The organism is Halomonas faecis (genome assembly GCF_010993975.1).
In the GTDB taxonomy this organism is placed as follows: Bacteria; Pseudomonadota; Gammaproteobacteria; order Pseudomonadales; family Halomonadaceae; genus Halomonas; species Halomonas faecis.
Window position 1 is genome coordinate 1 of the sequence record NZ_JAACZO010000043.1, and the last position, 110,923, is coordinate 110,923.

Annotated in this window: 106 protein-coding genes, 1 other RNA gene and 1 pseudogene (1 of these 108 cut by a window edge); 66 read left to right on the forward strand and 42 right to left on the reverse strand. The window is 64.8% G+C overall.

The features are described from left to right. Positions 1–143: 143 nt before the first annotated feature. Positions 144–698 (reverse strand): D-glycero-beta-D-manno-heptose 1,7-bisphosphate 7-phosphatase, encoded by a 555-nt coding sequence (gene gmhB / locus GFD32_RS13225; RefSeq protein WP_163577084.1) that lies wholly within the window; start codon positions 696–698, stop codon positions 144–146. A gap of 157 nt (positions 699–855) precedes the next feature. Continuing rightward, positions 856–1,758, reverse strand: coding sequence for a LysR family transcriptional regulator (locus GFD32_RS13230; protein ID WP_163577085.1), 903 nt, complete (start codon positions 1,756–1,758; stop codon positions 856–858). A gap of 151 nt (positions 1,759–1,909) precedes the next feature. On the opposite strand from GFD32_RS13230, the gene GFD32_RS13235 reads away from it, so the two are divergent. Further along, entirely contained in the window at positions 1,910–2,920 is a 1,011-nt protein-coding gene (locus GFD32_RS13235) for a zinc-dependent alcohol dehydrogenase family protein (protein ID WP_163577086.1), read from the forward strand. A 102-nt stretch (positions 2,921–3,022) separates the two neighbouring features. Here GFD32_RS13235 and glyS read toward each other — a convergent pair whose 3' ends face one another. Both glyS and glyQ read right to left on the reverse strand, forming a co-directional pair. Beyond that, positions 3,023–5,089 (reverse strand): glycine--tRNA ligase subunit beta, encoded by a 2,067-nt coding sequence (glyS, locus tag GFD32_RS13240; RefSeq protein WP_163577087.1) that lies wholly within the window; start codon positions 5,087–5,089, stop codon positions 3,023–3,025. Positions 5,090–5,091: 2 nt separating this feature from the next. After that, entirely contained in the window at positions 5,092–6,084 is a 993-nt protein-coding gene (gene glyQ, locus GFD32_RS13245; protein WP_163577088.1) for a glycine--tRNA ligase subunit alpha, read from the reverse strand. Positions 6,085–6,183: 99 nt separating this feature from the next. On the opposite strand from glyQ, the gene rfaD reads away from it, so the two are divergent. Further along, positions 6,184–7,140, forward strand: coding sequence for an ADP-glyceromanno-heptose 6-epimerase (gene rfaD / locus GFD32_RS13250; protein WP_163577089.1), 957 nt, complete (start codon positions 6,184–6,186; stop codon positions 7,138–7,140). Then, positions 7,133–8,185, forward strand: coding sequence for a lipopolysaccharide heptosyltransferase II (gene waaF, locus GFD32_RS13255; protein WP_163577090.1), 1,053 nt, complete (start codon positions 7,133–7,135; stop codon positions 8,183–8,185). The genes rfaD and waaF overlap by 8 nt, the downstream gene beginning before the upstream one ends. A 6-nt stretch (positions 8,186–8,191) precedes the next feature. Here the strand turns inward: waaF and GFD32_RS13260 are convergent, their stop codons facing one another. Further along, a complete protein-coding gene (locus GFD32_RS13260) occupies positions 8,192–9,835 on the reverse strand; it encodes a sulfatase-like hydrolase/transferase (protein WP_240455655.1) in 1,644 nt (547 codons plus the stop codon). 101 nt (positions 9,836–9,936) lie between these two features. On the opposite strand from GFD32_RS13260, the gene GFD32_RS13265 reads away from it, so the two are divergent. From GFD32_RS13265 to GFD32_RS13280, 4 genes are all read left to right on the forward strand, one after another. Next, positions 9,937–10,716 (forward strand): glycosyltransferase family 2 protein, encoded by a 780-nt coding sequence (locus tag GFD32_RS13265; protein ID WP_163577091.1) that lies wholly within the window; start codon positions 9,937–9,939, stop codon positions 10,714–10,716. Further along, entirely contained in the window at positions 10,646–11,521 is an 876-nt protein-coding gene (locus GFD32_RS13270; RefSeq protein WP_163577092.1) for a glycosyltransferase, read from the forward strand. Before GFD32_RS13265 ends, GFD32_RS13270 begins: the two co-directional genes overlap by 71 nt. 194 nt (positions 11,522–11,715) lie before the next feature. Next, a complete protein-coding gene (locus tag GFD32_RS13275) occupies positions 11,716–12,543 on the forward strand; it encodes a hypothetical protein (RefSeq protein ID WP_163577093.1) in 828 nt (275 codons plus the stop codon). A gap of 140 nt (positions 12,544–12,683) precedes the next feature. Next, positions 12,684–13,673, forward strand: a complete 990-nt coding sequence (locus GFD32_RS13280) for a glycosyl transferase family 90 (protein ID WP_240455656.1) — start codon at positions 12,684–12,686, stop codon at positions 13,671–13,673. On the opposite strand, the gene GFD32_RS13285 is transcribed toward GFD32_RS13280, so the two are convergent. Next, complete coding sequence (locus GFD32_RS13285; protein ID WP_163577094.1) at positions 13,655–14,359, reverse strand: 3-deoxy-D-manno-octulosonic acid kinase; 705 nt, start codon at positions 14,357–14,359, stop codon at positions 13,655–13,657. The genes GFD32_RS13280 and GFD32_RS13285 overlap by 19 nt on opposite strands. Here GFD32_RS13285 and GFD32_RS13290 point away from each other — a divergent pair. Genes GFD32_RS13290 through waaA form a run of 3 tightly spaced genes read left to right on the forward strand, consistent with a single transcriptional unit; the run spans position 14,358 to position 18,164 of the window. After that, positions 14,358–15,446, forward strand: a complete 1,089-nt coding sequence (locus GFD32_RS13290) for a glycosyltransferase family 9 protein (RefSeq protein WP_163577095.1) — start codon at positions 14,358–14,360, stop codon at positions 15,444–15,446. The two genes, GFD32_RS13285 and GFD32_RS13290, sit on opposite strands and share 2 nt — an antisense overlap. After that, entirely contained in the window at positions 15,436–16,866 is a 1,431-nt protein-coding gene (gene hldE, locus GFD32_RS13295) for a bifunctional D-glycero-beta-D-manno-heptose-7-phosphate kinase/D-glycero-beta-D-manno-heptose 1-phosphate adenylyltransferase HldE (protein WP_163577096.1), read from the forward strand. The genes GFD32_RS13290 and hldE overlap by 11 nt, the downstream gene beginning before the upstream one ends. Continuing rightward, complete coding sequence (waaA, locus tag GFD32_RS13300; RefSeq protein WP_163577097.1) at positions 16,863–18,164, forward strand: lipid IV(A) 3-deoxy-D-manno-octulosonic acid transferase; 1,302 nt, start codon at positions 16,863–16,865, stop codon at positions 18,162–18,164. The genes hldE and waaA overlap by 4 nt, the downstream gene beginning before the upstream one ends. 12 nt (positions 18,165–18,176) lie before the next feature. On the opposite strand, the gene rpiA is transcribed toward waaA, so the two are convergent. After that, positions 18,177–18,851 (reverse strand): ribose-5-phosphate isomerase RpiA, encoded by a 675-nt coding sequence (rpiA, locus tag GFD32_RS13305; protein ID WP_163577098.1) that lies wholly within the window; start codon positions 18,849–18,851, stop codon positions 18,177–18,179. Between the two features lie 251 nt (positions 18,852–19,102). On the opposite strand from rpiA, the gene ilvA reads away from it, so the two are divergent. Then, positions 19,103–20,617 (forward strand): threonine ammonia-lyase, biosynthetic, encoded by a 1,515-nt coding sequence (ilvA, locus tag GFD32_RS13310; RefSeq protein WP_163577099.1) that lies wholly within the window; start codon positions 19,103–19,105, stop codon positions 20,615–20,617. 338 nt (positions 20,618–20,955) lie between these two features. Here ilvA and GFD32_RS13315 read toward each other — a convergent pair whose 3' ends face one another. The 3 genes from GFD32_RS13315 to GFD32_RS13325 all read right to left on the reverse strand — a co-directional run bounded on the left by GFD32_RS13315 (position 20,956) and on the right by GFD32_RS13325 (position 22,117). After that, a complete protein-coding gene (locus tag GFD32_RS13315) occupies positions 20,956–21,582 on the reverse strand; it encodes a 5-formyltetrahydrofolate cyclo-ligase (RefSeq protein ID WP_163577100.1) in 627 nt (208 codons plus the stop codon). Between the two features lie 8 nt (positions 21,583–21,590). Then, a non-coding RNA gene (gene ssrS / locus GFD32_RS13320) (6S RNA) lies at positions 21,591–21,775 on the reverse strand. A gap of 36 nt (positions 21,776–21,811) precedes the next feature. Then, positions 21,812–22,117 carry a cell division protein ZapA gene (locus tag GFD32_RS13325; protein WP_163577101.1) on the reverse strand — a complete coding sequence of 102 codons (306 nt, stop codon included), beginning with the start codon at positions 22,115–22,117 and terminating at the stop codon, positions 21,812–21,814. A gap of 177 nt (positions 22,118–22,294) precedes the next feature. Between GFD32_RS13325 and GFD32_RS13330 the strand changes: the two genes are divergently transcribed. The 4 genes from GFD32_RS13330 (at position 22,295) to GFD32_RS13345 (ending at position 26,866) form a co-directional block, all read left to right on the forward strand. After that, positions 22,295–22,873, forward strand: coding sequence for a UPF0149 family protein (locus GFD32_RS13330; protein ID WP_163577102.1), 579 nt, complete (start codon positions 22,295–22,297; stop codon positions 22,871–22,873). A 33-nt stretch (positions 22,874–22,906) separates the two neighbouring features. Further along, entirely contained in the window at positions 22,907–24,244 is a 1,338-nt protein-coding gene (gene pepP, locus GFD32_RS13335) for a Xaa-Pro aminopeptidase (RefSeq protein ID WP_163577103.1), read from the forward strand. 64 nt (positions 24,245–24,308) lie between these two features. Beyond that, on the forward strand, positions 24,309–25,520 hold the full coding sequence (gene ubiH, locus GFD32_RS13340) for a 2-octaprenyl-6-methoxyphenyl hydroxylase (RefSeq protein ID WP_163577104.1): 1,212 nt from the start codon (positions 24,309–24,311) through the stop codon (positions 25,518–25,520). A gap of 101 nt (positions 25,521–25,621) precedes the next feature. Beyond that, positions 25,622–26,866: a UbiH/UbiF/VisC/COQ6 family ubiquinone biosynthesis hydroxylase gene (locus GFD32_RS13345; protein WP_163577316.1), complete on the forward strand. Its 1,245-nt coding sequence runs from the start codon at positions 25,622–25,624 to the stop codon at positions 26,864–26,866. On the opposite strand, the gene GFD32_RS13350 is transcribed toward GFD32_RS13345, so the two are convergent. The 3 genes from GFD32_RS13350 to gpmI form a co-directional block, all read right to left on the reverse strand. Next, on the reverse strand, positions 26,863–28,185 hold the full coding sequence (locus GFD32_RS13350; RefSeq protein WP_163577105.1) for a S41 family peptidase: 1,323 nt from the start codon (positions 28,183–28,185) through the stop codon (positions 26,863–26,865). The two genes, GFD32_RS13345 and GFD32_RS13350, sit on opposite strands and share 4 nt — an antisense overlap. A gap of 74 nt (positions 28,186–28,259) precedes the next feature. Next, positions 28,260–29,399, reverse strand: a complete 1,140-nt coding sequence (locus tag GFD32_RS13355) for a murein hydrolase activator EnvC family protein (protein WP_163577106.1) — start codon at positions 29,397–29,399, stop codon at positions 28,260–28,262. 16 nt (positions 29,400–29,415) lie between these two features. Beyond that, positions 29,416–30,996, reverse strand: coding sequence for a 2,3-bisphosphoglycerate-independent phosphoglycerate mutase (gene gpmI / locus GFD32_RS13360; protein ID WP_163577107.1), 1,581 nt, complete (start codon positions 30,994–30,996; stop codon positions 29,416–29,418). Between the two features lie 203 nt (positions 30,997–31,199). On the opposite strand from gpmI, the gene GFD32_RS13365 reads away from it, so the two are divergent. The 8 genes from GFD32_RS13365 (at position 31,200) to ruvX (ending at position 36,696) form a co-directional block, all read left to right on the forward strand. Then, entirely contained in the window at positions 31,200–31,622 is a 423-nt protein-coding gene (locus GFD32_RS13365) for a rhodanese-like domain-containing protein (RefSeq protein WP_163577108.1), read from the forward strand. Between the two features lie 30 nt (positions 31,623–31,652). Further along, positions 31,653–32,180 (forward strand): protein-export chaperone SecB, encoded by a 528-nt coding sequence (secB, locus tag GFD32_RS13370; protein ID WP_163577109.1) that lies wholly within the window; start codon positions 31,653–31,655, stop codon positions 32,178–32,180. After that, positions 32,155–32,925: a 16S rRNA (uracil(1498)-N(3))-methyltransferase gene (locus GFD32_RS13375; protein ID WP_163577110.1), complete on the forward strand. Its 771-nt coding sequence runs from the start codon at positions 32,155–32,157 to the stop codon at positions 32,923–32,925. Before secB ends, GFD32_RS13375 begins: the two co-directional genes overlap by 26 nt. Before the next feature lie 39 nt (positions 32,926–32,964). Continuing rightward, positions 32,965–33,675, forward strand: coding sequence for a CvfB family protein (locus GFD32_RS13380; protein WP_163577111.1), 711 nt, complete (start codon positions 32,965–32,967; stop codon positions 33,673–33,675). Between the two features lie 115 nt (positions 33,676–33,790). Then, positions 33,791–34,762 carry a glutathione synthase gene (gene gshB, locus GFD32_RS13385; RefSeq protein ID WP_163577112.1) on the forward strand — a complete coding sequence of 324 codons (972 nt, stop codon included), beginning with the start codon at positions 33,791–33,793 and terminating at the stop codon, positions 34,760–34,762. 14 nt (positions 34,763–34,776) lie between these two features. Continuing rightward, entirely contained in the window at positions 34,777–35,676 is a 900-nt protein-coding gene (locus tag GFD32_RS13390) for an energy transducer TonB (protein WP_163577113.1), read from the forward strand. Between the two features lie 19 nt (positions 35,677–35,695). Next, positions 35,696–36,253, forward strand: a complete 558-nt coding sequence (locus tag GFD32_RS13395) for a YqgE/AlgH family protein (protein WP_163577114.1) — start codon at positions 35,696–35,698, stop codon at positions 36,251–36,253. Next, complete coding sequence (gene ruvX, locus GFD32_RS13400) at positions 36,253–36,696, forward strand: Holliday junction resolvase RuvX (RefSeq protein ID WP_163577115.1); 444 nt, start codon at positions 36,253–36,255, stop codon at positions 36,694–36,696. Before GFD32_RS13395 ends, ruvX begins: the two co-directional genes overlap by 1 nt. Before the next feature lie 22 nt (positions 36,697–36,718). On the opposite strand, the gene GFD32_RS13405 is transcribed toward ruvX, so the two are convergent. The 6 genes from GFD32_RS13405 to GFD32_RS13430 form a co-directional block, all read right to left on the reverse strand. After that, on the reverse strand, positions 36,719–37,939 hold the full coding sequence (locus GFD32_RS13405) for a Tm-1-like ATP-binding domain-containing protein (RefSeq protein WP_163577116.1): 1,221 nt from the start codon (positions 37,937–37,939) through the stop codon (positions 36,719–36,721). Positions 37,940–37,995: 56 nt separating this feature from the next. Beyond that, positions 37,996–38,436 (reverse strand): SRPBCC family protein, encoded by a 441-nt coding sequence (locus GFD32_RS13410; RefSeq protein WP_163577117.1) that lies wholly within the window; start codon positions 38,434–38,436, stop codon positions 37,996–37,998. A gap of 21 nt (positions 38,437–38,457) precedes the next feature. Next, positions 38,458–39,285, reverse strand: a complete 828-nt coding sequence (locus GFD32_RS13415) for a phosphoenolpyruvate hydrolase family protein (RefSeq protein WP_163577118.1) — start codon at positions 39,283–39,285, stop codon at positions 38,458–38,460. 13 nt (positions 39,286–39,298) lie between these two features. Further along, positions 39,299–40,288: a branched-chain amino acid ABC transporter permease gene (locus tag GFD32_RS13420; RefSeq protein WP_163577119.1), complete on the reverse strand. Its 990-nt coding sequence runs from the start codon at positions 40,286–40,288 to the stop codon at positions 39,299–39,301. A 2-nt stretch (positions 40,289–40,290) separates the two neighbouring features. Continuing rightward, on the reverse strand, positions 40,291–41,178 hold the full coding sequence (locus tag GFD32_RS13425; RefSeq protein ID WP_163577120.1) for a branched-chain amino acid ABC transporter permease: 888 nt from the start codon (positions 41,176–41,178) through the stop codon (positions 40,291–40,293). Between the two features lie 70 nt (positions 41,179–41,248). Then, positions 41,249–42,478, reverse strand: coding sequence for an ABC transporter substrate-binding protein (locus GFD32_RS13430; RefSeq protein WP_163577121.1), 1,230 nt, complete (start codon positions 42,476–42,478; stop codon positions 41,249–41,251). A gap of 110 nt (positions 42,479–42,588) precedes the next feature. On the opposite strand from GFD32_RS13430, the gene GFD32_RS13435 reads away from it, so the two are divergent. Next, positions 42,589–43,434, forward strand: a complete 846-nt coding sequence (locus GFD32_RS13435; protein WP_205599133.1) for a helix-turn-helix transcriptional regulator — start codon at positions 42,589–42,591, stop codon at positions 43,432–43,434. Positions 43,435–43,455: 21 nt separating this feature from the next. On the opposite strand, the gene GFD32_RS13440 is transcribed toward GFD32_RS13435, so the two are convergent. The 4 genes from GFD32_RS13440 to GFD32_RS13455 all read right to left on the reverse strand — a co-directional run bounded on the left by GFD32_RS13440 (position 43,456) and on the right by GFD32_RS13455 (position 47,069). Continuing rightward, positions 43,456–44,184, reverse strand: coding sequence for an ABC transporter ATP-binding protein (locus GFD32_RS13440; RefSeq protein WP_163577122.1), 729 nt, complete (start codon positions 44,182–44,184; stop codon positions 43,456–43,458). Then, positions 44,177–44,932, reverse strand: coding sequence for an ABC transporter ATP-binding protein (locus GFD32_RS13445; protein ID WP_163577123.1), 756 nt, complete (start codon positions 44,930–44,932; stop codon positions 44,177–44,179). The genes GFD32_RS13440 and GFD32_RS13445 overlap by 8 nt, the downstream gene beginning before the upstream one ends. Before the next feature lie 277 nt (positions 44,933–45,209). Continuing rightward, positions 45,210–45,857, reverse strand: coding sequence for a hypothetical protein (locus GFD32_RS13450; protein WP_163577124.1), 648 nt, complete (start codon positions 45,855–45,857; stop codon positions 45,210–45,212). 183 nt (positions 45,858–46,040) lie between these two features. After that, on the reverse strand, positions 46,041–47,069 hold the full coding sequence (locus GFD32_RS13455) for an aspartate carbamoyltransferase (protein ID WP_163577125.1): 1,029 nt from the start codon (positions 47,067–47,069) through the stop codon (positions 46,041–46,043). Positions 47,070–47,318: 249 nt separating this feature from the next. Between GFD32_RS13455 and GFD32_RS13460 the strand changes: the two genes are divergently transcribed. Continuing rightward, positions 47,319–47,789 carry a MarR family winged helix-turn-helix transcriptional regulator gene (locus GFD32_RS13460; RefSeq protein ID WP_163577126.1) on the forward strand — a complete coding sequence of 157 codons (471 nt, stop codon included), beginning with the start codon at positions 47,319–47,321 and terminating at the stop codon, positions 47,787–47,789. 2 nt (positions 47,790–47,791) lie between these two features. Here the strand turns inward: GFD32_RS13460 and GFD32_RS13465 are convergent, their stop codons facing one another. From GFD32_RS13465 to GFD32_RS13475, 3 genes are all read right to left on the reverse strand, one after another. Beyond that, positions 47,792–48,310: an Lcl C-terminal domain-containing protein gene (locus GFD32_RS13465; RefSeq protein ID WP_163577127.1), complete on the reverse strand. Its 519-nt coding sequence runs from the start codon at positions 48,308–48,310 to the stop codon at positions 47,792–47,794. Then, on the reverse strand, positions 48,307–49,152 hold the full coding sequence (locus GFD32_RS13470; protein ID WP_163577128.1) for an IclR family transcriptional regulator: 846 nt from the start codon (positions 49,150–49,152) through the stop codon (positions 48,307–48,309). Before GFD32_RS13470 ends, GFD32_RS13465 begins: the two co-directional genes overlap by 4 nt. Positions 49,153–49,250: 98 nt before the next feature. Further along, positions 49,251–50,042 (reverse strand): enoyl-CoA hydratase, encoded by a 792-nt coding sequence (locus GFD32_RS13475; RefSeq protein ID WP_163577129.1) that lies wholly within the window; start codon positions 50,040–50,042, stop codon positions 49,251–49,253. 105 nt (positions 50,043–50,147) lie between these two features. Between GFD32_RS13475 and GFD32_RS13480 the strand changes: the two genes are divergently transcribed. Next, positions 50,148–51,359, forward strand: a complete 1,212-nt coding sequence (locus GFD32_RS13480; protein WP_163577130.1) for an amino acid deaminase — start codon at positions 50,148–50,150, stop codon at positions 51,357–51,359. Positions 51,360–51,377: 18 nt separating this feature from the next. On the opposite strand, the gene serA is transcribed toward GFD32_RS13480, so the two are convergent. Beyond that, positions 51,378–52,628 (reverse strand): phosphoglycerate dehydrogenase, encoded by a 1,251-nt coding sequence (gene serA, locus GFD32_RS13485; protein WP_163577131.1) that lies wholly within the window; start codon positions 52,626–52,628, stop codon positions 51,378–51,380. Positions 52,629–52,859: 231 nt separating this feature from the next. On the opposite strand from serA, the gene GFD32_RS13490 reads away from it, so the two are divergent. Genes GFD32_RS13490 through djlA form a run of 4 tightly spaced genes read left to right on the forward strand, consistent with a single transcriptional unit; the run spans position 52,860 to position 56,744 of the window. Beyond that, positions 52,860–53,150, forward strand: coding sequence for an exodeoxyribonuclease VII small subunit (locus tag GFD32_RS13490; protein ID WP_163577132.1), 291 nt, complete (start codon positions 52,860–52,862; stop codon positions 53,148–53,150). Beyond that, the gene (locus GFD32_RS13495; RefSeq protein WP_163577133.1) at positions 53,134–54,024 is read left to right on the forward strand and encodes a farnesyl diphosphate synthase; all 891 of its coding nucleotides are present in this window, start codon (positions 53,134–53,136) and stop codon (positions 54,022–54,024) included. The genes GFD32_RS13490 and GFD32_RS13495 overlap by 17 nt, the downstream gene beginning before the upstream one ends. Positions 54,025–54,039: 15 nt before the next feature. Then, complete coding sequence (gene dxs, locus GFD32_RS13500; RefSeq protein ID WP_163577134.1) at positions 54,040–55,992, forward strand: 1-deoxy-D-xylulose-5-phosphate synthase; 1,953 nt, start codon at positions 54,040–54,042, stop codon at positions 55,990–55,992. Continuing rightward, entirely contained in the window at positions 55,986–56,744 is a 759-nt protein-coding gene (gene djlA, locus GFD32_RS13505; RefSeq protein ID WP_163577135.1) for a co-chaperone DjlA, read from the forward strand. Before dxs ends, djlA begins: the two co-directional genes overlap by 7 nt. A gap of 15 nt (positions 56,745–56,759) precedes the next feature. Here djlA and trhA read toward each other — a convergent pair whose 3' ends face one another. Beyond that, positions 56,760–57,431 (reverse strand): PAQR family membrane homeostasis protein TrhA, encoded by a 672-nt coding sequence (trhA, locus tag GFD32_RS13510; RefSeq protein ID WP_163577136.1) that lies wholly within the window; start codon positions 57,429–57,431, stop codon positions 56,760–56,762. Positions 57,432–57,530: 99 nt separating this feature from the next. Then, the gene (gene ribA, locus GFD32_RS13515; protein ID WP_163577137.1) at positions 57,531–58,166 is read right to left on the reverse strand and encodes a GTP cyclohydrolase II; all 636 of its coding nucleotides are present in this window, start codon (positions 58,164–58,166) and stop codon (positions 57,531–57,533) included. Between the two features lie 170 nt (positions 58,167–58,336). Between ribA and hemE the strand changes: the two genes are divergently transcribed. Together hemE and GFD32_RS13525 are read left to right on the forward strand one after the other, a co-directional pair. Then, entirely contained in the window at positions 58,337–59,419 is a 1,083-nt protein-coding gene (hemE, locus tag GFD32_RS13520) for a uroporphyrinogen decarboxylase (RefSeq protein ID WP_163577138.1), read from the forward strand. Continuing rightward, positions 59,406–59,792, forward strand: coding sequence for a VanZ family protein (locus tag GFD32_RS13525; protein WP_163577139.1), 387 nt, complete (start codon positions 59,406–59,408; stop codon positions 59,790–59,792). The genes hemE and GFD32_RS13525 overlap by 14 nt, the downstream gene beginning before the upstream one ends. 63 nt (positions 59,793–59,855) lie before the next feature. Here GFD32_RS13525 and GFD32_RS13530 read toward each other — a convergent pair whose 3' ends face one another. Beyond that, positions 59,856–60,398 carry a peptidylprolyl isomerase gene (locus tag GFD32_RS13530; protein WP_163577318.1) on the reverse strand — a complete coding sequence of 181 codons (543 nt, stop codon included), beginning with the start codon at positions 60,396–60,398 and terminating at the stop codon, positions 59,856–59,858. Between the two features lie 326 nt (positions 60,399–60,724). Here GFD32_RS13530 and GFD32_RS13535 point away from each other — a divergent pair. The 10 genes and pseudogenes from GFD32_RS13535 to GFD32_RS13580 all read left to right on the forward strand — a co-directional run bounded on the left by GFD32_RS13535 (position 60,725) and on the right by GFD32_RS13580 (position 70,630). Further along, positions 60,725–62,722 (forward strand): annotated as a pseudogene (locus GFD32_RS13535) (heme lyase CcmF/NrfE family subunit). Then, the gene (locus GFD32_RS13540) at positions 62,719–63,264 is read left to right on the forward strand and encodes a DsbE family thiol:disulfide interchange protein (protein WP_163577140.1); all 546 of its coding nucleotides are present in this window, start codon (positions 62,719–62,721) and stop codon (positions 63,262–63,264) included. The pseudogene GFD32_RS13535 and the gene GFD32_RS13540 overlap by 4 nt, the downstream one beginning before the upstream one ends. Further along, positions 63,261–63,764 (forward strand): cytochrome c-type biogenesis protein, encoded by a 504-nt coding sequence (locus GFD32_RS13545; protein WP_163577141.1) that lies wholly within the window; start codon positions 63,261–63,263, stop codon positions 63,762–63,764. Before GFD32_RS13540 ends, GFD32_RS13545 begins: the two co-directional genes overlap by 4 nt. Before the next feature lie 29 nt (positions 63,765–63,793). Beyond that, entirely contained in the window at positions 63,794–64,669 is an 876-nt protein-coding gene (ccmI, locus tag GFD32_RS13550; protein WP_163577142.1) for a c-type cytochrome biogenesis protein CcmI, read from the forward strand. Between the two features lie 29 nt (positions 64,670–64,698). Continuing rightward, complete coding sequence (locus GFD32_RS13555; protein ID WP_163577143.1) at positions 64,699–65,466, forward strand: Crp/Fnr family transcriptional regulator; 768 nt, start codon at positions 64,699–64,701, stop codon at positions 65,464–65,466. Positions 65,467–65,701: 235 nt separating this feature from the next. Then, complete coding sequence (locus GFD32_RS13560) at positions 65,702–67,312, forward strand: cytochrome D1 domain-containing protein (protein ID WP_163577144.1); 1,611 nt, start codon at positions 65,702–65,704, stop codon at positions 67,310–67,312. A 175-nt stretch (positions 67,313–67,487) separates the two neighbouring features. Then, positions 67,488–69,167 (forward strand): NapC/NirT family cytochrome c, encoded by a 1,680-nt coding sequence (locus GFD32_RS13565; RefSeq protein ID WP_240455657.1) that lies wholly within the window; start codon positions 67,488–67,490, stop codon positions 69,165–69,167. A 26-nt stretch (positions 69,168–69,193) separates the two neighbouring features. Then, the gene (locus GFD32_RS13570) at positions 69,194–69,538 is read left to right on the forward strand and encodes a cupredoxin domain-containing protein (protein ID WP_163577145.1); all 345 of its coding nucleotides are present in this window, start codon (positions 69,194–69,196) and stop codon (positions 69,536–69,538) included. A gap of 74 nt (positions 69,539–69,612) precedes the next feature. After that, the gene (locus GFD32_RS13575) at positions 69,613–70,161 is read left to right on the forward strand and encodes a hypothetical protein (protein WP_163577146.1); all 549 of its coding nucleotides are present in this window, start codon (positions 69,613–69,615) and stop codon (positions 70,159–70,161) included. Between the two features lie 100 nt (positions 70,162–70,261). Next, on the forward strand, positions 70,262–70,630 hold the full coding sequence (locus GFD32_RS13580; protein WP_163577147.1) for a copper-binding protein: 369 nt from the start codon (positions 70,262–70,264) through the stop codon (positions 70,628–70,630). 60 nt (positions 70,631–70,690) lie between these two features. On the opposite strand, the gene GFD32_RS13585 is transcribed toward GFD32_RS13580, so the two are convergent. Next, positions 70,691–71,662, reverse strand: a complete 972-nt coding sequence (locus GFD32_RS13585; protein WP_163577148.1) for a sigma-54 interaction domain-containing protein — start codon at positions 71,660–71,662, stop codon at positions 70,691–70,693. Beyond that, complete coding sequence (locus tag GFD32_RS13590) at positions 71,659–72,360, reverse strand: sulfite exporter TauE/SafE family protein (RefSeq protein ID WP_163577149.1); 702 nt, start codon at positions 72,358–72,360, stop codon at positions 71,659–71,661. The genes GFD32_RS13585 and GFD32_RS13590 overlap by 4 nt, the downstream gene beginning before the upstream one ends. Positions 72,361–72,842: 482 nt before the next feature. Here GFD32_RS13590 and GFD32_RS13595 point away from each other — a divergent pair, with 482 nt between their 5' ends. From GFD32_RS13595 to GFD32_RS13615, 5 genes are all read left to right on the forward strand, one after another. Next, entirely contained in the window at positions 72,843–74,810 is a 1,968-nt protein-coding gene (locus GFD32_RS13595) for a TonB-dependent copper receptor (protein WP_163577150.1), read from the forward strand. A gap of 469 nt (positions 74,811–75,279) precedes the next feature. Then, positions 75,280–77,424 (forward strand): transcriptional regulator NosR, encoded by a 2,145-nt coding sequence (gene nosR / locus GFD32_RS13600; RefSeq protein WP_240455658.1) that lies wholly within the window; start codon positions 75,280–75,282, stop codon positions 77,422–77,424. Between the two features lie 87 nt (positions 77,425–77,511). Further along, positions 77,512–79,437, forward strand: a complete 1,926-nt coding sequence (gene nosZ, locus GFD32_RS13605; protein ID WP_407081079.1) for a TAT-dependent nitrous-oxide reductase — start codon at positions 77,512–77,514, stop codon at positions 79,435–79,437. A 194-nt stretch (positions 79,438–79,631) separates the two neighbouring features. Continuing rightward, positions 79,632–80,159, forward strand: coding sequence for a nitrous oxide reductase accessory protein NosL (locus GFD32_RS13610; protein WP_163577152.1), 528 nt, complete (start codon positions 79,632–79,634; stop codon positions 80,157–80,159). A gap of 66 nt (positions 80,160–80,225) precedes the next feature. After that, on the forward strand, positions 80,226–81,002 hold the full coding sequence (locus GFD32_RS13615) for a ferredoxin--NADP reductase (protein WP_163577153.1): 777 nt from the start codon (positions 80,226–80,228) through the stop codon (positions 81,000–81,002). A gap of 6 nt (positions 81,003–81,008) precedes the next feature. Here GFD32_RS13615 and GFD32_RS13620 read toward each other — a convergent pair whose 3' ends face one another. From GFD32_RS13620 to GFD32_RS13630, 3 genes are all read right to left on the reverse strand, one after another. Next, positions 81,009–81,563 (reverse strand): hypothetical protein, encoded by a 555-nt coding sequence (locus GFD32_RS13620; RefSeq protein ID WP_163577154.1) that lies wholly within the window; start codon positions 81,561–81,563, stop codon positions 81,009–81,011. A 94-nt stretch (positions 81,564–81,657) separates the two neighbouring features. Then, complete coding sequence (locus tag GFD32_RS13625) at positions 81,658–82,026, reverse strand: c-type cytochrome (RefSeq protein WP_163577155.1); 369 nt, start codon at positions 82,024–82,026, stop codon at positions 81,658–81,660. An 89-nt stretch (positions 82,027–82,115) separates the two neighbouring features. Further along, positions 82,116–82,454, reverse strand: a complete 339-nt coding sequence (locus GFD32_RS13630) for a hypothetical protein (RefSeq protein WP_163577156.1) — start codon at positions 82,452–82,454, stop codon at positions 82,116–82,118. 296 nt (positions 82,455–82,750) lie between these two features. Between GFD32_RS13630 and nosR (GFD32_RS13635) the strand changes: the two genes are divergently transcribed. The 6 genes from nosR (GFD32_RS13635) to GFD32_RS13660 all read left to right on the forward strand — a co-directional run bounded on the left by nosR (GFD32_RS13635) (position 82,751) and on the right by GFD32_RS13660 (position 90,681). Next, entirely contained in the window at positions 82,751–84,892 is a 2,142-nt protein-coding gene (gene nosR, locus GFD32_RS13635; protein ID WP_163577157.1) for a transcriptional regulator NosR, read from the forward strand. Positions 84,893–85,015: 123 nt separating this feature from the next. Continuing rightward, a complete protein-coding gene (nosZ, locus tag GFD32_RS13640) occupies positions 85,016–86,941 on the forward strand; it encodes a TAT-dependent nitrous-oxide reductase (protein WP_163577158.1) in 1,926 nt (641 codons plus the stop codon). 56 nt (positions 86,942–86,997) lie between these two features. After that, positions 86,998–88,311, forward strand: a complete 1,314-nt coding sequence (locus GFD32_RS13645; protein WP_163577159.1) for a nitrous oxide reductase family maturation protein NosD — start codon at positions 86,998–87,000, stop codon at positions 88,309–88,311. Continuing rightward, entirely contained in the window at positions 88,308–89,291 is a 984-nt protein-coding gene (locus tag GFD32_RS13650) for an ABC transporter ATP-binding protein (RefSeq protein WP_163577160.1), read from the forward strand. Before GFD32_RS13645 ends, GFD32_RS13650 begins: the two co-directional genes overlap by 4 nt. Continuing rightward, positions 89,288–90,118, forward strand: coding sequence for an ABC transporter permease (locus tag GFD32_RS13655; protein WP_163577161.1), 831 nt, complete (start codon positions 89,288–89,290; stop codon positions 90,116–90,118). The genes GFD32_RS13650 and GFD32_RS13655 overlap by 4 nt, the downstream gene beginning before the upstream one ends. 5 nt (positions 90,119–90,123) lie before the next feature. Then, the gene (locus GFD32_RS13660; RefSeq protein WP_163577162.1) at positions 90,124–90,681 is read left to right on the forward strand and encodes a nitrous oxide reductase accessory protein NosL; all 558 of its coding nucleotides are present in this window, start codon (positions 90,124–90,126) and stop codon (positions 90,679–90,681) included. 118 nt (positions 90,682–90,799) lie between these two features. Here GFD32_RS13660 and GFD32_RS13665 read toward each other — a convergent pair whose 3' ends face one another. The 3 genes from GFD32_RS13665 to GFD32_RS13675 all read right to left on the reverse strand — a co-directional run bounded on the left by GFD32_RS13665 (position 90,800) and on the right by GFD32_RS13675 (position 92,127). Continuing rightward, positions 90,800–91,111: a c-type cytochrome gene (locus GFD32_RS13665; RefSeq protein ID WP_240455659.1), complete on the reverse strand. Its 312-nt coding sequence runs from the start codon at positions 91,109–91,111 to the stop codon at positions 90,800–90,802. 98 nt (positions 91,112–91,209) lie between these two features. Beyond that, positions 91,210–91,656 (reverse strand): Rrf2 family transcriptional regulator, encoded by a 447-nt coding sequence (locus tag GFD32_RS13670; RefSeq protein ID WP_163577164.1) that lies wholly within the window; start codon positions 91,654–91,656, stop codon positions 91,210–91,212. A 33-nt stretch (positions 91,657–91,689) separates the two neighbouring features. Next, positions 91,690–92,127: a DUF454 family protein gene (locus GFD32_RS13675; protein ID WP_163577165.1), complete on the reverse strand. Its 438-nt coding sequence runs from the start codon at positions 92,125–92,127 to the stop codon at positions 91,690–91,692. Between the two features lie 47 nt (positions 92,128–92,174). Here GFD32_RS13675 and GFD32_RS13680 point away from each other — a divergent pair, with 47 nt between their 5' ends. From GFD32_RS13680 to GFD32_RS13705, 6 genes are all read left to right on the forward strand, one after another. Next, positions 92,175–93,338 (forward strand): NnrS family protein, encoded by a 1,164-nt coding sequence (locus tag GFD32_RS13680; RefSeq protein WP_163577166.1) that lies wholly within the window; start codon positions 92,175–92,177, stop codon positions 93,336–93,338. 113 nt (positions 93,339–93,451) lie between these two features. Continuing rightward, positions 93,452–94,837 (forward strand): oxygen-independent coproporphyrinogen III oxidase, encoded by a 1,386-nt coding sequence (gene hemN, locus GFD32_RS13685; protein WP_163577167.1) that lies wholly within the window; start codon positions 93,452–93,454, stop codon positions 94,835–94,837. Positions 94,838–94,902: 65 nt separating this feature from the next. Next, entirely contained in the window at positions 94,903–96,429 is a 1,527-nt protein-coding gene (norR, locus tag GFD32_RS13690; protein ID WP_163577168.1) for a nitric oxide reductase transcriptional regulator NorR, read from the forward strand. A 318-nt stretch (positions 96,430–96,747) separates the two neighbouring features. Next, entirely contained in the window at positions 96,748–97,221 is a 474-nt protein-coding gene (ubiT, locus tag GFD32_RS13695) for a ubiquinone anaerobic biosynthesis accessory factor UbiT (RefSeq protein ID WP_163577169.1), read from the forward strand. A gap of 32 nt (positions 97,222–97,253) precedes the next feature. Beyond that, positions 97,254–99,365 (forward strand): adenosylcobalamin-dependent ribonucleoside-diphosphate reductase, encoded by a 2,112-nt coding sequence (locus tag GFD32_RS13700; RefSeq protein WP_163577170.1) that lies wholly within the window; start codon positions 97,254–97,256, stop codon positions 99,363–99,365. Between the two features lie 189 nt (positions 99,366–99,554). Further along, positions 99,555–100,325: a ribonucleoside-diphosphate reductase gene (locus GFD32_RS13705; RefSeq protein ID WP_163577171.1), complete on the forward strand. Its 771-nt coding sequence runs from the start codon at positions 99,555–99,557 to the stop codon at positions 100,323–100,325. Between the two features lie 283 nt (positions 100,326–100,608). On the opposite strand, the gene GFD32_RS13710 is transcribed toward GFD32_RS13705, so the two are convergent. Then, complete coding sequence (locus GFD32_RS13710) at positions 100,609–101,370, reverse strand: DeoR/GlpR family DNA-binding transcription regulator (protein WP_163577172.1); 762 nt, start codon at positions 101,368–101,370, stop codon at positions 100,609–100,611. Positions 101,371–101,624: 254 nt separating this feature from the next. On the opposite strand from GFD32_RS13710, the gene GFD32_RS13715 reads away from it, so the two are divergent. Genes GFD32_RS13715 through cdd form a run of 7 tightly spaced genes read left to right on the forward strand, consistent with a single transcriptional unit; the run spans position 101,625 to position 108,247 of the window. Then, positions 101,625–102,434, forward strand: coding sequence for an outer membrane protein OmpK (locus tag GFD32_RS13715; RefSeq protein ID WP_163577173.1), 810 nt, complete (start codon positions 101,625–101,627; stop codon positions 102,432–102,434). Between the two features lie 16 nt (positions 102,435–102,450). Next, a complete protein-coding gene (locus tag GFD32_RS13720) occupies positions 102,451–103,725 on the forward strand; it encodes a NupC/NupG family nucleoside CNT transporter (RefSeq protein WP_163577174.1) in 1,275 nt (424 codons plus the stop codon). 26 nt (positions 103,726–103,751) lie between these two features. Beyond that, positions 103,752–104,528: a deoxyribose-phosphate aldolase gene (gene deoC, locus GFD32_RS13725; protein WP_163577175.1), complete on the forward strand. Its 777-nt coding sequence runs from the start codon at positions 103,752–103,754 to the stop codon at positions 104,526–104,528. Continuing rightward, positions 104,528–105,868: a thymidine phosphorylase gene (deoA, locus tag GFD32_RS13730; RefSeq protein WP_163577176.1), complete on the forward strand. Its 1,341-nt coding sequence runs from the start codon at positions 104,528–104,530 to the stop codon at positions 105,866–105,868. Before deoC ends, deoA begins: the two co-directional genes overlap by 1 nt. After that, on the forward strand, positions 105,865–107,103 hold the full coding sequence (locus GFD32_RS13735) for a phosphopentomutase (protein WP_163577177.1): 1,239 nt from the start codon (positions 105,865–105,867) through the stop codon (positions 107,101–107,103). The genes deoA and GFD32_RS13735 overlap by 4 nt, the downstream gene beginning before the upstream one ends. Further along, positions 107,103–107,840 (forward strand): purine-nucleoside phosphorylase, encoded by a 738-nt coding sequence (gene deoD / locus GFD32_RS13740; protein WP_163577178.1) that lies wholly within the window; start codon positions 107,103–107,105, stop codon positions 107,838–107,840. Before GFD32_RS13735 ends, deoD begins: the two co-directional genes overlap by 1 nt. Continuing rightward, positions 107,837–108,247 (forward strand): cytidine deaminase, encoded by a 411-nt coding sequence (cdd, locus tag GFD32_RS13745; protein WP_163577179.1) that lies wholly within the window; start codon positions 107,837–107,839, stop codon positions 108,245–108,247. The genes deoD and cdd overlap by 4 nt, the downstream gene beginning before the upstream one ends. A gap of 87 nt (positions 108,248–108,334) precedes the next feature. On the opposite strand, the gene GFD32_RS13750 is transcribed toward cdd, so the two are convergent. The 3 genes from GFD32_RS13750 to GFD32_RS13760 form a co-directional block, all read right to left on the reverse strand. Beyond that, positions 108,335–108,928 (reverse strand): DUF6448 family protein, encoded by a 594-nt coding sequence (locus GFD32_RS13750; protein ID WP_163577180.1) that lies wholly within the window; start codon positions 108,926–108,928, stop codon positions 108,335–108,337. A 217-nt stretch (positions 108,929–109,145) separates the two neighbouring features. Then, complete coding sequence (locus tag GFD32_RS13755; RefSeq protein ID WP_163577181.1) at positions 109,146–110,282, reverse strand: helix-turn-helix domain-containing protein; 1,137 nt, start codon at positions 110,280–110,282, stop codon at positions 109,146–109,148. A gap of 30 nt (positions 110,283–110,312) precedes the next feature. Next, on the reverse strand, positions 110,313–110,923 hold the 3' portion of the coding sequence (locus GFD32_RS13760) for an anaerobic ribonucleoside-triphosphate reductase activating protein (RefSeq protein WP_163577182.1). The gene runs 133 nt beyond the window's last position; only the last 611 of its 744 coding nucleotides appear in the window; its start codon lies off the right edge, out of view; it ends in the stop codon at positions 110,313–110,315.

Genomic DNA, 110,923 nt, shown 5'->3' on the forward strand with positions numbered 1-110,923 from the left:
GATCGAGTACATCGAGATGGAGTACAACAGCTGCCGGCTCCACTCGACCCTGGGCTACCAGACGCCGAGGGAGATTGAACTGGCAGCTGCGGCTTGAAAATGTGTCCGCTCTGACTTGACCAGAACAGGCTTCGGGCTTCGGGCTAATGCGTCGTCACTAGCCAGTCGACGAACTCGTCCAGGTCGGCAAAGACTCTTGCCGTCTCCAGCCCCTTGCCCTTGGCTAGAGTCCGCGCCCCTTTTCCCGTGCGGACGAGCGCTGAATGGCAGCCCATGGCTTCGCCGGCTTGAACGTCGCGCAGGCTGTCGCCGACCATCCAGCTGCCTTTCAGGGTTTTCATGCCAAGTGCATCTCGAATCTGTTCGAGCAGCCCCGTTAGTGGCTTACGGCAACTGCAGCCGTCGTCGGGCCCATGCGGGCAAACGGCAATATGGGCGATTTCTCCTCCCGCCTCCCGAACCAGGGTATGAAGCCGGTGATGCATGGTTTCCAGCGTAGTCTCGTCGTAATAACCACGAGCGATACCCGACTGGTTCGTGGCGACGGCTACCGACCAGCCGGCCTGACTCAATCGCGCGATGGCTGCGATAGCGCTGGGATAGGGGATGAATTCATCGAGTGTCTTGATGTAGTCATCGGAATCCTGGTTGATAACCCCATCCCGGTCGAGGATCACCAGGCGGTCGGCACTTGGCATAGAGTAACAGTCTGTCGGTGTGGGCTTGTTGCTATCGTGGCATGTTTCACGTGAAACAGCATCCGAGATATTCGAATCTGTCTGGTCAGTGGCGCGCTCGCTCCAGCTTTGCGAAACGGAGATGTTTCACGTGGAACAGTTGCTGCCTGGCCTAGGCCTATGATAACGGCAGGCGTTCGACCAGAAAGTCGATAAAGGCCGAGACCTTGAGGGGCGTATGCTGGCGTGCGGGTATGACGGCATGGACGGCGATATTGGGCAATCTCCAGTCGCTCAGCACTTCATGCAAACGCCCGCTGGCCAGGGCTTCGCCAACGATTGACGCCGAGGTCTGGACCAGGCCTAGTCCCTGCTCGGCGGCTAGGGTCAGGGGTAGACCGTAATTGGACTTGAGCCGGCCCCGAACGGGAACGACATGGCGCTCGTCATCACGTTGCAATATCCATTGCGCCGGTCCCTGAAAACGCGTGAAGTGAAGGCAGTGATGATCGAGCAGGTCACGAGGATGGCGCGGCTCGCCATGGTGAGCCAGATAGTCAGGTGCCGCCACGATCAGGCGACGGTCTTTGGCGATGCGCCTGGCCACCAACCGGGAGTCGCCGAGCTGGCCGATACGGATGGCCAGATCGAAGCCTTCTCCGATGATATCGACGAAATGATCATCGAAGCAGGCATCGATGCTGACCGAGGGATGCAGGCGCAGAAAATCGGCCAGATGAGGGGCAATATGCAGGCGGCCATAGTTGACCGGCAGGGAGACGCGTAGCTCGCCCTGGGGACCATTGTGCCGGTCTCGCAGGCGGTCTCCTGCCTGGGTGATATCGGCCAGTGCGGGCTCCACCTGGACGAGATAGTGCTCTCCGTCCTCGGTCAGGGTCAGAGCCCGGGTCGAGCGGTTCAGCAATCGTGTGCCAAGGCGCTGCTCCAGAGCATCGAGCCGCCGACTGACCGAGCCGCTGCTGATCAATAGCGTTTCGGCAGCGGCCTGCAGGGAGCCGCGGCGTGCTACCTCGATGAAGGCGGCGATTTCGTCGAGGGTCACACCATGGTGTCGCGTCATGACGGGGACCAGTGGCTGGAGGAAGGGGGTGTCTATACACAGATTCTTGCACGGCACGCAAGACAGCATAGCAAGCGACGCGCTGGAAACGGACATCTCACCGCCGCATGATCGAGGCATTCCCTGAGGCGGATGAAAAGGAGTGATAGACATGTGGGCGTATGAAGTCCAGGGCTTTGGGTGGGATGCCTTGAAGCGAGTGGAGAGGCCACGGCGAGCGCTGGCCGAGCAGGAGGTGCGGATTCGGGTACGGGCTGCCGCCACCAATTATCGCGACCTGGCGCTGCTGCGAGGAGAGTACCTGCCGGATATGCCAAGGCCCTATGTACCGCTCTCGGAGGGCGCCGGTGAGGTGATCGAGGTGGGGGAGGGCGTCGATACCCTGGTTCCGGGGCAGAAAGTCCTGGGACACTATACCAGCGCCTGGCTGGAGGGCCCTTTCCAGCAGATGTATCATGCCAGCAAGGTCGGAGGCCCCGTGGATGGCTGGTTGGCGGAAGAGATCATCCTTCCGGCCTCGGCCCTGCTGCCGATGCCGGAAGGCTGGCGTTTCGAGGAGGCGGCCGCCCTGGCCATCTCCGGAGTCACGGCATGGCATGCACTAGGAGATATCAAGGCCCTGGCGGGACGCTGGGTGCTGATCGAGGGCAGCGGTAATGTCTCCTTGCAGGCGCTGCAACAGGCCGCCGCCGCTGGGGCGCACCCTGTGGTACTGACATCGCGGGATGACGACGAACGTAGTCGGGCCTTGCGTGAACAAGGTGCCACGGCCGTCATCGGTCCCGGAAGCGCCGCCGATCGGCGTGAGGCCATCCTGGAGGCGAGTGCCGGACATGGCATCGATGTGGCCTTGGAGGTCGTTGGGGGACGAATGCTGACGGAGCTGGTGCTGCCGGTCATGGCCACGCGGGGTCGAGTTGCCATCATCGGCTTTCTCGAGAGCGATCGGGTCGAGGGTGAGCTAGTCGGGCCCATGCTGGCGAAGCTGTTACATCTGGTCGGTGTCAGCGTCGGCAGCCGCCAGCATTTCGAGGCACTGCTGGCATTCATGGTCCGGTATGGGTTGCGCCCCTTGATCGGAGGGCGCTATGTGCCGGAAGCGATACGGGAGGCACTATCGTCTTCGGCGCCCCTGGGCAAGAGCGTTATTCTGATGCCGTAGGGGAAGGTCGGGTGTTCCACGTGAAACATGGGAAGCGCTCGGATACGAAAAAGGCCGGCAAGCATGACGCTTGCCGGCCTTCGCCTTCCTGTGCGTGGGGGCCTACTGCTGGAGCTGAGCGATATCGGCCACTTCCAGGAAGAGGCCGCGCAGGCTCGCCAGCAGGGCGAGACGATTACGGCGCACCGCCTCGTCTTCGGCCATGACCATGACCTGGTCGAAGAAGGTGTCCACCGGTTCGCGCAGGCTGGCCAGGGCGTCCAGGGCCTCCTGATAGTGGCCTGAGGCGAACAGCGGCATGACGTGCTCATGCTGGGCGGCCACCGCCTCGTGGAGCGCCTTCTCGGCGCTCTCTTGCAGCAGCCCGGTATCGATCTCGCTGCCGACCTCGCCTGCCTGCTTGGCCAGGATATTGGAGACCCGCTTGTTGGCAGCAGCCAGTGCCGTCGCTTCCTCACGGCCGGCGAAGGCGGCGACGGCGTGTAGCCGTCGTGCGAAATCCAATGGACGGGTGACGGGGCGGGCACGCACGGCAAGATAGACCTCGGCATCGATGCCTTCGTCCTGAGCCCAGGCGCGAAAGCGGTCGAGCATATAGTCGAGAACTTCGTCGACCAGGCCGTCCGCGTAGGGCAGTTCCTGGTGCTGGGCAGCAGCCAGTTCGAGCAGCTCGCGAAGGTCGAGGTCGAGTTCGCCCTTGACTAGAATGTTCAGCACGCCAATGGCGGCTCGGCGCAGCGCGAATGGATCCTTGGTGCCGGAGGGGCGGGCGCCGATGCCAAAGATGCCGGTCAAGGTGTCGAGGCGGTCGGCGAGCGCCAGGGCCTGGCCGGTGCCGCTGGCAGGGATGGCGTCGGTGGCGAAGCGCGGCAGGTACTGCTCCTCGAGAGCCTGGGCCACTTCGGAGGGTTCGCCGTCATGAATGGCGTAGTAACGTCCCATGATGCCCTGCAGCTCAGGGAACTCGAGCACCATCTCGGTCACCAGGTCGCACTTGGCTAGCTCGGCGGCACGCCGCGCATGACCGACGTCACCATCGATCTGGCCGGCGACGAAGGCGGCCACGGCGGCACTGCGGTGGGCCTTGTCGGTCAAAGAGCCCAACTGCTGCTGGAAGAGCACGCTGGCAAGCTCGGGGATGCGATCGGCCAGCGGTCGCTTGCGGTCGGTATCGAAGAAGAAGGCGGCATCGGCCAGGCGCGGACGAATGACCTTTTCGTTGCCTTCGACGACTTGCTGCGGATCGGCGCTGTCGATGTTGGCGATGGTGATGAAAAGGGGTTTGAGCCGGCCGGCATCGTCCAACAGATGGAAGTACTTCTGGTTGGCCTTCATCGATGAGATGAGGCACTCGGGCGGCACTTCGAGGAAGCGCTCGTCGAAGCTGCCGGTCAACGCTACCGGCCATTCGACCAGTCCGCTGACCTCGGTAAGCAGATCTTCATCGATGACTGCCGAGGCCTCTTGCACCTCGGCCTCGGCCAGTACTTGCTCGCGGATGCGTTCGCGACGCTGCTCACGATCGGCAAGGACCCAGGCACTCTCCATTGCGGAAAGGTAGTCGTCGGCGCGGGACAGCTCGATCGCCTCGGGAGCGTGGAAGCGGTGCCCGAAGGTGGTACGTCCGGCAGTGAGCCCGAGGGCCTCAGCAGGCACGACCTCGTTGCCGTACAGCATCACCAGCCAGTGCACGGGGCGCGAGAACTCGGTGCGCGAGGCGCCCCAACGCATATACTTGGGGACCGGCAATCCAGCGATGGCCTTGCTGACGATGGCCGGCAGCAGGTCTTTAGTGGTCTCGCCGGGGCGCCGCTCACGATAACCGAGCCAGGTACCCTTGTCGGTTTCCAGCTGAATCAGTTCGCTGACGTCGACGCCGCAGGAGCGAGCGAAGCCTTCGGCCGCCTTGGTGGGTTGACCCTCCTTGAAGGCAGCGGCCAGAGCCGGGCCGCGGCGCTCGACCTCACGGTCGGGCTGCTTGTCGGCCAACTCATGGACCTGCACGGCAAGGCGGCGAGGCGTTGCATAGGCGCGTATGGCGCCGTGTTCGATGTCGGCTTCGGCGAGGCCGTGTTGGACGCCGTCGGCCAGGGCATCGGAAAGGGTATCGATGGCGTGGGGCGGCAGTTCCTCGACGCCCAGTTCCAACAGAAAGGTGGTGGCAGCCATGCTCATGCGTCTCCCTGGTCGGTCAGCGATTCTTCGGCCAGTAGCTCGTGGCGCAGCGCTTCGGGCGCCATGGGGAAGCCGGCCGCCCGGCGCGATGCATAATAGGCGTGTGCCACATCGCGGGCCATGGTACGCACGCGCAGGATATAGCGCTGGCGCTCGGTCACCGAAATGGCGTGTCGGGCGTCGAGCAGGTTGAAGGTATGCGAGGCCTTGAGTACCTGTTCGTAGGCGGGCAGCGGCAGGCTCGCGGCGAGCAGTTTGCCGCACTCCTGTTCCTGGTGGTCGAATGCCGCGAACAGTGCCGGTACATCGGCATGTTCGAAATTATAGGCGGACTGTTCGCGCTCGTTCTGCAGGTAGACGTCACCGTAGGTGACTCGTGAGCCGTCGGGTGCCACGGTCCACACCAGGTCATAGACGCTGTCGACGTCCTGCAGATACATGGCAATGCGTTCGAGGCCGTAGGTGAGCTCGCCGGTCACGGGGAAACATTCGAGGCCGCCGGCCTGCTGGAAGTAGGTGAACTGCGTCACTTCCATGCCATTGAGCCATACTTCCCAACCCAGGCCCCAGGCGCCCAGGGTGGGCGACTCCCAGTTGTCTTCGACGAAGCGGATGTCGTGCACCAGCGGGTCGATGCCCAGGCGCTCCAGCGAGCCCAAGTAGAGTGCCTGAAGCTCCGCCGGGGAGGGTTTCATCACCACCTGAAACTGGTAGTAGTGTTGCAAACGGTTGGGGTTCTCGCCGTAGCGGCCGTCGGTAGGGCGGCGCGAGGGCTGTACATAGGCGGCGTTCCACGACTCGGGGCCGATGGAGCGCAGGAAGGTGGCGGGGTGGAAGGTGCCGGCACCGACTTCCATGTCGAGTGGCTGAAGCACCACGCAGCCCTGTTCGGCCCAGTACTGCTGTAGGGCCAGGATCAGGCCCTGGAAGGTCGTCGCGTCCGGCGTCGACCCCGGGGTCGAGGTCGACGAGAGTGTCGAGAGCGTCATCGGAAAGCACCGTTGGCCATGAATTCACTGGTGGCCAAGTATACAATCACAGGCACATTGGTTATAGGCGCAGCCCGCTGCGCCATAGTGAGGAATTCCATGATCGTAGTGACAGGCGGGGCCGGCTTCATTGGCGCCAATCTGGTCAAGGCGCTCAATGCGCAGGGCCGTGATGACGTTCTGGTCGTCGATGACCTTGCCGATGGTACCAAGTTCGTCAACTTGGCGGACTGCACACTCGGTGACTATCTGGACAAGGACGACTTCCGCGCGCGGGTGGAAGCGGTATTGCGTGGTGAGCCATCCCAGCTACCGCCCATCGAGGCAGTCTTCCACGAAGGGGCCTGCTCCGATACCACCGAGTGGGATGGTCGCTTCATGCTCGACAACAATTTCGAGTACTCCAAGGTGCTGCTGCACTTCTGTCAGCGCCAGGGGATCCCCTTTCTGTACGCTTCCTCGGCAGCCACCTATGGTGGCAGCGAGGTGTTCGTGGAGGCGCCTGAGTACGAGAAGCCGCTCAATGTCTACGGCTACTCGAAACTGCTGTTCGACCAGTACGTGCGTGCGCGTTGGCACGAGTTCGATAGCCAGGTGGTGGGTTTTCGCTACTTCAATGTCTATGGTCCCCGCGAGCAGCACAAGGGAAAAATGGCCAGCGTCGCCTATCATCACCATACGCAGATTCGCGCCGGCGATAACCTCAAGTTGTTCGGCGCCTGGGACGGCTATGAGGCGGGCATGCAGAGCCGCGACTTCGTCTACGTAGGCGATGTGGTCGACGTCAACCTGTGGTTCCTCGACCATTCCGACAGGTCCGGCATCTTCAATCTGGGGAGCGGTCGTGCCGAGCCGTTCAAGGCGATCGGAGAGGCGGTGGTCGGCTATTATGGCCGTGGCGAGATCGAATACATCGACTTTCCCGAGGAGCTCAAGGGGCGTTATCAGAGCTATACCCGGGCCGACATATCGCGGTTGCGCAAGGCGGGCTACGATCGCGAGTTTCGTACCGTGGCCGAGGGAGTTGGCGAGTATCTGGAGTGGCTGAATGGCTGATGCCGGCGTGGCGCCACGCATCCTCGTGGTCGGCCCTTCCTGGGTGGGCGACATGGTGATGGCGCAGAGCCTGTTCAAAACGCTCAAGGCTCGATATCCCGGGTGCTACCTCGGTGTCGCGGCACCGCCCTGGTCGCGTCCCATCCTCGAGCGCATGCCCGAAGTGGGCGAAGTGGCCGAGTTGGCAACCCAGCACGGCAAGTTCGGCTGGCGCCCTCGGCGCGCGCTGGCGAAAAAACTGCGCGGGCGATTCGATTGGGCGATCGTGCTGCCGCGTTCGTGGAAGTCGGCTCTCGTGCCATTCATGGCCGGCATACCCCGCCGGACGGGGTTTACCGGGGAGCAACGCTATGGTTTGGTCAACGATCGTCGGGTGCTCGACAAGCGGGTGCTGGACCAGACCGTCAAGCGTTTCGTGGCACTGGGTCTGCCGGCTGCCGAAGCGGCCAGAGGCGACTTCGCACTACCCCATCCGCGGCTCTGCGTGGATCCGGAGAACCTCGTCGAGCAGCGTCTGGCGCTCGGTCTCTCGTCGCGGCCTGCCATCGGCATGATGCCGGGTGCTGAGTACGGTCCCGCCAAGCAATGGCCGCTGAGGCATTTTCGTACTCTGGCCGAGCGCCTCGTTGCGTTGGGCTTCGAGGTTCGGGTGCTGGGTGGCCCCAAGGATGCCGAGGCGGGTCAAGAGATCGCCGCGGGTCTGGCACGAACCCATGATCTATGTGGCAAGACGCGACTGGCCGACGCCGTCGACTTGCTCGCCGATTGCCGCCAAGTGGTGACCAACGATTCCGGGCTGATGCACGTAGCGGCAGCCGTTGGCACGCGCATACAAGCCATTTACGGTTCTTCCTCGCCGACCTATACGCCGCCTCTTACCGACAATGCCGAAATCCACTACCTGGGGGTGGAATGCTCCCCTTGCTTCGAGCGCCACTGCCCGCTCGGCCATACCCGGTGTCTTGTCGACCTCTCGCCGGAGCGTTTGCTGAAGGCGATTCTGGCGGCTGACGGGCCGGCTGGCGAGCGCATCGCCAGCGGCTGATGGGCGTCACTGCATGACTGGGGCCGGTTCGTCTGCCGTGTCTTCGGGTGTCTCCACCACCTGCTCTTGTGGCGTTTCCGGGGGATCGTCCTGGCGCTGAGGGGCGAGGCCTTCCCAAAGCCGCTCTTGCAGGGCGGTCTCTCCACGCATGCGTGCGTTGAGCGTCTCCAGGCCGTGTTCTTCGACCAGGGTGGGCTCGTTCGACAGAAGCGAAACGCCCAGTCCTGCCCGGTGCCAGTCGATGGTGAAGCCCATCGCCTCGAGCACGGTGGGGAAGACATCCATCATGGAAGACGATCGATGACGACGTTCGGCGGGAACATAAGGGCCCAGCAGCATGAAAGTATTCTCGCGCTCGCTCTCGATCAGCGCTTCCCAGGCCGATACGCGCATGGTGAGATGGTCGCTGGCGATTACCACCAAGGTATTGTTGAGTAGCCCTTCCGTATCCAGCCGTTCGATCAGCTTCCGGGCCAGCCAGGTGGAGCATTCGACGGAGTAGAGAATGTCCTGACCACCGAATTCACCCTGGCGTTCGCGGCAGCGTTGAGCAGGGTAGCCATTCGGTGCATGGCCGGTGATGCTCAGACTGACGACTCCCCAGGGCTCGTTGGTTGCATCGAGGCGGCGTATCTCATCCACGGTGAAGTCGTAGAGAGAGTCGTCGTAGAGCCCCCAGTTATTGACGTAGTCAGGATCGTCCAACCGAGGTTGCAGCGCGTCTCGGCCGAGCACTCGCTCGAAACCGTGGCCTTCGTAGAAGACGCCCTTGCCGGCGAAATCGGTGCTTGCCCCACCGAGGTAGCTCAGGCGATAGCCATGAGAGGACAAGACATCACCCAGGCAGTCCACGCCGGGCACCACCTGGTCGAGTGGTTCGAGCTGGCTGTCGTGAAGCAGTCCAGCCGGCATCAGCGGTGTGCCGCACTGGCTAGCGATCATGCCGGCCATGGTCCAGCCGGTGTTGTCGATCTGCTTGACGCCTTCGAAGACCAGAGCCTCTTCGCCAATGGCCTCGAGGTCTGCATAGGCGTCGCCGAAGCGTTCACGATCCGAGTAGGTTCGCTCAATGCTCTCCAGGTAGAGCAGCAGTAAGTTGGGAGGAGAAGCCGGTGCATCGAGGACGACGGGCTCGACGTACTGGCGGTCTACCCAGGCACCATCATCGGTGACGATGGCGGCACCGCGTTGCGATACGCCATAGAGCAATGGGTTACTGGCCAGCAGCACCAGGGCCAGGAAGTGCTCGACCCGATGCCACCGCCCATCATGGTGCGTCAGCCAGGTAAAGCTGACCAGCAGAGCGATCATGGAGAGCGTGTAGCCGATGGCAGCGAGACTCCGGTCGACGCCCCCATGGCCTTGCATGCCGGCTTGAAGGTGAAAGAAGACCGCTCCGAGATCGACCTCGCCGAAGCTGTCGGCCAGATAGATGTAGAGCCCCCACAGGGCAATGGGAAATAGCGACCAGGGCCAGCTGCGCTGGGTGGGAGGCGCGGCAGCTCCCCAGCGAAACTGCCAGCCCAGCCACAGCCAAGCAGCGGCGATGGGAAACATCAGCCATGGGGGCAACAGCGCCATGGAAGCGATGGCGTGGCCAAGCCACAGGCCGATGACCAGCAAGGCCCACCAGCGGGTATGAGTACCCATATTTTGTAGACGTGCTAACATATGTGCCTGTGGCTTCTATGTCGTAGTGTTTCGGTTATTGTAGCCCGCATAGGAGGCCTTGGAACACCGGAGATGTTTACATGGCTAGCTTTATTGAGAATATAACACCTGTCATCATTGTGAAAAATGGTGAACAGCATATGAAAAAAACTCTGAAATGTCTCCAAATATTTCGTCGAGTTGTTCTCTTCGATAATGGCTCTACGGATAGAAGCATTGAATTTGCAAAAACTTTCGATAATGTTGAAGTGAAACAAGGTTTATTCATAGGGTTTGGCCCAACCAAGAACTTGGCTGCGAGCTATGCTAAGACATCTTGGGTCTTATCATTAGACATTGATGAACGGCCGGATAGAGTGCTGTTAGAAGAGTTAAAAAATTGGGAGCCAAAATGTAATAGAGAAGTAGGACGGCTACATCGAGAGAATTATTTTTGTGGAAAAAAGGTCCGCACAAATGGCTGGGGTGGCGATTACCTTGTTCGAGTTTATAATAAAGATTTTTATGCTTTTAACAATAATCGCGTGCATGAAAAAATCGAGTTTGATGACGAAGCGATTGTGCATGAATTTGGCGGTTTGATCCACCATGATGCGATACAAGATGTTTCACAGCTTTTAGATAAAGCACAGCTTTATTCTGAAATATATGCTGATTCGGGAAAGGCTAAACTGTATCCTTTCCCCATTATTATTGTGAAGACAATATTTGCCTTCGTGCGCTCTTATATCATTAAGGTTGGTTTTCTTTCGGGGTGGAGGGGATTCTCTATTGCATTTGGAGAGAGTGTTGGCGTCTATTTTAAATACACTAAAACTTTCCAAAGATATTGGAGGAAAGGTAAAAGATATGAAGGTTAGTTTGGTGATTACTACTTACAACTGGCCAGAAGCTTTGAAAGCCTCGCTGCATACGGCTTTTCGGCAATCTTATGATAGCTATGAAGTTATTGTCGCCGATGACGGATCAAGTGATGCAACACGCGATGTGGTATTGAAAATAAAAGAAAAAGCAGTATCTAACCTTCACCATGTTTGGCATGAGGATCGTGGCTTTCGCGCGGCTGCTATAAGGAATCGAGCTATAGCAGCCGCGACAGGTGATTATGTGATTTTTATAGACGGAGATTGTTTGCTTCCGCCAACCTTCATTGCTGACCATATATCCTTAGCACAAGAAGGCTGTTTTGTTGCTGGGTCACGTGTAAAGATCAGGTCCGAGGCTACAAGGGATCTTCTAAATGATCCTGAAAATATAATACCCCTAACCCGTAGAGCGTTGCTCAGTTTCTGTTTTTCTCGTAAAATTAAACGTCCTCATCCTTTGCTAAAGTTACCCTTGGGGCCTTTGAGGCATTCGCGTGCGCAGCGATGGAAAGGCGCGGTAACGTGTAACATGGCTGTATGGAGAAAGGATCTTATTGAGGTTAATGGGTTTGATAATGCCTTCGTAGGATGGGGGCTAGAAGATAGTGACCTTGTTGCACGCTTGCTAAATCTTGGGGTTACGAGGAAAGAAGGGAAGTTGTATTCTTTCGTGGCTCACCTCCATCATGAAGAGCGTGCGCGTGATTCTGAAAGTGTTAACCGAGAGCGGTTTGAGAAATCTTTGCTAAGTACTAAGGTTTGCGCAGGATCTGGTTTGAATGAAGTAAGTCAAGTTTAGCTTAATTTTAGTTCTGTTTTTTAGGTTTCTTTCGGTGAAGTAATGAAGGTGAATAGTTAGCGTTTGGCAGTTATTGTATTAGTGGTTTTTAATATCATGGTGTCAAATTTATAACTGGTAGGGATTGTAAGTTAAAGCGGTGCCTATGTATAATGTATTTACATATTTAATCATTTTTAAAGAGTGTTGATGCAATGAAATGCCCATTGACACCTGCTGGTAAAAAAGTAAACCCGGAGCTTTATCATCCAAGCTTGCGATGTGCCATGCTTCGGTCTCGTTATTCTCATAAGGTACGTGAAGCTATCGTATCGATGCTTGTTAATTCTCTTGAGAATATGCTTTTCCTTAACTGGGTGAGAGATGGTAGGTTTGCAAGTTATATAGAAAAATCAGGGCTTCCGCGACGTAGTGTGGAGCTATATTGTGGAGAATCATTGGTTATTGTGGTTGATCCTAAAGAAATAACGCATCACGCCTCAATGGTTGATTCTTTTGAATCTAAGTCTCAAGGGAAAAGGGCGAGGAGTCAGTTTATTTGGGCAGGAGATTGGGATTTGAAGACCATTGATTTTAGATCGGTCAATCGCTACCCATTCATTGAAGACATCTGGGGTCACCGAGATGATCTTTCTAAAAGCATTGCCTATGGCGATCTCTCGAAAAAGTTGCAGTCTGGGAAGCCGTTACGCTCCTACCAAAAGGGGGTTTTTCTTGATGCGCCTGAGAAAATAATGACGTATCTTGGTCGATATGTCGGTTATATGAAAAATATGCAGGAAAATAGCTTTGATGGCTCGCTTGGAAAAGATGCGCTTGCTGTTGCGGTTGGGCGTGATGGTCAGCTTCTGAAGCTCAACCGTGGCCTGCACCGCTTGGCAATGGCAAAGGTTCTGGGGTTGGAGAGCATCGTCGTAAGAATTAAGGCGGTACATTATGGATGGTGGAGTGAAGTTACGGAAGATGTGGTTGGCAATGGAGAAAAGCTTGACTCGATGTTAGTCGGTCTCGATCGTCAATGACTTCATGTCGAAGTTTTCGGGAGTCTGGGGCGCTTGGAGATGTTTCTGCTGTTGCGAAAAGTGATAATGGGTAACGACACTGTCAACCACCAGTCCGTTGGCAAGCGTTCGGTTTGCCATGTTGAAAGTGGGGGAATCCAGTGAGCGCTTTGACCCAACGGGCGCACAAGAACCTTCACAAGCTGGGATTCTATACCCGGCATTTTTTGAGTCTTGCAATACCTGCTACTTGGCAACGGCGCTGGTTTGAGCGAGCGTTGGCCGACCTAGAGCGACTCCCTGTCGAAGAGGTCAGTGCCATATGCAGGCGTGTCCAATATTACAATCGGTTGAGCGAACCGTTTGACCCGTCCGAACAATCCCGGCGCATCGATGCTTTTCAGCGTGAGAAGAGTTGGTCATACTACCTGGACTTGTTGACGCTATTGAGAGCCTTCCCCGGTGAATATCGCTTTGATCATCTATTCGGCGATGTCAAGTGGGTTCCAGAAAGACCCGCCTTAGTCAAGAGTCGCCCGATTGTGTCAGACAATGCCAATGCCGTACTGTTGAAGCTGAATCGAGTTCGGCACTACTATTTTGTCGATGACAAGGTACCTTTCGAAGCGAAGCATGATCAGCTCGTCTGGCGAGGGGCGTGCCACCAGCCGCATCGTCAGTATTTTATCCAGGCGTTTCATGATCATCCACTCTGCAACGTTGGCGACGTGCATCGAAAGGCTCAGGGCATGCCTTGGCATCGCGCTTTCATGTCGGTTCCCGAGCAGCTGAACTACAAATTCATACTGAGCATCGAAGGCAACGATGTGGCTACGAACCTGAAGTGGGCCATGGCTTCGAATTCGCTGTGTTTCATGACGCGGCCAAAATTCGAAACCTGGTTCATGGAAGGCACTTTGATACCAGCATACCACTACGTAGAGTTGAAGGACGATTATTCTGATCTGGAAGAAAAAATCCACTACTACACTCACCATCCAGATGAGGCAAAAGCCATCGTTCGCAATGCCAATCGCTACGTGGCTCAGTTCCGTAATGAGTCCCGTGAACGCCTCATCGGGATGTTGGTTCTGCAAAAATATTTCGAAAGATCGGGGCAGTTATCGCTGCCTCAACGTGCATACCCCTGATCAATCGCATGCATCGCGTGCGTATTTCTAAACTTCACCAGAGATCGGTGGAGTCGCTCCAGGTTGGCTTGCTGCCAACTTCCAGGCGGTTGCAGCCGACACCGATCCAGGTCGATCATCCAGACCTTGTTCTCCTGATCCACCAGCAGGTTGCGGGCATTGAGGTCGACGTGATCCAGCCCGGCGTCGTGGAAGCGGCGGATGGTGGCGCCAACGCGTTGCAGCAGGTCGTCGTCGGCTTCATCGGCGATCAGCAGGTCGGCAAGGGTGCGGGCGCCCGGAATGCGTACGGTGATCAGGGCCGCCTCGTAGGTCAGTCCGTAACGGGTAACGCCGGCGGCCACCGGGCGTGGCACGGGAAGGCCTTGCGCATACAGGTCGGCGGTGAGCCGGAATTCGCGAAAGGCACGGGTGCGTTCCAGGCCGGCCCATACGTAGCGGCGCTCGCTCAACCGCGCGATCATGCCGCCGCGGCGGTAGGGGCGTAGCACCCACTGCTCCTCGCCGGCATCGAGGAACAGGCTGGCACCACGGCCGGGCGCTTCGCCCACGACGAGCCCGTGCTGGCGCCAGGCATCGGGATCGAGAAGAGCCGGACCAAGTTGTGGCGCCGAGTCGGCGTCACATACACTGTCGGCATCATATAGAATGACGCTCTTTCTCGTCCGATACGTTGCCAAGCGCATGAAGCATCCTCTGCCTGCCGAACCTCGCCATATCGGCGTCCTCCGCCTCTCCGCCCTGGGCGATGTCTGCAATCTGGTTCCTACCGTGAGGGCGCTGCAGCGCCAGTGGCCCGAGGCGCGGATCACCTGGATCATCGGCAAGACGGAATACAGTCTACTGACGGGGCTTTCCGGGGTCGAGTTCGTCGTCTACGACAAGGCGGCGGGCCTGGCCGGCATGCGCGAGCTGTGGCGGGAGCTTGCCGAGACACGCTTCGATGTGCTGCTGCACATGCAGCAGGCACTGCGCGCCAGCGTGCTTTCCCTGGGGCTCAAGGCCGACGTGCGCGTCGGCTACGACAAGGCGCGGGCCAAGGATGCCCAGCACTGGTTCACCCAGCGCCACATCGCGCCTCATCCGCGGGCCCACGTGCTGGAGTCCTTCCTCGACTTCGCCCAGCTGCTCGGCGTGGAGGATCTGTCGCTCGATTGGAATCTGCCGGTGCCGGAGAGCGCCGTCGCCGAGGCAGCCACGCTCAGTGGCCAGGCACCCTACCTGCTGCTCAGTCCCTGTGCCAATCCGCGGCTGCGCAACTTTCGCAACTGGTCGGCCGAGGGCTATGCCGCGGTGATCGAACACGCCTGGGTTCAGCACGGCCTCAAGGCGCTGCTCACCGGCGGCGGTAGTACGGCGGAGCGTGAAATGGGCGAGCGGATTCGCCGCTTGTGCCGTCCTGAAGCGGTGGTCGACGCCATCGGTCGTTCTTCGCTCAAGGGACTGCTGGCGTTGATTCAGGGGGCGCGTGCCGTGGTGGCGCCCGACTCGGGGCCGGTGCACATGGCCAACGCCCTGGGCACTCCGGTGGTCGGCCTCTATGCCACCACCAATCCGGATCGTGCCGCACCCTACCAATGGCGTGACTACGTGGTCGATCGCTATCCCGATGCCGTGCGGACCTATCTGCACAAGGAGCCGGAAGCGATCCCCTGGGGACAGCGCGTTCGCCATCCCGATGCCATGTCGCTGATTCACGCCGAGGACGTGATCGCCCAGCTGGATCGCCTGCTGGCGGCACGCAACGTAACGGAGACTCCCAATGAAGCTTGACCTGACCGCGCTGGAGCAGGCCCGCGTTCTGGTGGTGGGCGACGTCATGCTCGATCGCTACTGGTATGGCGGCACTTCGCGCATCTCGCCAGAGGCACCGGTGCCGGTGGTGCGCGTGGAAGACACCGAGGATCGCCCCGGTGGTGCCGCCAACGTGGCACTCAATATCACGGCTCTGGGCGGCCAGGCATCGCTAGCCGGCCTGGTGGGTGACGATGCGCATGCCGACGAGCTGGCGCGGCGTTTGGAAACCAGCGAAGTGAACGCTTACTTATCACGTCGCCCCGGCATGCCGACGATCACCAAGCTTCGGGTGATGAGTCGCAACCAGCAGTTGATCCGTCTGGACTTCGAGGAGGGCCTCGGGGTGGCGGATACCGGTGAGTTGATGGAACGAGTCGCCGAGGCCTTGCCCGCCGCCGATCTGGTGATTCTCTCCGACTACGGCAAGGGCACCCTGAACCGGATCGAGACGCTGATTGAGATGGTGCGTGCGGCCGGCAAGCGAGTGCTGATCGACCCCAAGGGCAGCGATTTCACCAAGTATCGCGGTGCCAGTGTCATCACCCCCAACCTCACCGAGTTCGAGGCAGTGGTCGGCCCTTGCCACAGCGACAGCGACCTGGCCACCAAGGGCGAGGCGCTGCGCGTCGAACTCGAGCTAGAGGCGCTGCTGATCACCCGCAGTGAAAAGGGCATGACGCTGATTCGCGAGGGGCACGAGCCTCTGCACTTGCCGACCCGCGCCCGCGAGGTGTTCGACGTCACCGGCGCCGGGGACACCGTGATCGGGGTGCTGGGCCTGGCGCTCGCCGCGGGCCATGCCTTCCCCGAGGCGATGATGCTGTCCAACCTCGCCGCTGGCCTGGTGGTGGCCAAACCCGGGACCGCCACGCTCTCCATTGCCGAGCTCTACACCGCCCTGCAAGGCGACAAGCTGGCCGAGTTCGGCGTCATCGCCGAGGCGCCGCTGGTCGAGGCGGTTCGCGCCGCCCAGGCCCGCGGTGAGCGGGTGGTGATGACCAACGGCTGCTTCGACATCCTCCACGCCGGCCACGTCGCCTACCTGGAACACGCCCGCGAGCTTGGCGACCGGCTGATCGTGGCCGTCAATGACGATGCCTCCGTGGCGCGTCTCAAGGGCCTCAAGCGGCCCATCAACACTCTGGCGCGGCGCATGCAGGTGCTGGCCGGTCTGGGGGCGGTCGACTGGGTGGTGCCTTTCGGCGAAGACACGCCGCAGCGACTGATCGAGGCAGTACTGCCCGACGTGCTGGTCAAAGGGGGCGACTACCGCCCCGAGCAGATCGCCGGTGGCGAGGCCGTGCGTGCGGCGGGTGGCGAAGTGCGGGTGCTCGACTTCGAGGATGGCGTTTCCACCACGGCCATGATTGCCACCATTCTCGATCGCGAGCAATGACGAGCGGAGCGCAGCGCTGGGCGCGTCGCCTGTATTCGGCAGCCCTCTACCTCTTGGCACCGCTGATCTGGCAGCGGGTGTGGCGTGAGCAAGTGCCCACTCGCTCTCGCAGGGAGCGGCTCGGCTTGATTCCTGCGGACCCCGCGCAAGAGCGTCGGATCTGGTTGCACTGCGCCTCCGTCGGCGAAGTGCTGGCGGCCCGCCCGTTGATCGTGGCGCTGCACGAGCGCTATCCACATCACCATTTGGTCATCACGACGATGACCGCCACTGGCGCCGAGCGGGTAGCGGCGATCGCCCGAGAACTCACGGCCACCGCATCCGGCGGCAAGGTGAGCCATCACTTCGTGCCCCTCGACTTCCCGGGAGCGGCACGGCGCTTTCTCGCGCGGCTACGCCCGGAGCTGGCGTTGTTGTTCGAGACGGAGCTATGGCCCAACCTGATTGCCGGCTGCAGTCGAGCCGGCGTGCCAGTGGCAGTGGTCAACGGGCGCCTGTCGTCGCGGGCCTTTCGGCGTTACTGGCGCATTCGGCCGCTACTGGCGGATGCGCTAGCCCGAGTCGACTGGCTGGCCGCCAAGTCCCGGACCGATGCCGGGCGCTTCCGGCGTCTCGGTATGCCGGCCGCACGCACGACGGTCGTTGGCTCGCTGAAGTTCGACCTGGAGGTGTCGGCACAGCAGCTGGCCGCGAGCCAGCAGCTGTGCCAGGCGCTGGGGCCGCGTCCGGTATGGATCGCCGGCTCGACGCACCCGGGTGAAGAAACGATCCTGCTCGAGGTGCAGTCGCGGCTGCGTCAACACTACCCCACTGCTCTGCTGATTCTCGTCCCACGCCATCCCCAGCGCTTTGGCGAGGTGGCGAAGCAGTGCGGCGACCGCGGCCTTCCGCTCGCCCGGCGCTCGCTGGGTGAATGGCCCGAGGCGTGCACTGCCGTCTATCTGGGCGATACCATGGGGGAGCTGCTCACCCTTTACGGGGCCGCGGACCTTGCCTTCGTGGGCGGAAGCCTGGTGCCGGTCGGCGGACATAACTTGCTCGAGCCCGCTGCCATGGGCGTACCGGTACTTAGCGGGCCGGCGTTGGCCAACTTCAGTGACATTGCCGATGAGCTGCGCCAGGCCCGGGCGCTGGTGGAGGTGGCCAACGGTGAGGCTCTGAGCGAGGTGCTGCTACGCCTGTTCGACGACGAGCCGGAGCGCCACCGCCTGGCGGAAGCCGGACAGGCGGTGGTGGCGGCCAACCGCGGGGCGCTGACGCGCACCATGGAAGGCCTTGAGGCGATACTCCGGGAGTGAGGGAGCACTCACTCACGCCGGAGTGGTACGCTCCACGCCCTGCTCGGTACCGAGCAGGAGTACATCGGCGCCGCGCGCGGCGAACAGGCCGTTGGTGACCACGCCGACGATAGCGTTGAGCCGCGCCTCCATGGTCAGCGGATCGTCGATCGGAAAGTCGTAACAGTCCAGTATCTGGTTGCCGTTGTCGGTGACCACGCCCTCGCGATAGACGGGGTCGGCGCCGAGCCTGACCAGCTCGCGGGCCACGTAGGAGCGCGCCATGGGAATCACTTCAACCGGCAGCGGGAACTCGCCCAGTCGCTCGACGCGCTTGGAGGCGTCGACGATGCAGATGAAGCGTTCGGCGCAGGCGGCGACGATCTTTTCGCGGGTGAGTGCGCCGCCGCCGCCCTTGATTAAATGTAGGTGAGCGTTCACTTCGTCGGCGCCGTCGATGTAGAAAGGCACGGTGCCTACGCTGTTGAGCTCGAAGACCTCGATGCCATGGCCGCGCAGGCGCTCGGCGCTGGCCTCGGAACTGGCCACGGCACCGCGGAAGTCGTCGCGAAGCGGGGCCAGGCGGTCGATGAAACGGTTGGCGGTCGAGCCGGTACCGATGCCAAGCACGCTGTCGCGTTCCAGGCGTGGGCGGATTTCGTCGATGGCGGCTGCAGCCACGGCGTCCTTGAGTTCGTCCTGGGTCATCTCTTGCTCGCTGTCGGGTGGGTGGCGGATGCGCCGCCATTATAGGCCAGTTGCGTCGCCACTGCCGGCAGGGCAAATGTAGCGCCCAGGGAGGAGTTCACAGCGCCTCTTCGCAGACCTGTCTACGGATCAGTCCAAGAGACAAGCCAATTGCATTCGCCCTGCACTGTCGGGCGGCGGCTGGACGCGGGGGCTGCCGGGATGCTACCAATAGGGATTTCCCTTCCGCGCCATCTCTCTGGAACCTCAGGATGCTCGAAGCCACCGTCAAGAAAATTCTCCAGGCCCGGGTCTACGAAGCCGCCCGGGAAACGCCGATATCCCCGGCCCCTTTTCTGTCGCGGCGCTTCAATAACCAGATCCTCATCAAGCGCGAAGACCTGCAGCCAGTCCACTCCTTCAAGATTCGTGGCGCCTACAACAAGATGGCGCAGCTCACCGACGAGCAGAAGTCCAAAGGCGTGATCGCCGCCTCGGCGGGCAACCATGCCCAGGGGCTGGCGATGGCGGCCAAGCTGATGGGCGTCAAGGCGGTGATCGTCATGCCGCGCATCACGCCGGACATCAAGGTCCAGGCGGTACGCGCCCGCGGTGCCCGGGTGGTGCTCAAGGGCGATGCCTTCTCGGCGGCCGCCGAACATGCCCAGGAGCTGATTCGCGAGCACGGCTACACCTACATTCCGCCGTTCGACGATATCGACGTGATTGCCGGGCAAGGCACCATTGGCATGGAGATTCTCCACCAGCATGGCGGCAATCTGGACGCCATCTTCGTGCCGGTCGGCGGTGGCGGGCTGATTGCCGGGGTGGCGGCCTACGTCAAGTACCTGCGCCCCGAAATCAAGATCGTCGGCGTCGAGTCCGAAGACAGCGCCTGCCTCAAGGCAGCGCTCGATGCCGGCGAGCGGGTGGTGCTGGATCAGGTGGGCGTGTTCGCCGAAGGCGTGGCCGTGGCGCAGATCGGCGAAGTGCCCTTCTCGATCATTCGCGAGCTGGTCGACGAGGTGATCACCGTCAATACCGACGAGATGTGTGCGGCGGTCAAGGACATCTTCGACGATACTCGTGCGGTATCCGAAACCTCCGGCGCCCTGTCGCTGGCGGGGCTCAAGAAATACGTCCAGCAGACGGGTGCCGAAGGCCAGACGCTGCTGTGCATCAATTCCGGTGCCAATACCAATTTCGATCGCCTGCAGCACATCGCTGAGCGTACCGAACTCGGCGAGCAGCGCGAGGCGATCCTCGCGGTGACCATCCCCGAGCGGCCCGGCAGTTTCAAGAAGTTCTGCAAGACCATCGGCAAGCGCATGGTGACCGAGTTCAACTATCGCTATGCCGATCCGCAGGCCGCACACATCTTCGTCGGCGTACAGGTCAAGCCCGGCGGCGACGATCGGCAAAGCGTCATCGACAAGCTCCACGATGCCGGTTATCCGGTGGAGGATCTGACCGATAACGAGCTGGCCAAGCTGCATATCCGCCACCTGGGTGGCGGTCGCCCCAAGGAACACTTCGACGAGGAAGTCTACCGCTTCGAGTTTCCCGAGCGGCCGGGCGCGCTGATGAATTTCCTGACTCACCTGCCCCAGGACTGGAACATTTCGTTGTTCCACTATCGCAATCACGGTGCGGCCTATGGTCGCGTGCTGGTAGGCATGCAGGTGCCCAATGGCGATCGCGCCCACGTCGAAGAGTACTTCGATGCCATCGGTTATCGCTACTGGAAGGAGACCGACAACGCCGCCTATCGCCTTTTCATGGCGTGAAACGGCTGGAAGTGAACGTTGACTCACGTCAAACGTCAGAAATGACGCGTCTTTCTTGGATTGATTGCGGCCTGAGAACGGTTGTCAGTGCGCTACCGCTGGCACTATAGTCGGCGTTGGTTACAGCCATTCATACAACCGTCAGTCTCAATCGTCGTTCAGGAGTGAATCATGAGGCGAAAACCCGATCTGGTCATGGCACTGGTGCTGGCCTTCGGCATCGGTGTGGTGGTGACAGGCTATGCTCAGGCACTGGTGGGAAGTTGATCCGGGAAGCAGTGCCATGACCAGAAGTGCAGAAAGAGCGGGCCGGTGCATCTGCATCGGCCCGCTTGCATTCAGGGGTGGATGGTACGCCGATCGCTGACGATGGCGTCCAACGGCACGTCCCAGGGGGCGGCGGGTAGCCTCTCCACTCGCTGGCACTCGTGGGCCAGGCCGATCAGTGTTGGGCGCGGACCGGTACGGCGAGTGAATGCCAGGCTGCGATCATAGAAGCCGCCGCCCATGCCCAGTCGGTTGCCCTGAGCATCGAAGCCCACCAGCGGCAGCAGGATCAGGTCCAGCGTCCAGGCCGGCTGCCGTCGTGCGCGGTGGGCGCCGTGACGGGCTTCGGGCTCGGGAATGCCGAAACGGTTGCGCCGCATGGGCGTGTCGCGATGGTAATGCACGAACCACAGAGCATTATCGGAGAGCGGCCTGAGTACCGGTAGATAGATCCGGGCGCCACGGCGGCGTAGCCAGGGAATCAGGGGTTGGGGATCGATCTCGCCGTCGTTGGGCAGGTAGAGCGCCACGCGGCGGGCGCGCTTCACCTCGGGGAGCCGGCGCAGTCGGTGGCACAGCGCTTCGGCAGCCAGGCGCCGTTGTCGTGTGCTGAGCGTTCGGCGTCGGCGACGCAGTTCACGGCGTAGCCGTCGGCGTGACTCGGCTGTGTGGGTATCACGGTCGAAGGTCGCGCGCATGATGGGCAAGGTTCCCCAGAGTGCCGCTGTCGTTGTGGCCCTTGAACCCTTGGTTCAAGGTGGGTGGCCGCAGCCGAACCGTCAGGCTTTCCGTCGCACGGACATGCACACGGGTCCGGCTAGCCGTTGGCCGCCCTGGGTATTGCTCATAGGCTCGAGGGACTATAACGACTGGCCAACACCCCAGGGAACGTTTTCATCCTAACAGAGCCAGTGATGGCGTCCAATGTCATTGCGCACGGCGGTCGGCATCTTCCAGTGCCTGGGCCAGGCGTTCGCTGAGGCGGTCCAGGGTGCGTTCGCCGTCGCGCCGTTCCTCCAGGGTTTCGAGCAGTTCGTGGGTGATGTTGAGTGCGGCCATGATGGCGATGCGCTCATTGCCGAGCAACGAGTTCTGGGCATGAATGCCATGCATGGCGCGGTCGAGGTAGCGGGCGGCGCGGTCGAGCTTGTGTTCCTCGCCCGGTTCGCAGGCAATGGTGTAGTGGCGGCCCAGCAGGTTGATCTCGGCGGTCGGCCGGGAGGCGTCGCTCATGGCAGGCTCCGGTGTCGAGGGAGTGGCGCGATGCGGTACCATCCGGATTGATAGAATGGCGCAGCCGGCCAATCGCCACTATAAGAGAGCCGTTTGCAACCGGTCAACGCATTGCTCAGGCCACGCCGGCCTGCCGCCATCGCCGCTTTTCCCACCGCTGCCAACCAGGAACCCGTGATGTCTCCGATTGACGAACGCCCGGACTTCTCGACCATCGCCGACCTCTTCCTGCTCCACGGCAGTCTGCAGTCGCCGGCCTTTCTCGACGGTCGCCTGTGTGCCGCCCTGGCGCTCAGCGACCTCGATGCCGATGCCTGGCTTGAGAGCGTGTGCCTGGGGCTGGGGGTCGAACAGCCACGGGATCGCGACAGTGCCGCGACGTTGCTGGCCTGGCGCCGCCATACCCTCGAAGCCCTGGCCGACAGCTCGCTGGACTACGAACCGCTGCTGCCCGACGAGCTTTACTCGCTGGCCGAGCGCGCGCGGGGGCTATCCGAGTGGACCCAGGGGTTCCTCGAAGTGCTCGACGAGGTCGGTGATGCCAATCGCCAGGGTTGGTCGGCAGCGTTGACCGAGGCCGTCGAGGATCTCGGCGCAGTGGCGACGCTGGAGGTCGACCTCGATGACAGCGCCGAGAACGAGAACGATCTGTTCGCGCTGACCGAGCATGTGCGCATGGCGGCGATGCTGCTCTACACGGAACAGCATCCCGGCAAGCCCCAGGTCGAGAGCGTTGATACGCCCACTCATCATTGATCCTCTCCCCCATTTCACGTTCCAGGAGACGCCATGCTGCCCGAGATCCTGCCCCGGCCTGCGGCGATCGGCAATGCCGAGTATCGTGACCGCCGTGCAACGCTGATGGCCGAACTACCCGCCGACAGCGCCGTACTGTTGCCGGGAGCGACGCTGGTCACGCGTTCGCGAGACAGCGAATACCCCTTTCGCCAGGCCAGCGACTTTCACTACCTTACCGGCTTTCCCGAGCCCGATGCTCTGCTGGTGCTGCTGCCGGGGCGTGCCGAGGGCGAGAGCGTGCTGTTCTGCCAGGACCGCGATCCGGCGCTCGAGACCTGGACGGGTATCCGCCTGGGGGCCGAGGGTGCCAGGCGAGAACACGGCGTCGATCAGGCCTTCGAGAATGCCGAGCGCGAGGCGCGACTCGACGAGCTGCTCGATGGGCGCACCACGTGCTATCTGATGTTCGACGATGCCGATTCGCTGGCTCTGGCCCAGGCGGTACGCCATCGGCTGGCCGCCAGGGCGCGCCGAGGCGCACAGCCGCCGCTGGCCTTCGCCGACCTGGCGCCGCTGCTCCATGAACAGCGCTTGATCAAGAGTGCGGCCGAGCTCGAGCTGCTGCGCCATGCCGGTGCCATCTCCGCCCGTGCTCACTGCCGTGCCATGGCCGCGGCCCGTCCCGGTCTGGCCGAGTACCACCTGCAGGCCGAGCTGGAGCACGAATTCCACTGGCAAGGCGGCAGTGGCCCTGCCTATGCCAGCATCGTCGGTGGCGGCGCCAATGCCTGTGTGCTGCACTACGTGGAGAACCGCGCCCCGCTGCGCGACGGCGACTTGGTGCTGATCGATGCCGGTGCCGAATTCGACCTCTATGCCGGCGACATCACGCGTACCTTTCCGGTGGGCGGGCGTTTCACCGCGGCACAGCGGGAGCTCTACGCGGTAGTGCTGGAGGCCCAGGAGCGCGCGCTGGAGGCCGTACGTCCCGGCACCACCCTGGCGGCGATTCACGATGGCGTGGTGCGCCATCTCACCGCTGGATTGGTTCATCTGGGGCTGCTCGATGGTGACGTGCAGGCGCGAATCGATGACGGCAGTATCAAGCGATTCTATCCGCACAGCACCTCTCACTGGCTGGGGCTGGACGTGCATGACGTGGGCGACTATCGGCGCGACGGCGAGCCCCGGCCGCTGACGCCGGGCATGGTCCTCACCGTCGAGCCGGGCCTCTACATCCCCGATGATGACGACATTCAGGCCGCCTTTCGCGGCATCGGCATTCGCATCGAGGACGACATCGTCGTGACTGCCGAGGGTTGCGAGGTGCTCACCGCCGATGTGCCCAAGCAAGTGGCCGATATCGAAGCGCTGATGGACAACTTCTGACCGTGAACCGAGTTGGGTGCCATGCCGTTATGTAAATTACGTTACGCAATACAGGGGGCCCGCCATGGCCGAGGCTGAACGGCAGACGGCGGATATCGCCATCGTGGGCGGTGGCCTGGTCGGAGCCAGTCTGGCCTGCGTGCTGGCGCCGCTGATCGCACGTTACGCTCTGCGTGTGGCAGTGATCGAAGCCGCACCCATGAGCGAATCGGCGCAGAGTGCCTGGCAGCCCAGCTTCGATGCCCGCGCCAGTGCCATTGCCGAAGGCTCCGCCCAACGCTTCCAGGCCATGGGCGTGTGGGAGGCCATGGCCGAACGAGCGGCAACGATCCGGCGTATTCATGTCAGCGAGCGAGGGCGGCTCGGGGCCACCCGGCTCAGTGCCGAAGACGTCGGTAGCGCAGCGCTGGGGCATGTCGTGCCCAATGCCTGGATGGGGCGGGTACTGCATCGCCGTCTGGCGGAGCTGCCGCTGACCTGGCACTGCCCGGCAAGCGTCGAGGGGATCGAACCAGGGGAGGCGGGCTACCGTCTGCGCCTATCCGACGGCAACGTCCTGCAGGCCGGCCTGACCGTGCTGGCCGACGGTGGCCGTTCCGGTCTCAAGGAGCGGTTGGGCATCGCCAGTCGCGAAGTGCCTTACGATCAGGTGGCGTTGATCGCCAACGTGGCGGTGAGCCGCCCCCATGGCGGTACCGCCTACGAACGCTTCACCCGCGAGGGGCCCATTGCCCTGCTGCCGCTGCCTGGCCAGCAGATGGCATTGGTGTGGACCCATGCCAAGGGGCGGGAGCAGGCCCGGCTGGCCCTGTCCGATGGCGATTTCCTGGAGGCGCTGCAGCGCGCCTTCGGCGATCGAGCCGGGCGCTTTCGTCGGGTGGGCAGCCGTCACGCCTACCCGCTAACGCTGATCACCGCCCGCGAGACGATTCGGCCCGGTCTGGCGGTGCTGGGCAATGCCGCCCATGCCCTGCATCCGGTGGCCGGCCAGGGCTTCAACCTGGCGCTGCGCGGGGTGACCGACCTGGTCGACACTCTGGGCGAAGCGCTGGCGGCGGGAGAAGCGCCGGGGGATCTGACCACACTGCAGGCGTTCGAGGCGCGACGTGCCAGTGACCGCGATGCCGTGACCCGCTTCAGCGATGCCCTGGTGCGCCTGTTCGACATCGACGACTTCCTGTTCTCGCATGCCCGGGCAGCCGGGCTCATCGGCCTCAACCTGTCCGGGCCGTTGCGCCGTGGCCTGGCCCGTCGTGCCATGGGCGTGGAGCGCTGATGAAAGCCATCAGGAGTCAGAAGGAAGAAGGTAGAGGGATGGCGGGGAAGGACGGAGTGAGACGTGAAGCGAAGGATGACGACGATGCGAGCAGCATGCTGATGCATGACTTGGAACGAGCTGGCGATGCCGCCGAGGTGATCGTCGTCGGTGGGGGTATGGTGGGGGCCGCGCTGGCGGCATTGCTCGGCGAGGCCGGTGTGGCGGTGATGCTGCTCGATGCGCGGCCAAGGCCGCTGGATCGCGACACGGTGGGCTGTGGCCGGCCGGCGCGGCGAGTGAGTGCCATCACGCCCGTGTCACAGCGTCTGCTGGAGGGGCTCGGCGCTTGGCACTGGATGGCGGCCCGCCGCGTGACGCCCTATCGCTACATGCAGGTATGGGATGCCGAGGGCAGTGGCGCGGTGCACTTTTCCGCCGACCAGGCCGGAGTGCCGGCACTGGGCCATATCGTCGAGAACGACGTGGTGCTGGCCGGGCTGGAGGCGCGCCTATGCGAGCTGCCTTGCGTGCGAGTTCGGCTGGGGGCTCGAGTCGCGGGAATGCACGAGACGCCACACGGCCGCGAGGTAGTGCTGGAGGACGGCGAACGGCTGGCAGCGCCCCTGGTGGTGGCTGCCGACGGTGCGCGCTCGCCGCTGCGCGACCTGGCCGGCATCGGCGTGGTGAGCCGTGAGACCGGCCACGTGGCCATGGTCACCACGGTGCGTACCGCGAAACCCCACGGTGGCGTGGCGCGCCAGACCTTTCTGTCCAGCGGGCCCTTGGCGTTCCTGCCGCTGACGGTGGACGGTGACGACCGCTTCTGCTCCATCGTGTGGTCCACGACGCCGGACGAGGCCGAACGGCTGGTCGCTCTGTCGCCCGAGGCGCTGGGCGAGGCGCTGACCATGGCCTTTGCCGGCGAGCTCGGTACGGTGAGCGTGGCGGACGAGGCCCTGGCGGTACCGCTCACCCAGCGTCATGCCGAGCGCTACGTGGCATCGGGCTTCGTCCTGGTGGGAGATGCCGCCCACACCATCCATCCGCTGGCCGGCCAGGGCGTGAACCTGGGACTGATGGATGTGGCGGTGCTCGCCGAGGAAGTGCTCGCGGCGCGGCGGCGCGGCATGCCACCGGGCGAGGTCAGTGCGCTGGCCCGCTATGCACGACGCCGGCGTGGCGACAATGCCGCCATGCTGGCGCTGATGGACGGCTTCCGGCTGCTGTTCGGTGCACGCCACCCGGCATTGACGGTGGCGCGCAACCTGGGCCTTTCCGGCGTCGACCGCCTGGTGCCCATCAAGCGGCTGCTGATGCGCCAGGCGATTGGCGAGCGGGGGCGGTTGCCCCGGTCGTGTCGCTAATCGCGCCGGGTGCGCTGGCCCACCACGTTCAGCGCCTTGAGCAGATTGAGTGCTTCGGCGAGCTGGTAATCCTCGCGTAGCCGCTCGCTCATTTCGCTGCGTTCGCGGGGCGCTTCGCGGGAGCGCAGGTGGCCCTCCAGGTCGGCTTCGCGTACGCCGATGTCCTGGCCCTCGGCCACTTCCAGCCGTCCGCGCACCACGTCGACGTCGGGCTCGATGCCCTGGGCCTGGATGGAACGCCCCTCGGGGGTGAAATAGAGCGCAGTGGTCAGCTTGAGGCCCTCGCCGTTGCCCAGCGGCATGATCTGCTGCACCGAGCCCTTGCCGAAGCTCTCGGTGCCCATGACCACGGCACGGCGTTGATCCTGCAGGGCACCGGCGACGATCTCCGCCGCAGACGCGCTGCCGCCATTGATCAGTACCACCAGCGGTACGTCAGGCGCGGCCGTCTCGCGCTTGGCGGAGAAGCGCATTTCCGTGTCGGGCAGTCGCCCTTCGGTATAGACGATCAGCCCTTCTTCCAGGAAAGCGTCGGCGACGTCGACGGCGGCTTGCAGTACGCCACCGGGATTGTTGCGCAGGTCGAGCACCAGACCGTCGAGAGGCACGTCGGCGGCCAGCTCGCCCAGGGCTTCCACGACCTGCTCGCCGGTACGGCTCTGGAACTGACTCACCCGCAGGTAGCCGAAGCCCTCCTCCAGCAGCTCGTGCTTGACGCTTTCGGTGCGGATGATCTCGCGGGTGATGGTGACGCGCCGCGGCGACTCCTCGCCACGGCGCAGGATGGTGATAGTGATGTCGCTACCCGGCTCGCCGCGCATCAGGGTCACCGCTTCCTGCAGTGACAGCGATTCGGTGGGCGTGTCGTCGATGCGCAGGATGACGTCCCGAGATTGCAGGCCGGCGCGGGAGGCCGGCGTGTCGTCGATGGGGGCGATGATGGTCAGTTGGCCATCCTGCATGCCCACCTCGATGCCGACGCCGCCGAATTCGCCCTGGGTCGACTCGCGCAGGCTCTCGAACTCCTCGCGGTCGAGGTAGGCGGAATGCGGGTCCAGTTCGCCGAGCATGCCGCGCATGGCGTTGCGCAGCAGGGTGCGGTCGTCGACGTCTTCGACGTAGGCGCGCTTGATGCGCTCGAATACCTCGGCAAAGGTCTGGACGTCTTCGACCGGCAGTTCGTCCACCGCCGGCATGTCGTCAGGCGTGGTCTGCGCAGCGAGTGGCAGGGGAGCCAGACAAAGCGCCAGCAGCGCCGTCAACAGCATCCGTCGGGGATGACGCGAGGCACGGCCAGCATGAGCGAGAGGTGACAGCATGCGAACTCCGCAAAGTCAGGAGGCAGGGCAGCCCAGCATAGCCCGCGCCTCGGTGCTTGTGAAAGAGGCGGTGCCTACCGCCGGGCGATCCATGCCTGGGGGTCGATGGGTTTGCCCTCCCGGCGGACTTCGAAGTAGAGCGCGGGCTGACGCTGGCCGCCGCTCACGCCGACCGCGCCGAGGCTGTCGCCTCGCGACAGGGCTTCGCCGACGCTGGCCTCGAAGTGTTGAAGATGGGCGTAGAGTGTCATCACCTGGTCGCCGTGGTCGACGATCAGCAGGTTGCCGAAACCGCGCATCCACTCGGCGAAGACCACCCGGCCCGCATGCACGGCCGTGACGGGGGTGCCTTCCGCGGCGCGAATCAGCAGCCCGTTGCGATGCACGCCATTGCTGTTGCCGAAGGTGGCGGAAAGCTCGCCTTCCACCGGCCACGGAAGTTCGCCCTGGGTTCGGGCGATGGCGGTGGAGGGCGGGGGGCGTTCGAGCCGTGCCAGCTCCTGACGAATGGCTTCCAGGCGTTGCTCGGCGGCTTCGCGGTCCTGCTCGAGCGCCGCCAGACGCGCTCGTTCGCTGCCGTGGCGTGCCGCCAGGGCGGCCACCAGCTGCTCGCGTTCGGCGACCTGCTCGGCCAGCTCGGCGCTGCGCTCGGCAAGGGAGTCAGCCAGGGAGTCGAGGCGCTGGCGCTGCTCGCGCCGCTCGCGCTGGTTGGCGTCGAGTGCGGCGTCGAGTTCGGCGATGGCATCCAGCCGGGCGTGGCGTGCTTCAGCCAGGCGGTTGAGATAAGTCTGCAGGCGGTCGAGACGCGCCGGGTCGTCCTGGTTGAGCAGCAGTTTGAGCTGAGGCGTCAGGCCCAAACGGTAGAGAGCGTCGAGCTGGGTGCGCAGCGCCTCGACCTGGTCGCTGCGTTCTGCTTCGAGCCCTTCGCGAGCGGTCTCCAGCTCGGCGAGCTCGGCATCGACCTGGCGCCGCTCGGCCTGGATGGCATCGAGGCGGCGGTGGGTCTCGGCCAGCGCCGTTTCCACGTCGCGCAGTGCCTGGGTGGCCTCGTCCTGGGCTTCGCGGGTCGTGGCGAGGCGCTGGCTGGCCGACTCGATGGCCGTGCCGATGGCGTCGAGGCGTTCGCGCGCCTCGCGCTCGCTGGGCTGGGCGAGCAGTGGAGAGGACGCCGTGGCGAGCGCGAGGACGACGAGTCGGAGATACCCTCGGAGCATGGAAGGCGCGAGGCGCTCAGTCTGTCGACTCGAGCAACACCCGGCCGGTCATTTCCTCGGGTATCGGCTGCGCCATCAGAGTCAGCAGAGTCGGGGCGATGTCGCACAGGCGGCCATCGTCCAGCAGGCGTAGCGGTTGCGCTCCCACGTAGATCAGCGGCACCGGAAAGGTGGTGTGGGCCGTCTGGGGCGCACCGGTCTCGGGGTGGACCATCTGCTCGGCGTTGCCGTGGTCGGCGGTGATCAGACAGGCGCCGCCGACGCGCTCGATGGCTTCCACGACGCGTGCCACGCAGGCGTCCACCGCTTCGATGGCCTGGACGGCGGCGTCGAAGTCGCCGGTATGGCCGACCATGTCGCCATTGGCGTAGTTGCACACCACCAGGTCGAAGGTTTCGGCGTCGATGGCCTCGACCAGCCGGTCGGTGACCTCGACGGCGCTCATTTCCGGCTTTTCGTCATAGGTGCGCACGTCCTTGGGCGAGGGCACCAGGATTCGGGTTTCGCCGCGGTACTCCGCTTCGCGCCCGCCGGAGAAGAAAAAGGTGACGTGGGCGTACTTCTCGGTCTCGGCGATGCGCAGCTGGGTCAGGCCACGGCCTTCCATCACCTCACCGAGGGTGTTGTGTAGCGCCACGGGCGGGAAGGCGGCCGGAGCGGGGATGTCCGCGGCATACTGGGTCAGCGTGACCAGGCTGCCGCTGGCAAGCGTGGGGCGTTGGCGGCGTTCGAAACCGGAAAAGTCGTCCTCGACGAAGGCGCGGGTCAGCTCCCGGGCACGGTCGGCGCGGAAGTTCATGAAGAAGGCGGCGTCGCCGTCGTCGATGGTGACCGGCCCACTCCCGTCGTGGATGGCGGTGGCGGCGACGAACTCGTCGGTTTCGCCGCGATCGTAGGCAGCCTCGAGCCCGGCTTTGGCGCTGGCTGCGGTGAAATCGCCCTGGCCGTCGGTGAGCAGGCGGTAGGCCTTCTCGATGCGCTCCCAGCGGTTGTCGCGGTCCATGGAATAGTAGCGGCCGATCAGCGAGACGACCCGGCCGTTGCCGGCGCCCACCAGTTCTGCGAGGCGCGTTTCGGTGCGCTCCAGCGAGGCGTTGGCGCTCTTGGGAGCGGTGTCGCGGCCGTCGAGGAAAGCGTGCACGTAGATGCGCGTGGCACCACGCCGTGCGGCCAGCTCGGCCATGGCCAGGATGTGGTCTTCGTGGCTGTGCACTCCGCCGGGCGAGAGCAGGCCCAGCAGGTGCACAGCCTTGCCTGCGGCCACGGCGGTATCGATGGGATCGGTGAGGGTATCGATGGCATCGAGACCGCCCTCTTCCACTGCCTTGGTGATGCGCGTGAAGTCCTGGTAGACGATGCGCCCGGCACCCAGGTTCATGTGGCCGACCTCGGAGTTGCCCATCTGGCCGTCGGGCAGGCCCACATGGCGGCCGTCGGTGTGGATCAGGGTGTGCGGTCGCTCGGCCCACAGGCGGTCGAGGGTCGGGGTGCGTGCGGCAGTGACGGCGTTGCTTTCGCGGTCGGTGTTGTGACCGTAACCGTCGAGTATGATCAGCGCTACCGGGCGCGGTGCGGCGGAAGGAGAAGCGGTCGTCATGTCGGGAAGGCCTCGTGTTGGTCTCGGCACGGCCCGCCATCGGTCTCGGCGACGGGGTCGCGACTTGCATCGGCTTGCGGCATCATAACGCACGGCACGCTTGGCCGTCATGACGACGGCAGCGAGCCTCGCGCCCTTTCGTGTATACTGGGCGCCGCCCAGTATTGCTCAACCGTGTACCCGACCCAGAGTGTCCCGGACCCATGATCGATCAGCTGTTCGAATTCGTGCAGAATCACCCGCTGTTGGTAGCCGCCTTTCTGATGGTGCTGGCGGCGTGGATCTTCTACGAGGCTCGCAACGCCTCTTCCAGCGGCGTGAACTCCAGCCAGGCGACGCAGCTGATCAACCGCGAGGATGCGGTGGTGGTGGATACCCGCGAAGCCGGCGACTTCAAGGCCGGCCATATCGCCGGGGCGCGCAACATCCCCCAGAGTCGCATCGACAACCGCATGAACGAGCTCGACAAGGTCAAGGACAAGCCGATCATCGTGGTGTGCAAGAGCGGGCAGAGTTCCGGCGTTACCGTGGCCAAGCTCACCAAGGCCGGCTTTGCGCGGGTCTTCAAGCTCAAGGGCGGCATGGCGCAGTGGCAGGCGGATGGCCTGCCGGTGGTCAAGAAATAATTCATTCCAGCGACGCAAAGGATCATTCCCATGGCGGAAGAGAACAGCCAGAACGGCGGCGGCGAGAGCCAGGCCGCCGGCCAGCAGAACCAGCAACAGCTGCAGTTCGCCGTGCAGCGCGTCTACGTCAAGGACATCTCCTTCGAGGCGCCCAACTCCCCGGCGGTCTTCCAGCAGCCGTTCAAGCCCAAGGTCGGCGTGGACCTCAACTCATCGAGCCAGAAAGTCGGCGACGACCTCTACGAGGTCACGCTCAAGGTCACGGCCCAGGTCACCCATAGCGAAGAGGGCACTACTTCCTTCCTCGCCGAAATCGAGCAGGCCGGCCTGTTCCGCATCAGCGGCATCGAGGGCTCGCAGCTCGAGCACACCCTGGGCGCCTTCTGCCCCAACATGCTGTTTCCCTATGCCCGCGAGTGCATCGACAACCTGGTCAATCGCGGCGGCTTCCCGCCGCTGATGCTGGCGCCGGTCAACTTCGAGGCGATCTACGCCCAGAAGAAGAAACGTGCTGCCGAGCAGGCCCAGCAGGATGCCGGCGGGCAGACCACCCAGTAACGGCGGTCGAGCCGTGGCATCGAGAGCTCCACGCATCCACGTCGCCGCCGACTTCCGTATCGGCGGCGACGTCGTTCTGCCGGAAGGCCCCGCCCGCCACGTGGCACGAGTGTTGCGCCTGGGGCCGGGCGCGTCGCTGATCCTGTTCGATGGCGCTGGGCGGGAGGCGCGCGCTGTGCTCGTCGAAGCCGGCCGCAAGCAGGTGGTGGCACATGTCGAGGCGCTCGTGCCGGGGCAAAGCGAATCGCCGCTGGCCGTTCATCTGGGGCAGGCGATCGCCAAGGGCGACCGTATGGACTACGCCATCCAGAAGGCCGTGGAGCTGGGCGTGGCCGCCATCACGCCGCTGCATACCGAACACGGCGACGTGCGCCTCAAGGGCGATCGTGCCGCCAAGAGACTCGCCCACTGGCAGGCGGTGGCAGCCAGCGCCTGCGAGCAGTGCGGGCGCGCCGTGGTGCCGCGCGTCCACCCGCCAGCGGGGCTCGACGACTGGCTTTCCGCCCGCCACGAAACGCTGCGTCTGGTGCTCCATCCCGGCACTGCGGGGGCGCTCGAGCGTGGTGAGGTGCCTGCCGCCGTCGCCCTGCTGATCGGCCCCGAAGGCGGGCTGGCCGAGCCGGAGGTCGAGGCCGCCCAAGCGGCGGGGTTTGCTCCGCTGGGGCTCGGTCCGCGCATCCTGCGTACCGAGACCGCGCCAGTGGTGGCGCTTTCTCTGTTGCAGCACCGCTTTGGCGACCTCTGAACGTTATCGCCCCTTTTCTCTGCCGATGGAGTCGCTGCCATGCCCGATTCACGAGACTCGCGATCTTCCCGCTTCGCGACTTCCGGTCCTCGTCGCGCACGCACGCCGAAGGCCCAGATCGGCGAGGTCGCCTATCTCGAGGTGGTCGTCGTCAACGATACCGGCGCCTTCCTCGATTGGGGGCATCCCCGCGATCTGCTGTTGCCCTTCGGCGAGCAGCGCTTTCGCCCCACGCCGGGCAAACGGGTGCTGGTGCGCATCTACGAGGATCAGCAGGGGCGGCCGGTGGCCTCGCAGAAGCTCGACCGTTTCGTGCAGGACGCGGCGAAGGGGCTGGCGCCGGGCGACCAAGTCGAACTGGTGGTCGCCGATCACACCGATCTGGGCGTCAAGGCAGTGGTCGATCACCGTTTCTGGGGGCTGCTCTATCGCGATGACATGACCCGGCCAGTGCGCCGCGGACAGCGCCTCACGGGGTTCGTCAAACGTGTGCGCGACGATGGGCGGCTGGATCTCTCGTTGTTGCCGCCGGGAGCAGCGCGCCTCGATGCGGTGGGCGAGCGGGTGCTCGAGGCGCTGCGCAAAAGCGGTGGGTACTTGCCTCTGGCGGACAAGAGTCCGGCGCACGAGATTAAAGCACGCCTGGGAGTGAGCAAGAGTGCCTTCAAGCAGGCCATCGGGCGGCTCTACAAGGAGCAACGCATCACCATCGAAGCGAGCGGCATTCGCCTGGTGCCCGGCAGGGAGTAGTCCAGGATCGTTGCCGGCACCTCAGCAGCATTGCCCAGCGACTCCTAGGCGCCTTGGTGTCGCCAGGGGGCTCGGGCATACTGCGTCTGACCACTGATTCGACCGGATACCGATCATGAGCGAACGCGCCCTCCACGTCGGGGTGGTGATGGATCCCATCGCCGACCTCGCCTACAAGAAGGACACCACCCTGGCCATGCTGTGGGCGGCCCAGGCGCGCGGCTGGACGCTGCACTACCTGGAGCCGGAAGACCTCTTTTTGCGCGATGGCCGTGCCTTCGGCCAGCTGCGTGAGCTCGAGGCGTTTCGCGACCCGGCGCACTGGTACGCCCTGGGTGAGCCGGAGACGCGTCCGCTGGCCGAGCTCGACGTCATCCTGATGCGCCAGGATCCGCCGGTGGACGATCACTTTCTCAATGCCGTGCACCTGCTGGGCTTCGCCGAGCGCGAGGGGGTGCTGGTGGTCAACCCCACCCGGGCGCTGCTCGAGTGCAACGAGAAGCTGTTCGCTCAGCAGTTCCCGCACTGCTGCACGCCGACGGTGGTCACCTGCCGCGAGTCGGTGCTGCGTGACTTCCATGCCGAGCATGGCGACGTCATCCTCAAGCCGCTGGATGGCATGGGGGGCAGCGGGATCTTTCACGTCCAGCCCGAGGGTCGCAATCTCGGTGCCATCATCGAGCTGCTGACCGAGCGCGGCCGACGCCAGATCATGGCCCAGCGCTATATCCCCGAGATCCGCGACGGCGACACGCGCATCCTGCTGGTGGATGGCGAACCGGTGCCCTTCGGCCTGGCTCGCGTGCCCATGGCCGGGGAAACGCGCGGCAACTTGGCGGCCGGCGGTCAGGGTATTAGCCGCGAGCTCACCGACCGCGACCACTGGCTGGTCAGTCAGGTGCAGCCGATGATTCGTGACAAGGGGCTGCTGTTCGTGGGCCTCGACGTCATCGGCGACTACATCACCGAGATCAACGTGACCAGCCCCACCTGCGTGCGCGAAATCGACGACCAGCGCGGCACCGACATCGCCGGCCTGCTGATGGATGCCATTCTCCGGCGCCTGGCCGCGCAGCGCCGCGTCTAGGCAGAGGACGTGTCATGCCGGCGGCGCTCAGCGATCCCATCCAGTACGCCCCGGTCACGCGGCCCTATCGTCGCTGGTTGGCGGTATCGGCCGCCGTGCTGCTGCACTTGGCGCTGCTGGGCAGTGTGGCAGGCCTGCCCTTCGTCGCTTCACTGCCGCCCGCCACCAGCTTGGACGTGGTGCTGGTGACACGGGCTTCGTCGACGCCGGTGGAGGCAGCCGCCATGGCCGAGCAGGATCAGCGTGCCGCCGGCCAGCCGGAAACGTCGGATCCCGCTGAGGCGCGGGCGCTGGCCCAGGCCCGGCAACCCCGCCACGAGGCTGCAGCGTCGACCGCAGAGCCGCCCCAACCATCCCCTGAAGAACTCGCTGTCGATGCCAGCCAACTCGTTGCGTCTCGCACGGCGTCTGCACGCGATGCCGAGTTGCGCCCTGGAGCGGCCCGGTCCGATACGGTTTCGCCGGCTACGGCCAGCGCTGATTCTGCCTCGGGGCGCGACCGGGTGGCCGAGGCCGCCCAAAGCCGGCGTGAGCAGGGGCAATCGCCCGAGGTGGCGGGTCCCAGCGGACAGCGCTCCCGCCAAGCGGCTCGGCAAGCCGCCGAGGCGCGTTACATCGACGACTGGACACGTCGCATCGAGGTCTACGGCAACCGGGCTCACCCTGCGCCACGCGAGCTTCACGGTCAGCTGCGCATTCGCGTGGTGATCGCTCGCGATGGCGAGCTTCGCCAGGCAGAGGTGATACAATCCTCGGGACATGCCGAACTCGACCGGGCAGCGCTGGACACCGTACACGGCGCTGCGCCCTACCGTCCTTTCGACGACGACATGGGCGCGCTGGACAGTCTTTCCATTATCCGCGTCTGGCGGTTCGGCCAAGGCAATCACTACGGCGTGCGGCAGGGCCCCTGACCCGCCGCCCGGGAGTCCCATGCAAAGCTTGAAACACCATTTCCTGCTGGCGATGCCGCACCTGGAAGACCCCAACTTCGCCGGTACTCTCAGCTACCTGTGCGATCACGACGAGAACGGCACCATGGGCGTGATCGTCAACCGCCCGCTGGACATCACCCTGGATGCCCTGTTCGAGCAGCTCGAGCTGGGGGGCGAGGAGAGCCCGCACCGCAATGCGCCGGTCTACTACGGCGGGCCGACTCACAAGGATCGTGGCTTCATCCTGCATCGTGGCGATAGCGATGCCTGGGATTCCAGCATCCAGGTGACCGAGGACATTGCCCTGACCACCTCCATGGACATGCTCCAGGCGCTGGCCAAGGGGCGCGGCCCCGAGCAGTTCCTGATCTGCCTGGGCTGCGCCGGCTGGGAAGCGGGTCAGCTCGAGCACGAGCTCAAGGAGAATGCCTGGCTCACCGTCGAAGGGCGCCCCGACATCCTCTTCGAGGTGCCGTCCGAACAGCGTCTCTCCGCCGCTGCCGGCATTCTCGGCGTCGACCTGAGCCTGATGACCCGCGAGGCCGGGCATAGCTGATGAGCGAGGCCGGACAACGCCTGGTGCTGGCGTTCGACTTCGGCACGCGGCGCATCGGCGTGGCCGTGGGCAACGAGCTGGTGGGCCGCGCTCGGGAGCTCGAGCCGCTGCCGGCCCGCGACGGCATTCCCGACTGGGACGTCATTGCGCGGCTGGTGGAAGAGTGGCAGCCGGCACTGTTCGTGGTGGGGTTGCCGTTGCACGCCGATGGCAGCGCGTCGGAGATGAGCCGGCGCGCGCGCAAGTTCGGCAAGCGGCTGTTCGGCCGCTACGGCGTTCCCTGCGAGTGGGTCGACGAGCACGGCTCGACCCGCGAGGCCAAGTCGATTGCCCGCGAGGCAGGGCACCGCGGCAACTACCGCGACCAGGGGGTCGACGGCATCGCCGCGGTGCTCATTCTGGAAAGCTGGTTCGCCCGGGAGGAGGGCCTGCCTGCTCGTTGACGGTGCCAGGCTACCCCCCGCCTCACCCAGGAGAAGCCGGCTGCGCACTCATCAGCTCATGGAACTCGGCGACGGCCATGGCAGCGAACTCCGGGTCGTTGATATGCCAGGGACAGCGAATCAGGCGACGCTCGGGAGTCTGCCGTACCGTGGCTTCCAGGGCCGCGAACAAGGCGGCGTCCGCTTGCGGATCATGAAAGGGCTGGCCGGGAGCATCGAGGGCCGAGACCCCGCCTTCGGGCAGCAGGAAGCGCAACGGCCCCCGACAGCGGTTGAGCTTCTCGCCGATCCAGCGGCCCATCTGCGCGTTCTCCTCAGCGGTGGTGCGCATCAGGGTGATCTGGGGGTTGTGCTCGTAGAGCCGCCGCTGCCGATAGCGCTCGGGTAGCGTTTCGGGACCGGCGAAGTTGACCATGTCGAGAGCCCCGCAGGAGCCCACATAGGGCAGGTCGGCTTGCGCCAGGACGTCCAGCCGCGTTTCGCCAGCGCTGAAGATGCCCCCCATCAGCAGGTCGCAGACTTCGGTGGTGGTCATGTCCAGCAGCCCCTTCAGCATGCCGCTCGCGGCCAGTTTCTCCATCGAGCGCCCGCCAGTACCGGTGGCATGGAAGACCAGGCAGTCATACGACGGCGACAGTGCCTTGGTCATCCGGTTGACGCACTGCGTGGTAACGCCGAACATGCTCAGGCCGATGGCCGGCTTGTCTTCGGCGACCTCGGGGATCTTGCCGCTGAGCATCCCGAGCAGGGCATGAGCGGCATTGCCGAGCACGCGGCGCGAGATCCGGTTGAGCCCCGCCACGTCGGTCACCGAATGGATCATGGCGATGTCGCTGGGCCCGACGTAGGGGGCCACATTGCCCGAGGCGATGGTCGAGACCATCACCTTGGGCACGCCGATGTCCAGGTCGCGCATGGCGGGGGTAATCAGCGCGGTGCCGCCGGAACCGCCAATGCCAATGACGCCGTCCACATCGTCACGTTCCGCGAGCAGCCGGCACAATGCCTCGGCCATCTGCGCCACGGCACGCCCCCGGTCGTTGACGAAAACCGCCTCGGCGCCTTGGGGGTGGCAGGCGGCCACCTGGCTGGCGGGAATGTCGGCCTCGGGAGCCGCATCGCCGCCGGTACCGACATCGACGATCAACGCGTCGACCCCTGCGGTCCGTAGCAGGTCGCGCAGGTAGCATAGCTCCTCGGCCTTGGTATCACAGGTGCCGATGATGAGGGCTTTGTGTCCCATGGTGCCTCCTGGTCGGCATGCGTCGTGCCGGCCTGATCGTTATCGGGTCTGGGGCGTCAACCTCGTGCGCAGCGTTCGGTAGCCCCTTCGAAGGCGAGCCGGAAGGTATCCGAGACTCGCTGCACGACCTCCTTGCGATCGGTGTCATCCACGTCGAACTCCGCCCACCACTCGCCGAAGCACTGATCGGTGGTGGTGATGGGTTTCAGGCTCATCTCGGCCACGTAGCCGCGCACCGGCAGCGCTGGCGCCTCGAGGATGCGGTAACAGCAGAGGTGTTCGCGATCGGAGAGCGTGAGCAGCTCTTCGCGGATGACATTACCGTCGTGATCGTGGAAATGGCGCACGCAGCCGATCTGATCGGCGGGTTTGCCCGCCTCGATTTCGCTCCTGGCAAAGAAGGGGTGGTAATTCGGCAAGCCGTTGAAGTCACGCAGCACGCTCCAGGCCTGCTCGAGGGTGATGGGCATGACGGCGCTGACGTAAACCCGGGTCATGGTGGCGTCTCCTCGAGTCGGTCAGGCAATGGCCTTGAAGCGTCGAATCTGGTCGGTCAGGGCGAGTTCCGTGGGCAGGCGCTCCATGCTCGAGGCGCCGTAGAAACCGTTGCAGTGCTCGCTCTCGCGCATGACGTAGGTAGCGTCCTCCGGTGTGGCGATGGGACCGCCATGGCACAGGATGATCACGTCCCTGCGAACCCGCCTGGCCGCCTCGGCCCAGTCGTCGATCAGGCGCACCGATTCGTCCAGCGTCTTGGCCGACTCGGCGCCGATGGTGCCGCCGACGGTGACGCCCATGTGCGCCACGATGATGTCGGCGCCCGCTTCCGCCATGGCCACGGCCTCGTCGGCCGAGAACACATAGGGCGTGGTGAGCATGTCCATCTCGTGCGCCTGGCGGATCATGTCGACTTCACTGCCGAAGGTGATGCCGGTCTCTTCCAGGCTGATGCGAAAGGTGCCGTCGATCAGGCCTACGGTCGGAAAATTCTGGACGCCGGAGAAACCCAGCTCCTTCAGTTCACGCAGCAGCTTGGGCATGATCACGAAGGGGTCGGTGCCGTTGACGCCGGCCAGCACTGGGGTGTGCTTGACCACCGGCAGCACCTCCAGCGCCATCTCCTGCACGATCTGGTTGGCGTTGCCGTAGGCCAGCAGGCCGGCGGATGAGGCCCTACCCGCCATGCGATAGCGGCCGGAGTTGTAGATCACGATCAGGTCGATGCTGCCGGCTTCTTCGCACTTGGCCGAGATGCCGGTGCCGGCGCCGCCGCCGATGATCGGCTGGCCACGTTCTGCCATGGCCTGGAAGCGGGCCATGAGTTCCTGTCGAGCGAAGGGAGGCATGAAGTTCTCCTTGTCATTGCGGGTGGCTATGGGGTCGGGGCTGAGGAGTGGCTGCAGGAGCTGAGGATTTGCGTGTCCGGTATAGCTGGCCGAGCTGGCCCACCACGCCCTGGCGGAAGGTGAGTATGCAGGCCATGAACACCAGGCCGGTGATCACCGTGACCCAGGCGCCGAACGGGTCCAGGTAGTGATTGAGGGTGGAGACCAGCGCTGCGCCCACGGCGGGTCCGAACACGGTATTCATGCCGCCGAGCAGCGTCATGAGGATGACATCGCCGGACGTGTGCCAGTGCGCATCGTAAAGCGCCGCCAGCTGGAAGATGATCGCCTTGAGCGAGCCGGCGATACCCGAAAGCCCGGCCGAGAGGGTGAATACCAGCACCTTGTAGCGGGCCACGGGGTAGCCCAGCGAGATGGCGCGGGGCTCGTGCTCGCGGATGGCGCGCAGAACGTGGCCGAACGGCGAATTGACCGTGCGCCATACCAGCCACAGGCCGGCGCCGACGATGCCGACCACCACGTAGTAGAGTGCCGTGTCGTTGGCGAGGTCGATCACGCCCAGGAAGGTGCCGCGGGGAATGCGCTGCAGTCCGTCCTCGGCGCCGGTGAAGGGAGCCTGGAGGAAGAAGAAGAACACCAACTGCGACAGCGCCAGGGTGATCATTGCCAGGTAGATGCCGCTGCGACGAATGGCCAGGGCTCCCACGATGGCACCCAGCGCAGCTGCCACCAGGCCGCCGGCAAGAATGCCCAGTTCGGTGGGAACGCCGTAGGCTTTGACCAGCTGGCCGGTGATATAGGCGCCGGTGCCGAAGAAGGCGGCGTGGCCGAAGGAGAGAATGCCGGTATGCCCCAGCAGCAGGTTGAAGGCGCAGGCGAAGAGTACGAAACACAGCATCTTCATGATGAAGATGGAATAGACGAGCTGCGGAAAGAAGGGCACGGCGAGCAGGGCCGCTAGCCCGAGAATCAGCAGGGGGACGCTCAGGTAACGCAGGTGCATGGTCATCCCTCCTCACGGCCGAAGAGGCCGGCGGGGCGCAGCAGCAATACCAGCACCATCACCAGGAAAACGATGGTGGAGGAGAACTCGGAGTAGAACACCCGCGTGAAGCCTTCCACCACGCCGAGCCCCAGACCGGCGACGATAGCGCCCATGATCGAGCCCAACCCGCCGATGACCACCACGGCGAAGATGATGATCACCAGGCTGGAGCCCATGGAGGGGTTGACGTGGAAGATGGGGGCGGCGAGCACACCGGCGAAGGCTGCCAGACCCACGCCCACGCCATAGGTCAGCGTGACCAGGCGCGGCACATTGATGCCGAAGGCCTGGGTCAGCTCCGAGCGCTCGGTGGCGGCGCGCAGGCTGGCACCCAGCGAGGTGCGCTCGATGATGAACCAGGTGGCCAGGCACAGCAGCAGCGCCGAGACGATCACGAAGCCGCGATAGAGCGGCAGGATCATGAACCCCAGGTCGATGGTACCGCGCAGCAGTTCTGGAGTGGCGAAGGGTTGGCCGGAGGAGCCGAAGGCAACGCGGAAGCCTCCCTCCAATACCAGCACCAGGCTGAAGGTCAGCAGCAGCCCATAGATCGGATCGAGCCCGTACAGCCGACGCAGGAACAGGAACTCGAATGCCATGCCGAACAGCGCCACGGCCAGCGGGGCGATGGCCAACGTCATCCAGTAATTGGCGCCCATGTACTGGGCCAGCAGGAAGGCGGTGAAGGCGCCCAGCATGAAGAAAGCGCCGTGGGCAAAATTGACGATCTTGAGCACGCCGAAAATGATCGCCAAGCCCAGGCTCAGTACGGCATAGAAGGAGCCGTTGACGATGCCCAGCATGAGTTGACCCATCAGGGCCGGAATGGGGATGCCGAATATATCCATGGTCACTGGCTCGTGAAGCTAACGGTGAGCAAGGCCCGATGCCCGGCCGCAGCCGGGCACAGAGAGGGCATCAATCGTTGTCGAGCAGGTGGCAGGAGCTCTCTTCCAGCGGCTGGAAAGCCTCTTCGCCGGGAATGGTGGTCACCAGGCGCAGGAAGTCGTAGTCATACTCCGACTCGCCGGGAGACTTCACTTCCCACAGGTACTGGTCGTGCACCATGCGGCCATTGGGGCGGATATAGCCGCCTTTGGCGAAGAAGTCGTTGATCTCCAGCTCGCGCATCTTTTCGGAGACGGCATCGGAATCGTCGCTACCGGCAGCCTCGATGGCGTTCAGGTAGTGCATGGTGGAGGAGTAGTTGCCGGCCTGGGCCATGTTGGGCATGCGTCCGGTGCGCTCGTAGAAGCGCTGAGAGAACTCGCGGGTTTCGTCGTTGGCATCCCAATAGAAGGCGTTGGTCAGCATCAGGCCCTGAGCGGTTTCCAGCCCCAGACTGGCGATGTCGTCATACCACAGCAGCAGTGCGGCCGGGCGTTGATCGGGCGTCACGCCGAATTCGGCCAGGGCGTTGATCGCGTTGATGGCATCGGCGCCGGTGGAGGCGATGCCGATGATCTCCGCACCGGAGGCCTGGGCCTGCAGGGCATAGGAGGAGAAATCGGTGGTGTCCAGCGGGTGGCGAGCGGCGCCGACGACCTGTCCCCCGGCGTCGCGTACCACTTCCGACACCTGCTCCTCGAGCCCGATGCCGAAGGCGAAGTCCACGGTGAGGAAGAACCAGGTGTCGCCGCCATCTTCGACAATCGACTTGCCGGTACCGTGCGCCAGCGAATGGGCGTCGTAGGTGTAGTGGGTCACGTAGGGCGAACAGGCATCGTTGGTGAGCCCGATATTGGATGACGAGTTGACGATGGCGTGGCGCTGTTGCTCGTCGGCCACGGCGGCCACGGCCAACGCGACCCCGGAGTTGGACAGATCGTTGATCATGTCCACCCCCTCGCTGTCGTACCATTCCCGGGCACGGCTGGCTCCGGTGTCGGCACGATTGCGGTGATCGCCGTGAATGACCTCGATGGGGGTGCCGTCGATCTCACCCCCGAAATCCTCGACTGCCATCTCCACGGCCGCGACGGCGGCCTCGCCGGAGAGATCGGTGTAGATCCCGGACATATCGGTGAGCACGCCGATACGCACCACATCGTCGCTGTAACCGTCGCTGGCCATGGCGCTGGAGAGGCCGCCCAGGCCCAGAACGGCGGAAGACAGTACGAGGGTTTTCAAGGAGTTCGTGGCTGGCATTGTTCGTTTCTCCTGTTCTCATGGGGAGCTATTGTTGTAATTTGCTCGGATTAGAACGGTTTGTTGTCTTGCTGCCTTTACCAGTTAGGGCCAACACGGGCGATTGCGCCATGGCTACAGAGCACGAACAGCTATCCGAAACCCACATCGTTGGCGATGATACCCTGCAATGGATCGTGCGTGCCGACGACTGCGCGGCACTCGAGCAGAGGCATATCTCGCATGTGGGCTTCGGCGATGCCGCGGTGCCTTATCGCATCGTCCGCACCCGCCTGAGCGGCGCCTACATCCACGGTTCGCTGGGCGGTGAAGGCCGCATGCTGCTCGACGGGCGCTGGTGCACCATGCGCCGCAACATGATGTCCTTCGCCCCGGCCCACGGGCTGCATGCCTTCCATGCCGTGCCCGACAAACGCTGGCAGTACTGCTGGCTTCGCTATCTGCCCAGTGCGCCGCGCTCGGTGGTAGGAACCATCGCGCCGATCATGCAGCACTTCGACCCCGAGCCGATGAAGCATGCCATCCTGGGACTCTACAGCGAGGTGTTCCGCGGCCAGGGGGACCCGGCCAGCTGCGTGATGTGGGTCGATACCATCGAGCGCTATATCTCGCGTTTCGCCGATCCCTGGCGACGCGATGCGCGTATCGTGGCGGTCTTCGAGGCGGTGATACCGACGCTGGAACGGCACTGGACCATCGAGGAGATGGCCGAGATTGCCCACGTCAGCAGCGAGCACCTGCGGCGTATCAGCCGCAAGGTCTTCGGGCGCAGCCCCATGCAGCAGCTCACCCAGCTGCGCATGCAGCATGCTACCCACCTGCTGGCGACCAGCGATCTACCGATCGAGGAGATCGCCGAGCGGGTGGGCTATCGTAGCCCCTTCGCCTTCTCCAAGACCTTCAAGCGCATGAATGGCGTCTCGCCCTCGCACTTTCGCCGGCACGCTCGTGACTGACCCCCGCGATTGAGCGTGCCGCTACACTCCCAGGCGTGACAGTACGCTGTCGACGTCCTGTTCGATGCCCTTGCGGTCGTAGCGTGCTGCCACCTGGCCGTGGTCGATCAGGTAGAAGTGATCGGCCACGTCCATGGCGAAGTGAAGATTCTGCTCTACCAGCAGAATGGTGTAGCCCTGCGCCTTGAGGTGGCGGATGGTATTGCCGATCTGCTCGACGATGCTGGGTGCCAATCCCTCGGTAGGTTCGTCGAGCAACAGCAGCCTGGCCCCGGTGCGCAAGGTACGCCCGATCGCCAGCATTTGTTGCTCGCCGCCGGATAGCTTGGTGCCGGGGCTATGTCGTCTCTCGCGCAGGTGGGGAAACAGATCGAGCACCTGCTCGGTGCTAAGACCGCTGTCGTTGACTCGCGTCGGCAGATCGAGGTGCTCCCTGACGTCGAGCGTGGCGTAGATCCCCCGATCCTCTGGGCAGAAGGCCACGCCGTGGCGGGCGATATGGAACGGACGCAGGCCGATGGTTTCGGTGCTGGCAAGCCGAATGCTGCCGCGGCGCCGCGGGACGATGCCCATGATCGACTTCAAGGTGGTTGACTTGCCGGCGCCGTTGCGGCCCAGCAGAGTGACCACCTGACCCGGCGGGACATCCAGGTCGATGCCGTGCAGCACGTGGCTTTCGCCGTACCAGGCATGGAGGTCACGGATGGCCAGCATGGGCTCGACGGCTTGTTCCACGGCGGCTTCAGTCATGGCGGGCACCTCCGATGTAGGACTCGATCACCCGTGGGTCGCGCGACACGGTGGCGTAGTCGCCCTCTACCAGCACCTCGCCGCGAGCCAGCACGGTGATGCGGTCGCAGAGTTCGGCCACCACGCCCAGGTTGTGCTCCACCATCAGCACCGAGCGCCCCTCGGCCACGCGGCGGATCAGTTCGGCAGTGCGGCCCACGTCCTCCGTACCCATGCCGGCCAAAGGCTCGTCGAGCAGCATCACCTCGGGGTCGAGCGCCAGCGTGGTGGCGAGTTCCAGCGCCCGTTTGCGTCCGTAGGGCAACTCGGCGGCAGGGGTATCGGCCCAGTTCTCTAGCCCGACGTCGTTCAGCAGCCTCATGGCACGCTCGCGGTGGTGGTCGAGCCGGTGATGCGAAGCCCAGAAGTCGTAGGATTCGCCGCGCTGGCGTTGCAGTGCCAGCTTGACGTTCTCCAGTGCGCTGAGGTGGCCGAACACGGCAGATATCTGAAACGAACGGACCATGCCGCGCCTGGCCACCTGGTCCGGCTTGAGGCGGGTGATGTCGCGCCCCTGGTAGAGAATGCTGCCGGCACTGGGTTCGAGGAATTTGGTCAGCAGGTTGAAGCAGGTGGTCTTGCCTGCGCCGTTGGCGCCGATCATGGCGTGAATGGTACCGGGCTCGATCCGGATGGAGATGTCGTTGACCGCCGTGAAGCCCCGGAAGTTCTTGGTGAGGCCCCGGGTCTCGATGATTGCCTCTGCCATCGTGTACTCCGCCGTTATTATTGTCGGTTGGTCAGGTATCGGTTGACGGGGCGTGCCGGTATGGGCCAACGGCATCCGTCAGCCTCAGTGTTGACGCGGCTAGTCGGCAGCGCCATGGCTGCAGAGCACGTGTGGCTATCCGAAAGGCACATGCGGTGCGCAAGGCCATGCGGTGAATGACGAAAGGTGAGAGGGGTACTGCCTGGGTCGTGAACGAAGAAGCCGGACTCCGCTGCGAGTCCGGCTGGAAAGGGTCAAGCCGTTCTCGATAGCCGACTCAGGTGGCCGGTACCCGGTCGTCGGTAGACTGGGCGGCGATGTCGCTGACCGAGATGCAGGTGAACTTCTCGATGAAAAAAGCCAGTGTCGACGGGCAAGCGAAGCGCTCCTCGAAACGTTCCTGCTGGTCTCCGTAGCGGCGCACCACGCTGGCGCGATACTCGTCGCCGGCCTTGGTGAGGGTCACCGAGGCTTCGCGATCGGTCTCGTGCTTTTCCACGAACAGGTTCTTGCCTTCGGCGAGCAGCTCATCGAGCACCTTTCCGCCTTCGCGCTCCTCGGGCGTGGCCCACACGTCCTGGTCGCGCTTGCCGTACTGGAACAGCATGATGGCCGGCAGCACGGAGAAGATGGCGCCGGTCAGCAACCAGGCCAGTTCGGCACCGGGGGGATGCAGCGCGAACACGGCGAACAGCTGAACGAGGAAGGCTACCGCCAGGATGCCCGCCAGCGGGCGCCACATGCGTGGATTCATCACCGGCTTGCCCATAGTGTGGCCCCATAGGCCAGTGGCGACCAGGGCACCCAGTCCCACCGAAATCACCCCCCAGAGCGGGCCACCGCCCACCAGCAGGGCAATGATGCCGATCGCTACCAGGATGCTGTAGAACACTGCCAGCAATATGTACGCGCGTTCCAGGGTCATGCGTCACATCTCCTTTCTCCGGTTGCCTTGGGTGGCAACGCCGTTGTTATTCGAGCTCGTTATCCGGGTTGGCCGGCTCGTTCGAGCCGTGTCGTCAGGGTACGGCGACCACCGGCCGCCGAGACAGCTTCGCATACTCTCCGTGCATCATCAGCATAGCGATGCCCAGCGTTGGCTGCTTCGTTACAAGACGGGATCGTCCGTCCCGATCCGTTCGGGCACGAACCAGCGCACCGGGCGCAGATCCTTCTCGATCAGTTCCTCTACCTGGAGCAGGGTCGCGAAGATCGCCATGCGCACCGGGATGCCATTGTCGGTCTGGCGGAAGATCGCCAGGCGTGGATCGCCGTTGAGATCCACGTCGAGATCGTTGGCATCCGGGCGGCTGTCGCGGGGCAGCGGATGCATGACGATGGTATCGCGGCCGCAGCGCTCGTTCATGAAAGCGCGGTCGACGGTGAAGTCGCGCGACAGGCTGAAGCCCTCGCTCATCTCGGCGGTGAAGCGTTCTTTCTGGATGCGGGTGGTATAGACCACGTCCACATCCGCGTAGTCGTCGGCCAGGCTGTCGCGCTGCTCCACACGGTGCCCGCGCGAGGCCACCAGGTCGATCAGGTGGCTGGGCATTTCCAGCCCCGGTGGGGCGACCAGGGTGAAACGCATGGGGGCATAGAGCGATAGCAGCTTGATCAGCGAGTGCACGGTACGGCCGTACTTGAGGTCCCCGGTGAGCAGGACGTGGGCGCCGGCGAGTTTCTTGCCCAGCCGGCTGAACTCCTTGTCGATGGTGTAGAAGTCGAGCAGGGCCTGGCTGGGGTGTTCGCCGGGGCCGTCGCCGCCGTTGATGACCGGCACGTGGGTGGCGGCGGCGAATTCCGCCACCGAACCCTGGTCGGGATGGCGCATGACGATGGCATCGCAATAGCCGCTCATCACCCGGCTGGTATCGTAGAGCGATTCGCCCTTGGCCATGGAGGAGAAGGTGAAGCCGGTGGTGTCGCATACGCTGCCGCCGAGGCGGCAGAACGCCGCGTGGAAGCTGACCCGGGTTCGGGTGCTGGCCTCGAAGAAGAGGTTACCGAGCACGGCCCCTTCCAGTATCCGGGTTACCTGGCGGCGTTGGGCGATGGGCTCCATACGGGCGGCTATGCGCATCAGATGGTTGACGCGATCGCGGGACAGGGAATCGATGGAGAGCAGGTGTGGGGGCATGGCGGGCCTCGAGTGGCAGCGGGAAATGCCGCTAGTGTAACCGCGCAGGGCGTCGGGCTTCAGCCTAGTCGCCCGGGGAATGATGCGACAGGAGGTTATCCTCCGTGGGGGTTGCTCACTATCAAGGACGGTGGTGGGCCGATGTGCCTTAATCGCGGCAGACTGTGGACAGTCTGCAGTTGGCGTGAACGGCTGGTGCCTGTGCCGTTCTCGCCATCGGGTACGGCGAATCGGGCGAGGTAAAACATCATGAACATCGAGCGGACAGAAGTCGTGGGACAACCCGAGCTGGATCTCGACCAGTTCCTGCCCTACCGTCTCAATAGCCTGGCCGACCGTATCAGTCAGTCCTTGGCGGAGCTCTACGAAGAGTGCTATCAGCTCAACATCGCCCAGTGGCGGGTGTTGGCATGGCTCAGTCACTGCGATGAGCTGACGGCGAAGAAGGTCTGCGACTGCACCAACATGGACAAGGCGCGTGTCTCGCGGGCGATTCAGGCCCTGGAAGAGCGTGGGCTGATCAGCCGCACGCCGTCGCCACGGGATCAGCGCCTGCACCAGCTGTGCCTCACCGAGGCGGGCCACGCGCTGCTGACCCAGCTGATACCCGATGCCCAGGCCTGGGAGGCGGAGCTCGTCGCCACCCTATCCGCCGGCGAATACCGGGATCTGTTCAACATCATGCGCAAGCTCGAGCGCCAGCTCGAGCGACTCGGTTGAGGTCAGCGATCGTTGCGGGGTGCGCGACACCCGTCAGTCGCCTTCCGTTGATCCATCACCAGGCGCACGTGGAACGAGCCGGCCATGTTGCAGCGGGTGCGTCCATTGCCGGCGAAGTCGACGAAGCAGTCCTGTTGGGAGTGGCCGCCGGCGCTCGCCTGGTTCCAGTACCAGCCGCGGGGCGTGTCGGGAAACGCGCTCGTATCGATGGCCACGTCGGCCTGGCTCTCTTCCTGCATCAGCGAGCGCAACTCGAAGAAACGCGGCAGCCGCCAGGGGCAGTCGCGGCTGGCCTGCGCCGCGGCGTAGGACTCGGCCTCTGACAGCGTGACGCCGGCGGCCTCCCCCGTGCAGCGCCCCTCGACGAAGGTCTGTCCCAGGCTGCAACGCTGCCAAACCAGCTCCTCGGCGGTGTCCACCACCAGGCCCTCGACGGGAAAGCGAAAGCGTTCGGCCTCGTTGCCGGCTGCCAGCGGTGCCGCCAGGGCCAGCAGAAGCAGGGCGGGGCGAAGAGACGTCATGCTTCCGCCAGCGATTCGCTGGGTGACGGGACTCGCCCGCCCAGGCGGGCGGTGATCTCGGCGGCGGTGTCGCGCACCAGCTCGCCCAGCTCGGCGAGTCGAGTTTCGGGAATTCGCGCCATGGGCCCGGAGACCGAGATGGCCGCCAACGGCGTGCTATGTTCATCGTGGAGGCAGGCCGCCACGCAGTGCAGGCCGATGGCGTGCTCCTCGCGGTCGCAGGCGTAGCCCCGGCGACGAATTTCGGCGAGGTCGGCGCGCAGCGCTTCGGGGGTGTGCAGGGTATTGGCCGTGACCCGGGCGAGGCCCCGCTCGGCAAGAATGCGCTCGAACTCGTCATCGGGGAGCCAAGCCATCAGCGCCTTGCCCACGCCGGAGGCATGCAGCGGTGCTCGCGAGCCCAGCCGGGTGATCATGCGCATCATCTGCGGCGACTCGCTCTGGGCCAGGAACACCGCCGTGCCGCCGTCGCGGATGCCCAGGTTGGCGGTTTCGCCGGTCTGGGCGGTGAGGCGGCGCAGGAAGGGGCGGCTGGTAGCCACGAAGTCGCGCGCCTCGAGAAAGCTGTTGCCGATGCGGAAGGTCTTGACGTCGATCTTCCACACGCCGAGTTCGGCGTCCTGGGTGACGAAGCCCTGGCCGTGCAGTGCCTGCAGCAACCGATGCGTGGTGGAGGGCGCCAGGTCGACGGCCTCGGCCAGCTCGGAGAGCGCCAGTCCTCCGGGCGTTGCCGCCAGGCGCTCGAGCAGGGTCAGGCCGCGTACCAACGACTGACTGTGACCGCTGCTGCTCTTGCCGGGTCCAGGGGGACGTCCTGCCGTTCTGCGTTTGCCGTCACTCACCCACGTCTCTCCTCGTGCCAGTAACCATCACGGCCACAGGATACCCGCTCGTGGCGGTGATGTCGCGGTTGCGGAAAAGGCTTCCATACTCTGCCGTCTCAGCGATGCCGCCATTGCGGAGGGCGCTTTTCGATGAAGGCATCGATGCCTTCGGCCACGTCTTCGGCCATCATGTTGGCGGCCATGGTATCGCCGGCGAGGCAGTAGGCCTCGTCCAGCGGCAGCTGTAACTGGCGCTGGAACAGGGCCTTGCCGGTGCGTAGCGCCACGGCACTCTTGGCGCAGATGGCATCGGTGAGCTCGCCGACCGCCTCGTCCACGGCCTCGTCGTCGGCCACGCGGTTGATCAGCCCCCATGCAAGGGCCTGGTCGGCGTCGATGAACTCGCCGGTGAACAGCATCTCCAGGGCGCGCTTGCGGCCGATGGTGCGCGACAGCGCCACCGCCGGGGTGGAACAGAACAGCCCGACGTTGATGCCGGAGACGGCGAAGCGCGCCGAGCGAGCAGCCACCGCCAGGTCGCAGCTCGCCACCAACTGGCAGCCGGCCGCCGTGGCTAGACCCTGCACCCGGGCGATCACCGGAACCGGCAGAGCGACGATGCGCTGCATCACCTCGCCGCAACGGGCGAACAGGTCACGGTAGTAGGTCTCGTCGGGGGTGGCGCGCATCTGCTTGAGGTCGTGACCGGCACAGAAGGCGCGCCCCTCGGCGGCCAGCACCACGCAGCGTACGCTGTCGTCCTCGGCGAGCCGCCCGAGCTCGCGGCCCAGCGCGTCGAGCATCGCTTCGGAGAGGGCGTTGAACTGGCGGGGACGCTGCATCGTCAGGGTTGCCACGCCGCCGTCGTCATGGCGGCGTAGGGGAAGGTCGTCGTCAACGCTGGACATGGGAGCTCCTGGCGGGTGTGGGGTTGGCTCACCAGCCTAGCGCGTCAGTCGCGCCTTTCGTTACGCTTGCGACCAAAGACGACCGTTGCCGCGTAGAGGTCCATCATGCTCGACTCCCCCAACACGCTCCTCGACAAGGGGCTGCCGGAAACCGGCAACGACTTGCTCGCCGACATCAGCCTGCCCGCTGCTGTGATTCACGAGGCGCCGCTCGCCCATAACCTGGCGTGGATGCAACGCTTCGCCGACGACCACGGGGCGCGCCTCGCCCCTCATGGCAAGACCACCATGGCTCCGGCGCTCTTTCACCGCCAGCTCGCCGCCGGGGCCTGGGGCATCACCCTGGCCACGGCGCCGCAGTGTCGGGCGGCCTTCGCCCACGGCGTCACGCGTTTGCTGATGGCCAACCAGCTGGTCGGTGAGGCCAACATGGCCATCGTCGCCCGGCTCATCGAAGCGGGGGCGGAGATCTACTGCGTGGTGGACAGCGCCGAGAACGTTGCCCAGCTGGGGCGCTATTTCGCCGCGCGCGGTCTGCGCCTGTCGGTGCTGATCGAACGGGGCCTCGATGGCGGACGCTGCGGCTGCCGTGACCAGGAGGCCGTGCTGGCGCTGGCCGAGCGGGTGGCCGGCGAGCCGGCGCTGGTGCTGGCGGGGCTGGAGGGCTACGAGGGCGTGGTACCGGGCGACGACCCCGCGCGTGACGTGCGCGCCTACGCCTGGCATCTGATTGAGGCGGCCCAGGCGCTCGACCGTGAAGGTCTGATCGAAGCCGCCGAGCCGCTGATCACCGCCTCCGGCTCGGCGTGGTATGACCTCATCGCTGCCGTCTTCCAGGAGGCCCGGCTCGGCGCTCACTTCGTGCCGGTGCTGCGCCCCGGCTGCTACCTGGTGCACGACCACGGCCTCTATCGCCGCGCCCAGCAGGACGTGCTCGCGCGCCGCCCCGACCTGGAGCGCGGGCTCGAGCCGGCACTGGAGGTGTTTGCCCAGGTGGTGTCGCTGCCCGAACCGGGCTTGGCCATCGTCGGCCTGGGCAAGCGCGACATCGGCCATGACCAGTTGCCCGAGCCGCTACGCCGCTACCGCGAAGGCGGCCGGGCCGACCGTCCACTGGCGGTGGACGGCTGGCGGATAACCAAGCTGATGGACCAGCACGCCTTCGTGACGCTGCCGCCCGACCCCGACGGGGTGCGCGTCGGCGATATCGTCGCCTTCGGCACCTCGCACCCCTGCCTCACCTTCGACAAGTGGCGGCGCCTGTGCCGGGTCGACGAGCGGCTGGCCGTCGTCGAGGTCCTGGAAACCTGTTTCTAGGCTCCCGTTTTCCAGTCCTCACTCATGATAGTTGGTCTCCGAGTAGAGCACCCGCACGCGCAGGGTGTGCTCGACATGGCGAAGTGCGTCCAGCGCCTTGGGACCGTAGGCCTTGTCCACGTCGATGACCACGTAACCGACCTTTTCGTTGGTCTGCAGGTACTGGCCGGAGATGTTGATGTCGTTCTCCGACAGCACTCGGTTGATCTCGGAGAGCACACCCGGCACGTTGTCGTGGATGTGCAGCAGGCGGTGCTTGTCCGGGTGTGCCGGCAGGGCCACCTCCGGAAAGTTGACGGAGGTAACGGTGGTACCGTTGTCGGAGTAGGTGATCAGCTTCTCGGAGACCTCGATGCCGATGTTCTCCTGCGCCTCCAGGGTGGAGCCGCCGATGTGCGGCGTGAGAATCACGTTGGGCAGGCCGCGCAGAGGGCTCACGAATTCCTCCGAGTTGCCCTTGGGCTCCACCGGGAAGACGTCGATGGCCGCTCCCAGCAAGCGACCGGCCTCGAGCGCCGCTGCCAGTTCCTCGATGACCACCACGCTACCCCGCGACGCATTGATCAGGATGCCGCCCTGTTTCATCAGCGCCAGCTGCTCCTTGCCGATCATCCACCGGGTGGAGGGCACGTCAGGGACGTGCAGGCTCACCACGTCGGCACGGGCCAGTAGCTCCTCCAGGCTCGCCACCTGGGTGGCGTTGCCCATGCCGAGCTTGGCCACCACGTCGTAGTAGAGCACGTTGAAACCGAGCGACTCGGCGAGCACCGAGAGCTGGGCGCCGATGTTGCCGTAGCCGACGATGCCCAGCGTCTTGCCGCGCGCTTCGTGGGCATTCTTGGCGCTCTTCAGCCAGCCGCCCTCATGGGCGCGGGCATTCTTCTCGGGGATGCCGCGCAGCAGCATGATCGCCTCGGCCAGCACCAGTTCCGCCACCGAGCGGGTGTTGGAATAGGGGGCGTTGAATACCGGGATGCCGCGGGTCAGTGCCGCTCCCAGGTCGACCTGGTTGGTGCCGATGCAGAAGCAGCCCACCGCCACCAGCTTCTCGGCGGCGGCGAAGACGCGCTCGTTGAGCTGGGTACGCGAGCGGATGCCGATGAAGTGGACGTCGCGGATCTTGTCGATCAGCGTGGCTTCGTCCAGCGAAGTCGGCAGATGCTCGATGTTGGTGTAACCGGCATTCAGGAAATTGTCCACTGCGCTCTGGTGGACGCCCTCGAGCAGCAGGATCTTGATCTTGCTCTTGTCCAGGGACGTTTTGGCCATGGTCGAATCAACCCTTCGATGGTGTGATCCGTCGGCATCGACGCAGTCTGGCCGACGGGATCGGGCGGGAAACTGGGGCACATATCGTAGCACAGCGGGCCGTCACGACGATGAAAAGGCTGTGCTGCGTGGATGAGCGCTCTGCATGTTGGGCAGACGACCCCGGGGGGAGAGCGTGTATACTGTCGCCTTCTTGAATTCGAGCGTATGAGCGCTGACGGGTGGCGACCCATGGCAGAGCAAGACAAGCAGGCCTCCGAGACGCGCGCCGAGGCGTCGGCCGACACCGACTTCGCAGCGACCGTGGCGCGTCTCGAGCGCCTCGTGGAACGGTTGGAAGGCGGCGAACTGTCGCTGGAAGGGGCGCTTTCCGCCTTCGAGGAGGGCGTGAGGCTGACCCGCGATGCCCAGCGTCGACTGGACGAGGCCGAATTGCGCGTACGTACCCTGACCGAGCGCGGCGATGGCAGCGTCGATCTCCAGCCGTTCGCCGATCCGACGGAGGATGAGGGTGAACGCTGACTCACTGACTGCACGCCTGGCCGCCGATCGTGCGCGGGTCGACGCCTACCTGGCGGGACTGTTCGAGTCGCGCCGGGCGACGGCACCGCGTCTCGAGGCGGCCATGCGCCACGGCGTGCTGGTCGGCGGTAAGCGGTTGCGTCCGGTGCTGGTCTACCTCTCGGGCCGCGCGCTGGGTGCCGACGATGCGGTGCTGGATGCGCCGGCCGCCGCCGTGGAGCTGATCCACGCTTACTCGCTGGTGCATGATGACCTGCCCGCCATGGATGACGACGATCTGCGTCGCGGCCAGCCCACGGTGCACAAGGTCTATGACGAGGCGACGGCGATACTCGCCGGTGATGCCCTGCAGTGCCTGGCCTTCGAGGTGTTGGCCGGCAGCCCGCATCGGCGCTTGCCGGCCCAGATGCGCACCCTGGCCGAAGCCGCTGGTCGCGATGGCATGGTGGGCGGTCAGGCGCTGGACCTCGCCGCGGTGGGCGGCCACCCTGACGTCGAGACGCTGGCTCGCGTGCACGCTCACAAGACCGGGGCCCTGATCGGCGCTGCCGTGCGTCTGGGGGCGCTGGCCGCCGTGGACGAAACGGACCCGCGGGTGGCGGCATTGTCGCACTACGCCGCCGCCATCGGCCTGGCCTTCCAGATCCATGACGACGTGCTCGACGTGGCCGGCGACACCGGCACTCTGGGCAAGGCCTCCGGTGCCGATGCGGCGCGCGACAAGCCCACCTATCCGGCCCTGCTGGGGCTGGAGGGCGCGCGCCGGCGGGCTGGCGAACTGGTCGACGAGGCCGTTGCCGCACTCGCGCCGCTGGGTGATGCCGCGGCGCCGTTGGCCGAACTGGCCCGTTACATGATCGAACGTGACCACTGACACCACAGGGCACCCATGAAGCTCTACGACGACATTCCCGCCGAGCGCCCGTACACGCCGCTGCTCGATACCCTGGACACGCCATCGGCGTTGCGGGCGATGAACACGGCCCAGCTCGCGCAGGTGGCCGACGAGCTTCGCGCCTACCTGCTGTACAGCGTGGGGGTCTCCGGCGGTCACTTCGGCGCCGGCCTGGGCGTGGTCGAACTCACCGTCGCCCTGCACCACGCGCTGGAAACGCCCCACGACCGCCTGGTGTGGGACGTGGGGCACCAGGCCTACCCGCACAAGATCCTCACCGGACGCCGCGAGGAGATGACCACCATTCGCCAGCATGGCGGCCTGGCGGCCTTTCCGCGGCGCGCCGAGTCGGAGTACGACACCTTCGGCGTGGGGCACTCCAGCACTTCGCTCTCCGCGGCGCTGGGCATGGCCCTGGCGGCCCGCACGGTCGGCAAGAAACGCCGCGTGTGCGCGGTGATCGGCGACGGCGCGCTCACCGCCGGCATGGCCTTCGAGGCGCTTGCCCATGCTGGCCACGTCGATGCCAACCTGCTGGTGGTGCTCAACGACAACGAGATGTCGATCTCCGAGAACGTCGGCGGCATTGCCAGCTATCTGGCCAACATCCTCTCCAGCAAGCCTTATCTCGCCATGCGCGAAGAGAGCAAGAAGGTGCTGGCCCACCTGCCCGGTGCCCTGGAGCTGGCGCGGCGCACCGAAGAGCACATGAAGGGGATGGTCAGCCCGGCCACGCTCTTCGAGGAGATGGGCTTCAACTACATCGGGCCCATCGATGGCCACGACCTGCCGACCTTGGCCCAGACGCTGCGCAACATCCGCGACCTGGATGGGCCGCAGTTCCTGCACGTCAAGACCTGCAAGGGCCGCGGCTTCCTGCCCGCCGAGGCCGATCCCATCGGCTACCACGCCATCACCAAGCTGGAGAAGAACGGCGACACGCCACCGCCGCTCAAGCCGGCGGCACCCAAGCCCAAGCCGAAGAAGTATTGCAACGTCTTCGGCGACTGGCTGTGCGACATGGCCGCGGCCGATGCCCGGCTGATCGGCATCACCCCGGCGATGCGCGAGGGCTCCGACCTGGTGCGCTTCTCCCGGGAGTATCCGGAGCGCTACTTCGATGTGGCCATCGCCGAGCAGCACGCGGTGACGCTCGCCGCCGGCATGGCCTGCGAGGCGATGAAGCCGGTGGTAGCGATCTATTCCACCTTCCTGCAGCGCGGCTACGACCAGCTGATCCACGACGTGGCGGTACAGGGGCTCGACGTCACCTTCGCTCTCGACCGCGCTGGTCTGGTCGGCGAGGATGGCCCCACCCACCATGGCGCCCTGGACCTCAGTTACCTGCGCTGCGTGCCGGGAATGGTGGTGCTGGCGCCGGCCGACGAAGCGGAGTGCCGTGGCATGCTCAGCGCTGCCTATCACCACCCGGGACCGGCGGCGGTGCGCTACCCACGCGGTACCGGGCCGGGGGTGGCGATTCCCGATCACCTGGAGGCACTGCCCATCGGTTGCGCCGAGTGGCGGCGCGAGGCCGGTACGCAGGCCCCGCGGGTGGCGCTGCTCGCCTTCGGCAGCCTCAACGGCCCGTCTGCCGAGGTCGCCGAGCGTCTCGATGCCAGCCATGTCAACATGCGCTCGGTGAAACCCCTCGACCGCCAGGCCGTGCTCGCTGCCGCCGCCGATCACGACCTGCTGGTAACGCTGGAGGAAAACGTGGTGGCTGGCGGGGCCGGCAGTGCGGTGGGCGAGCTGCTGGCCGCCGAGGGGGTGCAGGTGCCGTTGCTGCATATCGGTTTGCCCGACGCCTTCGTCGAGCACGGCAAACCGGCCGAGTTGCTCACCGACTGCGGCCTCGACGCCAATGGCATCGAGGTGACGATTCGTCGGCGGTTGGGTGCCGGTGACGTGAAAGAGCGCGACACGGGGAGACGGACGACATGTTGATGGCCATGCTGATCGGTGCCTTCGTGGGCTTTTGGATAGGCGGTCCGCTGGGCTTGCTGGTGGGCGGTGGGTTGGGTTACTGGCTCGCCCAGCGCCTACGGCGCAGCGCCCTGGGCCGTCTGGCCGAAGCTCAGGCGCAGTTTCTGGAATCGACCTTTGCGGTCATGGGCTGCCTGTGCAAGGCCGATGGTCAGGTCACCGAGGATGAACTGGATGCATCGCGCCAGCTGTGGGATCGCCTGCGCTTGAACGAGGCCCAGCGCGCCAAGGCTCGGGCCGACTTCACCCGCGGCAAGTCGGCGGACTTCGACCTGGAGGCGGAGCTGGCCAAGGTCCGGGGTATCGTGGGCAGCCAGCCGGCCATGCGCCAGGTGTTCCTGCAGGTCCAGTTGGCGGCAGTCGCTGCCGACGGGCAACTGCATCCCGCCGAGCACGACATGCTGATGCGGGTGGTGCGCGGGTTGGGCTGCTCGGAGGCCGAGGTCGCCCAGATCGAGGCCATGCTGCATGGCGCCGCCGAGTCGGCGAGCGACCAGGCGACGTCCCTCGACGAGGCTTATCGGGTGCTGGGGGTCGAGGAAGACGCGAGCGACTCCGAACTCAAGAAAGCCTACCGCCGCCTGATGAGCCAGAATCATCCCGACAAGCTCGCCGCCAAGGGCCTGCCGGAGAGCATGCGCGAGGTCGCTCAGCAGCGTACCAGCGAGATTGCCAATGCCTACGAGCGCATCCGCAAGGCGCGCGCGGCCTGAGGGCATCCTGGCCGCTCAAGCGGTGTGGGGCAGCACCGCGGTGTACACCGCAAAGTAGTGGAAAGCGCTGCCGCCGAGGACGAACAGGTGCCAGATGGCGTGGTGAAAGGGGATCGCGCGAACGGCATAGAAGATCGTGCCGAGGGTGTAGGTGATGCCGCCGGCGACGAGCAGCGCAATGCCGGTTGCCGAGAGGCTGACCGCCATCTCGCCGCTGGCGAAGACGATCAGCCAGCCCATCACCAGGTAGATGGTGATGCGCAGGGCGGTGAAGCGGTGGGGCCAGCAGAGCTTGCAGGCGATGCCGCCCACTGCCAGGCCCCAGACGATGGCGAACAGGGTCCAGCCCGTCGCGCCGCGCATGTTGACCAGCAGGAAAGGGGTATAGGTGCCGGCGATCAGCAGGTAGATGGCGCAGTGGTCGAAGAGTTGGAACAGGTGCTTCAGTCGGGGATGGCGGAAAGCGTGGTAGAGGGCCGAAGCGGTATAGAGCAGGACCAGGCTGGCGCCATAGAGGCTGATGCCGACCAGCTTCCACGGATCGACATCGGCGGACAGGCCGACCAGTACCAATAGAACCACGACCCCCGCGAGGCTGAGGCCGGCTCCGATCCCGTGACTGACGCTGTGCAGCAACTCTTCCATCCGCGAGAAGTCGTGCCCTGCCGCTCTGTCGCGCTTGTCCATGTCCGAGATCCCGTGGCCGTCGTGTCGAAACGTGCGTCGTTACACGCCCATTCTAGAATGGGACAGACGAAGCCGATAACGGTTCGTATCGGTTGCGGTTCAGGGCTTGCGCTCGATGTCCACGTCACTGGCCTGGGTGAAATCGCCCAGCGCCATCATGTGGCCGAGCTTGCCGGCCTTGGTGGAGAGGTAGTGCTCATTGTGCGGGTTGAGACCGGTGGTCAGCGAAACCCGTTCGGTGACGTTGACGCCGGCTTCGGTGAGTGCGGCGACCTTGCGCGGGTTGTTGGTCATTAGCCGCAGGGCGGCGACGCCCAGGTGCTCGAGCATCGGCACGCAGAGATCGTAGCGGCGCAGGTCGGCGCCGAAGCCGAGACGCTCGTTGGCCTCCACGGTGTCGGCGCCCTGGTCCTGCAGGTGGTAGGCGCGGATCTTGTTGAGCAATCCGATGCCGCGCCCCTCCTGGCGCAGATAGAGCAGCACGCCGCGCCCCTCGTCGGCGATGCGCTTCAGCGCTTCCTGCAGCTGGTAGCCGCAGTCGCAGCGCATGGAGAACAGCGCATCGCCGGTCAGGCATTCGGAGTGCACTCGCCCCAGCACCGGCTCGCCATCGGCCACGTCGCCCAGCGTCAGAGCGATATGATCCTTGCCGGTGGCCTCGTCCTCGAAGCCGTGCATGGTGAAAGTGGCCCAGGGAGTGGGCAGCCGGGAGGCGGCGATGAATCGAATCGTCACGGGGTACCTCGGGTGAAAGACCACGGCGCTGCCGGAAACAGACCCGCCATTCTAGCAGGAACGCCGTTTGGGCTCACGGTCCGTGGTGAGCGCCGACCTTGGCCTCGGTCAAGCCGCGGGCCGAACGATGCGCTACAATATCGCGACATTTCCTGTGGATGACTGCCTGCATGGAACTCAAGAACGACCGCTTTCTACGCGCCCTGGCGCGCGAACCCGTCGACCGTACGCCGGTCTGGATGATGCGTCAGGCCGGCCGTTACCTGCCGGAGTATCGCGCGACCCGCGCCGAGGCCGGCAGTTTCATGGACCTGTGCCGCAATCAGGACTTGGCCTGTGAGGTCACCCTACAGCCGCTGGAGCGCTACCCGCTGGATGCGGCGATCCTGTTTTCGGACATCCTCACCATTCCGGATGCCATGGGGCTGGGACTCTATTTCGAGACCGGCGAGGGACCGAAGTTCCGCAAGCCGGTGCGCAGCGCCCAGGACGTGGCGGCACTCGCCGCGCCCGATGCCGAGCGCGACCTGGACTACGTGATGCGCGCCGTGTCGACCATTCGCCGGGAACTCAACGGCCGCGTACCGCTGATCGGTTTTTCCGGCAGCCCCTGGACGCTAGCCACCTACATGGTCGAGGGCGCCTCGAGCAAGGATTTCCGTCACGTCAAGACCATGCTCTACGACATGCCGAGCGTGATGCACGAGCTGCTCGACACCCTGGCGGCGGCGGTCACCGATTACCTCAACGCCCAGATTCGTGCCGGCGCCCAGGCCGTGCAGATCTTCGATACCTGGGGCGGTGCGCTCTCCACGCCGGCCTACCTGGAATTCTCGCTGCGCTACATGGAGCAGATCGTCGCCGGGTTGATCCGCCAGCATGACGGGCGCCGGGTTCCGGTGATCCTGTTCACCAAGAACGGCGGTCAGTGGCTGGAGGACATCGCTCTGGCGGGGCCCGACGCCGTGGGCCTGGACTGGAGCACCGAGCTCTCCGATGCCCGCGCACGGGTGGGTCACAAGGTCGCATTGCAGGGCAACCTCGACCCCAACGTGCTGTTCGCCCGCCCGGCGGCCATTCGTGCCGAGGTGGCGCGCATCCTCGACAGTTACGGTCATGGGCCGGGCCACGTTTTCAACCTGGGTCACGGCATCAATCAGTTCACCGACCCCGATCGGGTCACCGCCTTCATGGAGGCGCTGCACGAGCTGAGTCCGCGCTATCACCGCTCCATCGAGCATGCCAGCGTCTAGGCCTCGCTGGCTGGTGGTCTGGCATGACCGGCGCCGCCTGTGGGCGGCGCTGGCCATGCTGGCAGCCTTCACCATCGCGCTGGGCAGTCTGACGCCGGGCAACGAGATGCCCAGTCGCCTGCCCTGGGACAAGCTCAATCACTTCCTCGGCTATGCCGGTCTGGCAGGGCTCGTCGGGCTGGCCGGCCTGCGTCTGTCACTGGCCTTCGTCGTCACCCTGCTGTACGGCGCTGTCATCGAAGTCGCTCAGCTCGCCGTGCCGGGGCGTAGCGGTGGCGACCCGGCCGACCTCCTCGCCAATGCCATCGGGGCAGGTGCCGCGATACTGCTGTTGTCCGCACTTCGGCGCGGTTCGAGACTCGACGACCGCTAGACGTCGTCACGCCATGCCCTGGCCCCCGCCACTCCTTGGTGGGGGCTTTCGTATGGGTGGCGGTCAGTGGATCTCGGCGCTCTCGATCACCACCGGGTCTTCCGGCACGTCCTGGAAGGGACCGCGGCTGCCGGTGGGCACCTGGGCGATGGCATCGACCACGTCCATGCCCTCGATCACGCGACCGAACACGGCATAGCCCCAGGTCTGACCGGAATCCTTGCTCTGGTGGTCGAGGAAATCGTTGTCGGCCAGGTTGATGAAGAACTGGGCGGTGGCGGAGTGCGGGTCGCCGGTACGCGCCATGGCCAGGGTGCCGCGCTCGTTGGACAAGCCGTTGTCGGCCTCGTTGGGCACCGGGTCGCGGGTCGACTTCTGGCGGAGATCCCGGTCGAAGCCTCCGCCCTGGATCATGAAGCCGTCGATTACGCGGTGGAAGAGCGTGCCCTCGTAGTGGCCTTCCTGCACGTAGGTGAGGAAATTGTTGACGCTCTGCGGGGCCTGCTCCTGGAACAGCTCGATGGCGATCTCGCCGTGGCTGGTGTGCAGGGTGAGGTCGGCATCGTCGCTGGCGGCCGAGGCGGTCAGCGGCAGGGCGGCAGCCATGAGCAGGGGCAGTAGGGTTCGTTTCAGCACGTCCAGGGCTCCTTGCGGTGGGGAGGTGTCAGCTTACGGGTTGGAGGTCGGCTTGTCAGTCGCTGGAGTGCCCGGCGTTCGGGGACCTTTGCGGGTCGGGACGGATACTTTGACTTGGGTCACAAGGGGCGGGTGGAAAGTGGTATCCAGTATGGATTTTATCGCTCGTTCGCCGGACCATCACGGCATGTCGGTCGAGTCGTCGCTCAATCCGGCGACACTCGCCCCCTATTCCGACCCGATACGACCGGTCGTGGCGCCCGTCGGCGCCGACGTCGGCAGGAGGTGGTCCATCCATGGTGGCGGAGCTCGGTAACTTTGCCCTGATCCTGGCGCTGTGCCTGGCGGTGATCCAGGGTGTGCTGCCCCTGCTGGGCGCCCATTACGGTGAGGCGCGATTGATGCGCTCGGGGCGCTTCCTGGCCACTGGCCAGTTCGTCTTCCTGGCCTTCAGCTATGCGCTGCTGACCTGGGCGTTCGTGGTCAGCGACTTCTCCGTGCGCTACGTAGCGAGCCATTCGAGCCTCTCGCAGCCGCTGCTCTATCGCGTCACGGCAGTGTGGGGCGGTCACGAAGGCTCGATGCTGCTGTGGGCGCTGATCCTGGGCGGCTGGGGCCTGGCCGTGGCGATCTTCAGCCGCACGCTGCCGCGCGAGATGCTGGCCCGGGTGCTGGGCGTGATGGGGCTGATATCGGTGGGCTTCATCGCCTTCACGGTGTTCACCTCCAATCCCTTCGAGCGCATCGTGCCGGGGCCGTCCGATGGCCGCGGCATGAATCCGCTGCTGCAGGATCCGGGCATGATCCTGCATCCGCCGCTGCTCTACATGGGCTACGTGGGTACGGCCGTGGTGTTCGCCCTGGCCATCGCCGCGCTGCTCGGTGGTCGCCTCGACGCTGCCTGGGCGCGCTGGTCGCGGCCCTGGACCACCGTGGCCTGGGTGTTCCTGACGCTGGGCATCGCCGTGGGCGCCTGGTGGGCCTATTACGAGCTGGGCTGGGGCGGCTGGTGGTTCTGGGATCCGGTGGAGAACGCCTCCTTCCTGCCCTGGTTGACCGCCACGGCGCTGATCCACTCCCTGGCGGTGACCGAGAAGCGCGGCGGTTTCAAGGTATGGACGCTGATGCTGGCGATCATCACGTTCGCGCTCACCGTGCTCGGCACCTTCATCGTGCGCTCCGGGGTGATCACCTCGGTGCATGCCTTCGCCACCGATCCGCAGCGCGGCGTCTTCCTGCTCGGCCTGCTGGCGTTGACCCTGCTGGGCGCCCTGTCGCTGTACGCCTGGCGAGCACCCAAGGTGGGTCTGGGCGGTGCCTTCGGTGCCTACTCGCGGGAGTCGTTGCTGCTGGCCAATAACGTGCTGCTGACGGTGGCCTGCGCGGCGGTGTTCATCGGCACGCTCTATCCGCTGGTGCTCAGCGCCCTGGGGCTGGGCAAGATATCGGTGGGCCCGCCCTTCTTCGATACCGTCTTCGCGCCGCTGATGCTGCCGCTGCTACTGCTGGTCGGCCTCGGCCCCACGGTGGCCTAGAAGCGGGCGAGCCCCGCGGCGACCCTGCGCGAGCTGCGCGGCGTTGCCGTCGTCAGCATCGTGGTCGGCGGCCTGTGGCCGCTGGCGGCGGGCGCCTGGCGACCGCTCACCGCGCTGTCGCTGATGCTGGCGACCTGGATCGTGCTGACGGCCGGCAAGGATATCCATCGCCGCCTGGGTAGCCGCCGCCAGCCGCTCGCCACGCGTCTCCGGCGGGTGCTGCGGCCCTCGTTCATCGGCATGCACCTGGCCCACGTGGGGTTGGCGCTGGTGGTGGTGGCCATCGCCATGGTCAAGACCTACGAAGTGGAACGCGACGTGCGCCTGGCGCCCGGTCAAAGCGCCACGGTGGCGGGCTACGACTTCCGCATGGATAGCGTCTCCATCGTGGAGGGCCCCAACTACGAGGCCGATCAGGCGACTCTCGAGGTGACGCGCGACGGTCGGCCGGTGGCGACCCTCGTTCCCCAGCGGCGCTACTACGATACCCAGCCCGACATGCCCATGAATCAGGCGTCGCTGCATCGGGCCCCGACTCGCGACGTCTATGTCTCGCTCGGCGAGCGGCTGGAAGGCGATGCCTGGAGCCTGCGGCTCTACTACAAGCCCTACATGTTCTGGATGTGGTCCGGCGCGCTGATGCTCGCCCTGGGTGGCCTGCTGGCCGCGGCGGACAAGCGCTACCGTCTGCGCCAGCGCCGCAAGGCGGCGGTGCGGCCATCGGGCGCTATCATCCGGGAAGAAGGAGTCGGCACATGAGATGGCGAATCCTCGTGCCCCTGGTGGCCGTGCTCGCTCTGCTGGGCGTGCTGCTGGTCGGCCTGGGCCTCAACAGCCGCGAACTGCCCTCGCCGTTGGTAGGGCAGCCGGCCCCCGCCTTCTCGCTCACGGCACTGGAAGATCCGGAAACGCGGCTCACCGAGGTGGATTTCACCGGTGAGGTGGCGCTGGTCAACGTCTGGGCCACCTGGTGCAGTACCTGCCGGGCCGAGAAGCCGCTGCTCATGGCGTTGGCGGAAGAGGGCATCCCCATCCACGGCATCAACTACCGCGACGAGCGTGCGGCGGCGCTGCGCTACCTCGAGATCAGTGATGATCCGTACCGTACCATCGCCTACGACCCCGACGGCGATGTCGGCATGGAGTGGGGCGTCTATGCCACGCCGGAGACCTATCTGCTCGATGCCGAGGGAGTGATTCGCTACAAGCGTACCGGGCCACTGAGTCGCGAGCTGATTCGCGAGGAAGTGTTGCCGCTGATCGACGAGCTGCGCGCCGAGCAGCGGGAGGCCTCGTCATGATAGGGCGCTTTTCCGAGGGCTTATCGCGCACGGTGGTCACTGCGCTGCCCTGGCTACTGGTGGGCTGGCTGTTGCCGGCAGGCTTGGCTCTGGCTCTGGCCATCGGGGAGCCCGGCGATTTCGCCAGCGAGGCCGAGCGCGAGCAGTACCAGAGGTTGATTCGTGAACTGCGCTGCACGGTGTGTCAGGGCGAGACGATTCATGAATCCAACGCCACGTTGGCCGGCGACATGCGGCGGCGCGTCTACGAGATGACCCGTGACGGCCAGAGCGCCGAGGCCATCGTCGCTTTCATGGTGGCGCGCTATGGCGACTACGTACGCTATCGCCCTCCGCTGCAGGCTAATACCGCCCTGCTGTGGGCCAGCCCTTTCCTGCTGTTGCTGGTCGGCGGCGTGGTGTGGTGGCAGGTAGTGCGAGGGCGTCGTGCCATGGTGGCGCGGCCCACGTTCACGGCCGAGGAGCGAACGGCGCTCGAGCGTCTGCGCCGTGGCGACTGATTCTTGCGACTGACCCGGGGAGGTGGGTGATGAACGGGTTGTTCCTGATGGCGGCGCTGGTGCTCTGTCTGGTGGCGCTGGCTTTCGTGGCCTACCCGCTGCTGAGCTCCGGCCGACAAGCGGATGCCGACAGCCAGGCGGACGTCAACCGGGCGGTGCACCGAGACCGCGTGCGCGAACTCGACCAGGACCTGGCCGCCGGCACCCTGACCCAGGCGCAGTACGACCTGGCGTTGGCCGATCTGGAGCGCGAACTGCTCGATAGCGGTGCCTTGGCCGAGGACAGCTCGACGGTGCGGCCGCGGTCGCGGCGGTTGGCGATGGTCGCTGCGGCACTCTGTCTGGGCGGTCTGCCCTTTGCGGCCATGGGACTCTACCTCGGTGTCGGCAGTGCCGAGACGGTCTTCACCACCGCCGATCCGGCGACGAACGAAGCGCCATCGGTGTCGGCAGAGGGCCGTCAGCGTGAGTTCGAGATGCTGGTGCAGCAGCTGCAGGGGCGCCTCGCCGAGAGCCCCGGCGATCTCGACAGCTGGATGCTGCTGGGGCGCACCCAGGTGTACCTGGATGACCTGGCCGCCGCGGAGCGGGCCTTCCGTGAGGCCATGGCCCACGGCGGCGACCGCGACCCCGACGCGCTGACCCGCTATGCCGACCTCCTGGCCGAGCGCCAGGGGGGCTTGAGCGGCGAGCCGGCAACGCTCATCGAGAAGGCGCTGGAGATCGACCCCGATCACCCGCAGGGGCTGTGGATGGCCGGAAGCCTGGCATTCCAGAACCAGGAGCTGGCCACCGCCAGACGGCACTGGGAGCGCCTGCTCGAGGTGCTGCCGTCCGAGTCGCGCGAGGCCGAGATCATTCGCGGCAACCTGGACCGGGTGGGTGCGGCAACCGGCGAGGGCTGAGACGACAACGCTTAGCGTGGGAGGTGCATATGAAAACGCCACTGAGTCGAGACGCCCTGCAGGCCGTTCGGCAGGTGCCGCTGTTCACGGGGCTGGCCGACGACACCTTGGCGCTGTTGACGTCGGGCGCTCTGGAGCGCAGCTATCGCCGCGGCACCCTGCTGTTCAGCGAAGGGGAACCGGCGGACCGTTTCTACGTGGTGCTCGACGGTTGGATCAAGCTGTTTCGTGAGAGCCCCGACGGCAACGAGTGCATGGTGGGACTGTTCACCCGCGGCGAATCCTTTGCCGAAGCGGCCATGTTCGACCGCCTGGGCTTTCCGGTGAATGCCGCGGTGGCCGAGGATGCCCGTCTGCTGATCTTCACCGCCGATCACTTCCTCACCACCCTGGAGCGGAACCACGGTCTGGCACTCAACCTGCTGGCGAACCTCTCCAGCATGCTGCGTTACCTGGTACGCCAGCTCGACCAGTTGACCAATCAGCCCACCTATCAGCGCCTGGCGGCCTTCATCGTCTCGTTGTGTCCGCGCGATGCCGGGGCGGCCACCGTTTGCCTGCCCTGTGACAAGCTGCTGATCGCCGGCCGGCTGGGCATGAAACCGGAGAGCTTCTCGCGGGCCATGGCACGGCTCAAGGAGGTCGGCGTGAGCTGCGAACGCAACTGCGTGCAGATCGATGACATTGCCGCGCTTCGTGACTTTGCCAGCGGGGCTGAGGTTGCCGCCATTCCAGGGGGAGGACTCGGCGGCACGGCGGCCCGCTCGTCTTCGCCATCGACCCTGGCCATGCGCTGATCCACCGGGCGTCGGAGAGGCGTCAAGGTGGTCGGCGTCGCTTTGATGATTTAGTTGATGCCTCATCTGACATAAGTCAACTCCAGAATGCATCTATTGACAGTGGTCAAGTGAGGGTGGGGCCAAAGCTGCTACTACTAACGCAGGTGGAGGGTGGCAATGAATCCGGCGACCACAGCCGGGTCGGGCACCCGCCAGCCACTACCCGAAGGGGAAACCAAGCGAGGCACGTGTTATGTACAAGAGAGCTTTGAGCAAGGGGATCTTCGCCCTCAGCTTCCCGCTGGCCGCCCTGGCCGGCACTGCCCAGGCGGCGGCACCGGAGCTGAGCGCCGAGGAAACGGAGCGCGCCAGCGACATCTACTTCCAGCGCTGCGCGGGCTGTCACGGCACCACGCGGAACGGTGCCACCGGCCCCGACCTGCTGCCGGAGAACACCCAGGAGCTGGGCCAGCGTCGTCTGGAGAGCATCATCACCCTGGGTACCGAAGGCGGCATGAACAACTTCGACGGCATGCTCTCGGAAGACGAGATCACGCTGATTTCGAAGTACATCCAGAACGAGCCGGTCGATCCGCCGGAGATGTCGCTGGCCGACATGAAGGAGCGCTGGAAGGTCTTCGTCGAGCCCGAGGACCTGCCCACTGAGCCCCAGCACGATCTCAACTGGGAAAACTTCATGGTCACCATCCTGCGTGACCGTGGCGCCATGGGCATCATCGATGCCGACACCAAGGAGCTGGTCACCGAGGTCGAGACCGGCTATGCCGTGCACGTGGCCAAGGAGAGCTCCGATGGCCGCTTCTGGTACGTCCAGGGCCGCGACGGTCGTCTCTCCAAGATCGACCTGTGGATGGACCCACCCCAGGTGACCGCCGAGGTCTTCATCGGCTATGACGCCCGCGACGTGGCCGTTTCCCACTACGGCGAGTGGAAGGACAAGTACGTCATCGGTGGCGCCTACTGGCCGCCGCACGCCGTGATCACCGATGCCGACACCATGGAGCCGCTCAAGGTCATCTCCACCCGCAGCTACGATACGGAAGGCAACTTCCGCAACGAGGCTCGCGTGGCGGCACTGTACAACACGCCGCATGCGCCGACCTTCCTGGTCAACGTCAAGGAGTCCGGTCAGGTCTGGCAGGTCGACTACAGCGACCTCGACAACCTGCGCGTCGACATGATGGAGACTGCCGAGTACCTGCACGACGGCTTCTTCGACCCGACCGGTCGCTACTTCCAGATCGCGGCCAACATGAGCGACAAGATGGTGTTCATCGACACCGAAACGCGCAAGAAGATCAGCATGCTGGAGACTGGCGTCAAGCCCCATCCGGGGCCGGGTGCCAACTGGGACGATCCGGAGTGTGGCCCGGTGGCCGGCACCACCCACCTGGGCGAAGGCCGCATGACCTTCTGGGGCAACGATCCCGAAGGGCATCCCGACCAGGCGTGGCAGATCTGCGACAGCGTCGAGACCGACGGTCCGGGGCTGTTCGTACGCACGCACCCCGACTCCGACAACGTCTGGATCGATCAGGCCATGCACCCCGAGGCCGACGTCAACCAGTGGGTCATGGTCATGAACAAGGAGACCCGCGAGCTGACGCCGGTCCACGTGGCCGACCGCCCTGCCGAGCATGACGCCGTGGCGGTGCACATGGAGTACGACCAGACCGGTACCGAGGTGTGGGTCTCCATCTGGGCGCGCGGCGAAGGCCACCAGGACGATGGCGCCATCGTCGTTTACGACGACAAGACGCTGGAAGAGAAGGCGCGCGTCGAAGGCCTGAACACGCCGACCGGCAAGTTCAACGTCTACAACCGCAAGAAGCACATCGGCTGATCAATGGCCGAGCCCGCCGGGGCGCCTTCGGGCGCTCCGGCCTCTTCTTCAGCCACTCCCGCTGCGTCACGAGCGGGAGTGGCTGGGCAAGGGGCCGGACACGACAACCACAACCCGACGGCAGGGCAGGCAATGAAAGCGACAACTCGTGTCACGACATATTCGGGAGACTGACATGCAAGGGGAGCGTCCACGCAACTGGCGCAAGATCACGATCATGGGGGCGTCGATCAGTGCCGCCGTGGTTTTCTTCGTGGCGGGCATCTTGTTCTGGGGCGGCTTCAATACCGTGATGGAAGCCACCAACAACCTCAAATTCTGCAGTTCGACCTGCCACGAGATGAGCTGGGTCTATGAGGAGTATCAGGATCGCCCGCACTATGAGAATGCCACCGGGGTGGGTGCCGAGTGCTCCGACTGCCACGTGCCCGATGCCTGGGGCCCCAAGATGATCCGCAAGATCCAGGCCAGCCGTGAGGTGTGGCACTGGATGCTGGGGACCATCGATACCAAGGAGAAGTTCGAGGGCAAACGCCTCGATCTGGCGGAGAACGTCTGGCGCTCCATGCTCAAGACCGATTCCCGCGAGTGTCGCAACTGCCACGACTGGTCGCACATGGACCTCGAGGAACAGGCCCAGCGCGCCAGTCGCGAGCACTCCCGCGCCTTCGAGCAGGGCCAGACCTGCATCGAGTGTCACCAGGGCATCGCCCACGAGCTGCCCGAGAACTGGGATGAGTCCGAGGTGTGGGCCGGCCGCTTCGATTACGATACCGAAGCGGATGCCGATACCGTGGGCGACGAGCCTGAGATGCCGCTGGAAGCCGAAGATCTCGGCGAAGCCAAGGCGGTGGAAGATGATCTTGCCGCATCCCTTGACTGGGATGAGCTGCCAGCCGTTGACTTGACGCTGTTCCTGCCCGGTCAGGCCTCCATCGAGTGGATCCAGGACGGCAGCGAGCATGGCGGTGGTCGCGCCTTCAGCTTCGGCGATCGCTGCATCTGGTGCCACCAGGGCGAAGAAGAAGACATCGGGGCTCTCGCGGTTTCCGGCGAGAAGATCGAGACCTTCGATCTGGGCGACAAGCGTGGCCACGTACCGATGAGCGTCAAAACGGCCTTCGACGACGACTACCTCTACATGCAGTTCCAGTGGGAGGAAGGCGAGCACGCGCCGCTGCCCTTCGCCGAGAACGACGGCAAGATGGATCCCGACAACCCCTTCAAGTTGACCCTGAGTCTCTCTGACGATCGCGTCGACATGGCAGAGAAGGCGGGCTGTTGGGCGAGCTGCCACCACGATTCGCGGCACATGCCCGATGCGCCGGAGGCGGATGCTTTGGCCACCAGCGATCTGGTCGAGCGGTTGGATCTCTCCGACGGTGTGACCAAGTACATCGGCGAGAGCCGCACCGAGATCGAGGTGCGGGGTCGTCGCGGTGCAGCCCGTGGCGGCTGGGACAAGCTCAAGGAAGAAGCGGAGATCCAGGAGCTGCTCGACGGCGGTGCCTATCTCAACCTGGCGCGCTACAAGAGCGGCGACGGTTCCACCGAATCCGGCTACGTTCTCGACGAGCGCCATTTCAGCGACAGCGAGGCCGTGGTATTCAGCGCCGAAGAGGAAGACGGCGTGTGGACGGCCTACCTGACGCGTGCGCTCAAGACCGGCGTGGAAGGCGACAAGCCGCTCGATCTCGACAAGCTCTACAGCGTCAACATCGCGTTGCACGACGACTTCGCCGACTCGCGCTTCCACCATGTGTCCTGGCAGTACGGCCTGGCCTTCGGCGTCGAAGATCCCGACGAGACGTTCGGAGCCGACATGGTGGAGATCAACGCCACGCGCGTTGAATGACGCGCCATACAGGAGAGGACGCTCTCATGCGACATCCGCGACTGACACTCGGTGCTACCGCCCTGGCCGCCCTGCTTACGGGCGGGGTGGCCCTGGCCGGCGACTCGGTGGTCGAAGTGGAGATGCTCGAGTACGGCTACCATCCTGCGGAACTGGAAATCGAGGCTGGCACCACGGTGCGCTGGGTCAATAGCGAGAAGCGCACCAGCCATGACATCTACTTCCCCGAGGAAGATGTCGGCTCGCAGCGCCTGTTCCCCGAGGAGAGCTGGGAGCGCACCTTCGACGAACCGGGTACCTATCCCTACCACTGCCGTCCCCACGAGAATCGCGACATGGATGGCGTGGTAACGGTGGTGCCGGCCGAGTGATGCCAGACATCATGCATCGATGCGGTGGCTGGCCGAGACCGGTCACCGCGTCCCTAGTATCAAGAGGAACGAAAATGCAACGATTCGTTCGAGCCTCGGGCTGGCTTGGCGGCTGTCTGGCCGTCCTGGCATTCTCCGGGGCGCTGGCGGCTGAGGGGCCGGCCGGCTATCGCAGCGCCGAGTTCGGCATGTCCTACCAGGAGGTCATGTCGGCACTGGGCAACGATGACGCCGTGGTCAATCTCTCCGTCGAGGAGACCGAGGATGGCGACCGGATCATCGATGGCGAGCTTCAGGCCGATGAGGCGCCCGAGACAGACCTGCGCTACGTTTTTCCGGCGGGGGGCGATGAGCTGGCGCTGGTGGTCACCTTTCATCCCGATGTCGCGGAACGTGAGCAGGTCATTGCGCAGCTCGAAGCGAACCACGGCGATCCCTGGGAGGAAGAGATGGCCGAGTGGTGGTTCGAGCAGCTTCAGGAGGGAATGCCCGAGCCCCCGCAGAGCCTGATGGTGTGGGGCGGCAGCGGCGACGAAACGGCGCAGCGGGGCCGCTTCGTGCGTCTATGGACCTTCGATGACTATCTCTCGGTGGAGTATCTCGATACGCAACGATTCGAGTGAGCGACCGCCGATGGCAGTTCGAGCATGGCCGCCCTGCCGGGGCGGCTTTGCTATGTGCAGGCGTCGGGCCCGACTCGACGCGATGAGGGAGGAGGCAGTGATGAAACGTAGCGGGTTGCTGGTCGGCCTGGCACTGGCTTGGCTGAGTCTGGGTGTGCAGGCCGGCGACATGGCGTCGGCGGAAGAGGGGCATGCGGCGCGCGGCATTTTCCTCGGCTACGACGAGGCGGAGCGCCGTATCACCATCGCCCACGAGGCGGTTCCCGACGTGATGATGGCCATGCGCATGCACCTTGCCCTGCCGGACGGCGAACCGACCCCGGACTTCTCCGTCGGCGACAAGGTCGCTTTCCAGATGTTCAGCCGCGTTGAGAACGGCCGCAGCTGGTATGCCAAGGAGTTCGAGGCGCTGCCCGCCGGCACCGAGCTAGAGTTGCCGGAAGCGCTGCGCGACAAGATCGGGCACTAAGGGAAGGTAACGACATTACGCCATCAGTGTCATCGTCTCAGAGGGCGTTCAAACGCCCTCTTAGGCGATGGCGTGCTTCTTCATGCGGTACAGCAGCGTATCGCGCGTCAAACCCAGCAGGCGTGCCGCCTGTGAGCGGTTGCCGCCGCTCTGGTCCAGTGCCTGGCGGATCAGTTGCTCTTCCAGCAGGGCCAGGTCCATGCCGCAGGTCGGTAGCTGCCACTCACCAGTATCATCCCGACCGCCAGCCTGTGGCGGGCACAGCCAGCCGTCGGGGATGTCTTCCGGCCCCAGCGTATGGCCCGGCAGCAGAACCACGCAGCGCTCAACCAGGTTGCGCAGCTCGCGGACGTTGCCGGGCCAGGAGTGGCAGGCCAGCCGTTTCAGCAGCGGTTTGGAGAAGGTCGGTGCGCTGACGCCGTGACGCTCGGCCAGCGCGTTGGCAAAGCGCGATACCAACAGGGGGAGATCGTCGTCGCGCTCGCGCAGTGCGGGAAGTTCCAGCGGAATGACATGCAGCCGATAGAAGAGGTCCTCGCGGAAGCTTCCCTGCGCCACACGGCGGCGCAGGTCCTGGTGCGTGGCGGCGAGTATCCGGACATCGACGTGCTCCGCATGGCTGGCGCCCAGCGCCTGGCACTCCCCCTGTTCCAGAAAGCGCAGCAGCTTGGCCTGGGCTGCCAACGGCAGTTCGGCGATTTCATCGAGAAACAGCGTGCCGCCGTGGGCCTGCTGTACGCGTCCGAGCCGGTCGGTTTCGGCGCCGGTGAAGGCGCCGCGCTGGTAGCCGAATAGCTCCGACTCGATCAGCTCGTCCGGCAGGGCGGCACAGTTGAGCGTCACCCAGGGGCCCGCGGTGCGGCGACTTTCCCCATGTAGCAGCCTGGCCAGCAGTTCCTTGCCGGTGCCGCTCTCGCCGAGTATCAGCACCGTGGCGTCGGTTGCCGCTACCAGGCGTGCCGAGCGAATCACCGCCTGCAGCGCCGGCGATTCGCCGATCATCGCCGCCTCGTATGGTATGCGGTGCGTCATGACGCGATCCCTTTCATGATGTCCTCCCAATGGGCCAGTGCCAGCGGCAGCGGTGCCAGTCCGATGATCAGCACCCCGGCCAGCCGCCGCACCGCCGGTGTGCGCAGCCGCGGGACGATGTGGCTGGCCATCACACCCACCGTGAACAGCATGGGCAGCGTGCCGAGCCCGAAGAACCCCATGAACAGGGCGCCGCGCCAGGCCGATTCGGTGGTCAGGCTGTAGGCCAGCGCCGCATAGACCAGTCCGCAGGGCAGCCAACCCCATACCATGCCGAAGGCATAGGCGTGCGGCAGACGGCGCACCGGCAGCAGCCGTCGTCCCAGCGGTTCCAGGTGCTGCCACAGTGGTCGTCCCAGGGTCTCGATGCGGGCGAAGCGAGGAAACCAGCCGGCAATGTGCAGACCCACTGCCGTCAGGGAGAGGGCGCCCAGGCTGCCCATCACCAGTGGGTCGCTGGCTCCCAGCGAGGCGAGTACGGCTCCGGCGCCGCCCGCTGCCAGGCCGCCGGCGATGGTATAGCTGCCGATGCGACCGGCGTTGTAGGCCAGGTTGAAGGCCGGCAGGCGCTGCGGATGCTGGCGTACTTCCGGGGCGAGGCTGAAGGTCAGCGCCCCGGCAATACCTCCGCACATGCCCAGGCAGTGCGTGCTGCTGAACAGGCCGAGCAGGAAGGCGACCGTCCACTCCGCGGTCATCAGCCTCGTTCCCCAGCTAACGGGTCATGGCGGATACCCATTGTGGCATTTGCCGCGGTGAACATGGCAATTGCCACAAGGCTTGTGACAGGAGCGGCGAGCTTTCTCTTGAGGGGTACCGCTGGTCGAGCGCACTTCGCTTTTGAATCAATGAGATACATTGTCTCCATCCGCAAACAGCAGATTGGCATGGAACCTGCTTGGTAAGTCATACCGTTTCAAGAGAGAAGTGCCTCCGGCCCCACAAAGGGGCCTTTTTTGGTTTGGCGTTCGCTCGGCATGCTGCTATGCCAATTGCCGCAATGCCTTGGGTATATCACGCATTCACGATGAATGGTCACCGCCTTGAGTCACACCGAAATGCTGAACAATGGAAAAGAAGCACGAAAAATCAATTGATTAGTTTTATTTTCCTGGTTTTTCTCATGTATGGAACCCATTTTGCATGAAGTGAGCGCTTTTTCATTGTCGGAGATCATTGCATGTTTAACCGCTCACGCTTTCCACTCGCCCCTCTGGCTGCCGCCGTCGCCTTGCTGCCCGGCCATGCGGCATTCGCAGATAAAGGTGAGACGCAGTCGTCGGCAACTCTGTCGCCCCTGGTGATCACCGCACCGGCCATGAGCGATCCATACACTGTCACGACCGATACGCGTCAGCCCCGTCTGCCACTGCCGGCCCAGGATGGCGGTGCCTTCCTCGAGTCCATCCCAGGCTTTGCCGTCAGCCGCAAAGGTGGTACCAGCGGAGATCCGGCGCTACGTGGGCTGGGTGGCTCGCGGCTCAACATCCAGGTGGATGGAGCCAATATTCTCGGCGGTTGTGGTGGGCGTATGGACCCTCCCACTGCTTATATCTTCCCTCAAGCCTATGACCGTGTGGAGGTGATCAAGGGGCCCCAGAGCGTGCGGTATGGCGTGGCACCGGCCGGGGTGGTGCGCTTCGAGCGTGACAAGCCGGTGCTGACTGAGTCTACCGTAGAGGGATTTACCAGCACCACGCTGGGCAGCCGCGACCGTTTCGACCTGGTCGGTGACGTGACTGCCGGCAATCAGCAGGGCTATGTACGCTTGATCGGTACGCTCTCCGAGCAAGATGACTATCAGGACGGCGACGGCCACGATGTCCATTCGCAGTACAACCGTTGGAGCGGTACCGCCATCGTCGGCTGGACGCCGGATGCCGACACCCGCATCGAGCTGGCCGTTGATCGCAGTGACGCCGAGGCCGCCTATGACGACCGCGGCATGGACGGAACCGAGTTCGACCGTACCGGCTATACGCTGAGTTTGGCGCGCCGGAATCTCACGCCCTGGCTGGCAGAAGTCGAAGCGCTGTTCTACTACAACGACATCGACCATGTCATGGACAACTTCCGGCTGCGTGAACCACCCGGCATGCGCATGGCTAGCAACCCTGATCGCCGTACCCAGGGAGGCCGGCTGGCAGCCGAAGTGCTGCTGGGCGAGTCGACATCGCTGTCGACGGGGTTCGACTATGTCGAGAATCGCCATCGTTGGCGTGGCACGACCGATTGGCGCAATCAGCCTCGCACCGAGCGAGCCGAGTTCACCGACTACGGCGCCTTTGCCGAGCTGGAGCGAGAGCTCGACGAGCGCAACTGGCTGACGCTGGGGCTACGCACGGATCGCTCAGAAGCGGAAGCGCTCAACCCTGCTGGTTTTGGCGGTGCCGAGCGAGGGGATACCGAACGCTCGGCTCTCTGGAGTGGTTTCGTGCGCTACGAACATGTCCTCGAGGCCCAGCCGGCCAGTCTGTTTGTGGGAGTGGGGCGTGCCGAGCGGGCTGGGGATTTCTGGGAGCGAAGCCGGGTCTTCGATCTGGATAGCGAAGTGCTGACTCAGCTCGATACCGGAGCCAGCTGGCGGGGAGCGCGCTTGAGTGCCAACCTGTCGCTGTTCCATGGCTGGTACGACAACTATCTGTTGATCGACGAAACAGGAGCCGCTCCGCGGGCTCGCAACGTCGATGCGACTACTTATGGAGCCGAAGCCGACATGACGCTGAGTCTCTCTGACAGCTGGAGTCTGAGCGGGAGTCTGGCTTGGGTGCATAGCGACAACGACTCCGACGACCGCCCGCTGGCCCAGACTCCACCACTGGAGGTCACGCTGGGGCTCGACTATGCCCAGAATGCCTATTTCGGCGGCCTGCTGTGGCGTGGTGTGGCCCGTCAGGATCGTATCGCCGAGGGCCAGGGCACCATCTACAGCCTGGACACGCGGGAGACGCCCGGATTCGCTACCGTCTCTGCCTACGCGGGCCGCGACCTCTTCCACAACATCACGCTGACGCTGGGTGTGGATAACCTGTTCGATCGCACCTATGCCGAGCACATCCAGCGTGGCAGTGCGGACCTGGGGGCTTCCTCCGACCCCGTCAACGAGCCCGGCAGGATCGCCTGGGCCAATTTGACGATGCGATTCTGAGTCTCGCGTCACGTTTTTACGAGCCCGTCATTTCGGCGGGTTCGTAGTATTTGGAAGAGCCGTTTTTCGTTCAGCAATATACCAAGCAACAACAAGAATCGATGCCAGAAAGGCAGTTTGTTGAGTCAAGTTGTCGCATTTAGGTTATCGATAAATTCTTTTTTGATATAGATCATCTTTTCCCACCGCCTGACCGCTAAGCTGAGCGGTAAAACAACATCCTGTATGCGACTTAAGGCGCAGCGCTGGCTCAGCAGAGCCTCGCTGCATTTTCGGTCAACCCATTGATATTAAAAATCATATTCTCGGTAATCTTGCTTAATGACTTCCTGAGAAGTCATGCCGCCGTTCTGTTGGAAATCCGGAAGAAAGCCATCTTATAAGCAAATATTCCGGTCATTTTTGCGAGAAAGGCAGCTACCCGGTAACCGAATTCAGTGTGAATGAGCGGATGATGGAGACAGTTTATATGGGGAAGATCGGGGCATGGGTAGTGTCGGTCGTGGCTCTCTTGATGGTGTCGCTTTCGTCGCTTGCCTATTCGCAGGATGAGCCACGGGACTGGCTGCCCGAGGTTTTTCCGGAGGCGGATGCCGTGGGCGAGGCCGTCGAGGGCGTGGAGGCGGTGACCGTGCTGCGCGACGGCGAACCGGCGGGCTACGTCTTCGAGACCAACGACATCGCGCCGATTCCCGCCTACTCCGGGCATCCGGTCAACATGCGCGTGGGGCTCGACCTCGAGGGGCGCATCACCGGCGTGCAGGTGCTGGAACACTCCGAGCCGATCATGCTGGTGGGCATTCCCGAATCGGTGCTCGACGACTTCGTCGCCCAGTACCACGGCAAGACGGTGCAGCAGAAGGTGCGCGTGGGGCTGTCGCGAAAGCAGCGCGAAGGCGTCGAGCGCGTCGATGCGGTGTCCGGGGCCACCGTCACCGTAGTGGTGATGGGCGAAGGCATCATGCGTTCGGCGCGGCGCGTGGCGCGCCATGTCGGCATTCTCAGCGGCGGCGGCATCACCGAACACGCCCGGGTGCGCGACGACCTCTTCGAAGAGGCGAGCTGGAGCGAGCTACGCGAGCAGGGCGTCATTGGCAATCTGTACCTGACCCGCGGTGAGGTCGACGACGCCTTCGAGGGCACGGAGGCCGAAGACGTCGATCCCGTCCCCGAGGGAGCCGAGGACGAGACCTTCATCGACCTCTACTTCGCCTACCTCAATGTGCCCACCATCGGTCGCAACCTGCTCGGCGAGCGCCAGTACGACGACCTGATGGAAGCGCTGGGCGAAGACGAACACGCCCTGGCGATCATGGCCGACGGCCGCTACTCCTTCAAAGGCTCCGGCTTCGTGCGCGGCGGCATCTACGACCGCATCCTGATTCACCATGAAGGGCGTGCCGACCAGTTCCACGACAGCGACATGCGCCGTCTGTGGGGCATCGAAGCCGACGGGGCACCGACGCTGCCCGAGCGCGACATCTTCATCCTGCGCGAGGCCTCGCGCTTCGACCCCGGCAAGCCCTGGGAGCTGGAACTGCTGGTGCGCCGCCAGGTCGGTGCGCTGGACACCGAGTTCGCCAGTTTCTCCTCCGAAGTCCAGGTGCCCGAACGTTTCCTCGACGTTCCTGAGCCGGCCGCCGACGCCATGGCCGATGAGGAGAACGCCCCGCTGTGGGTGAGCGTGTGGGAAGACCGCGTGCTGCACATCACGGTGCTGGGTGCCGGCCTCGGCGTGCTCACTGCGATTCTGCTATTCCAGGACTGGCTGGTGCGCCGCCCGCGCCTGCTGCACGTGCTGCGCTACGGCTTTCTGATCTACACCGTGGTGTTCATCGGCTGGTACGCCCTGGCGCAGCTGTCGGTGGTCAACATCCTGACCTTCACCAACGCCCTGTTCACCGACTTCCAGTGGTCCACCTTCCTGATGGACCCGATGATGTTCATCCTGTGGAGCTTCGTCGCGGTGACGCTGCTGCTGTGGGGTCGCGGCGTGTTCTGCGGCTGGCTGTGTCCGTTCGGCGCCATGCAGGAGCTGATCAGCGCCGTGGCGCGCAAGCTCAAGGTCCCCCAGCTCTCGGTGCCCTTCATGCTGCACGAGCGGCTGTGGGCGCTGAAGTACATCATTCTGCTGGGTCTGTTCGCGGTGTCGCTGCAGTCGCTGGGCCAGGCCGAGCGCTACGCCGAGGTGGAGCCGTTCAAGACGGCGGTGCTGCTCAAGTTCCAGCGCGAATGGGGCTTCGTACTGTATGCCGGGCTGCTGCTGGCGATCAGCGCCTTCAACCACAAGTTCTACTGCCGCTACGTGTGCCCGCTGGGCGCCGGGCTGGCGATTCCCGCGCGCATTCGGCTGTTCGACTGGCTGCGCCGCCACAAGGAGTGCGGCAAGCCGTGCCAGATCTGCGCCCACGAGTGCGAGATTGGGGCGATTCACCCCGACGGTCGGATCAATCCCAACGAGTGCCACTACTGCCTGGACTGCCAGGTGACGTATTACGACGACCGCAAGTGCCCGCCGATGGTGGTTCAGCGCAAGAAGCGCGAGAAGGCATCGCGGCTGAGCAGCAAGGCGGCGGACGAGCAGCGCATTCCCGTCACGGAGATGGCCGAGTAGCACGAAAAGTCGGCGACGGCTTACGGATGAAGCCTGGGGAGCGGCTCAGAGACGTTTCTTGCATGGAACCGGAAGGAGATCAGAACCATGAGCGAACACAAAGACGATGGCCGAATGGCCGAAACCGCCACTATCGAGCCATCAGTCAACGAGGGACGCCGCCGTTTTTTGGCGGGTAGTGCGGCACTCGGCGCCGCGGGTATGGCAGGGGTGGCCGGGGTGACAGGCACCGGTACGTTGGTGCGCAGCCAGTCGGCCCAGGCGGCCAGTGAGAGCGGTGACGCGAGTATTCATGTGGCACCGGGTCAGTTGGATTCCTACTACGGGTTCTGGAGCAGCGGCCAGACCGGCGAGGTTCGAGTGTTTGGGGTGCCTTCCATGCGCGAACTGACGCGCATCCCGGTCTTCAATCGCTGCTCGGCCACCGGCTGGGGGCAGACCAATGAAAGCCTGGCTGTACTGGGGGAAAACGCCAAGTGGCAGAACGGAGACCTCCACCATATCCACATGAGCTACACCGATGGCAAGTACGATGGCCGCTATCTGTACATGAACGACAAGGCCAACACCCGCGTGGCGCGCGTGCGCCTGGATATCATGCGCTGCGACAAGATGGTGCACATCCCCAACGCTCATGGTATCCACGGCCTGCGCGTGCAGAAGGCGCCCAAGACCGGCTACGTGTTCGCCAACGGCGAGATGATCGTACCGTTGCCCAACGACGGGCGTGACCTCGACGACCCGTCTCAATACTGGTCCGTGTTCACCGGCATCGACGGCGAGAGCATGGAAATCAAGTGGCAGGTGTGGGTCGATGGCAACCTCGATAATACCAACTGTGACTACTCAGGGCGTTTCGCCATCTCCACTTGTTACAACGCCGAGCGCGGCGTCGTGCTGGCGGAGAAGATGCGACTCGAACGTGACTGGGTGGTGGTCTTCGACATCCCTGCCATCGAGCGCGCCGTGGAGAACGGCGACTACGTGACCTTTGGCGACAGCGACATTCCGGTGGTCGATGGCCGCGGTGAGGACAACCCCTTTACCCGCTATATCCCGGTGCCCAAGAACCCGCACGGCATCAACGCGTCTCCCGATGGCAATTACCTGATCGCCAACGGCAAGTTGTCACCGACTTGCACCGTCATCGACGCACGCAAGCTGCCCGACCTGTTCGACGACAAGATCGAGTTGCGCGATGTCGTGGCCGCCGAGCCGGAGCTGGGTCTGGGGCCGCTGCATACCACCTTCGACGGTCGCGGCAATGCCTACACCACGCTGTTCATCGACAGCCAGGTGGTGAAGTGGAACGTTGCTGAGGCGATTCGCCATTACGCTGGGGATGACGTCAGCTACATTCGCCAGAAGCTCGATGTCCACTACCAGCCCGGCCATCTCAACGCCTCCCTTGCCGAAACCGCCGAAGCCGATGGCCGGTGGCTGGTGGTCCTCAGCAAGTTCTCCAAGGACCGTTTCCTGCCGTCAGGCCCGTTGCATCCCGAGAACGATCAGTTGGTCGATATCTCCGGCGATGAAATGAAACTGGTGCACGATGGGCCGACCTTTGCCGAGCCGCATGATTGTATTCTGTGCCGCCCCGATCAGGTGTCGCCGGCCAAGATCTATGACCGCGACGATCCCTACTGGAGCCAGGCACGGCAGTGGGCCGAGGAAGATGACATCACTCTCGAGACGGACAGCAAGGTGGTTCGTCATGGCAATCGAGTGCGCGTCTATCTGACGGCAGTCGCCCCGCAATACAGCATGAGTGAGTTCCGTGTGAGGCAGGGGGATGAAGTGACCGTGATCGTCACCAATTTGGACAAGATCGAGGACCTCAGTCACGGCTTCTCGATCATCAACTATGGCATCAACATGGAGGTCAACCCGCAGCAGACGTCGTCGGTGACCTTCACGGCGGACAGAGCTGGGGTGTACTGGTATTACTGCTCTTGGTTCTGTCACGCGCTGCACATGGAAATGGCCGGTCGCATGCTGGTCGACCCGGCCTGATTGATTCCGTCGTGCCACCGGGGTCGGTCCGCAGGGGCGATCCCGGACCTTCATCGGCGCTGATTTCGCCGTCCATGCAGGGCGCGCCGCTTCGGTGAGTCGTGGTATCGCTGGGTGCGGCATTATGGATCTTTTTCCGGCAGGAAGCGTAATTCAAGATCCTTGATGATGACCGACTTATCGGGAGAGTGAGAATGCTGACACGCCGAACCTTCGTGATCGTGCTGGGCGGCCTATCGTTGGCCGGGTTGTCGGGCTGTGGTGGTGAAGAGCAGTCGAGCATCGCTTGCTCGCCCGAGCCCATCGGCGACGGCGACGAGTGTGCAGTGTGCGGCATGTTCATCGCGAATTATCCCGGCCCTAAGGCTCAGGCATGTCTGCGCGATGGTCGGCTGCTCAAGTTCTGCTCCACCTCGGATATGTTCGTGTGGCTGCTGCAGCCGGATTCCGTGCCGCAGTTGAGCCAAGCATTCGTCCATGACGTAGGACGGACCGAGTGGAATGCACCCTCCGATGACGCTTATATCGCCGCTGATACGGCTATTTACGTGACCGAACAACCGCTGATGGGTGCCATGGGGCCGACCCTTGCCGCTTTCGGCAGTCATGCCGATGCCGAGGCTTTCATGGCTGAACACGGTGGTCGCCAGCTGGCTTTCGAGGAAGTCGACGTGGCCACCATCAACGAGTTGGTTCGCTCACACGTTCAGCGCGGCATGTAGTGGCAACTAGCCACGGTTCTGCCATGCCGACCGCTGCCAATTCATTGAGGGAAAGACGGAGATGAGATGAGCAAATTCGCCCTGGAAGAGGTTTTGAGCGTCCACCACTGGAACGACACTCTGTTCAGCTTCTGCACTACCCGCGAGCGCAGCCTGCGCTTCAAGAACGGCCAGTTCGTGATGATCGGCCTCGAGGTGAGCGGTAAGCCGCTGATGCGTGCCTACTCCATTGCCAGCCCCAACTACGAAGATCACCTGGAGTTCTTGAGCATTAAGGTGCCGGATGGCCCGCTCACTTCGCGGTTGCAGCATCTTCGGGTGGGGGATTCCATCATGGTCAGCCGCAAGCCCACCGGGACCCTGGTGATCGACGACCTGCTGCCGGGGCGTCATCTCTATTTGCTGGCGACAGGGACCGGGTTAGCGCCCTTCATGAGCGTGATACAGGACCCCGAAACCTATGAGCGTTTCGCGAAGGTGGTGCTGGTGCACGGCGTGCGCCGGGTCAGCGAACTCGCTTATTCGGACTTCATCACCCGGGAGCTGCCGGCCCACGAATACCTGGGCGATGAGATCCGCGACAAGCTCATCTATTACCCTACCGTGACTCGGGAGGCGTTCCACACCCAGGGACGACTCACCGACCATATCCGCAGCGGCAAGCTGGCCGAGGACACGGGACTGCCGGCGCTCGATCCGCAACGGGATCGCGCCATGATCTGCGGCAGCCCCTCGATGCTCGATTCGACCAGTAACCTGCTCGATGAGCTGGGCTTCACCATCTCGCCACGTCAGGGCGAGCCGGCCGACTATGTGATCGAGCGCGCCTTCGTCGAGCGCTGAGCGGCGTCACGGCGTGCCGTCGGCTGCCAGGCAGAGTCTTTCTGCCCGGGCGATGGCGGCGTCCGCGCCGTTCAGGGTGAAGGTCAGGAACCAGCGCTCGTCCTCTTCGAGGGTGAAGCGCAGTCGCAGCGTTTCGCCCTGGCGCATTTCCTCCATCAATAGCGTCTGCTGCGGTAGATAGAATTGGGCGTAGAAGCCACTGTCGCCGCGCTCGGTGATGAACTCGGCCATGCCGCTGTGAATGGTCTCGTGATCGACGCGAAAGTCGGCGGGCACCAGGTTGACCGCCCGGTCTGCCGCCTGGCGCTCGTCGAGGTCGACGCGCACTTCCAGCCAGGGTAGGTCGCATACGCCCGCGGTGTGGTTGAGGCTGAGGATGGTGTCGCTGTAGCTGTCGGCTTCCAGAGCGCGGAAGTGGCGCTCCTCGCCGAGGCTCAGCACGGCCGACTGCCAGTTCTCGTGGCGCTGCAGGGCTTCGGCATTGAAGGTGGTGGCCTGGGCGCCGGTCAGCAGGCCGATGAGTGGCAGGCAGGCGAGAGCGGCAGTTGGGCAACGCGGCATGTCAGAGCTTCCCGAGGCAGGCGCAGGCAGTGGTGAAGGCAGCATGGTAGCAGTCGGGCGGCCCCTCGGCGACGCAGCGCGGGCGCGGCTGGCATCATTCGAGTCGAGAGTAGTGAGCGGCCAGGTCGGCAATGTCCTGATCGCTGAGACCGCGGGTCATGCTCTCCATCAGGTGGCTGCTTTCGCCGGCGCGAAACGCCTTCAGTCGCTCGATGATGTGGGACTCGGGCAGACCGGCGATGGTGGCGTAGCGAGTGGTGAGGCTGTGGCCGTCGGGGCCGTGGCAGCTTTCGCACAGGTGGGCCATGGCGGCCCCGCGTTCGGCGTTGCCACTGGGCATGTCGGTCGTGTCCGACGCTGCCGTGTTCTCGTTGCGATTGGCTGTGCCGCCGGCCATGGCCGGGATGCCCATGACGATGAGCGTCAGGGCACAGGCCGTGGTGAGCGTCCTGAGTGGGTGCATGGTCGTCTCATTGCAGTTCGCCATTGGTCGCCAGCATAGCGTGGTAGCCAACCGACATGCCTTGACGAATGTCAGCCAGGTGCAGGCGCTCAGTCGAAGTCTCGGCTGGGCAGCAACCAGTCCTCGGAGGGGCGGTGGCCGGCCTGCTCGGCTTGCTGATACTGCTCCACCATGACATCGGCGATGGCCGTCAGACAGGCATCCAGACTGGCATGCTCGTCGCCGCTCTCGAAAGCCGGCTCTTTTTGCAATGGTGTCTGAATGTAGTGGCTCTGCTCGGCACTGTAACGCTGATTGGCCAGCTGGCGGTAGACGCGAACGCGGATGGTGGTGGATATCTCGCCCAGGCAGAAGGCGAACTCCGTCACCAAGTGGCGCTGTTGCGTGATCAGCGAATGGGGGACGGGGCGGGGTTCTTCCGGGGGCATGGCGGCTCCTTGCCACAAACGCATGGGGATGATCCGAGCCTAGCACTACGCTCTGCTGACGAGAAGCGGGCCGTGACGCTTTGCCCCAGCGGATGAGAGCAAACGCTCTGGTCACGCAGAGTTGCGGAGAACGAGGGATGGCAAGTCGGGGTTGATGCAGGTCAGGGTTTCTGCTGCCTTGTGTGCTAACGTTGATCATGCTTGAAAAATACTTCTTTTGTCGCTGCCGTCGCTCGTCCCGCCTTTAGCTAGCCGAGTGACTTCCAGACGACAGGCGAGCGCATGGAGACGAGTGAATGAGGGCGTTGCACACCGCGCTGAGGGTGCTGGTTCTGCTGGCGATGACCTGGATGTCACCGACCGTGATGGCGGCAGACTGGCTGCCCGAGGTTTTTCCGGAGGCGGATGCCGTGGGCGAGGCCGTCGAGGGCGTGGAGGCGGTGACCGTGCTGCGCGACGGCGAACCGGCGGGCTACGTCTTCGAGACCAACGACATCGCGCCGATTCCCGCCTACTCCGGGCATCCGGTCAACATGCGCGTGGGGCTCGACCTCGAGGGGCGCATCACCGGCGTGCAGGTGCTGGAACACTCCGAGCCGATCATGCTGGTGGGCATTCCCGAATCGGTGCTCGACGACTTCGTCGCCCAGTACCACGGCAAGACGGTGCAGCAGAAGGTGCGCGTGGGGCTGTCGCGAAAGCAGCGCGAAGGCGTCGAGCGCGTCGATGCGGTGTCCGGGGCCACCGTCACCGTAGTGGTGATGGGCGAAGGCATCATGCGTTCGGCGCGGCGCGTGGCGCGCCATGTCGGCATTCTCAGCGGCGGCGGCATCACCGAACACGCCCGGGTGCGCGACGACCTCTTCGAAGAGGCGAGCTGGAGCGAGCTACGCGAGCAGGGCGTCATTGGCAATCTGTACCTGACCCGCGGTGAGGTCGACGACGCCTTCGAGGGCACGGAGGCCGAAGACGTCGATCCCGTCCCCGAGGGAGCCGAGGACGAGACCTTCATCGACCTCTACTTCGCCTACCTCAATGTGCCCACCATCGGTCGCAACCTGCTCGGCGAGCGCCAGTACGACGACCTGATGGAAGCGCTGGGCGAAGACGAACACGCCCTGGCGATCATGGCCGACGGCCGCTACTCCTTCAAAGGCTCCGGCTTCGTGCGCGGCGGCATCTACGACCGCATCCTGATTCACCATGAAGGGCGTGCCGACCAGTTCCACGACAGCGACATGCGCCGTCTGTGGGGCATCGAAGCCGACGGGGCACCGACGCTGCCCGAGCGCGACATCTTCATCCTGCGCGAGGCCTCGCGCTTCGACCCCGGCAAGCCCTGGGAGCTGGAACTGCTGGTGCGCCGCCAGGTCGGTGCGCTGGACACCGAGTTCGCCAGTTTCTCCTCCGAAGTCCAGGTGCCCGAACGTTTCCTCGACGTTCCTGAGCCGGCCGCCGACGCCATGGCCGATGAGGAGAACGCCCCGCTGTGGGTGAGCGTGTGGGAAGACCGCGTGCTGCACATCACGGTGCTGGGTGCCGGCCTCGGCGTGCTCACTGCGATTCTGCTATTCCAGGACTGGCTGGTGCGCCGCCCGCGCCTGCTGCACGTGCTGCGCTACGGCTTTCTGATCTACACCGTGGTGTTCATCGGCTGGTACGCCCTGGCGCAGCTGTCGGTGGTCAACATCCTGACCTTCACCAACGCCCTGTTCACCGACTTCCAGTGGTCCACCTTCCTGATGGACCCGATGATGTTCATCCTGTGGAGCTTCGTCGCGGTGACGCTGCTGCTGTGGGGTCGCGGCGTGTTCTGCGGCTGGCTGTGTCCGTTCGGCGCCATGCAGGAGCTGATCAGCGCCGTGGCGCGCAAGCTCAAGGTCCCCCAGCTCTCGGTGCCCTTCATGCTGCACGAGCGGCTGTGGGCGCTGAAGTACATCATTCTGCTGGGTCTGTTCGCGGTGTCGCTGCAGTCGCTGGGCCAGGCCGAGCGCTACGCCGAGGTGGAGCCGTTCAAGACGGCGGTGCTGCTCAAGTTCCAGCGCGAATGGGGCTTCGTACTGTATGCCGGGCTGCTGCTGGCGATCAGCGCCTTCAACCACAAGTTCTACTGCCGCTACGTGTGCCCGCTGGGCGCCGGGCTGGCGATTCCCGCGCGCATTCGGCTGTTCGACTGGCTGCGCCGCCACAAGGAGTGCGGCAAGCCGTGCCAGATCTGCGCCCACGAGTGCGAGATTGGGGCGATTCACCCCGACGGTCGGATCAATCCCAACGAGTGCCACTACTGCCTGGACTGCCAGGTGACGTATTACGACGACCGCAAGTGCCCGCCGATGGTGGTTCAGCGCAAGAAGCGCGAGAAGGCATCGCGGCTGAGCAGCAAGGCGGCGGACGAGCAGCGCATTCCCGCGACGGAAGTGTCGGGGAACGAGACCTGAAGGCGTGGGCCTGAAGGCGCAGCAAGGGCGGGACGCCACGACAACGAGCGCCTCGCCGGAAAACGCCGACCATAGAGTCGGTATCGAGAACTTCTCTCGACATAATGAAACGGAGGTAGTGCCATGAGTGATCAGCATCACGACGACAAGCCGGCCGAGGTGCCGGGCGCCACGGTCAACCAGGGACGTCGTCGCTTTCTCGCCGGCAGCGCCATGGTCGGTGCTGCTGGCGTGGCCGGGGCGACCGGTGTGGCCGGGGTCGGTGCCCTGACCCGCAGCCAGCCGACCCAGGCAGCCAGCAACGGTAACGGTCCCGACATTCACGTAGCGCCGGGCGAACTCGACGAGTACTACGGCTTCTGGAGCGGTGGCCACAGTGGCGAGGTGCGCGTCTACGGCGTGCCTTCCATGCGCGAGATCATGCGGATTCCGGTCTTCAACCACTGCTCGGCTTCCGGCTGGGGCATGACCAACGAATCCAAGCGCATCCTGGGCGACAGCCATCGCTTCACCAACGGCGATGCCCACCACCCGCACATCAGTTACACCGACGGTAGCCACGACGGCCGCTATCTGTTCATCAACGACAAGGCCAACACCCGCGTGGCGCGCGTGCGCCTGGACGTGTTCAAGACCGACAAGGTGGTCACCCTGCCCAACGTGCAGGCGATCCACGGTCTGCGTCTGCAGAAGGTGCCGCGCACCAACTACGTGTTCTGCAACGCGGAGTACATGATCCCGCAGCCCAACGACGGTCGCGATCTCAACGATCCGTCCAAGTACCACACCATGTGGAACGCCATCGACGCCGATACCATGGAAGTGAAGTGGCAGGTGATCGTCGACGGCAACCTGGACAACATGGATGCCGACTACACCGGCAAATATGCCGCGGCTACCTGCTACAACTCGGAAGGTGCCGTGGATCTGGCCGGCAAGATGCGCGCCGATCGCGACTGGGTGGTGGTGTTCAACATCGAGAACATCGAGAAGGCGGTGGCCGACGGCAACTTCACCACCATCGGCGATTCCGACGTGCCGGTCGTGGACGGTCGCAAGAGCGCCGATCTCAACGTCACCCGCTACGTGCCGGTGCCCAAGAACCCGCACGGGCTCAACACGTCCACCGATGGCAAGTACTTCATCGCTGCCGGCAAGCTCTCGCCCACCGTCACCATGATCGAGATCGCCAAGCTCGACGACCTGTTCGCCGGCAATCTGTCCGACGAGCGCGACGTGGTCGCCGCCGAGCCGGAGATCGGTCTGGGGCCGTTGCACACTACCTACGATGGCCGCGGCAACGCCTACACAACGGTGTTCATCGACAGCCAGATCGTGAAGTGGAACATGGACGCTGCGGTGCGCAACTACAACGGCGAGGACGTGGACTACATCATCCAGAAGCTCGACGTGCACTACCAGCCGGGCCACAACCATGCGACCCTCTCTGAGTCCAAGGACGCTGACGGCAAGTATTTGTTCTCATTGAACAAGTTCTCCAAGGACCGCTACCTGCCGGTGGGGCCGCTGCATCCCGAGAACGATCAGATGATCGACATCTCCGGCGACGAGATGAAGGTGATCCACGATACGCCCACCTTCGCCGAGCCCCACGATGCCGTGATCATTCGCCGTGACCAGATCTCCACCAAGCAGATCTGGGAACGCGACGACCCGTTCTTCGCCGAAACCGTGGCCATGGCCAAAGAGGATGGCATCAACCTGGAGACCGATAACCAGGTGATCCGCGACGGCAACAAGGTGCGCGTCTACATGACGTCGGTGGCGCCCAACTTCGGCACGACGGAGTTCACCGTCAAGCAGGGCGACGAGGTCACGGTGACCATCACCAACATGGACAAGGTCGAGGACTTGACCCACGGCTTCTGCATGGTGGGTCATGGGGTGAGCATGGAGGTCAGTCCGCAGCAGACTGCCTCCATCACCTTCACCGCCGACAAGCCCGGGGTGCACTGGTACTACTGCAACTGGTTCTGCCATGCGCTGCACATGGAAATGACGGGCCGCATGCTCGTCGAGCCGGCATAATGTCGGCTGGGGCCGGCCACGGCCGGCCCCTCGCTTTTTCTTCTGCCGAGATCCCCATGCGACCGATCTGGTTATTGAGCGTTTCCCTATTTCTTCTAGGCTCGGTTGCCGTTCAGGCAGCGGAGTTCGTGGCCTCGCCGGACGAGCGGCCGCTGCAGGCGGTGCTCGACAGCGCTGAGCCGGGCGACAGCGTTCGCCTTTCCCCCGGGGTCTATCCCGGCAACTTCGTGATCGACGAAGCGATCGTCCTGAGCGGTGACGACGGGGCCATTCTCGACGGCCAGGGCCGCGGCAGCGTGCTTACCGTCGAGGCCCCCGGCGCGCACGTCAGCGGGCTGCACATTCGCAACGACGGTGCCAACATCACCGACATGGACAGCGGCATCTTCGTGGCCAAGTCCGCTGCGGGAGCGGTGATCGAGAGCAACCGCATCGAAGCCCGCGGCTTCGGTATCTGGCTGGATGGCACGGCCGACGTGCGGGTCGAAAGCAACCGCATCAGCGGCGACACTTCGCTGCGCTCCCAAGACCGTGGCAACGGCCTGCAGCTCTACAACGTGAGCGGCGCCGAGATCATCGACAACGAGGTGTGGGAGGCCCGCGATGGCATCTACATCGATGTCAGCAACGGCAATCGGCTGATCGGCAATCTGCTGCGCGATCAGCGCTACGGCGTGCATTACATGTTTTCCCAGGACAACGTGGTGCGCGACAACGTGACCCGCAACAACCGCCTGGGCTATGCGCTGATGCAGTCGCGCAACCTCGAGGTGGTGGGCAATCGATCGATACGCGATCAAAATTATGGCTTTCTGATGAACTACATCGTCGATTCGGTGATCGCCGAGAACGTCTCCATCGAGGCGCAGCGAGGCGTCACTCCCGGTTCCGCGACCAGCGACGGTCACGCCATCAGCGGTGCCGAAGGCAAGGCGTTGTTCGTCTACAATTCGCTGTTCAACGAGATCCGCGACAACCTCTTCGCGCGTACCGAAATCGGCATTCATCTGACGGCCGGTTCCGAGGATAACGAGTTCCACGGCAATGCTTTCGTCGCCAACCAGACCCAGGTGAAGTACGTGGCCGTTCGTGAGCAGGAGTGGTCTCATGAGGGGCGAGGCAACTACTGGAGCGACTATCTGGGTTGGGATCTCAGCGGCGACGGCATCGGGGACGTGCCCTACGAACCCAACGATTCGGTGGACCGCCTGATCTGGACCTACCCCATGGCCAAGATCCTGATGAACAGCCCAGCGGTGCAGGTGCTGCGCTGGGTGCAACGCGAGTTTCCCGTGTTGCGTCCTCCGGGCGTCAAGGATAGTCACCCTCTGATGAGCCTTCCGGACCGGATGGCGGAGATCCTGCAATGACCCAACCCGTGATCGAGATGGCTGCCGTCAGCAAGCGCTTCGGTGCCCTCACTGCCCTCGACGAAGTCAGCTTGACGTTGGCGGAGGGCGAGGTGCTGGGGCTGATGGGCCACAACGGTGCCGGCAAGTCCACGTCGATGAAGCTGATCCTCGGCCTCATCCGTCCCAGCGCGGGCCACCTCGAGGTATTCGGCCACGCCCCGAGCGGTGCCGAGGCCAATGTGCTGCGCCAGCGCCTGGGCTACCTGCCCGAGAACGTGCAGTTCTACGAACAGCTCAGCGGCGTCGAAGTGCTGCGCTATTTTGCCCGTCTCAAGCGTGTCGACCTGCGTCGCGTCGCTGATCTGCTGGAACGCGTGGGGCTGTCCCACGCCATGCACCGTCGAGTGAAGACCTACTCCAAGGGCATGCGTCAGCGTTTGGGACTGGCCCAGGCACTTCTCGGCGAGCCGCGTCTGATGCTGCTCGACGAACCCACCGTGGGTCTCGATCCCATGGCCACCCGCGACTTCTACATGCTGGTCGATGAACTGCGTGGCAAGGGAGTCAGCGTTGTTCTTTGCTCTCACGTGCTGCCCGGGGTGGAGCGTCACATCGACCGTGCCGCCATCCTGGGCCAGGGGCGCCTGCTTGCCTCGGGCACCATCGACGAATTGCGCGAGACGGCCGACCTGCCGCTGGTCGTGCGGTTGCGCACGTCGCGTGGGGGGGGCGAGCTGGAGCAGCGACTGGGCGCCTTCGGCGTGTCGGTCACGGGCGTGGCCGGGGAGCGCGTCACCCTGGCCGTGCCGGGCAGTGCCAAGATCGAGGTGCTGCGCGCCCTCATGAACGATGGCGCCGTCGAGGATGTCGACCTCGAACCGCCGACGCTGGAATCGCTCTACGCCCACTTCGATGCCACCCTGCACCCGCAAACGACCGTACCGGGAATGCGGGCGAACGAGTCGACGACCCCCCGCCGCGAGGAGGCGAACGCATGAATCATCTCGTCACCGTGGCCGGCAAGGAGTTCCGCGACGGCCTGCGCAACCGCTGGGTGCTGGCCATTACCCTGGTCTTCGGCCTGCTGGCCATCGGTCTGGCCTACTTCGGCGCTGCCGCTTCCGGTCAGGTGGGCTTCACCGGCGTGGCGACCACCATCGTCAGCCTGTCCAGCCTGGCGGTGTTTTTGATTCCGCTGATTGCACTGCTGCTGGCCTACGACAGCATCGTCGGAGAGGACGAGCAGGGCACGTTGCTGCTGCTGCTCACCTATCCCATCAGTCGCGTGGAGATCCTGGCCGGCAAGTTCCTCGGTCATGCTGCCATTCTGGGCGTTTCCACCCTGGTCGGTTTCGGCGTGGCGGGGCTGGTGATCGCCGCCTTCGGCAATCACGAGAACCTCGGTCAGCTGCTTGCGGCACTGGCACTGTTCATCCTTTCCGCCACCCTGCTGGGCTGGGCCTTCATTGGCTTTGCCTATCTGATCAGCGTCAGCGTGTCCGAGAAATCGCGCGCGGCGGGCATCGCCTTGGTGGTGTGGTTCGCCTTCGTGCTGGTCTTCGACCTGCTGCTACTGGGGCTGCTGGTGGGGACCGGCGGCGAGGTGAGCCAGGGGCTGTTTCACGTGCTGCTGTTGCTCAACCCCGCCGATATCTTTCGTATCGTCAACCTGACCTTCTTCGAGGCGGCGCGTACCCAGGCGGGACTCGCCTCCATCGGTGCCGATGCCGCCTTTCATCCGGCGTTGCTGCTGGGGGCGCTTTTGGCCTGGGTGGTGGTGCCGCTGGGCCTGGCGCTGTGGATCTTTCGCCGGCGGGAGGCGTGAACGTCATGCGTGATTCGAATCCGGCTGATGCGCCCCGTCTGACGCGGCGTCGCTTCATCCTCGTGGTCGGCGGGGTGTCCCTGGCTGCTCTAGCAGGCTGCGGCGCTGAAGAGGAGGCGGACGTCGCCTGCTCGCCCCAGCCCATCGGCGACGGTGACGAGTGTGCCGTATGTGGCATGTTCATCGCCGGTTTCGCCGGGCCCAAGGCGCAGGCTTGCCTGCGCGATGGCCGGCTGCTCAAGTTCTGTTCCACGTCGGATCTGTTCGTGTGGCTGCTGCAGCCGGACTCGCCTCCGCAGCTGCGTCAGGCCTATGTGCACGATATGGGCCAGACCGCGTGGGATGCACCCTCCGATGATGCCTATATCGCTGCCGATACGGCCGTCTACGTGACCGAGCAGCCGCTGATGGGTGCCATGGGGCCGACGCTCGCCGCCTTTGCCAGCGCTGCCGACGCCGAGGCGTTCATGGAGGAGCATGGCGGTCATCGGCTGGCTTTCGAGGAAGTCGACGTGGCCACCATCAACCAGCTGGCCCGCTCGCACATCCAGCGCGGCATGTAATCGGCTGGCTTGGGCCCCAAGTCAGGGGCGCATTGCGGCCCTCCCGTTTCCTTACGAGAAACGCCCCGGCCGGGGGTGCCGGTCGGGGCGTCTGCCAAGCGAGGCGTGTCAGGGGCTATTACTGCGAATTTTCCACCATGAAGTCCACGGCGGCCTTCACTTCCTCGTCGCTCAGGCTGGCGTTGCCGCCTTTGGCCGGCATGGCGTTGAAGCCATTGAGCGAGTGATCGTAAAGCGTCTCCATGCCCTTTTCGATGCGCGGCGCCCAGGCGTCGGCATCTCCCTTGATCGGTGCGTCGGCAGCTCCGGTCATGTGGCAGGCCATGCAGGCCTGGTTGTAGACCGCCTCGCCGTCCGCTTCTGCCTGGACGGTTGTGGTGAAGGCAAGGGCGGCGGCGCCTGCCAGAATGGCTGTGCTCAGCTTGTTCATCGAACGTCTCCTCATGTGCAGTTCACGGTGAAGTCAGCAGGGGCAGGGCCCATCTAGGACGGGCTCCATAATATGCCAAACCCGTTGCTTGGCAATTCTTATGTCTCGGTGGTAGGTATCTGCATCAGCTGGGCCAGCTGCGGTTGGCGCCTGCCCAGCATGTCCGCCAGGGTATAGCGGTCGAGTACCTCGAGAAAGGCCGCCAATGCCTCGTTGAGGATCGGCTTGAGCCGGCACGCCGGGGTGATGATGCAGTCGTTGTGATCACGAAAGCACTCTACCAGTGACAGCTCGTGTTCCATGTCGCGAACCAGCGTGCCAAGCGAAATGTCTTCGGGGGCGCGATTGAGCAGCAGCCCTCCGTTCTTGCCGCGGATGGCGGTGATGTAGCCCTTGTGGCTGAGTTCCTGCACGACCTTCATCAGGTGGTTGCGCGAGATATCGAAAGTGTCGGCGATCTCGGTGATGGTCGAGCGCTCGTCGCCCTTGACGGCCAGGTAGATCAGCACGCGTAGCGAATAGTCGGTGAATCGGGTCAGGCGCATAGAATTTCCAGCTCGGCACAGCCTTGATGCTTATCAAGGTTGATGGTTCAGGGGGCGTGACATTCTACCATCGACCCACTTACCCTCGGCGCCAGGTGACGGTGCGGCATCGGGTCGCGTCAGCAAGAAGATGGCCACGCCGACGAACAGTAATGCCAGGCTGGTTAACCCCCAGGCGGGCATGCCCGAAACCCACAGCAGCCCCCAGCTCGAGAGCAGCAGGAGCAGCGCCAGGTATTTGCTGCGCCGTGGCACGGCGCGTTCACGTTGCCACGCCTGCAGTACGGGCCCGAGCCGCGGATGCTCCCACAGCCAGCGGGCAACGCGTGGTGAGCCCTTGGACGCCGCCCAGGCCGCCATCAGCAGGAAGGGCGTGGTGGGCAGCAAGGGCAACAGCAGCCCCAGCACGCCCAGGCCGATACTGACGATGGCCAGCAGGCTCCAGCCGAAACGTGGTATCTGGGCGATCATGGCGCCTCCCGATTGGCAGCAGGACTCTTAAATAGTATTTTATATGCATGTTTGAAGGCAAGACAAAATCGCGTCCTCCTCCGGGACACCGCTTACCGGCCTGGCGATGGTTCTTCCCGCTGGCAGCGCTGCATGCGGCCCTCATGGTGCCGCTCTCGCTACTGTCGCTCTATCACCAGCTGGATGTGCTGCCGCAGCTCGCCTCGCCGGCGGCGCATGCTCGTGAGCTGGTGTTCGGCTTCGCTCTGGCGGTGATCGCCGGTTACCTGCTGGGTCCGTTGCCACGTCGTCGACTGGCGGGGTTGGTCGCCCTGTGGGCGGTGGGGCGTTTGGGGGTGCTGGCCTGGCCACTGATGTATGTCGCCACGCTGGCCGATGGCCTCTTTGCGCTGTGGGTTGCCGGTCTGCTGGTTCCGCGCTTCATGGCCGCCAAGAAATGGCGCAACCGCGTTCTCTCGCCGCTGCTGGGGCTGATCTGTCTGCTCGGCGTGGTGACGCTCACCTGGCGCTACCTGGGCGACATGCCCACCACGGCGCCACTGATGCACCAGAGCGTGTTGTGGCTAGTGCTGTTGATGACCTTCATGGGCGGGCGCATCATCGCCCCGGCGGTGAATGGCTATCTGATACGGCGTCATGGCCAGTCCGGAGCCGGCGTTCAGCCGCGCATCGAGGCGGCGTTGATCCTGCTGCTGGGGACCGCGCCCTTCCTGATGCTGTGGCCACGGCTGCAGCCGCTGGCGGCCGTGCTGGCGCTGGCCGCCGGAGGACTGGTGCTGCTGAGGCTCTATCGCTGGGGGCCGGCCCAGTGCCGCGAGCGACCCGACCTGCTGGCGCTGATGGCCGGCTACGCCTGGCTGAGCATGGGGCTGCTGCTGATGGCCCGCACCTGGTGGCTGCCGGCCCACGACAGTGCTCCCCTGCATGCCTTCACCATCGGCGCCTTGGGCACACTGGCCAGCACGGTAATGTTGCGTCAGGCGATCCTGCGCGCCAAGGAGCGCCCGGAGCGGGAGTGGGCGCTGCTACCGTTGGTCGTGCTATTCGCCACGGCGGCGATCCTGCGGCTGTGGGCCCTGGAAACCGGGAGTGCCTGGCTGGGCGTGCTGTGGGGGGCGGCGCTGGCGTGGAGCCTCGCCTGGCTGCTGGTGGCCGGCCGGCTGTGGTACTGGATCGGCCGGCTGCCGACACCGCGTCCGGTCATGAATTGACCCCGAGCAAGAGAGGCGCGCCTGGCCGAGACGATGTGGTTCGCCAATGGCATACTGGTGGCATGCGGCCATGGCCAGTCCATGCCCACCCTTTCAAGAGGCTGTTTTCGACCATGCAAGACGAGCTGCTGTTCAATCGCCCCCTGGTAGAGAAGTACGACCGGCCGGGGCCGCGCTACACGTCTTACCCCACGGCGCCGCAGTTTCACACGGCCTTCGCCGAGGACGACTATCGAGCCGCCGCCGAGCGCAGCAATCGGGTCGCCTCGCCCAAGCCGCTGTCGGTCTACGTGCACATTCCCTTCTGCAAGAGCCTGTGCTACTACTGCGCCTGCAACAAGATCATCACCCACAACACCGACCGCGCCGCCGAGTATCTGGCCTGGCTCGAGCGCGAGATCGAGGTACAGGGCGCGCTGTTCGACGACTCGCGGCGCATGACCCAGCTGCATCTGGGTGGCGGTACCCCGACCTATCTCAGCAATGCCCAGCTCGGCGAGCTGATGGCGGCGCTGGATGACGCCTTCCATTTCGCGCCGCCCGAGGCGCGCGAGTTCTCCCTCGAGGTGGACCCGCGCACGGTATCGCCCATCCAGATCCACGAGCTGCATGCGCTGGGTTTCAACCGCCTGAGCTTCGGTGTGCAGGACTTCGACCCCGAGGTACAGAAGGCGGTCAACCGCGAACAGAGCGAGGCGCAGGTGGTGGAGCTGGTCGAGGCGGCCCGCGAGGCCGGCTTCCAGTCGGTAAGCGTCGACCTCATCTACGGCCTGCCACTGCAGACGGTGGCGAGCTTCGACGCCACCCTCGACAAGATCATCGCCCTGCGCCCGGATCGCATCGCCACTTACAGCTACGCCCATCTGCCGGAGCTGTTCAAGTCGCAGCGCCTGATTCGTCCCGAGGACATGCCGCCTCCCGAACGCAAGCTGGAACTGCTGGAACTGACCATTCATCGTCTCACCGAAGCCGGCTACGTCTACATTGGCATGGATCACTTCGCCCTGCCGGACGACGAACTCAGCCTGGCCCGCGAGAATGGCACCCTGCAGCGTAACTTTCAGGGTTACTCCACCCACGCCGACTGCGACATCATCGGGCTGGGGATCACCGCCATCGGCAAGGTCGGCGACACCTACAGCCAGAACGTCAAGGAGACCGCCCAGTACCAGCACCGCCTCGAGAGTGGCCGGCTGCCGGTGATGCGAGGCTACCGACTCAACGACGACGACCGCCTGCGCCGCGACGTGATCAACGCCCTGATGTGCCATGGTCGGGTCGACTTTGCCGACATCGAGGGGCGCCATGACATCGTCTTCCGCGACACCTTCGCCGAGGCTCTCGAGCAGTTGACCGAGATGGCCGACGATGGCCTGATCGCCATCCGCGAAGACGCGCTCGAGGTGCTGCCTGCCGGGCGGCTGATGATGCGCAACCTGGCCATGGCCTTCGATGCCTATCTCAAGCCCGAGGAGAATCGCTACTCGCGTACGGTTTGAGCGCCCGAACCACCGCTGCCGACGGTGAGGCACCGAGGCCTCACCGGTCCCAGAGTCAACGCCTCATGCTCGTCGATACCCTGCTGGCCGATCTCACCGCCGACCTGCCCAGCGCCGTGCGCCTGCAGCGGCTGGTGCGGACCTTGCGTGAAGGCTTCCACTGCGGGGCCGTGTGTTTGCTGCGCCTGCAGGATGGCGTACTGGCCCCGGTCGCCCTGGACGGGTTGGTGCGCGAGGCGCTGGGGCGGCGCTTCGAGGTGGCTCGACATCCGCGGCTGGCGACCATTCTGGCCAGCCGTCGTACCACCGTCTTTCCGCCCGACTCGAACCTGCCCGACCCTTACGATGGCCTGGTCGAGCAGCATCCCGGCGAGCCGCTGCACGTGCACGACTGCATGGGCATCAGCCTATACGTGGAGGGTGATCCCTGGGGGGTGTTGACTCTCGACGCTCTGGTCGCCGGCACCTTCGACGAGGCCGCTCACGAAGCTCTCGAGCGCTATGCGCTGCTGATCGAGGCGGCGGTGCGGGTGACACGACTGGAGCGGGATCTGCGTGCGCTGCGCATGGCGCACCATGGCGAAGTGGCTCGGGTCGAGCCTGGCGATGGCGGTGAGATCCTCGGCCACAGCGCCGTACTGCAGCGGCTGCTGCGCGAGCTCGACGTGGTGGCCGAATCCGATCTGCCGGTGCTGCTCTCCGGCGAGACCGGCGTGGGCAAGGAGCTGTTCGCGCGCCGGCTGTACCAGCGCTCGGCACGTCGCGACCGGCCCCTGGTGCAGGTCAACTGCGCCGCCCTGCCCGAGTCGCTGGCCGAAAGCGAGCTGTTCGGGCATGTGAAAGGGGCCTTTTCCGGGGCGACCGCAGAGCGGCCCGGGCGCTTCGAGGCCGCCGACGGCGGCACCCTGTTTCTTGACGAAGTGGGCGAGCTGCCACCGAGCATCCAGGCCAAGCTGCTGCGCGCGCTGCAGAACGGCGAAGTGCAGCGCCTCGGTGAGGACACCCCGCGCCAGGTCGACGTGCGCATCATTGCCGCCACCAACCGCCACCTGGCCGAGTCCGTGCGCGAAGGCAGCTTCCGTGCCGACCTCTACCACCGTCTCTCCGTCTACCCGGTGGCAATCCCGCCGTTGCGTGAGCGGGGCAGCGATGTCCTGGTGCTGGCCGGCCACTTCCTGGAGATCAACCGCGCCCGTCTCGGCGTGCGCAGCCTGCGTCTCTCGCCCGAGGCTGAGGAGGCACTCACCGCCTACGCCTGGCCGGGCAACGTCCGCGAGCTGGAACACGTGATCAGCCGCGCCGCCATCAAGGCGCTGGGGCGAGGTGCGCGTCGCGACGACATCGTGACCCTCGAGCCGGACCCGCTCGATCTGCCGGTTGCCCGGAGTGGCGATGCGCTGGGTGCTGCCGGAATGCCGCTGGCCCCTGCACAGACGGCGCGACCGCTGCGCGAGCAGGTGGAGCAGGTTCAGCGTCGTGCCATTCGCCAAGCCCTGGCGGCGAGCGACGGGAGTTGGGCACGCGCCGCCCGCACGCTAGGGGTGGACGCCAGCAACCTGCATAAGCTCGCGCATCGGCTGGGGCTCAAGTAGCCGGCACGCGGCATTCCCTTCATTCATCGCTTCCGATGCCGCGGCGCTGCGATGGGGCGCCGTGGGGCACGGAGGTGGATCAAGTGTGCCGGCAAAAGGCAAGCGCAGATACAAAAAGTTAACCAGATATGGTGCTTGAACCTCGGATATGGACTATATATGGTGTGCAGGCCCCGGTCGGGGGCAATGGAGAGGGCTTGACGCATATCAGTGCGCCGTGACGGCGAGCCACCTAGGATGAAGGGTTCGTCGGCCCGTGCAGTATGGGGCCGTCCGTCAATGGTCCAATGATTCGCACGCCGAGTGAGGAGAGTTTCCATGCTGCCGCTGTCGCTGCCACGCCCCCCCGCCCCGACCCGTTTGATTCGTGCCATCGACCCGCGGGTGCCCCTGCCGGTCAAACGCCGAGTGATCGAGCCGGTGCTCAACCGTACCTTCGCCGAGCCTCTGGACGAAGGCGAGTTCGACGCCCTGGAAGGACGGCGCATCACCCTCGCCGTGGAGGATCTGGGCGTGGTGCTGACCCTTTCGCTGGCCGACGGTCGCCTGGTGCTGTGCGGCGAAGCTGGCGAGGCGACCATTCGCGGCGGCTGGCGAGAGTTCCTGTGCCTGGCCACGCGCCGCGAGGATCCCGACGCGCTGTTCTTCCAGCGCCGGCTGCTGATCGAGGGCGACACCGAGCTGGGGCTGATGGTCAAGAACCTGCTGGACAGCCGCGAAGAGGGCCTGGCCCAGGGCCGGCTGGGTGAGTGGCTGGTGCGCCTCGAGCGCCTGGCGCGGCGCGACGACTGAACCGACTTTCGAGCTTGCGGAGACTTCCCGACATGAGCACTTCCACCAAGGCCGTCAAGACATCCAATGCGGTGCCGCTGCAGGCACCCTCGCGCGATATCTGGGACTCCAAGTATCGTCTCAAGGACCGTCACGGGCGGCCGGTGGACAAGGACGTGACGGCGACCTGGGATCGCGTGGCGCGCGCCCTGGCCGCCGTGGAAGGCGACAAGGCCGACGAGTGGCTGCCCAAGTTCCGCTGGGCGCTGGAGAACGGTGCCATCCCCGCCGGGCGTATCATGTCCAACGCTGGCGCCGAGGCCTACAAGCCGGCGGTGAGCCTGATCAACTGCACGGTGTCGCGCACCATCCGCGATTCCATGCACGACATCCTCGACTCCGTGGTGGATGCCGGCATGACCCTCAAGGCGGGCTGCGGCATCGGCTACGAGTTCTCCACCCTGCGCCACAAGGGCGCTTTCGTGTTCGGCGCCGGTGCCGGCACCAACGGCCCGCTGGCATTCATGGACATCTACGACAAGATGTGCTTCACGGTGGCCTCCGCCGGGGGGCGTCGCGGCGCCCAGATGGGCACCTTCGACGTCGGCCATCCCGACGTGCGCCAGTTCATCGAGGCCAAGCGCGAGGCGGGGCGCCTGCGCCAGTTCAACCTCTCGCTGCTGATCACCGACGAGTTCATGGAAGCGGTGAAGACCGACGCCGACTGGCCGCTGGCCTTCCCGCTGCATGCTGGCGAGAAGGACGACGTCGAACCCTCCGAGCTCATCTATCGCGACTGGCCGGTGATCGAGGAGGGCTACACCGTCGACGACGAGGGCCGCGTGGCCTGCCGCATCGTCGAGGTGATCAAGGCGCGCGAGCTGTGGGACACCATCATGCGCTCCACCTACGACTACGCCGAGCCGGGCTTCATCCTGATCGACCAGGTCAACCGCATGAACAACAACTGGTTCTGCGAGGAGATCCGCGCCACCAACCCGTGCGGCGAGCAGCCGCTGCCGCCGGAGGGTGCCTGCCTGCTGGGCTCGGTGAACCTGACCCGCTTCGTCATCGACCCCTTCGGCAAGAAGCCGCGCTTCGACTGGGAGCGCTACCGCAAGGTGGTGGCGATCTTCACCCGCATGCTCGACAACGTGGTGGAGATCAGCGGTCTGCCGCTCGAGGGCCAGCGCCGCGAGATCGAGGCCAAGCGTCGTCACGGCATGGGCTTTCTCGGCCTGGGCTCCACCCTGACCATGCTCAAGATCCCCTACGGTTCGGCCGAGTCGCTGGCCTTCACCGAGGAGGTGAGCCGCAACCTGGCCATCGAAGGCTGGAAACAGGCGCTCGAACTCTCCCGCGAGAAGGGCATGGCCCCGGTGCTCGGCGAGGACTTCGCGATCACGCCCAAGATGCTGCGCGAACGGCCCGAGCTCAAGAAGGACGGCTACGAGGTGGGCGACAAGGTGCCCGGCCGCATTCTGCATGCGCGCTACAGCCGCTACATGCAGAAGGTCGCCGAGGTGGAGCCGGAGCTGGTCGCCGCACTCGCCGAGCACGGCGCGCGTTTCACCCATCACAGTTCCATCGCGCCGACCGGCACCATCTCGCTGTCGCTGGGCAACAACGCGTCGAACGGCATCGAGCCGTCGTTCTCGCACCGCTACTTCCGCAATGTCATCCAGTCGGGCAAGAAGACCAAGGAGCAGGTGGAAGTGGTCTCCTTCGAGCTAGCCGCCTACCGCCACTTCATCGCTGCCGATGCGGTGGAGAGCGATCTGCCCGACTATTTCATCACCGCCGACGCGGTGACCCCAGAGCAGCACGTGGCGGTGCAGGCCGCGGCGCAGACCTGGGTCGACTCGGCGATCTCCAAGACGGTCAACGTGCCCACCGAGTTCCCCTTCGAGCAGTTCAAGAATCTGTATCTGGACGCCTACGAGAGCAAGCTCAAGGGCTGCACCACCTTCCGCTTCAATCCGGAGGCCTTCCAGGGCGTGCTGGTGCGCGAGGACGATCTCAAGAACACCACCTACGTCTTCGAGCTGGAGAACGGCGAGACCGTCGAGCTCGCCGGCGACGAGAAGGTGATCTACGACGGTGAGGAGCACAACGCGGCCAACCTCTATGATGCGCTGAAGGAGGGTACCTATGGTAAGTGGTGAGCCAGGGTACTCCCAATTGCCGGTAGCGAGGGGCGCCGGGGACGAGCCGAAGAGGAGGTCCGACGTCATGGATGTCGTCGGTAGCGTACAGGGACGTATTCACAGCGCCTCCTCGCAGGCTCGTTGCCGGATCAGCCCCGAGCGATGGAAGCTTTGCGCCACTCAACAATTTTCCGGAGGAGCCTCCTGATGGCCGTCGAAATCAACTCCAAGATCGTCTCCTACAGCGTCAAGAAGGCCGTGGAAGAGGCGCCGCTGGCCGATGAGAACCCGCTCACGGTGCGCATTCCCTCGCGCCCGGAGGGCACCCTCGAGGCCGTCTCCGAGAAGATATCCTACGTCGGTGCCGAGGGGCGCAAGAAGGTCTACCTGCTGGTATCGTTCATGCCCGTGGAAGGCGTGCTCGACGGCAAGCGGGTGGTGATCGAGCGCCCGGTGGAGTTCTTCTTCCCCTCCGGCCAGCTCTCCAGCGAGCACCAGTGGATCACCGCCACCATGCGCAGCTTGTCGCTGGCGGCGCGTGGCGGCTATGTCACCCAGGCGGTGGCCGACCTGCGCAAGGTGGCCTGGGACAAGGGGCTGGTGCGCTGCGGCATGAACCGCTGGGGCAAGCCGATGTTCCACGACTCCGAAGTGGCGGCCATCGCCTGGTCGATCCAGCAGATCCTCTACCGCCGCGGTTTCCTCGACCAGGACGGCAACCAGGTGCCGGTGGAGGAGCTGGTGCGCCGCTACGCTCACCGCCTGACCCACGGCCACGCCTGGCAGCCTTCGGCCGAGGAGGAGGACGATGCGCCTGCCGCCGGCACCGTATCCCCCATCGACGGCAGCGAAGCGCGTGGCGACAAGAGCGACGGCCCCACCGTGGTCGGCCACTGCCCCGAGTGTCGCGGCGAGCTGATCATGATGGATGGCTGCCCTACCTGCTATGCGGGTTGTGGCTGGTCCAAGTGTGGCTGAGGAAGCACTGTACAAATGGCTGCGCGAGCGAATCGCTGCGTTACGCGGTGCTCGGAATCCCCACCTATACCCCATAGGCTCCGGTTGACTCGCAGCCTTCGGCTTCTCGCCCCTTCGGGGCCAGCCTACGGCTGTTTGTCGCTTCGCTCGGTTCTGCGCTCCGTGCGCCTTGCGCTTCATCTCGCTCGCCAATTTGTCCAGCACTTCCTGAAAACTGGCTGCGCTCGGCCAGAACCCACCCACGAAGCCGGGCATTGCCCGGCTTCGGCGCGTCTGGCATCGCTCAGGCGGCAACGATGCGAGGCCGAGGCTCTCCCGCCGCGGTGGATAGTTTGGCGTCGCTTTCGGTGATCACCACGTCGAAGTCGCTGAGCCGGGCGAAGTAGGCGGGGCGGATCGCGCCGAGCTTGCTTTCGTCCACCACCAGCAGGCGCTGGGCGGCGCTGGCGATGGCCGCCTGCTTCGGCGCCACTTCGTGGAAGTGGAAGCAGCTCACCCCGCGCTCGGCGTGTACGCCAGCGGCCGATAGAAAGGCGCGGTTGATGCCCAGGCGACGGATGGCATCGCCCATGGCATCGTCGGCGAAGGTCTGCGAGACGTCGTGGTAGAGCCCCCCGAGTAGCACCAGGCGCACGCCTTCCAGCCCACTCACCGCGTTGGCCACGTTCAGCGCGTAGGTCACCACGGTGAGCTCGGGCTTGTCGGCGAGCTGGCCGACGAGGGGCATCAGGGTGGTGCCGCAGTCGATGAACAGGGTGTCGCCGGGTTCGATGAACCCGGCGGCCCGTGCGCAGAGACGTTGCTTGGCGGGATAGTGACTGTCCTGCTGAACCGCCAGGTCATAGGCCGGGGCATAGCGCGGATCGTCGGTGCGGACCAGGCGGCCACCCATCAGCATGAGCGCCCCTTCGCTGGCTGCCAGGTCGCGGCGCACGGTCATCTCCGAGACGCCGCACAGCCTGGCGGCCTCGCTGAGATGGATGGTTCCACCGCCGGACAAGGCGTCTTTTAGCCGAGCCAGGCGCGTGGCGCTTCGACCGTTCATCGACTCTGCCTCTCCTCATCGTGTCGCATTCCGTCACTTCCCATGCTGAGCCAGCCACCGCCGAAATGCCACCGTCATGCACCGGAGCGGGCCTCGGGAGCCGCGGGTGGATGCCGATTCGGCGAATGGCGGCAAAAAATGTTAGAAAAATAACATCACGTGTTATAGGTTTCACATTAGCCTGCTAGCACAGGCCATGCATTCACCCCCGGCCCGGCCGGGACGCCAACAATGACAATCGTCTCGAGGCCCCCATGAATTCCGTACGCAAGATTCCCCACGCGCTCTCGTGTGCCGGCGTACTGCTCGCCGCTGCCCACGCCAACGCCGATGCTCCGTCCCCCCAGTGGTCGTTCGCCAACGTTTCCGTCAACTACCTCGACTGGTCCTCCGGCACCGAGCGACGCACCGCCGATAACGCCGCCAAGAGCGACTTCTTCTACCTGGAGCTGGAGGGGGGGCTCGGCTACGAATGGGGCGAGTTCTACGGCTTCTTCGATGTCGAGAACCCTGGCAACGACCAGTTCGACGAGGCCAGCGGCGGCAAGGACAACTTCCGCACCGCCGGCAAGGTGACGTCGCACCTCTATCTCGGCGAATCGCCGTTCTCGGTCTACGCTCACCTCTACGACTTCCGCGACTACGGGTACGATCTCCGCGAACAGGATCAGGTCCTCGGCCTGGGCTACCGCCACACCTTCGCGAGCGGCCTGTGGTTCAAGCCCTTTCTCGGTGCGGCCAGGGTGCAGAGCGACGGCTATACCGGCATGAACGGCTTCATGGCCGGCTGGGTGGCCGGCTACGATTTCACTGCCTTCGGCCAGGAATTCAGCGTCACCAACTGGCACGAACAGACCTTCGGTCGCGACGACGACTACTTGGCGAAGAACTACGTGGGTGGCAAGGCCGACAGCGTTGGCACCAACGGTGCGCTGAGTCTATGGTGGCACCCCCATGATCGGATCACCACCGGCGTGCAGTACCGCTATTCCGATGAAAAGCTGGGCGCACCGGGCCAGTACCAGAACGCCATGATTTACACCCTCAAGCTCAACCTGCTGTAAGGCAAAGGGGATTCCCATGACCCTCATCATGAGCCTCGTCGGGATGGTGACCCTGATCGCCATCGCCTTGATCTTCTCTTACGACCGCAAGTCGATCCGTCTGAGAACGGTGGTCGGCGCCTTTGCCATTCAGGCCGGCATCGGTGCCTTCGTGCTCTACGTTCCGTTCGGCCAAACGGTGCTCTACACCATATCGGCGGCGGTCAGCCAAGTGGTCGCCTATGCCAACGACGGCATCGAATTCCTCTTCGCCGGTCTGGCCGATGCCGATGAAGTGGGCTTCGTGTTCGCCATCAAGGTACTGCCGGTGATCATCTTCTTCTCCTCGCTGATCGCCGTGCTCTACTATCTGGGCATCATGCAGTGGGTGATCCGCATTCTCGGCGGCGCCCTGCAGAAGGCCCTGGGTACCTCGCGTACCGAATCGCTGTCGGCGACGGCCAACATCTTCGTCGGTCAGACCGAGGCGCCGCTGGTGGTTCGCCCCTTCATCGCGCGCATGACTTCCTCCCAGCTGTTTGCGGTCATGTGCGGCGGGCTGGCCTCGGTGGCCGGCTCGGTGCTGGCCGGCTACGCTGCCATGGGGGTGCCCATGGAGTACCTGGTGGCCGCTTCCTTCATGGCCGCCCCGGGGGGCTTGCTGTTCGCCAAGCTGATCATGCCCGAAACGGACGAGCCCGAAGATAGCGTCTCCAAGGTCGAAGAGGAGCGGCAACACGACGAAGACCGCCCCAGTAACGTGCTCGATGCCGCTGCCACGGGGGCCACCTCGGGCCTCAAGCTGGCTGCCAACGTCGGTGCCATGCTGCTCGCCTTCATTGGCCTGATCGCCCTGATCAACGGCATGCTGGGGGGCATCGGCGGGTGGTTCGGTTTCGAGGCGCTGAGCCTGGAGTGGATCCTCGGTTGGCTGTTCGCGCCGTTGGCCTTTCTGCTCGGCGTGCCCTGGGAGGAGGCGACGCTCGCCGGCTCCTTCATCGGCCAGAAGCTGGTGGTCAACGAGTTCGTGGCCTACATCAATCTGGCGCCTTACCTCGACGGCGAGCAGGTGGTGGCCGCCACCGGCGAGGCGATGAGTGCCCATACCATGGCGATTCTCTCGTTCGCCCTGTGCGGCTTTGCCAACCTCTCGTCGATCGCCATCCTGCTCGGCGGGCTGGGCAGCATCGCGCCGAGCCGACGCCACGATATTGCTCGCTTCGGCCTCAAAGCGGTGTTGGCAGGTACACTATCGAATCTGATGTCGGCGACCATTGCTGGGTTCTTCCTGGCCTTGGGCGCACTGGGATGAGGTGATTTATTCTTCAAGGTGAACCCATGATCGAACTGCAGCAGGCCGCTCGCCAGGCCTTGGCTCTGATGGACCTGACGAGTCTCAACGAGGACGACAGCGACGCCACCATCGAGGCGCTCTGCCAGCGTGCCAAGACACCGGTGGGGACGCCGGCGGCGGTGTGCATCTACCCCGCCTTCGTGGTGACCGCCCGGCGCGCCCTCACTGCCCACCAGCTGGGCGGCACCGTCAAGGTCGCTACGGTGACCAATTTTCCCCACGGTGACGACGACGTCATGGCGGCGGCGCGCGAGACTCGCTCGGCCGTCGCCTCTGGCGCCGACGAGGTGGACGTGGTCTTCCCCTATCGCGCGCTGATGGCGGGCGACGAGGAGACCGGCCGCGAACTGGTGGCGTGCTGTCGCCAGGCGTGCGGTGGGGCGACTCTCAAGGTGATCCTCGAGACCGGCGAGCTGGCCGAGCCGGCGCTGATCCGACGTGCCGCGGAGCTGGCCATCGAGGGGGGCGCCGACTTCCTCAAGACTTCCACCGGCAAGGTGGCGGTCAACGCTACGCTGGAGGCGGCCGAGATCCTGCTCGAGACGATCAGGGCCAGCGGCAAGGAGGTCGGCTTCAAGGCCGCCGGCGGAGTGCGCAGCGTCGAGGATGCCGAGGCCTACCTGAAGCTGGCCGAGCGGGTCATGGGATCGGCTTGGATCACCCCGGCGCATTTCCGTTTCGGCGCTTCGGGGCTGCTCGACGACCTGCTGGCCACCCTGGGGGTGGTGCCGGCGCCGACCGTCGAGACGGGAGGCTATTGATGGAGGCCCAGGCCCTACCCCAGGAGCGGATCCGCGCCAAGCGCGACGGCCGGGCGCTGGATGCCGCGGCCATCCAGTCGCTGGTGGCGGGCATCAGTGACGGCACCCTGAGCGATGCCCAGGTGGGGGCGCTGGCCATGGCGATCTTTCTCAACGGCATGAGCGAGGCCGAGACGGTGGCGCTCACCGAGGCGATCCGCGACTCCGGCGAGGTGCTCGACTGGGCGGGCCTCGATCTGCCCGGCCCGGTGATCGACAAGCACTCCACCGGCGGTGTCGGCGATCTGGTGTCACTGGTGCTGGGCCCCTGGGTCGCCGCCTGCGGCGGCCACGTGCCGATGGTTTCCGGCAGGGGGCTGGGTCACACCGGGGGCACCCTGGACAAGCTCGAGGCGATCCCCGGCTACTCGGTCACGCCCGATACCGCCACCTTCCGCCGCCTGGTCAAGGAGGTGGGCGTGGCGATCGTCGGCCAGACCGGCGAGCTGGCCCCGGCCGACAAGCGCCTCTATGCGGTGCGTGACGTCACCGCCACCGTGGAGTCGCTGCCGCTGATCGTCTCCTCCATCCTCGGCAAGAAGCTCGCCTGTGGGCTCGACGCCCTGGTGATGGACGTCAAGACCGGCAGCGGTGCCTTCATGCCCACCCACTCGGCGTCGGTGGAACTGGCCGAGTCGATCGCCTCGGTGGCCAGCCGCGCCGGCACCCGCACCACGGCGCTGGTCACCGACATGAGCCAGCCGCTCGCCTCCTGTGCCGGCAACGCCGTGGAGGTGCGCGAGGCCGTCCGTATGCTCACCGGTGAAGGGCTGGATACGCGGCTTCACACGGTGACCCGGGAGCTGGCGGCCGAACTGCTGCTGGCCGGCGGCCTGGCAGCGGATCGCGAGGCCGCGCTGGCGAGGCTCGATGCGCGACTGGCCTCCGGCGCGGCCGCCGAGCGTTTCGCGCGCATGGTGGCGGGGCTCGGTGGCCCGCACGATCTGCTCGAACGGCCCGATAGTCACTTGCCCGAGGCACCGGTCAAACTGGCCGTAACCGCGGAACGGGCCGGCATCGTTCAATCCATGGACACCCGCGCTCTGGGTCTGGCCGTGGTGACGCTGGGCGGTGGGCGCCGCAGCCCCGGCGAGGCCATCGACCCCGCCGTAGGTCTCGGCGAGATCGCTGCTCTGGGCGCGGCGGTCGATGCCCAGCGCCCGCTGGCGGTGGTGCATGCCGCCAGCCGCGCGGACGCCGAGCAGGCCGCCCGGGCAGTGCGCGCCGCGGTGACGATCGGCGAGGCCGACGTGACCGTGCCGACCCTGATTCAGGACGTGATTCGTCGGGAGGTGCCATGACTCGTGCCATCGTGCTGGTGCTCGACTCCTTCGGCATCGGCGCTGCACCCGACGCCGCGCGCTTCGGTGACGAGGGTGCCGATACCCTGGGGCATATCGCCGCGGCCTGTGCCCGCGGCGAGTGCGACGACCGCGGACGCAGCGGGCCGCTGCACCTGCCCAATCTGGCCCGCCTGGGGCTCCTCCACGCCCACCGCGAGGCGACCGGCGGCTGGGCCGAAGACGTCGCGTTGCCTGACGAAGTCATCGGCGCCTGGGGCCACGCTCGGGAAATCTCCTCGGGCAAGGACACCCCCTCCGGCCACTGGGAGATCGCCGGGGTGCCGGTGCGCTTCGACTGGGGTTACTTTCTCGATGCGCAGGACAGCTTCCCTCCCGAGCTGCTCGATGCCCTGGTCCGCGAGGCCGAGCTGCCCGGCGTCATCGGCAACTGCCACGCCTCGGGCACCGAGATCATCGCCCGCCTCGGCGAGGAGCACCTCGCCAGCGGCAAACCCATCGTCTACACCTCGGCGGATTCGGTGTTTCAGATCGCCACCCACGAAGAGGCATTCGGCCTGGAGCGCCTCTACGCGGTGTGCGAGACGGCCCGTCGCCTGCTCAAGCCCTACAACATCGGCCGGGTGATCGCGCGGCCCTTTACCGGCAAGCGCGCCGCGGACTTCGCGCGTACCGCGAACCGCCGCGACTACAGCGTCGAGCCGCCCTCGCCCACGCTGCTGCAGAAGCTGCACGCCGATGGCGGCGAGGTGATCGCCATCGGCAAGATCGCCGACATCTACGCGCATTGCGGTGTGTCGCGCACGGTGAAGGCCAGCGGTCACGACGCCCTGATGGACGCCACCCTGACCGCCTTGAACGAGACCGGCGAGCGTTCGCTGATCATGACCAACTTCGTCGACTTCGACATGGTCCACGGCCATCGCCGCGACGTGGCCGGCTATGCCGCCGCCCTGGAGCACTTCGATGTCCGGCTGCCCGAGCTGCTGGCCCGGCTCGGCGACGACGATCTGCTGATCCTCACTGCCGACCACGGCTGCGACCCCACCTGGCACGGCACCGATCACACTCGCGAAGTCGTGCCGGTGTTGGCGCGGGGGGCGGGGCTCGTGCCCGGCACGCTGGGAGCGCGGGCGACCTTCGCCGACATCGGTCAGAGCCTGGCCGACCATTTCGCTCTGCCGCCGTTCGCCGATGGCACTTCCTTCCTCATCGACAGCCAAGGAGACCCCTGATGGCCACGCCGCATATCGAGGCGACGCGCGGCGACTTCGCCGATACCGTGCTGATGCCCGGCGACCCGCTGCGCGCCCGCTACATCGCCGAGACCTTTCTGGACGATGTCCGTGAGGTCAATGCGGTGCGCAACATGTTCGGCTACACCGGCACCTACCGAGGGCGACCGGTCTCGGTGATGGGGCACGGCATGGGGATTCCCTCGGTCTCCATCTATGCTCGCGAGCTGATCGCCGACTACGGCGTGACCACGCTGATCCGTGTCGGCTCCTGCGGAGCGGTGCGCGACGACGTGGCGCTGCGCGACGTGGTGATCGGCCTGGGCGCCTGCACCGATTCCGGGGTCAACCGCACTCGCTTCGCCGGCATGGACTTCGCCGCCATCGCCGACTTCGCCCTGACCCGTCACGCCGTGGACGCTGCGGCGGCGCTGGGCGTACCGGTCAAGGTGGGCAACCTCTTCTCGGCGGACCTGTTCTACGATCCACGCCCGGACACCGTCGAGCTGCTCGAGCGCTACGGTATCGTCGGCGTGGAGATGGAGGCCGCCGGCCTGTATGGCGTGGCCGCCGAATACGGCGCTCGGGCGGCGACGATCTGCACGGTCTCCGACCACATCCGGCGCGGCGAGTCGCTATCCAGCGCCGATCGCCAGAGCACCTTCGACGAGATGATGCGCGTGTCGCTGGACGCCGTGCTGCGCGACGATGCCGCGCAGCGGGGAGAGCGGGCATGAACGAGACGAGCATCGACACGGCCATCGTCGGGGAACTGATCGCCGTGCGCGACCGCGCTTACGCGCCCTACTCGAAGCATCCGGTGGGCGCGCTGGTGGAGAGCGACTCCGGCGCCCGTTACCTCGGCGCCAACGTGGAGGTGGCCCACTACAAGGGCCTCTGTGCCGAGGCCTCGGCCATCGCCGCCATGGTCAGTGCCGGCGAGCGGCGGCTGCGCGACGTCTACGTGATCGGCCCCGGCGAGCACCTGTGCACGCCCTGCGGCGATTGCCGCCAGCGCATCCGCGAGTTCGCCACGCCCGAGACGCGCATCCACGTGATCGACGCCCGGGGTCGGTTGCTCAAGCGCTACACCATGGACGAGCTGCTGCCCGATGCCTTCGGGCCGGAGAATCTTTCCGCCTAGCTGGCCGTCACGAACCGGGACAAGAGGCCTCCTCGTCCCGGTTCGTGGTTATCTCAGCGCCGCTGGGGCCGCTGCGGAGCAGACCGATCAGTGGTCGTGCGCCGCGGCCTTGCCGGCAATGGCGTTGTGGGCATCTTCCAGATAGTGGACGTACTGCACGTAGTGTTCCACGTAGTCACGCCCGGCCGCCACGCTGTCGTCGGCGGCGTGACGGGCCGCCAGCGTCGCTTCGAACTGCTCCCGGGCCGTTTGTTCGAACTTGGCGCTGACCCTCGCGAGCAGCTCGTCGATGCTGCCGTTCTCCAGGGCCGCGTCGGCGGCCGCGACGGCTGGGTCGATCTCGCCAGCGGGCTTGATGCCGGTGAAAGGAGCGCCCTCGGAGGCGCGGTGGATTTCTACCAGGGTGGCAAAGAACTGCCGGTCGGCCACTTCCCGGGCGTCGTCGCCGAGCTGGCGCACCTCGAGCGTTCTGTCGAAGGCATCCGACAGCGCTGCCTCGTTGGCTGCCGGTACCCATTTGAGCAGCGGCGTGATGTCACCCGCAGCCAGGGCCGCCTCGGCCTCAGAGATCACCGGGCCGTCCATGGCGTCGCAGTGAGCGAAGACTGGCGTGGCCAGCGGCATGGCGAAGGCGATGGTGGTGGCGATGGCCAACAGGTGCTTGCGAAAGGTTGATGTCATGGGGTCTTGCTCCGAAGTCGTGGATGGGGCAGCCGGCTTCGCTTGCCGACTGTGCCCCCATGCTAGGGAGCCGCGGCGTCAGGGTCGTTCGGCAACGCGGACTCGTACGCGCTGTGTCGCTTGTTGAGCGCTTTCAATATCAGTAGGTTACGGGTTCGGTTGCGGCGTACCGAAAGTCGAACGCCGAAGGGACTAGGCGTCCCCGGGCGAGGCATGGCTATGACCGGGCCCGGTAGGCGCTGGGGGTCATGCCGGTGGCCTTCTTGAAGGCCGTATTGAAGACCGACTTGGAGTTGAAGCCCGAGTCGTACATTACCTGCAGGATGGTGGTGCTGGCCCCGGCCGCTTGCAGTCGTCGGCAGGCTTCGGCGATGCGATAGTCGCTGACGAACTCGAAGAAGTTCTTCCCCATCCCCCGGTTGATGGTCCGCGACAGCTCGCGAGGGGCGGTGCCAAGTTGATGCGCCAGCTGCTCCACGGAGAGGTTGGCATCGAGGTAGGGTTTGGTCGTCGTCATGTGCGCCTCGAGTTGCTGGAGCAGCTTCCTGTTCACCGCGATGACGGGCGTGGCGTGGCCGTCGTCATCGCCTTGTGCGAGCTGCGCTTCTTCGGCGCTCAGCCCCGAGAAGATGGCGGGCTGGCGCAGGGCATGGATGATCAGGTAGTTGATGAACGAAAAGCCGGTAATGGCACCGACGGTCGAGACCCATTGGGCGCTGGCACTGCTCTTGAAGACATGGGCGGAGAGGCAGTAGAGCAGGCTGATGGTCCAGACGAAGGCGTAGCCGATCAGCAGTGTGCGCAGCCAGGCCAGCTGCTTGTTCTCGAGATTGGAGAAGAGTTGGCGCACCGTGGTGCCGAAGCGACTGAGGGCGCGAATGGTGGCCCACAGGTAGCCGAGTACGACCAGGTGAATGGCGGCAGCCAACAGGGGAGACGTCAGCACGCCGGGGTGATCGCGACTCAGCAAAATCTGCAGTTTCACCTCGCTGGGTTGCAGGTAGTACTCCACCAGGAAGATGGCCGATACCACCCAGAACAGCAGGGTGTGGACGGCATGCCTGGGCACGAGGCGGAAGTCGCGATACATCAGCGACTGGGCATAGAGATAGAGCAGACCCGCCTGCAGCAGGCCGATCAGCGTGCCCAGATAGGCTAGGTTGGGGTGCTTGAGGGCGAGGCCGGTGGCGTAGAGGAAGACCTCGCCGAGGCCTGCCGCGAAGGTGATCACGCTGGCGGCCAGCAGCCGGTTGCTGACCAGGCGGAAGGTTTCAGGCAGCAACAGGAAAACGGCCAGGGCCAACGACTGTACGATGCTGGTGGCCAGCAGGATATCGACCAGAGTCAGATACATCTCGGTTGCCTGCCTCCCGTACGCTGTCGACTAACCGCGCAGTTCGAGGCTCTCGAAATAGGGCCTGAGCCTGCGTACCAGGATCTCCAGGCTCTCCCGCGTGGGGGCGTCGGGGACCGGGTGGCAGTAGTCGGGGTTGCGGCACTGGGCGGTGCGCGCCAGCTGGATGGCGTAGTGGCGCACGCCGCAGTCGGCCAGCGTCAGTGCCAGCTGCTCCAGGCTCGCCAGGTCGAAATCCTTCCAGTGTACCGTGGTACGGCACTCGTAGGGCGTGTCGTCGTCCAGCAGCAGCCCCAGGCTGCGCACGTGGCGCTGCCAGACCCGCTCTCGCCCGACGATGCGGTCGAAGTCGCGGCCGCGCCCCTTGGTGTCGAGCGCCACCCAATCGAGCAGCGGCAGCAGCCGTTCCAGGCGTTCGGGATAGGGGCCGGCGGTGTGCAGCCCCACGGCCAGCCCAAGCTCCCGGCACACCGCGGCAGCGGCGGGCAAATCGGGGTGCAGGGTGGGCTCGCCACCGCTGAATACCACGGCGTCGATCTCGCCCTGCCGGGCCTCGAGAAACGCCAGGATTGCTTCCCACTCGCCGGGGCTGGCGCGGCGCGCCTCGGCCATGGGGCCGCTGTCGCAGTAGTGGCAGGCCA

Bases quoted from the DNA above. Each gene is read 5' to 3' on its own strand.
- gmhB (WP_163577084.1), bottom strand. From the start codon at position 698: ATGCCAAGTGCCGACCGCCTGGTGATCCTCGACCGGGATGGGGTTATC.
- GFD32_RS13230 (WP_163577085.1), bottom strand. From the start codon at position 1,758: ATGACGCGACACCATGGTGTGACCCTCGACGAAATCGCCGCCTTCATC.
- GFD32_RS13235 (WP_163577086.1), top strand. From the start codon at position 1,910: ATGTGGGCGTATGAAGTCCAGGGCTTTGGGTGGGATGCCTTGAAGCGA.
- glyS (WP_163577087.1), bottom strand. From the start codon at position 5,089: ATGGCTGCCACCACCTTTCTGTTGGAACTGGGCGTCGAGGAACTGCCG.
- glyQ (WP_163577088.1), bottom strand. From the start codon at position 6,084: ATGACGCTCTCGACACTCTCGTCGACCTCGACCCCGGGGTCGACGCCG.
- rfaD (WP_163577089.1), top strand. From the start codon at position 6,184: ATGATCGTAGTGACAGGCGGGGCCGGCTTCATTGGCGCCAATCTGGTC.
- waaF (WP_163577090.1), top strand. From the start codon at position 7,133: ATGGCTGATGCCGGCGTGGCGCCACGCATCCTCGTGGTCGGCCCTTCC.
- GFD32_RS13260 (WP_240455655.1), bottom strand. From the start codon at position 9,835: ATGGGTACTCATACCCGCTGGTGGGCCTTGCTGGTCATCGGCCTGTGG.
- GFD32_RS13265 (WP_163577091.1), top strand. From the start codon at position 9,937: ATGGCTAGCTTTATTGAGAATATAACACCTGTCATCATTGTGAAAAAT.
- GFD32_RS13275 (WP_163577093.1), top strand. From the start codon at position 11,716: ATGAAATGCCCATTGACACCTGCTGGTAAAAAAGTAAACCCGGAGCTT.
- GFD32_RS13290 (WP_163577095.1), top strand. From the start codon at position 14,358: ATGAAGCATCCTCTGCCTGCCGAACCTCGCCATATCGGCGTCCTCCGC.
- GFD32_RS13285 (WP_163577094.1), bottom strand. From the start codon at position 14,359: ATGCGCTTGGCAACGTATCGGACGAGAAAGAGCGTCATTCTATATGAT.
- hldE (WP_163577096.1), top strand. From the start codon at position 15,436: ATGAAGCTTGACCTGACCGCGCTGGAGCAGGCCCGCGTTCTGGTGGTG.
- waaA (WP_163577097.1), top strand. From the start codon at position 16,863: ATGACGAGCGGAGCGCAGCGCTGGGCGCGTCGCCTGTATTCGGCAGCC.
- rpiA (WP_163577098.1), bottom strand. From the start codon at position 18,851: ATGACCCAGGACGAACTCAAGGACGCCGTGGCTGCAGCCGCCATCGAC.
- ilvA (WP_163577099.1), top strand. From the start codon at position 19,103: ATGCTCGAAGCCACCGTCAAGAAAATTCTCCAGGCCCGGGTCTACGAA.
- GFD32_RS13315 (WP_163577100.1), bottom strand. From the start codon at position 21,582: ATGCGCGCGACCTTCGACCGTGATACCCACACAGCCGAGTCACGCCGA.
- GFD32_RS13325 (WP_163577101.1), bottom strand. From the start codon at position 22,117: ATGAGCGACGCCTCCCGGCCGACCGCCGAGATCAACCTGCTGGGCCGC.
- GFD32_RS13330 (WP_163577102.1), top strand. From the start codon at position 22,295: ATGTCTCCGATTGACGAACGCCCGGACTTCTCGACCATCGCCGACCTC.
- pepP (WP_163577103.1), top strand. From the start codon at position 22,907: ATGCTGCCCGAGATCCTGCCCCGGCCTGCGGCGATCGGCAATGCCGAG.
- ubiH (WP_163577104.1), top strand. From the start codon at position 24,309: ATGGCCGAGGCTGAACGGCAGACGGCGGATATCGCCATCGTGGGCGGT.
- GFD32_RS13345 (WP_163577316.1), top strand. From the start codon at position 25,622: ATGCATGACTTGGAACGAGCTGGCGATGCCGCCGAGGTGATCGTCGTC.
- GFD32_RS13350 (WP_163577105.1), bottom strand. From the start codon at position 28,185: ATGCTGTCACCTCTCGCTCATGCTGGCCGTGCCTCGCGTCATCCCCGA.
- GFD32_RS13355 (WP_163577106.1), bottom strand. From the start codon at position 29,399: ATGCTCCGAGGGTATCTCCGACTCGTCGTCCTCGCGCTCGCCACGGCG.
- gpmI (WP_163577107.1), bottom strand. From the start codon at position 30,996: ATGACGACCGCTTCTCCTTCCGCCGCACCGCGCCCGGTAGCGCTGATC.
- GFD32_RS13365 (WP_163577108.1), top strand. From the start codon at position 31,200: ATGATCGATCAGCTGTTCGAATTCGTGCAGAATCACCCGCTGTTGGTA.
- secB (WP_163577109.1), top strand. From the start codon at position 31,653: ATGGCGGAAGAGAACAGCCAGAACGGCGGCGGCGAGAGCCAGGCCGCC.
- GFD32_RS13375 (WP_163577110.1), top strand. From the start codon at position 32,155: ATGCCGGCGGGCAGACCACCCAGTAACGGCGGTCGAGCCGTGGCATCG.
- GFD32_RS13380 (WP_163577111.1), top strand. From the start codon at position 32,965: ATGCCCGATTCACGAGACTCGCGATCTTCCCGCTTCGCGACTTCCGGT.
- gshB (WP_163577112.1), top strand. From the start codon at position 33,791: ATGAGCGAACGCGCCCTCCACGTCGGGGTGGTGATGGATCCCATCGCC.
- GFD32_RS13390 (WP_163577113.1), top strand. From the start codon at position 34,777: ATGCCGGCGGCGCTCAGCGATCCCATCCAGTACGCCCCGGTCACGCGG.
- GFD32_RS13395 (WP_163577114.1), top strand. From the start codon at position 35,696: ATGCAAAGCTTGAAACACCATTTCCTGCTGGCGATGCCGCACCTGGAA.
- ruvX (WP_163577115.1), top strand. From the start codon at position 36,253: ATGAGCGAGGCCGGACAACGCCTGGTGCTGGCGTTCGACTTCGGCACG.
- GFD32_RS13405 (WP_163577116.1), bottom strand. From the start codon at position 37,939: ATGGGACACAAAGCCCTCATCATCGGCACCTGTGATACCAAGGCCGAG.
- GFD32_RS13410 (WP_163577117.1), bottom strand. From the start codon at position 38,436: ATGACCCGGGTTTACGTCAGCGCCGTCATGCCCATCACCCTCGAGCAG.
- GFD32_RS13415 (WP_163577118.1), bottom strand. From the start codon at position 39,285: ATGCCTCCCTTCGCTCGACAGGAACTCATGGCCCGCTTCCAGGCCATG.
- GFD32_RS13420 (WP_163577119.1), bottom strand. From the start codon at position 40,288: ATGCACCTGCGTTACCTGAGCGTCCCCCTGCTGATTCTCGGGCTAGCG.
- GFD32_RS13425 (WP_163577120.1), bottom strand. From the start codon at position 41,178: ATGGATATATTCGGCATCCCCATTCCGGCCCTGATGGGTCAACTCATG.
- GFD32_RS13430 (WP_163577121.1), bottom strand. From the start codon at position 42,478: ATGCCAGCCACGAACTCCTTGAAAACCCTCGTACTGTCTTCCGCCGTT.
- GFD32_RS13435 (WP_205599133.1), top strand. From the start codon at position 42,589: ATGGCTACAGAGCACGAACAGCTATCCGAAACCCACATCGTTGGCGAT.
- GFD32_RS13440 (WP_163577122.1), bottom strand. From the start codon at position 44,184: ATGACTGAAGCCGCCGTGGAACAAGCCGTCGAGCCCATGCTGGCCATC.
- GFD32_RS13445 (WP_163577123.1), bottom strand. From the start codon at position 44,932: ATGGCAGAGGCAATCATCGAGACCCGGGGCCTCACCAAGAACTTCCGG.
- GFD32_RS13450 (WP_163577124.1), bottom strand. From the start codon at position 45,857: ATGACCCTGGAACGCGCGTACATATTGCTGGCAGTGTTCTACAGCATC.
- GFD32_RS13455 (WP_163577125.1), bottom strand. From the start codon at position 47,069: ATGCCCCCACACCTGCTCTCCATCGATTCCCTGTCCCGCGATCGCGTC.
- GFD32_RS13460 (WP_163577126.1), top strand. From the start codon at position 47,319: ATGAACATCGAGCGGACAGAAGTCGTGGGACAACCCGAGCTGGATCTC.
- GFD32_RS13465 (WP_163577127.1), bottom strand. From the start codon at position 48,310: ATGACGTCTCTTCGCCCCGCCCTGCTTCTGCTGGCCCTGGCGGCACCG.
- GFD32_RS13475 (WP_163577129.1), bottom strand. From the start codon at position 50,042: ATGTCCAGCGTTGACGACGACCTTCCCCTACGCCGCCATGACGACGGC.
- GFD32_RS13480 (WP_163577130.1), top strand. From the start codon at position 50,148: ATGCTCGACTCCCCCAACACGCTCCTCGACAAGGGGCTGCCGGAAACC.
- serA (WP_163577131.1), bottom strand. From the start codon at position 52,628: ATGGCCAAAACGTCCCTGGACAAGAGCAAGATCAAGATCCTGCTGCTC.
- GFD32_RS13490 (WP_163577132.1), top strand. From the start codon at position 52,860: ATGGCAGAGCAAGACAAGCAGGCCTCCGAGACGCGCGCCGAGGCGTCG.
- GFD32_RS13495 (WP_163577133.1), top strand. From the start codon at position 53,134: ATGAGGGTGAACGCTGACTCACTGACTGCACGCCTGGCCGCCGATCGT.
- dxs (WP_163577134.1), top strand. From the start codon at position 54,040: ATGAAGCTCTACGACGACATTCCCGCCGAGCGCCCGTACACGCCGCTG.
- djlA (WP_163577135.1), top strand. From the start codon at position 55,986: ATGTTGATGGCCATGCTGATCGGTGCCTTCGTGGGCTTTTGGATAGGC.
- trhA (WP_163577136.1), bottom strand. From the start codon at position 57,431: ATGGACAAGCGCGACAGAGCGGCAGGGCACGACTTCTCGCGGATGGAA.
- hemE (WP_163577138.1), top strand. From the start codon at position 58,337: ATGGAACTCAAGAACGACCGCTTTCTACGCGCCCTGGCGCGCGAACCC.
- GFD32_RS13525 (WP_163577139.1), top strand. From the start codon at position 59,406: ATGCCAGCGTCTAGGCCTCGCTGGCTGGTGGTCTGGCATGACCGGCGC.
- GFD32_RS13530 (WP_163577318.1), bottom strand. From the start codon at position 60,398: ATGGCTGCCGCCCTGCCGCTGACCGCCTCGGCCGCCAGCGACGATGCC.
- GFD32_RS13540 (WP_163577140.1), top strand. From the start codon at position 62,719: ATGAGATGGCGAATCCTCGTGCCCCTGGTGGCCGTGCTCGCTCTGCTG.
- GFD32_RS13545 (WP_163577141.1), top strand. From the start codon at position 63,261: ATGATAGGGCGCTTTTCCGAGGGCTTATCGCGCACGGTGGTCACTGCG.
- ccmI (WP_163577142.1), top strand. From the start codon at position 63,794: ATGAACGGGTTGTTCCTGATGGCGGCGCTGGTGCTCTGTCTGGTGGCG.
- GFD32_RS13555 (WP_163577143.1), top strand. From the start codon at position 64,699: ATGAAAACGCCACTGAGTCGAGACGCCCTGCAGGCCGTTCGGCAGGTG.
- GFD32_RS13560 (WP_163577144.1), top strand. From the start codon at position 65,702: ATGTACAAGAGAGCTTTGAGCAAGGGGATCTTCGCCCTCAGCTTCCCG.
- GFD32_RS13565 (WP_240455657.1), top strand. From the start codon at position 67,488: ATGCAAGGGGAGCGTCCACGCAACTGGCGCAAGATCACGATCATGGGG.
- GFD32_RS13570 (WP_163577145.1), top strand. From the start codon at position 69,194: ATGCGACATCCGCGACTGACACTCGGTGCTACCGCCCTGGCCGCCCTG.
- GFD32_RS13575 (WP_163577146.1), top strand. From the start codon at position 69,613: ATGCAACGATTCGTTCGAGCCTCGGGCTGGCTTGGCGGCTGTCTGGCC.
- GFD32_RS13580 (WP_163577147.1), top strand. From the start codon at position 70,262: ATGAAACGTAGCGGGTTGCTGGTCGGCCTGGCACTGGCTTGGCTGAGT.
- GFD32_RS13585 (WP_163577148.1), bottom strand. From the start codon at position 71,662: ATGACGCACCGCATACCATACGAGGCGGCGATGATCGGCGAATCGCCG.
- GFD32_RS13590 (WP_163577149.1), bottom strand. From the start codon at position 72,360: ATGACCGCGGAGTGGACGGTCGCCTTCCTGCTCGGCCTGTTCAGCAGC.
- GFD32_RS13595 (WP_163577150.1), top strand. From the start codon at position 72,843: ATGTTTAACCGCTCACGCTTTCCACTCGCCCCTCTGGCTGCCGCCGTC.
- nosR (WP_240455658.1), top strand. From the start codon at position 75,280: ATGGGGAAGATCGGGGCATGGGTAGTGTCGGTCGTGGCTCTCTTGATG.
- nosZ (WP_407081079.1), top strand. From the start codon at position 77,512: ATGAGCGAACACAAAGACGATGGCCGAATGGCCGAAACCGCCACTATC.
- GFD32_RS13610 (WP_163577152.1), top strand. From the start codon at position 79,632: ATGCTGACACGCCGAACCTTCGTGATCGTGCTGGGCGGCCTATCGTTG.
- GFD32_RS13615 (WP_163577153.1), top strand. From the start codon at position 80,226: ATGAGCAAATTCGCCCTGGAAGAGGTTTTGAGCGTCCACCACTGGAAC.
- GFD32_RS13620 (WP_163577154.1), bottom strand. From the start codon at position 81,563: ATGCCGCGTTGCCCAACTGCCGCTCTCGCCTGCCTGCCACTCATCGGC.
- GFD32_RS13625 (WP_163577155.1), bottom strand. From the start codon at position 82,026: ATGCACCCACTCAGGACGCTCACCACGGCCTGTGCCCTGACGCTCATC.
- GFD32_RS13630 (WP_163577156.1), bottom strand. From the start codon at position 82,454: ATGCCCCCGGAAGAACCCCGCCCCGTCCCCCATTCGCTGATCACGCAA.
- nosR (WP_163577157.1), top strand. From the start codon at position 82,751: ATGAGGGCGTTGCACACCGCGCTGAGGGTGCTGGTTCTGCTGGCGATG.
- nosZ (WP_163577158.1), top strand. From the start codon at position 85,016: ATGAGTGATCAGCATCACGACGACAAGCCGGCCGAGGTGCCGGGCGCC.
- GFD32_RS13645 (WP_163577159.1), top strand. From the start codon at position 86,998: ATGCGACCGATCTGGTTATTGAGCGTTTCCCTATTTCTTCTAGGCTCG.
- GFD32_RS13650 (WP_163577160.1), top strand. From the start codon at position 88,308: ATGACCCAACCCGTGATCGAGATGGCTGCCGTCAGCAAGCGCTTCGGT.
- GFD32_RS13655 (WP_163577161.1), top strand. From the start codon at position 89,288: ATGAATCATCTCGTCACCGTGGCCGGCAAGGAGTTCCGCGACGGCCTG.
- GFD32_RS13660 (WP_163577162.1), top strand. From the start codon at position 90,124: ATGCGTGATTCGAATCCGGCTGATGCGCCCCGTCTGACGCGGCGTCGC.
- GFD32_RS13665 (WP_240455659.1), bottom strand. From the start codon at position 91,111: ATGAACAAGCTGAGCACAGCCATTCTGGCAGGCGCCGCCGCCCTTGCC.
- GFD32_RS13670 (WP_163577164.1), bottom strand. From the start codon at position 91,656: ATGCGCCTGACCCGATTCACCGACTATTCGCTACGCGTGCTGATCTAC.
- GFD32_RS13675 (WP_163577165.1), bottom strand. From the start codon at position 92,127: ATGATCGCCCAGATACCACGTTTCGGCTGGAGCCTGCTGGCCATCGTC.
- GFD32_RS13680 (WP_163577166.1), top strand. From the start codon at position 92,175: ATGTTTGAAGGCAAGACAAAATCGCGTCCTCCTCCGGGACACCGCTTA.
- hemN (WP_163577167.1), top strand. From the start codon at position 93,452: ATGCAAGACGAGCTGCTGTTCAATCGCCCCCTGGTAGAGAAGTACGAC.
- norR (WP_163577168.1), top strand. From the start codon at position 94,903: ATGCTCGTCGATACCCTGCTGGCCGATCTCACCGCCGACCTGCCCAGC.
- ubiT (WP_163577169.1), top strand. From the start codon at position 96,748: ATGCTGCCGCTGTCGCTGCCACGCCCCCCCGCCCCGACCCGTTTGATT.
- GFD32_RS13700 (WP_163577170.1), top strand. From the start codon at position 97,254: ATGAGCACTTCCACCAAGGCCGTCAAGACATCCAATGCGGTGCCGCTG.
- GFD32_RS13705 (WP_163577171.1), top strand. From the start codon at position 99,555: ATGGCCGTCGAAATCAACTCCAAGATCGTCTCCTACAGCGTCAAGAAG.
- GFD32_RS13710 (WP_163577172.1), bottom strand. From the start codon at position 101,370: ATGAACGGTCGAAGCGCCACGCGCCTGGCTCGGCTAAAAGACGCCTTG.
- GFD32_RS13715 (WP_163577173.1), top strand. From the start codon at position 101,625: ATGAATTCCGTACGCAAGATTCCCCACGCGCTCTCGTGTGCCGGCGTA.
- GFD32_RS13720 (WP_163577174.1), top strand. From the start codon at position 102,451: ATGACCCTCATCATGAGCCTCGTCGGGATGGTGACCCTGATCGCCATC.
- deoC (WP_163577175.1), top strand. From the start codon at position 103,752: ATGATCGAACTGCAGCAGGCCGCTCGCCAGGCCTTGGCTCTGATGGAC.
- deoA (WP_163577176.1), top strand. From the start codon at position 104,528: ATGGAGGCCCAGGCCCTACCCCAGGAGCGGATCCGCGCCAAGCGCGAC.
- GFD32_RS13735 (WP_163577177.1), top strand. From the start codon at position 105,865: ATGACTCGTGCCATCGTGCTGGTGCTCGACTCCTTCGGCATCGGCGCT.
- deoD (WP_163577178.1), top strand. From the start codon at position 107,103: ATGGCCACGCCGCATATCGAGGCGACGCGCGGCGACTTCGCCGATACC.
- cdd (WP_163577179.1), top strand. From the start codon at position 107,837: ATGAACGAGACGAGCATCGACACGGCCATCGTCGGGGAACTGATCGCC.
- GFD32_RS13750 (WP_163577180.1), bottom strand. From the start codon at position 108,928: ATGACATCAACCTTTCGCAAGCACCTGTTGGCCATCGCCACCACCATC.
- GFD32_RS13755 (WP_163577181.1), bottom strand. From the start codon at position 110,282: ATGTATCTGACTCTGGTCGATATCCTGCTGGCCACCAGCATCGTACAG.